Raw genomic sequence first — 110,938 nt, 5'->3', positions numbered from 1 at the left:
GCTCCACCCCGGTGGAGCCGGGCCGGGTGATCCGCCGCCGGGTGATCCGCTCCAAGGGCCGCAAGGTGATCGGCGTCGAGGACGACCTGCTCCGCCCCGACCTCACCCCCACCCTCGACGGCCGGGAGCTGGCGGTGGTCGGCGACGGCGCGCTGATGGCCTCGCTCGGCCGGGCCCGCAGCCACTCGATGCGCGACATCGTCTCGTCCATCCAGCGCGAGCAGGACGAGGTGATCCGCGCCGCCGCGGCCGGCGCCACCCTGGTCACCGGTGGCCCCGGCACCGGCAAGACCGCCGTCGCCCTGCACCGTGCCGCCTTCCTGCTCTACCAGGACCGGCGCCGCTACGCCGGGGGAATCCTGGTGGTCTCCCCGACCCCGCTGCTGGTCTCGTACACCGAGGGCGTGCTGCCCGCGCTCGGCGAGGAGGGGCAGGTCGCCATCCGCGCGGTCGGCTCGCTGGTGGACGGCATCGAGGCGGGCACCTACGACACCCCTGAGGCCGCCCGGATCAAGGGCTCGGCCCGGATGGTGCAGCTGCTGCGCCGGGCCGCCCGGGGCGCGCTGGAGCTGCGCGCCCCGCAGGAGCTCAAGGTGGTCGCCCGCGGTGAGGTGCTGCGGCTGGACGCGGGCCGACTGAAGGCCGTCCGCGGCAACGTGATCGGCTCCGGCGGCACCCCGCTGAACCTGCTGCGCCCGCGGGCCCGCCGGCTGCTGCTGGACGCGCTCTGGCAGGAGGCCACCCGGCACCTGCCCAGGCCCGCCGACCACTACGCCCGCGAGCAGCGCCAGGAGGAGAAGGAGGCGTTCGACGAGTACGTCTCGGACGAGGCGCCGTTCCTGGACTTCCTGGACGCCTGGTGGCCCGCCCTGACCCCGCGCGGGGTGCTCGGCACGCTGAAGCAGAGCCGCCACACCAACCGGATCGCCCGCCGTGCCGTCACGCCGGAGGAGGCGAAGGTGCTGGCCGCGTCCTGGCGGCAGCTGGACGGCCGCGGCGGGGGCGCGCTGTCCGCGCACGACGTGGCGCTGGTGGACGAGCTCCAGGTGCTGCTCGGCGAGGCGGCCCGGCCGAAGGTCCGCGAGGTGGACGCGGTGGACCTGCTGAGCGGCCTGGAGGAGGTCACCACCTTCGCCGACCGCAGCTCCAGACAGCGTGAGCGGGTGCCGGTGGAGCGCACCGAGTACGCCCACGTGATCGTCGACGAGGCACAGGACCTCACGCCGATGCAGTGGCGGATGATCGGCCGCCGGGCCCGGATGGCCACCTGGACCATCGTCGGCGACCCGGCGCAGTCCTCCTGGCCGTTCCCGCAGGAGGCGCAGGCCGCGCTGGACGAGGTGCTCTCCGGCAAGCCGCGCCGCCGCTACACGCTGACCGTGAACTACCGGAACCCGGCCGAGATCGCCGAGGTGGCGGCGAAGGTGCTGGCGCTGGCCGCGCCGGGCACGCCGTCGCCGAGCGCGGTGCGCCACGTCGGCGTGGAGCCGCGGTTCGCCGCCGTCACCGACCCGTCGCCGGAGGCCTTCGGCGCCGCGGCCCGGGCCGAGCTGGAGCGGCTGCTGGCGGAGGTGGACGGCACGGTGGCGGTCGTCGTGCCGATGGACCGGCGGGCCGAGGCGGCCGGTTGGATCGACGGCCTGGGCGAGCGCGCGGTGGCGCTGGGCAGCCTGGAGGCCAAGGGCCTGGAGTACGACGCGACCGTGGTGGCCGACCCGACCGGGATCGCCGGCGAGTCGGAGGCCGGCCTGCGGGTGCTCTACGTGGCGCTGACCCGGGCGACCCAGCGGCTGACCGTGCTCTCCGGCCCGGACGACCTGCCGGACGCGGCCGGCGTGCCCGCGCTGCTGCACGGCTGACGGTCGGTCGGCCGGAACGGCGAAGGCCCCTCACCGACGGTGAGGGGCCTTCAGACGCTGATGACACCGACCCGCCATGCTCGCCTCGCGGCAAGTGGTCCCTCGAAGGGACGAAGGTTGGGCCCGGGGGCTTGGATCGAGCCGGTGTCCCGTCCAATGTAACGCATCGGCCCGGAGAGGCAAGAAGTTGTCGGATCCGCACACTCAATGAACGTTATTTCTGGCTACCCCTTGGAAGGTGCGACGATCGAGGTCTAGCATGCGCAGGCGATGCCTTCAACAAAATGTTGAGCCTGCCGATGGACGGAAGAAGGAAGCGTCGATGGCGACGGTGCCCAGTGTCTCCAACTCGATCACGGTGCGGCTGGAGGTCCCGGCCCGGGGCAACGCCGTCAGCGCGATCACCACGGCGGTCGAGTCCTCGGGCGGTTCGGTCACCGGCCTCGACGTCACCGCCTCCGGCCTGGAGGCACTGCGGATCGACGTGACGGTCGCCGCCTCGTCCGTCGCCCACGGCGAGGAGATCGTCGAGAAGCTCCGCACCATCGACGGCGTGTCGATCGGCAAGGTCTCGGACCGCACCTTCCTGATGCACCTCGGCGGCAAGATCGAGATGTCCTCGAAGCTGCCGATCCGCAACCGTGACGACCTCAGCATGATCTACACCCCGGGTGTCGCCCGGGTCTGCATGGCGATCGCCGAGAACCCCGAGGACGCCCGCCGCCTCACCATCAAGCGCAACAGCGTCGCCGTGGTCACCGACGGCTCCGCGGTGCTCGGCCTGGGGAACATCGGCCCGGCCGCCGCGCTGCCGGTGATGGAGGGCAAGGCGGCCCTGTTCAAGCGCTTCGCGGGCATCGACGCCTGGCCGATCTGCCTGGACACCCAGGACACCGACGAGATCGTGGCCATCGTCAAGGCGATCGCCCCGGGCTTCGCCGGCATCAACCTGGAGGACATCTCCGCGCCGCGCTGCTTCGAGATCGAGGCGCGGCTGCGCGAGGCGCTGGACATCCCGGTCTTCCACGACGACCAGCACGGCACCGCGATCGTGGTGCTGGCGGCGCTCACCAACGCGCTCAAGGTGGTCGGCAAGGGGATCGGCGACATTCGGGTCGTCATGTCCGGCGCCGGCGCCGCCGGTACCGCGATCCTCAAGCTGCTGCTGGCGGCCGGCGTCGAGCACGCCACCGTCGCGGACGTGCGCGGCGTGGTCCACCAGGGCCGCGACGACCTCAACGAGAACCTGCGCTGGATCGCCGACCACACCAACCGCTCGGGCCGCACCGGCAGCCTCAAGGAGGCCGTGGCGGACGCCGACGTCTTCATCGGCGTCTCGGCCCCGAACGTGCTCGACGGCGACGACATCGCCACCATGGCGAAGGACGCGATCGTCTTCGCGCTCGCCAACCCGGACCCGGAGGTCGACCCGGCGGTGGCCCGGCAGACCGCCGCGGTGGTCGCCACCGGCCGCAGCGACTTCCCCAACCAGATCAACAACGTGCTGGTCTTCCCGGGCGTCTTCCGCGGCCTGCTGGACGCCCAGAGCCGGACGGTCAACACCGAGATGATGATCGCCGCCGCCCGGGCGCTGGCCACCACCGTCGCCGACGACGAGCTGAACGCGAACTACATCATCCCCAGCGTCTTCCACAAGGACGTCGCCAAGACGGTGGCCTCCGCCGTCCGCGAGGCCGCGCTGGCGGGCGCTCAGGACGCCCCCGTGGCGCCCCGTCCGACCCCGGGCATCGTCGGCACGCTCGACACCGCCTCCTTCCCCGCCGTCAAGCTCTGACGGGAGCCCCGCGGCTCGTGTCGCGGATCGGCCAAATGTCCGAATAGCGCGCTTACCCGCCCAGGCCCGCCCCGAACCCTTGCGACACAAGGGCGAGGGGCGTGTTTGGGCTTGTCAGTCCTAGGGCGTACGGTAGCCCTGCACGGGGCAGGCGTGTCCGACAAGTACGGAACGTCCCCCTGGTCTTCCGGCGAGTCGTCCCGACCGCCGTCCGCGCCCGGTCCGCCGGAGCCGACGGAGCGTCACACCTCCAACGGGCGGGCGATGTTCGGGTGGCCCGGTCGGGGCCCGATTGGCTTTCTCGGGGCCGGTCGGGGCAGGATTCGTATCCAGGCAGGCGGGCGGGCCTTCGAAGGCTCCGGCGCGCGGCATCGGCTACGGACCCGGCCTGCGACCACGCATTGCCTGCATGAGCACAGTGTGCGGACCTGCGGCCCATCCGGGTGCCCCCCGGTGGGAGCACCGATGGGCCCCCGCACACCGCAAGCGAACAGACCACAGGAGTACACATGAACCGCAGTGAGCTGGTGGCCGCGCTGTCCGAGCGCGCCGAGGTGACCCGCAAGGACGCCGACGCCGTTCTGGCCGCCTTCGCCGAGATCGTCGGCGAGGTCGTCGCCAAGGGCGACGAGAAGGTCACCATCCCCGGTTTCCTGACCTTCGAGCGCACCCACCGCGCTGCCCGCACCGCCCGCAACCCGCAGACCGGCGAGCCGATCCAGATCGCGGCCGGCTACAGCGCCAAGGTGAGCGCGGGCTCCAAGCTCAAGGAAGCCGCCAAGGGCGCCTGAGCAACCCCTTGAACGCCGAGAGGCCGGGCTCCCCTTCCGGGGGGCCCGGCCTCTCGCCGTAGGCCGGGTGCCGGTCAGGCGTCGACCAGCTGCTCGGTGGGCAGCTCGACGTGGGCGCCGAGGTCCCGCAGCTTCTCCATGAAGTTCTCGTAGCCGCGGTTGATCAGGTCGATGCCGTGCACGGTCGAGGTGCCCTCGGCCGCCAGCGCCGCGATCAGGTACGAGAAGCCGCCGCGCAGGTCCGGGATGACCAGCTCGGAGCCGATCAGCTTGGACGGGCCGGAGACGACCGCGGAGTGCAGGAAGTTGCGGGCGCCGAAGCGGCACGGGGTGGCGCCGAGGCACTCGCGGTAGAGCTGGATGTGGGCGCCCATCTGGTTCAGCGCGCCGGTGAAGCCGAGCCGCGACTCGTACACCGTCTCGTGCACGATGGACAGGCCGGTCGCCTGGGTCAGCGCGACCACCAGCGGCTGCTGCCAGTCGGTCTGGAAGCCGGGGTGGACGTCGGTCTCCAGCGCGATCGCCTTGAGCTCGCCGCCCGGGTGCCAGAACCGGATGCCCTCGTCGTCCACCTCGAAGGCGCCACCGACCTTCCGGAAGGTGTTGAGGAAGGTCATCAGCTCCAGCTGGCGGGCGCCGCGGACGTAGATGTCGCCCTTGGTGGCCAGTGCGGCGCAGGCCCAGGAGGCGGACTCCAGGCGGTCCGGCAGCGCGCGGTGGGTGTAGCCGCCCAGCTCGTCGACGCCGGTGATCAGGATGGTCCGGTCGGTGCCCATCGAGATGATCGCGCCCATCTTCTGCAGCACGCAGATCAGGTCGACGATCTCCGGCTCGATGGCCGCGTTGCGCAGCTCGGTGACGCCCTCGGCGAGGACGGCGGTGAGCAGCACCTGCTCGGTGGCGCCGACCGACGGGTACGGCAGCTCGATCCGGGTGCCACGCAGCCGCTGCGGGGCGACCAGGTAGGTGCCCTGCGGGTGCTTCTCGATGGTGGCGCCGAACTGGCGGAGCACCTCGAAGTGGAAGTCGACCGGGCGGCCGCCGATGTCGCAGCCGCCCAGGCCGGGGATGAAGGCGTGGCCGAGGCGGTGCAGCAGCGGGCCGCAGAACAGGATCGGGATGCGCGAGGAGCCGGCGTGCGCGTCGATGTCCGCGACGTTGGCGCTCTCCACGTGGGACGGGTCGAGGATCAGCTCGCCGTCCTCGTCGCCGGTGCGCACGGTGACACCGTGCAGCTGGAGCAGTCCGCGGACCACCTTGACGTCACGGATGTCCGGGACGTTGCGCAGTCTGCTGGGGCCCTGCCCGAGGAGGGCGGCGACCATGGCCTTGGGGACCAGGTTCTTCGCACCACGGACGCGGATTTCGCCTTCGAGCGGGTTTCCGCCGTGGACCAGCAGGACGTCGTCGGTCATCGTTCTCGCAATCCGGGGTGCCAGAGGAGTGGGTGGGGCTCCGGAACGGGAGCCGGGCGGTGGACCGGTCGTACGGGCGCGTTCGGGCCCCCGGCGTGACCGAGTCGGCACCGCATAAGGGCGTCCACCAGAAGTAGATGGTAGTGGGCGTATCGGTGGTTCCCGTGAGCCTCTCCCGTGATGGTGCTCTCGCGGGGTGGTGTCGCGCCCGCCGGTGCGTCCGTACGGGTGTTCGCGCGGCGTGGCGGCGGCGGTTCGGACGGCCTTCGTGTTGCGGTGTCCGCCCCCGGCCGTTCTGCGGGATCATGTGAGGCATGACGGCGGCCCATTCGCACGGAGACCGGTCCCACACCGGCCGTTTGCTCGTCGCGACCCCCGTGCTCACCGACCCGAACTTCGCCCGGGCGGTGGTGCTCCTCCTCGACCACGACGCCGAGGGGGCGCTCGGTGTCGTGCTGAACAGACCGACCCCGGTCGAGGTGGGCAGCGTGCTGGACGGCTGGGGCGGCCTGGTCGGCCGGCCGGCCGTGGTGTTCCAGGGCGGGCCGGTGGCGCTGGACTCGGCGCTCGGCCTGGCGGTGGCGCCGGGGGAGCCGGGTACCGTCGAGCCGCTCGGCTGGCGGCGGGTGCACGGCGCGATCGGCTTGGTGGACCTGGAGGCGCCGCCCGAGGTGCTGGCCGGCGAGCTGGGCGGGCTGCGGATCTTCGCCGGGTACGCGGGCTGGTCGCCGGGGCAGCTGGAGGCGGAGATCTCCTCCGGCGCCTGGTACCTGGTGGACTGCGAGCCGGGCGACATCTCCAGCCCGGAGCCGGAGCGGCTCTGGCGCTCGGTGCTGCGCCGCCAGCGCGGCCCGCTGGCGCTCCTGGCGACGTACCCGGACGACCCCACGCTGAACTGAGCCCGGGGGTCCGCCGCCGGGCCGTTCCCCGTACCCGCCCGCGCCCCGGCGACCGGCCGCCGGGCCCGACACTGGCCGGGTTTCCCGGACCGCCCATAGACTTGGCACTCATGAGCACTCTTGAGCCCGAGCGCGGCCTCGGCACCGGCACCCTGGTCGAGCCCGTCCCGCAGGTGTCCCACGGGGACGGCGACCACGAGCGCTTCGCGCACTACGTCCAGAAGGACAAGATCATGGAGAGCGCGCTCTCCGGCTCTCCCGTGGTGGCGCTCTGCGGCAAGGTGTGGGTCCCCGGGCGCGACCCGAAGAAGTACCCGGTCTGCCCGATGTGCAAGGAGATCTACGACGGCATCGGCAAGCCGCAGGGCGGCGACGGCGACAAGTAGCGGCCCGCCCGGCCCGGACCGTCCTGCGCCGCGACGCGTTCGCGGATTGGTCTATGCCAATTGACCGCACGGGGGCAGGATGACGGCATGGACCTCATCCCCGCCCCCCTGGGCTCCGTCCGCCTCCCGGACCGGGACTTCCCGCTCGACCGCGCCACCACCCTCACCGCCCCGCCCGCACTGGCCGGGGCGGAGCGGTGGCTGCGGTCCGCGCTGACCGCCGCGACCGGCCTGCCGCTGGCCCCCGGGCGGCCCGGAGCGGGCATCGAGCTGCTCCACGACGAGGCGCTGGCCGGCGAGGCGTACCGGCTCTCGGTGCGCCCGGGCCGTGCCGTGATCACCGCCGGCGGCCCGGCCGGCGCGCTCTGGGGTGCCCAGACGCTGCGCCGGCTGCTCGGCCCGGACGCCTACCGGCGGGCGCCGCTGCGCGACGGCGGCTGGGTGCTCCCGGGCGCCGACATCGAGGACGCCCCGCGGTTCGGCTGGCGCGGCGCGCTGCTGGACGTCGCCCGGCACTTCCTGCCCAAGGCCGACGTGCTGCGCTTCGTCGACCAGCTCTCGGCGCACAAGCTCAACGTGCTGCACCTGCACCTGACCGACGACCAGGGCTGGCGGGTGGAGATCAAGCGCTACCCGCGGCTCACCGAGCGGGCCTCCTGGCGCGAACGCTCGATGGTCGGCTACCGGGCCGGGCAGCGCCGCGACGACCGGCCGCACGGCGGCTTCTACACCCAGGACGACCTGCGCGAGATCGTCGCGTACGCCGCCGAGCGGGCGGTCACCGTCGTCCCGGAGATCGACCTGCCGGGCCACACCCAGGCGGCCGTCGCCGCCTACCCGGAGCTGGGGAACACCGACGTGGTGGACACCGCGGCGCTGGGCGTCTGGACCGACTGGGGCGTCAGCCACAACGTGCTCAACCCCTCCGAGGCCACCCTGCGCTTCTTCGAGGGCGTGCTGGAGGAGGTCCTGGAGGTCTTCCCGTCCGAGTTCGTCCACCTCGGCGGCGACGAGTGCCCGAAGGAGCAGTGGAAGGAGAGCCCGGCCGCCCAGGCGCGGATCCGGGAGCTGGGCCTGGCCAACGAGGACGAGCTGCAGAGCCACCTGATCCGGCACTTCGACCGCTGGCTGGCCGACCGCGGCCGCCGGCTGATCGGCTGGGACGAGATCCTGGAGGGCGGGCTGGCCATCGCCGCCCCGCCGACGGGCGCGGCGGTGCCGGCCGCCGAGCGCCCGGGGGCGGGGTGGCGCTCGCGCGCGGCGGTCTCCTCCTGGCGCGGCTACGGCGGGGGCATCGCCGCCGCGCGGGCCGGGCACGACGTGGTGATGTGCCCCGAGCAGCACGTCTACCTCGACCACCGGCAGGCCGACGGCCCGGACGAGCCGATCCCGGTCGGCTTCGTGCGGACCCTGGAGGACGTCTACCGCTTCGAGCCGGTGCCGGCCGAGCTGGACGAGGCCGCGGCCCGGCGGGTGATCGGCACCCAGGCCAACCTGTGGAGCGAGTTCACGGACAGCGCCCGGGACATCGACTACCGGGCCTTCCCCCGGCTCGCCGCCTTCGCCGAGGTCGCCTGGTCCGCCCTGCCGGCCGACCCGGCCGCGCGGGACTACGCCGGCTTCGAGCGCCGGATGGCCTCCCACCTGGAGGTGCTGGACGCGCTCGGGGTGGAGTACCGCCCGGCCGGCGGTCCGCACCCCTGGCAGCGGTGGCCCGGCGTGGCCGGCCGGCCGATCGACGGGCCGCCGCCGGCGGTCTGAGCCCGGCCCGGCCCCGCCCGTGAGGGGCGGGGGGAACTTCTGAGCGGCCGTCGGACGTCAAGAACAGATGAACATCTGCTCCGGTCCGGTCCGGATCGGAGCAGATACCGCCCGGTATCCGTCCCAATCGGGCAGTCCCGTTCGCCCGTCCCGAAATGATCATCGAGCATTGTGTGCCAGAGTTGCCCAACCCGGCCCGATCGCCCGTACCCTACGGGCCAGGCCGGGCTGCCGACGCGGACACCCGGCCGAGGGCCGCGGGCGGCAGGCGATCGATGAGCAAGTGGAGCACGGTGGGACCCAGGTGAACCGGACGATCATGCTGCCGGCCTCCCTCGACGAGGCCGTCGACGCGCTGGCCGCTCACCCGGCCGCGGTGCCGGTGGCCGGCGCCACCGACCTGATGGAGGCCGTCAACGCCGGACGGCTCCGCCCCGCGGCCCTGGTCGGCCTCGGCCGGATCACCGAACTGCGCGGCTGGCGCTACGAGGACGGCGGCACCGCCGTCCTCGGTGCCGGGCTCACCCACGCCAGGATGGACCGCCCCGACTTCGCCGCCCTCATCCCCGCCCTCGCCGACGCCGCCCGCACCGCCGGCCCCCCGCAGGTGCGCAACGTCGGCACCCTCGGCGGCAACATCGTCACCGCCGCCCCGGCCGGCGACACCCTCCCGGTGCTCGCGGCCCTGGAGGCCACCGTCACCCTCGCCCGGGCCGGCGCCAGCCGCGAGGTCCCGGTCAGCCACCTGCTCACCGGCCTCGACCCGCTGCGCCCGGGCGAACTGCTCACCTGGGTACGCGTCCCGCTGCTGCACGCCCCGCAGGTCTTCCTCAAGGCCACCGGCCGCAGCGGCCCGGCCCGCGCCACCGCCTCGGTCGCCCTCGTGCTCGACCCCGCCCGGCGCGCCGTGCGCTGCGCCGTCGGCGCCGTCGCCCCGGTGCCGCTGCGCCCGCTGGAGGCCGAGGCCTGGGTGGCCGGGTGCATCGACTGGGACGGCAGCCGGGAGATCGACCCCGCCGCGACGGCCGCCTTCGGCGAGTACGTGGCCGCCGCCTGCGTCCCGGACAGCTACGGTGCCGAGGGTTCCTGGGAGGCCGTGACCGAGGGGCCGAGCGCGGCCGCCGTCCGGCTGCGGCGTACCGTATCGGTGCTGGCCCGCCGGGCACTGGGAAGGGCGCTGAAGTGACCACTGACCCCATCGAGACCCTCGACGCGGGCGCGTTCGACCACGCGCCGCAGGTCAGCCGCGAGCTGCGCCCCTGCGCCTCGTACACCCTGCGGGTCAACGGTTTCGAACGGCCCGTCACCGACGCCTGGATCGGCGAGAGCCTGCTCTACGTGCTGCGCGAGCGGCTCGGTCTGGCCGGCGCCAAGGACGGCTGCGAGCAGGGCGAGTGCGGCGCCTGCTCGGTGCAGGTGGACGGCCAGCTGGTGGCCGGCTGCCTCGTCCCGGCCGCGCTGGCCGCGGACAGCGAGATCAACACCGTCGAGGGCCTGTCGGCCGGCGGCGGCGCCAGCGACGTCCAGCAGGCGCTCGCCGAGTCCGGCGCGGTGCAGTGCGGCTACTGCGCTCCCGGCATGGCGATGGCCGTGCACGACCTGCTGCAGCGCAACCACCGGCCCACCGAGGTCGAGGCCCGGCAGGCGCTCTGCGGCAACCTCTGCCGCTGCACCGGCTACCGGGGCGTGCTGGCCGCGGTGCAGAACGTCGCCGACGCGCGCGCGGCCGAGGCCGAGGAGGCGGAGGCGGCGCTCACCGGGGCGGCGGCCGCCGACGGCGCCGATCCGGCCGCCGCGGAGGAGCCGGAGCAGCCGGCCGACCCGCCGGTGTACACCGACGAGGACGCCTGGATCGAGCACGTCCCGCAGCCGCCGGCCGAGGAGACCCCGACCACCGCGGGCACCGGCGTCGGCGTCGGCATGCAGTACGGCACCCCCGACGGCCTGGGCGGTTACGACACCGGCGTCTACGACACCGGGGTGCTGCCCCAGGTGCACGGCATCCCGGCCCAGGCCGGCGAGCCGTCCGGCTACTACCCGCAGCCCGGCTTCCCGGAGCAGGCCGGCTTCCCGGACCAGCCGGGCTTCGCCGAGCAACCCGGCTTCGCCGAGCAGGCCGGTTACCCCGAGCAGGCCGGCTTCCCCGAGCAGGCGGGCTACGCGCCGGCCGGGCCGGGCGGCACCCCGGCGCACGGCACCTACCTGCCCGGTGGCGGGCCGGAGGGCGGCTACCCGGAGCAGGGTTACCCGCAGCAGCCCGGTTACGAGGCCTCGCCCTACGACGGCCCGGTCTACGAGCCGACCCCGGCCCACGGCACCCCGGTCCCCGGCCCCGAGGGCGCGGTCTTCGACGGCACCGCGTTCAACGCCGCCGCCTTCGACGGCGCAGGGTTCGACGGCACCGGGTACGACGGCGCCGGGTACGAGGTCACGCCCGCGCACGGCACGCCGTACGTCCCCGCGCCCGCGTCCGGCGGCCCGGCCGAGGGCACCGCCCCCGCCGGCGTCCCGTACGGCGCCACCCCCGCCCACGGCATCCGGCTCCCCGAGGACGACCACGCATCATGACGTCGCCTACCGACATCGGCGCAGCACCCCAGCAGGACGGCGGCGAGGGCGGCGCACCGGAGCCGTTCGGGCTCGGCAGCTCCCCGCTGCGCAGCGACGCGCTGCCCAAGGCGCTCGGCATCTACCCGTACGCCGCCGACCTCTGGGCCGAGGGCCTGCTCTGGGGTGCGGTGCTGCGCTCGCCGCACCCGCACGCCCGGATCAGGGGCATCGACACCTCCGCCGCGCTCGCCCTGCCCGGGGTGCACGCCGTGGTCACCGCCGCCGACCTGCCGGAGGGCCCGGACGGCAGCCTCGACGGCGCACCGGCCGGCCCGATCGTCGCCGACCGGCCGATCCTGGCCGCCGGCGTGGTCCGCCACCACGGCGAGCCGGTCGCGGCGGTCGCCGCCGACCACCCGGACACCGCCCGTCTCGCCGTCGGCCTGATCGCCGTCGACTACGAGCCGCTGGAGGCCGTCACCGACCCCGAGCAGGCCTTCACCGCGGCGCCGCTGCACCCGGACGGCAACCTGTTCCGGCACCTGCCGCTGCGCACCGGGGACCCGGAGGCGGCCGGCGAGATCGTGGTCGAGGGCCTCTACCAGGTCGGCCGGCAGGACCCGGCGCCGCTCGGCGCCGAGGCCGGCCTCGCCGTGCCGCGCCCGGACGGCGGCGTGGAACTGCACCTGTCCTCCACCGACCCGCACGGCGACCGCGACCGCACCGCCGGCTGCCTCGGTCTGGAGCCGGACCGGGTCCGGCTGGTGGTCACCGGCGTGCCCGGGGCCACCTCCGACCGCGAGGACCTCTCCTTCCAGGTCACCCTGGCGCTGCTCGCGCTGCGCACCGGGCGGCCGGTGAAGATGACCCTCACCCGCGAGGAGTCCTTCCACACCCACACCTCGCGCCACCCGGCGCTGCTGCGCTACCGCCACCACGCCGACGCCGAGGGCAAGCTGGTCAAGGTCGAGGCGCAGATCCTGCTGGACGGCGGCGCGTACGCGGACGTCTCGGCCGAGGCGCTGGCCGCCGCCACCGCGTTCTCGGTCGGCCCCTACGTCTGCCCGAACGTCTTCGTGGACGCCTGGGCGGTGCGCACCAACAACCCGCCGGCCGGCCGGATGCGCGGCGAGGGTGCCCTGCAGGCGTGCTTCGCCTACGAGTCGCAGCTCGACCAGCTGGCCGCCCGGGTCGGCGTGGACCCGGTGGAGATCCGCCGCCGCAACGCGATGGCCACCGGCGACCCGATGCCCACCGGACAGGCCGTCACCTGCCCCGCACCGGTGGCCGCACTGCTGGACGCGGTCTCCTCGGAGCCGCTGCCCGCGCTCCCGGTGGACGACCCGGACGCCGAGTGGCTGCTGCCGGGCGGTCCGGGCGGCGCCGGAGACCCGGCGGCGGTGCGGCGCGGCATCGGCTACGCGGTCGGCATGGTGCACATGCTGGGCGCCGAGGGCGAGGACGAGGTCTCGACCGCGACGGTGCGGGTCAGCGGCGACCACGCCACGGTGATCTGCGCCGCCGTCGACTCCGGCCAGGGCTTCGCCACGCTGGCCCGGCAGATCGTGCAGTCGGTGCTGGGCGTCAGCGAGGTCTACATCGCCCCGGCCGACAGCGACCAGTCGATCGCCGGCCCCTCCGCACGCGGCCGGCACACCTGGGTCTCCGGCGGTGCGGTGGAGCGGGCCGCCCTGATGGTCCGCCACCAGCTGCTGCAGCCGATCGCCGCCAACTTCGGGATGTCGGCCGAGCTGCTGCAGATCGCCGACGGCAAGATCACCTCCTACGACGGGGTGCTCGGCATGCCGGTCGCCGAGGCGCTGGAGGGCAAGGAGCTCTGGGCGACCGCCCAGTGCCGGCCGCACCCGACCGAGCCGCTGGACGAGGCCGGTCAGGGCGACGCCTTCGTCTCGATCGCCTTCTGCGCGATGCGGGCGGTGGTGGACGTGGACATCGAGCTCGGCGCGGTCCGGGTGGTGGACGTGACGGTCGCCCAGGACGTCGGCCGGGCGCTCAACCCGCGTCAGATCGAGGACCGGATCGAGGCGGGCGTCGCCCAGGGCGTCGGTCTGGCCCTGCTGGAGGACCTGCGCACCGAGGGCGGCCTGCTGGTCAACCCCTCGCTCACCGGCTACCGGATGCCGACCTCGCTGGACACCCCGGAGGTGCGGATCGCGGCCCTGCTGGAGGAGCGGGACGTGGTGGCCACCTTCGGCGCCAAGGCGGTCAGCGCGGTGCCGGCCGTGGTCGCCCCGGCCGCGGTGGCGGCGGCCGTCCGTGCGGCCACCGGGCTGCCCGTCGGCCGTCTGCCGATCCGGCCCGAGGACGCCGTCACGGCCTGAGCGGGCCGGGCCGGGCGGAACCGCGCCCGGCCCGCCGCCCCTTCCGGCCCGCCTTCAGCCGGCCGCCGCGGGAATTCCGGGAATTTGCACGACGAATTGCCGGCCGGCGCATTTCGCGCCGACCGGCAATTCGCATTCGTGGAGGCCATGACGGGATTCGAACCCGTGTAAACCGCTTTGCAGGCGGTCCCCTGAACCACTCGGGCACACGGCCGTGGGGTCGAGCTGGGGCGGAGTCGGGCGGAAGCGCCCCGGGGGCTGGACTGCGGGCGCGTTCAGGCGCAGCGACAGCAGCGACAGGCGCGACAACAGCGGGGAGCCGCGGCACAGGCGCGGGGCGCAGCGGGGGCCACCGTCTTCCTGTCCATTTCCGACTCCTGTCGTCGTTCGCCGTGTTGGTGAATTCATCTTCGCGGACGCCGTGGCGGACCGTCAATATCCCTTTGTAAATTCTGTATGGCGGACTGTGCTACGGTCGGAAGCAGGTGGTCGTCATTCGGCCGCCCCGGACGAGCGCGTCGTACCCGGTGACGACAAGACGGCGCAGTACAGCGGCAACCCGGCCGCTGCTGACTGCGGAGGTCCGATCGCCATGGCGTGGCTCGTTCTGATCGTCTCGGGTGTCCTGGAGACCGTCTGGGCGGTGGCCCTGGAGTCCTCCAAGGGCTTCTCCCGGCTCGTCCCCACCCTCGTCTTCGGCATCGCGCTGGCCCTGAGCATGGGCGGTCTGGCGTACGCGATGCGCTCGATCCCGATCGGCACCGGTTACGCGGTCTGGGTCGGCATCGGCGCGGTCGGCACGGCCCTGTACGGGATGGCGGTGCTGGGCGACGCGGCCACGGCGGCGCGGATCGGCTGTCTGCTGTTGATCGTCTCCGGCGTGGTGGGCCTCAAGGCGCTGCACTGACCCGGCGACCGGGTCCCGGCCCGCACGGCCGGGCGCCGTTTCCCGGGCCCGGCGGGTAGTCGATCAAGGCCTGAAAGTCAGGGGTCATTCGATCGGACGGGTCTTACGATGTTACGTATGACCACAGCCTCCCCCACCTCGGTCGACGCCGTTCCGACACCCAGCGAAGAGACCGACCAGGGCGGGGTGCTCGGCGGCCCCTACCGGGCGCTGACCCTGGGGATCGTCTCCGTGGTCCTGCTGCTCGCCTTCGAGGCGACGGCGGTCAACACCGCGATGCCGGTCGCCGCCCGCCAGCTGGACGGCCTGGGCCTGTACGCCTTCGCGTTCTCCGGCTACTTCACCACCACGCTGTTCGCCCTGGTCGTCTCCGGCCAGTGGTGCGACCGGCGCGGGCCGCTGCAGCCGCTGTTCACCGGCATCGCGGTGTTCGGCGCCGGCCTGGTGGTGGCCGGGGCGGCGCCCGGGATGTGGGTCTTCGTCGCCGGGCGCGCCGTCCAGGGCCTGGGCGGCGGCCTGGTCATCGTGGCGCTGTACGTCGTGGTCGGCCGGGCCTACCCGGAGCGGCTGCGCCCGGCGGTCTTCGCGGCCTTCTCCGCGGCCTGGGTGCTGCCCTCGATCGTCGGCCCGGTGGTCTCCGGCGCCGTCACCCAGCACCTCGGCTGGCGCTGGGTCTTCCTCGCCGTCCCGGTGCTGATCCTGCTGCCGCTCGCGGTGATGGGCCCGGCGCTGCGGCGTTCGGAGCGGGCGCAGCCGGTGGCGACGAGCGCGGGCTTCGACCGCCGCCGCACCCTGCTGGCGGCGATGGCCGCGGTCGGCGCGGGCCTGCTGCAGTACGCCGGCCAGCGGCTGGACCTGCTGGGGCTGCTCCCGGCGGTCGCCGGGGCGGCACTGCTGGTGCCCGCGGTGCTGGGGCTGCTCCCCGCCGGGACGCTGCGGGCCGGGCGCGGCCTGCCGACGGTGATCCTGCTGCGCGGGGTGGCGGCGGGGGCGTTCTTCGCGGCGGAGGCCTTCATCCCGCTGATGATGGTCACCCAGCGCGGCCTGTCGCCGACGCTGGCCGGGCTGACGCTGACCAGCGGCGGGCTCTCCTGGGCGCTGGGCTCGATGCTGCAGGGGCGGCCGGGTGCCGAGCGGTACCGCGAGGCGATGATCCGCGGCGGGTTCGTGCTGACCGCGGTGGCGATCGCGGGGGCGGCGCTGGTGCTGGTCCCGGCGGTGCCGGCCTGGGTCGCGGCGGCGGCCTGGGGCGTCGGCGGGATCGGGATGGGCCTGGCGGTGGCGAGCATCAGCGTGCTGATGATGCGGCTCTCCGCGCCGGAGGACGCCGGGGCCAACTCGGCCTCGCTGCAGATGAGCGACGCGCTCGGCAACGTCCTGCTGGTCGGACTAGCCGGGGTGCTCTTCGCGGCGCTCGGCGGCGGCTCGGTGGCCGCCGCCCAGGAGGGCACCGGGGGCGCCGGCTCGTCCGGCGCGTTCGCGGCGATCTTCCTGACCATGACCGGGGTGGCGCTGCTGGGCGCCCTGGTGTCCGGCCGGGTGCGGAAGGCCTGACGTCACTTCCCGCCGGCGGGGACGTCCGCGGTCGCCGGGGCGGTCGTGGCGGCGCCGGTGGCGGCCGGCCCGGGGGAGCCGAGGAACGCCTCCCAGCCGCCGGCCGGGGCCTGGCCCTGGGCGAGGCCCTGGAGCTTGCGCAGCACCGCCGGGTCCTGGGCGTCCAGCCAGTCCACCAGCTGGCGGAAGGAGACCAGCCGGACCTCGGGCCGGCCGGCGATCACCTTGAGCGCGTCCTCGACGGCGTTCATGTAGATGCCGCCGTTCCACTGCTCGAAGTGGTTGCCGATGATGTACGGCGCCCGGTTGGTGGTGTACGCCCGCTCGAAGCCCATCAGGTAGGAGTCCCGGGCCTGCGCCTGGTACGCCGGGTGGAGCGCCGGGTCCGCCTTGGTGTTGCTGCCGGACTGGTTGAACATGATGTTGTAGTCCATCGACAGCACCTGGAAGGTGTGCCCGGGGAAGGGGATGGACTGCAGCGGGAGGTCCCAGAGCGCCCCGCCCTGGATCTTCTGCGGCCAGACCTGGGTGCCGTTGCCGCTGCTGTCGTAGCGCCAGCCGCGCTTGGCTGCGGTCGGCAGCAGGTTGCGCTGGCCCTCCAGACACGGGGTGCGGCTGCCGATCAGCTCCCGGCGGTAGTCGAAGGGCAGCGCCGGCAGGTCGGTGAAGCCGGTGTTGGTCCGCCAGTTCATGACGAAGTCCATCGCCTGCTGGATCTCGCTGTCCCACTCCTCCGGCGACCACCTGCCGACGCCGGTGGCGCCGCAGAAGTGGCCGTTGAAGTGGGTGCCGATCTCGTGCCCCTCCATCCAGGCGGCGTGCAGGTTCTCCAGCGTGTCGCGGATGTGCTGGTCGCTCAGGTAGCCGATGTCGGAGGCGCCGACCTTGTGCTGCGGCGGGCGGTAGAGGTCCTTCTTGGACTCCGGCAGCAGGTAGAGGCCGCTCAGGAAGAAGGTCATCGACGCGTTGTGCTCCCGGGCGAGCCGGCGGAACCGGCCGAACAGGCGGTTGTCCAGCTCGCCGGCGCCGTCCCAGGAGAAGACCACGAACTGCGGCGGGCGCTCGCCGGTCTTCAGCGGCTCGGCGGTGGGCTGGCGGGGCTGCGGGCCGGTGTCCGAGGTGGAGCCGTCGCCGATCAGGGTGGCCGGGGGCTTCGGGGTGTCGCCCGCTCCGTCCTGGTCCGCCGCGGGGTCGGCCGGGACCGGCGCCGCCTTCCCGCCGGAGCTCCCGCCGTTCCCGGCGCAGCCGGCCGCGAGGGTGGCTGCGGTCGCCGCGCCGGCGGCCAGCAGGGTCCGACGGGAGAGAGCGTCCATGGTCACTCCGTTCGTGGGGTACCGTCGCCCGGGCCCGTTCGGACAACTGCCCGGTCAGACAAGTGCGGTGATAGACCTTTGAGCGGGGTCAGCATGGCATGTGGGCGTGATCAGTCGTTGATTCACCACGAATGATCGGAATCGATCGCCCGATTGATGCAACCGGATCGGCGTCCGACGTTGTCGATGGACATGCGGAGCGGGCCTGGCGGCCGCTGCTCCCTCCGGGTGATCGCCGTCCTGGTCGGAGCAGGCTCGGGACTCGCGACCCTGCCGATCGGCGGGTGCCGGTACGACCATCGTATGGATGTGCCATAAAGTCCGGTCCGGTTGAATTGTTCCCAGGAAACTCCCAGGAACAGTCAAGACGTCGGCAGAGGGGAGCGCCGGGTGGGCGCCCAACAGAGCAGGAGTCCCTGGCCGGGCACCCTGGCGATCGGCGCCGCGTTCGTGCTCGGCGCCTGGCTGCTGCACGACGGCGGCCGGCTCGCCCTGCCGCCGGTCCCGGCCGCGGGGCAGGCGCTCTCGGGCTTCGCCCCGGTCTCCGTCGTCCCCCCGCTCGGGCCCTCGGTGCCGACCCGGATCCGGATCCCGTCCGTCCGGCTCGACGCCCCCGTCACGGCCCTCGGCCTGGACGGGGAGGGCCGGCTGCAGACGCCGCCGGAGAGCGACCGCAACCTGGCCGGCTGGTACCGCGGGGGCGCCGCCCCCGGCCAGCGCGGCACCGCGATCATCGCCGGCCACGTGGACAACCGCAGCGGTCCCGCCGTCTTCTACCATCTTGGGGCGCTGCACCGCGGCGACCGGATCGAGATCGTCCGCGAGGACGGTGCCACCGCCGTCTACCAGCTCTACGCCATCGAAGTGCACGACCGAAAGGACTTCCCGGACGACCGGGTGTACCGCCAGGCCGCCGACGCCCAGCTCCGGGTGATCACCTGCGGCGGCGGGTACAGCGAGGAACACGGCTACCAGGGGAACGTGGTGGCCTACGGCTTCCTGGCCGACACCACCCGGCCGGGGAAGAACGTATGACCACCACCGAGCTCGCCCTCAACTGGAACCCGATCGACTGGCCGCTCACCCACGGCCCGATCCCGTACGCCGTCCTCGGGGCCGGCTGGATCGCCGTCGCCGCGCTCGCCCTCTCCCGCGACCGGCGCTGGCTGAGCCTGCGCCCGGTCGGTGCGGTGCTGCTCGGCGGCGCCCTGACCGGCCTGGTCGAGGCCGTCGTCGACGGCTGGTGGCACCCGTTCCCCGAGGGCCTGCCCCACTACGTCATCGGGTGGATCGCGCTCGCCCTGTTCGGGATATCCCTGGCGGTCTTCCGCGCTCCGCTGCTCTCCCGCCGGCACCGGCTCTACGCCGCCGGCGGCGCCGCCCTGGTGGTGCTGGCGGCGGCCTCCCAGGTCAACCGCGGCTTCGACCAGTACCCGACCGCCCGGACGATGCTCGCGCCGAAGACCCAGGCACTGACCGCCGGCCACGCCTCCGACACCGTCACCACGCCGCCCGACCGGGCGCTGGCCGACGTGTGGCAGGCCCCGCCCGGCCTCCCCGCCAAGGGCACCGTCTCCAACACCCGGATACCCGGCACCAAGTCCGGCTTCGAGACCCGCGACGCCTACGTCTACCTCCCGCCGGCCTACCAGGCGAGCCCCCGGCCGCTGCTGCCCGTCATGGTCCTGCTGCCCGGCCAGCCCGGCGCCCCGTCCGACTGGATCACCTCCGGCGCCATCCAGGACACCCTGGACGCCTTCGCCGCCGAGCACCACGGCCTGGCCCCGATCGTGGTCGTCGCCGACCCGACCGGGGACTCCTGGACCAACACGCTCTGCCTGGACTCCCGGATCGCCAAGGCCCACACCTACCTGGCCGAGGACGTCCCGGACTGGATCCACAGCCGCCTCCAGACCGCCACCGGCCGCACCTCGCTGGCCGTCGGCGGGCTCTCCCTCGGCGGCACCTGCTCGCTCCAGCTGGCCGTCAACGCGCCCCAGGTGTACGGCACCTTCCTCGACATCTCCGGCCAGTCCGAGCCCACCCTCGGCAGCCACTCCGAGACCGTCGCCAAGGCCTTCGGCGGCGACGAGGCGGCCTTCGCGGCCGTCGACCCGCTGCACCTGATGGCCGCCCGGTCGTTCCCGGACACCGCCGGCGTCTTCGTCGTCGGCGCCAACGACCCGGACTTCCGCCCCCAGCAGGAGAAGGCCTTCGAGGCCGCCAAGCAGGCCGGGATGGCGGTCGACTACCAGACCCTGCCCGGCGGGCACAGCTGGTCCGTCTTCCGGGGGGCCTTCGAGCAGAACCTGCCCTGGCTGGCCAAGCGGATGGGGCTGATCCGGTGATCCAGCTCGGCACGGCGCCGCTGGGCTCCGCGGAGCGGCGCGCCCCATCCGTCCCGGCACAGCCCGGACCCCGGCCCACCCCGCACCCCTCCTCGAAGCCCGCCCCGCAGCCCGGGCCCCGGTCCACCCCGCGGGCCGGCCGGCGCCACGCCGCCCGGCTGGCGGGCCGGATCGCCGGCCGGCTGCGCGCGGCGCCGCTCACCCTGACCCTGCTCGGCGTCCTCTGGGCGGTCGGCGGAGCCACCGGCGCCCTCGCCCACGGCCCCTCCCGGGAGCTGCTGGCCCGGATCGGCGTCGGCCTGCCCACCCTCGCCGAGGGCCGCTGGTGGACGCCGTTCACCTCGCTGATCTGGTGCTCCAGCACCGGCTCGTACGTCTTCACCAGCCTGCTGCTGCTCCTGGTCGGCCCGGTCGCCGAGCGGCGGCTCGGCCGGGCCCGCACGCTCGCCGTGCTGGTCGGCGGGCAGCTGCTCGGCACCCTGCTCGGCACCGGGCTGGTCGCGGTCGGCGCGCGGGCCGGCGAGCAGTGGACCGCCGCCGTCGCCGACCAGACCGCGTGCGGCCCGGCCACCGGCCTGTTCGCGCTGGCCGGGGTGCTCGGCTTCCGGCTCAGCGTGCTGTGGCGGCGCCGGCTGCACCTGCTGGTGGTGCTGGTCCCGCTGGTGATGACCCTCTACGTCGGCCACCTGCAGAGCGTCCAGCGGTTCGCCGGCGCCCTGCTCGGCCTCGGCGCCGGCGCGCTGCTCGCCCGGGGCCGGCGCCAGCGCAGCCCGCTGCGCTCCTCGCACACCGAGACCCGGGTGCTGGTCGCGCTCTGCCTGGTGGCGGCCGCCCTCGGGCCGCTGATCGCCTCGCTGTACGACAACGCCACCGGGCCGTTCAACACCTTCTCCGAGCTGTACTTCTCGCACCGGCTCACCACCGACGAGATCGCCGAGTTCTGCGCGCTCTCCGCACACGACTGCGCCCGCGCGCACGCGGTCGAGCGGATCTTCGACACCCCGGGCCGGCTGATGGCTGCACTCTTCCCGGCCCTGCTGCTGGTCCTCGCCGAGGGCCTGCGCCGCGGGCTGCGGCTGGCCTGGCGGATCACCGTGGCCACCGAGCTGCTCTGGGTCGCGCTGCTGGTCTGGCTCTTCACCGAGGCCGGCACCACCGGCGGGGGCGTGCTGCAGTACTTCGTCGAGGCGCTGCTGCTGCCGCTGCTCACCACCGTCCTGCTGCTGGCCACCCGGCAACGGTTCGGCCTGCGGCTGCCCGGCGCGGTGCTCGCCCGGCTCGGCGTGGTGCTCGGCGGGGCGCTGCTGGTCGCCTCCGCCGCGTACGCGGGCCTCGGTGCGGCCGCGGCCGCACAGTTCGAGCCGTCCGCGAGCTTCCGCGGGCTGCTCGCCGGCCTGCCCGCGCAGTTCCTGCCGCCCGCCTACAACGACCTGCTGCCCGACTACCCGATCGCCGTCGGCCCGTTCGCCCGGCTGCTGGAGGCCAACTGCGGCCTCGCCTTCTGGGCGGCCGCGCTGGCCGCGCTGCTGGTGACCTTCCGCCGCCCGGTGGTGCACACCGACGCCGCGGACGCCGCCCGCGCCCGGGCGCTGCTCACCGCGCACGGCGGCGGCACCCTCTCGTTCATCTCCACCTGGGACGGGAACCACTACTGGTTCGACGAGGAGGGCCGGGCCGCCGTCGCCTACCGGGTGCTCTCCACCGTGGCGCTGACCACCGGCGACCCGTTCGGCGAGCCGGAGGCCCGCCGCCGCGCGGTGGCCGGCTTCGCCCGGTACTGCGACGCCCGGGGCTGGACGCCGTGCTTCTACAGCGTCACCCCGGAGACCGAGGCCGCCGCCGGGGCGCTCGGCTGGCGCTCGCTGCAGGTCGCCGAGGACACCGTGGTCGCCCTGCCGCAGCTGGCCTTCACCGGCCGCAAGTGGCAGGACATCCGGACCGCGCTCAACAAGGCCGGCAAGCAGGGCATCACCGCCGAGTGGTGGGCCTACCGCGACGCGCCGCTCGCGCTGCGGGACCAGATCCGGTCGATCTCGGAGGAGTGGGTCTCCGAGAAGGGCCTGCCCGAGATGGGCTTCACCCTCGGCGGGCTGGAGGAGCTGGACGACCCGGACGTCCGGCTGCTGGTCGCGGTCGACGCCGACGGCACCGTGCACGGGCTGACCAGCTGGATGCCGGTCTACGAGGACGGGGCGCCGGTCGGCTGGACGCTGGACTTCATGCGCCGGCGCTCGGACGGCTTCCGCGGGGTGACCGAGTTCCTGATCGCCTCGGCCGCCCTGGGCTTCAAGGAGGAGGGCGCGCGCTTCCTCTCGCTCTCCGGCGCGCCGCTGGCCCGCTCCGGGCAGGAGGCCGCGCCCACCGGGCTGCAGCGGATGCTCGACTGGATGGGCCGGGTGCTGGAGCCGGTGTACGGGTTCCGCTCGCTGCTGGCGTTCAAGGCGAAGTTCCAGCCGGAGTACCGGCCGCTGTACATGGCGTACCCGGACCCGGCGGCGCTGCCCAGCATCACCCGGGCGATCGGCAAGGCGTACCTGCCGCACCTGACGGCGGCGCAGGGGGTCCGGCTGATGCGCCGGCTCTCGGCCTGAGCCCGGCTGGCCCCCGGGGGCCGGCCTGCCGGGCCCCAGGGCCCCGGCCCGGCTCAGCCGAGCAGCTCGGCCAGCGCCCGGTCGGGGTCCAGGAACAGGTGCTCCTCGCCGTCGGGGACGACCACCCGGCTGCGCCAGAGGAAGCGCCGCAGGTCGGTGCTGTCGAACTGGATCAGCGCGGTGCCCTCGGGCGCCCGCAGCTCGACCATGGTGCGCCGCCCGGTCGCGGGCCGGATGTGGACGTCGCCGAGGCCGGCGGGCAGCTCCAGGCCGGCCGCCAGGAGGTGACGGGCGAAGACCCAGACGATGTCCCGGCCGCCGTCCGGGTCCGGCCCGTCGCCGGGCCCGTCGGCCGGTGCGTCACCCGGTGCGCCGGCCGGCCCGTCACCCAACCCGTTGCCCCGCCCGTCGTCGCCCCGCTCGTCCAGCGAGAACTCGGCCGGAAACGCCATCCGGACGGCGAGCGGGTCGTCCGGCCGGTAGGACAGCGTGACCCGCAGCCGGGCGGAGCGGTGGGTGGAGAGGATCAGACGGGCCTGGACGGTCTCGTCGACGGTGGGGGTGTGCACGGGGGTTCCCTTCTCGGTGCGGCGAGGCCTCGGCGACGGCTGTGGCGGGTGGGGCGGCCTCGCCCCTTGAGAGTCGTGCGGGAGGACGCTCTTACCCGGTTTCGCGGTTCGGTCGACGTGATCCACATCACATCGGTTTCCGGCCGCCGAATGCGCCCCGGCCGGCCCCGGGCGGGCCGGGCTTGGCCGCCCGATCGGCGCCGGGCCGGTACGCTGGGCGGGTTGCCCGATTGCCGCCAGACCGCGGTCCGGGGCCGCAATGACGCCTCTGACCTGCGACGATCCCCCTCGGAGACCGTGAGTACTGCCGCCGCCTCCTCGATGCCGCTCTTCTCCGACGTGACGGAGCCGCACGCGCCCGTCCGGGCCGTGGGCCAGGCCGCGTCGGCCTCCTCGCACCATCTCTCGCCGGCCTTCCCCGGCCGCGCCCCCTGGGGCACCGCCGGCAAGCTCCGGGCGTGGCAGCAGGGGGCGCTGGACAAGTACATCGAGACCCAGCCGCGCGACTTCCTCGCGGTCGCGACCCCGGGCGCCGGTAAGACCACCTTCGCGCTGACGCTGGCCTCGTACCTGCTGCACAACCACCTGGTGCAGCAGGTCACCGTCGTCGCGCCGACCGAGCACCTGAAGAAGCAGTGGGCCGAGGCCGCCGCCCGGATAGGCATCAAGCTGGACCCGGCGTACTCCTCCGGGCCGCTCTCCCGGGAGTACCACGGCATCGTGGTCACCTACGCGGGCGTCGGCGTGAACCCGATGCTGCACCGCAACCGGACCGAGGCGCGCAAGACGCTGGTCATCATGGACGAGATCCACCACGCCGGTGACTCCAAGTCCTGGGGCGAGGCCTGCTTCGAGGCCTTCGAGCCGGCCGCCCGCCGGCTGGCCCTGACCGGTACGCCGTTCCGCTCGGACACCAACCCGATCCCGTTCGTCCAGTACGAGGCGGGCGGCGACGGCATCCGCAAGTCGGTGGCCGACTACACCTACGGCTACGGGCACGCGCTGGCCGACCACGTCGTCCGCCCGGTGATCTTCCTCTCCTACAGCGGGAACATGCGCTGGCGGACCAAGTCCGGCGACGAGCTGGAGGCGCGGCTCGGCGAGCCGATGACCAAGGACCTGATCGCCCAGGCCTGGCGCACCGCGCTGGCCCCGCAGGGCGAGTGGATCCCGAGCGTGCTGCAGGCCGCCGACCGCCGGCTGACCGAGGTCCGCAAGGCGATCCCGGACGCCGGCGGCCTGGTGATCGCCACCGACCAGACCGTGGCCCGCGCGTACGCCAAGATGCTGCGCGAGATCAGCGGCGAGAAGGTCACCCTGGTCCTCTCCGACGAGGCCGAGGCGTCCAAGCGGATCTCCGACTACTCGGCCGGGACGTCCCGCTGGATGGTCGCGGTCCGGATGGTGTCCGAGGGCGTCGACGTGCCCCGGCTCTGCGTCGGGGTGTACGCCACCTCGATCTCCACCCCGCTGTTCTTCGCCCAGGCCGTCGGGCGCTTCGTGCGCGCCCGCAAGCGCGGCGAGACGGCCTCCGTCTTCCTGCCGACCATCCCGATGCTGCTGGGCTTCGCCAACGAGATGGAGCTCCAGCGCGACCACGTGCTGGACCGGCCGAAGAAGGAGGGCGAGGGCCTCTTCGACGAGGAGGACCGGCTGCTCGCCGAGGCCGAGCGGGCCAACGACGGGCCGGACGGCGCCGGCGGCGAGGAGTTCTCCTACGAGGCGATCGGCTCCGACGCGGTCTTCGACCGGGTGCTGTACAACGCCATGGAGTTCGGCATGCAGGCGCACCCGGGCAGCGAGGAGGAGGAGGACTACCTCGGCATCCCGGGCCTGCTGGAGCCGGACCAGGTGCAGATGCTGCTGCAGAAGCGCCAGCACCGCCAGATCCAGCGGAGCAAGGGCAAGCCGGCCGACGAGGCCGACCTGCTGGAGCTGCCGGCCGAGTAGCGGCCGGTCGTGACCCACCAGGAACTCCGCGAGCTGCGCAAGGAGTTGAACGCCCTCGTGGCGGCCTGGCACCACCGGACCAGCCAGCCGCACGGCACCATTCACAACGAGCTGCGCCGCCAGTGCGGCGGTCCGCTCACCGCGCAGGCCACCGCCAACCAGCTGAAGGCGCGGATCGCCCGAATCCGGGAATGGGCGAAGTAACGGTCCTTCGGGGGTAATCCGGCCCTATCCCGAAGGTCATATGACGTTCAGGTATACGCGAAGGATTTGTAGAGACACCCGGCCTGATCATCCGCTAGTGTTCCGCGTGCCGCGCCGCCTCCGGGCCGTCAAGCTGCGCTCCGCCCGGTTCGGGCGGCTGTCGCGGCCCCGGTGAGTCCGGCCGGCACCTCACCAGTCGAGGACGCGACCAACGCCGTCGCGCCCTCGGACCTGCCTTCACAAGGAGCACACCGAACGTGTCGTACCCGCCCCACGCCGCCCCGCAGCCCGAGCTGTCCGACAAGTCCAAGATCGTCGCGGGCATCCTGCAGCTCTTCCTCGGCGGGTTCGGTGTCGGCCGCTTCTACACCGGCCACGTCGGCATGGGCATCGCCCAGCTGCTGACCTGCGGCGGTCTGGGCTTCTGGGCCCTGATCGACGGCATCATGTTCCTCGTCAGCAACGACCGCACGGACGCCCAGGGCCGTCTGCTGCGCGGCTGACCTTGCGCCCACCGCGCACGGCGCGCCGCCCCGGCCACGACGGCCGGGGCGGTTTCGCCGTTCCCGCCCGGCTGCGCACGGCCCTGCCGCCGCTGGCGGTGGCCGCCGGCGGGCTGGCCGGCGCCGCGTACCTGTGGTCGCGGAACCCGCACCTGCCGGGGCAGGTGCTGCCGTTCTGCCCCTGGCGGAAGGTGACCGGCCTGCAGTGCCCCGGCTGCGGCGGCACCCGGCTGGCGTACGACCTGCTGCACGGCGACGTCGCGGCGGCCTGGCACGACAACGCGGCGCTGCTGCTCGCGCTGCCCCTGGTCGCGCTGCTCTACCTCACCTGGCTGCGGCACGGCCTGGCCGGCCGGAGCTGGCGGCCCGCGCTGGGCCGGGGCGGCACCGCCGCCGTGCTCGGCACCGCGGTGGCCTGGACGGTCCTGCGGAACCTGGCGCTCTGAGCCCCGCTGCCCGAGCCCCCCTCCGCGGATTGCGGGCACCCCCCTCCGGCCTGGTGTCCGGACAGCGGACTGTGTTCGAACTGGCGCCCCCACCCGGCTCATGGATTGTCTGCATTTGCCCGTATTTGGCGGCCGCCACGCAATTGATCATGACCGAATTTTGGACAACCACTTCCGCCGCGAGAATTCCTTCACTACCTTTCCCACACGCTCTCCCGCCGGGACACCCCCCGCGAGACGGGCTCCGCAGGACCGCCAGGGCGTCAAGGACGACACACCGCGGCCCGAGCGCGGCCACCCCACCTGCGCGCGACAACCGAGTCCCGGACCGGCGCCGCCGCTCCGGCGACCCCGCCGCGGAAAGGAATGCGCGTCGTGACTGCCGAGACCTCCCAGACCCTGGACCGTGGCGTCCGGGTCCTCAAGCTCCTCGCCGACTCCGAACGCGGGCTCACGGTGACGGAGCTCGCGGCCCGGTTGGCCGTGAACCGGACCGTCGTGTACCGGCTGCTGGCCACCCTGGAACAGCACGGGCTGGTCCGCCGCGACATCGGCGGCCGGGCCCGGGTCGGCCTAGGCGTGCTCCGGCTGGCCCACCGGGTGCACCCGCTGCTGCGCGAGGCCGCGCTGCCGGCACTGCGCAGCCTGGCCGAGGACCTCGGCGCCACCGCCCACCTCACCCTGGTGGACGGCAGCGAGGCGCTGGCCGTCGCCGTGGTCGAGCCCAGCTGGACCGACTTCCACGTGGCGTACCGGACCGGGCTGCGCCACCCGCTGGGGGAGAGCGCCGCCGGGCGGGCGATCCTGGAGGCGCGCGGCTTCCCCAGCCAGCGCCGTCCGGAGCAGGGCTTCGTCATCACCCGCGCGGAGGAGCAGTCCGGGGCGTGCGGTGCCGCCGCGGCGCTGATCGGGCTGAGCGGGATCGAGGGCAGTGTCGGCGTGGTGATGCTGAACGGCCTGGTCCCGGAGCGGGTCGGACCCCGGGTGGTGGAGGCCGCCACCGAGGTCGCCGACGCCCTGCGGTAGTGCCGGGCACGCCCCCGGGTGTGTTTGGATTTCCCCTGTGCCCGACACCAAGCTGCCCCCGGCCCTGACCGCCCCCCGGACCCGCGCGCTGGCGCTGTGCGGGGCGCTGATCGCCGCGCTGTTCGGTGTGGCGGCCTTCGTGCCGCTCCCGTACACGCTGACCTGGCCGGGCGTGACCGCGGACACCCTCGGCAGCTACCAGGACAAGCCGGTGCTCACCATCACCGGCGCGCCGGTGCGGACCCCCTCGGGCGAGCTGCGGATGGTCACCATCTCGGCGACCAACCCGGGGGAGAAGACCACCTTCTGGCGCTCGCTGCGGGCCTGGTTCGACCAGGACGAGGCGATCCGGCCGACCGAGACCGTCTACCCGCAGGGGGATCCGGCCAAGGCGGAGGAGGTGACCGCCCAGCAGATGGTCGAGTCGCAGGACAGCGCCACCGCCGCCGCGCTCTCCTACCTCCACCTCTCGCCGGACCAGGTGAAGGTGAAGGTCGACCTCGGCGACATCGGCGGGCCGAGCGCCGGCCAGATGCTCGCGCTGGGCATCGTCGACAAGCTGGCCGGCGACGGCAAGGGCGGCGACCTCACCGGCGGGCTGAAGGTCGCGGGCACCGGCACCATCGACGACCAGGGCGCGGTCGGCGCGGTCGGCGGCGTGCCGCTGAAGACCCAGGCGGCGGCCCGGGACGGCGCGACGGTGTTCCTGCTGCCGAAGGACGAGTGCGCGGACGCCAAGGTGAACACGCCCGCGGGGCTGCGGCTGGTGCCGGTGGGCACGCTGGGCGAGGCGGTCTCGGCGCTGGACGCGCTGCGCACCGGCGGGGCCGTCCCCAGCTGCTGAGCGGTGGCCGGCGTGCGCCCGGCCGCTGAGCCGTGGCCGGGGTGCGCTCCAGCCGCCGAGCGCCGGCCGGCGTGCGTTCCAACTGCCGAGCGCCGGCCGGGCGGGCCCCGTCCAGCCCGGCGCGGCTACTCCGCGGCGGCCTGGTCCACCAGCGGCAGGATCCGGTACGGGACCGGGTTCTCCAGCGCGATCGCGGTCGAGGACCGGACGATCCCGTCGAAGCCCACCACCCGGTCGATCACCCGCTGCAGATCGGCGTTGGACCGGGCCACGATCCGCACCATCATGTCCCCGCGCCCGGTGATCGTGTGCAGCTCCAGCACCTCCGGCACCGCCGCCAGGTGCGCCCGGACGTCCGCCCCCTGGCCCTGGGAGATCTCCAGGGTGGCGAAGGCCGTCACCGGGTAGCCCAGCGCGGCCGGGTCCACCTCCGGCCCGAAGCCGCCGATCACCCCCTTGGCCTGGAGCCGGTCCAGCCGCGCCTGCACCGTGCCCCGGGCCACCTGGAGCCGGCGCGAGCACTCCAGCACCCCGATCCGGGGCTCCTCGGCGAGCAGCCGGATCAGCCGGCCGTCCAGTGCGTCGATCGCGTCGTTGGTGCCGCCCGATGGCGTGGAAGACCCTTGCCCCTCAAGGGAGTCGGGGCTGATCGGGGAGTGGGCGGGGGGCATCGCGGACTCCGTCCTCCGGTGGGCATTCTGTACAGCGGCCGGTCCGATTCTCCCGCCCCGGCGCACACCTTGACCAGGAGGAAACGGAACAGTTGCGCGGCGGTCGGCTCGGCGCCACCCTCCAGCCACGCCCCTGTGCGCCGGGCCCCGCACCGGCTCCCGGGGCACACGTGGTCCCGTACGCCTACCGGGAGGCCGTCATGACCGACACCGCCGCCGAACCCGTGCTGAGCACCGCGGGCCGGGAGCCCGACCTCCTCCCGATGGGGCGCGCCGACGCGGTGGTCTTCGCGGTCGGCGACGCCGAGCGGGCGGCGCGCCGCTACGCGGGTGCGCTCGGCCTGCGCTGCACCGCCTACGCCGGGCCCGAGACCGGCGAGCCCGAGACCGTCTCGTACGTGCTGAACGCGCCGGGCACCCGGTTCGTCATCACCTCGCTGGTCCAGGTCATCGGGCCGCGCGGCCGGGAGCTCGCCTGGCACCTCGCCCGGCACGGTGACGGCGTGCTGGACCTCGCGGTCACCGTGCCGGACGTCTACTACGCCTTCGACTACGCCGTGGACCGCGGCGCCCGCGCGCTCGCCGAGCCGTACGAGACCGGGGACCGGTACGGGACGGTCGTGCTCGCCGCGATCGGGGTGCCCGGCGGCACCCGGCACACCCTGGTCGACCGGTCCCGCTACCGCGGCCCCTACCTCCCCGGGTTCGTGCCCTTCGAACGGTGGTGAGGGAGGGGCGCGAGCGGTGCGGGCCGGCGGCTCCGCGGGGCGCCGGCGGCCGGCGGGCGGGTCAGCGGACCACCGTCTCCACCGTGGGCGGGTGGCCGTTCCAGGTGGCGAAGACCGAGTTGGCCTGACCGTCCTTGGTGAAGTCCACCCGCAGCCACTGCGGTTCGTTCCAGATCTGCATCTGCCAGCCCGGATCCGGCACCGCGGAGACCAGCGAGGCGCCGTCCGGCCGGAGGTCCAGCGCGACCCGGCCGCCCTGTACGGGGTAGCTGTGGACCGAGGAGGTCGTGGTGGCGGCCGGGGCCGGACGGCGCGAGGACGGCTGCGCGCCCGACGGCGCCGAGGCGCGCGGCGCGGTGGCCGGGGCGGTGGCGGACGGCGGGGCGGGCGAGTCCGACGGCGGTGCGGCCTGGGTCTGCGCCGGGGACCGGGGCGGCGTCGGGGCCGCCGCGGTGGGGTCCTGGTCCGGTGCGGTCCGCGCGCCGCCGGACGCCGAGGGCAGCGGCAGCGCGCTCGGCCGCTCGAACGCCGCACCGATCAGCACCGTGTGCACGCCGAACCAGGACAGCGCCACCGCCGCCCCGGTGGCCGCCGCCCAGGCGCCGAGCTGTACCAGTCCGTTCCGCATCGTCCGCACATCCTGCCGTACTCCGGGCCGTGGCAGGTGGGTACCCCTGCGGTTCTGCAGGGAACTTGCACAAACCGGCCGGGGCCGGACCGAACCGGACGGGGCGGGCCGCGCCGCCGCCCCGGACCGACCCCCGAGGTACAGACCACCGCGCGCCGATGGCGTACCGTGCAGGGCCATGGCAACAGTGCTCGTGGTCGAGGACGACCCCTTCGTACGATCCGCCCTCATCCGGCACCTGGCCGACACCGGTCACGCGGTCCGCAGTGTGGGCACGGCACTTGAGGCACTGCGCGAGGTCGCCCAGGTCGGCTGCGACCTGGTGATCCTCGACCTCGGGCTGCCCGACCTGGACGGCAGCGAGGCGCTGAAGATGATCCGCGGCCTCACCAACGTGCCGGTGATCATCTCCACCGCCCGCGACGACGAGGCCGAGATCGTCCGGCTGCTCAACGACGGTGCCGACGACTACCTGGTGAAACCTTTCTCCGGAGAGCACCTCAGCGCCCGGATGGCCGCCGTGCTGCGCCGGCTCGGCGGCGGCGCCGCCCCGGTGGCCCAGGTGCTCCGGGTCGGCGGGCTCGCCATCGACCTCCAGCGCCGCGAGGCCGTCCTGGACGGCCGGCTGCTCGACCTGACCCGGCGTGAGTTCGACCTGCTGGCCTTCCTCGCGGCCCGGCCCGGCGTGGTGGTGCCGCGCAAGGAGATCCTGGCCGAGGTGTGGCGCCAGACCTACGGCGGCGACCAGACCATCGACGTCCACCTCTCCTGGCTGCGCCGCAAGCTCGGCGAGACCGCCTCCAACCCCCGCTACCTGCACACCGTGCGCGGTGTCGGGGTCCGGCTGGAGGCGGCCGGCCACCCGGCCGGGCCGGGGCCGGGCGGGCCGGGGTCTACCGGGCCGGGGTCGGCGCCGGGGTCGACCGGGCCGGGGCCCGACCCCGCGGGGCGCCGGACATGAGGCGGTTCGGGCACTCGCTGCGCTGGGCCCTGATCAAGGCCGCCGTGGCCGGCACCACCATGGTCGCGCTGGCCTTCCTCATCCCGCTCGGGCTGATGGTCCAGCAGACCGCCCGGGACCGGTCGTTCACGGCGGCCGAACGGCAGGCGGCGGCGCTCGGCCCGGCGCTCGCCATCACCACCGACCAGGACGCCATCGCCCGCGCGGTGGCCAGCACCGACGCCGGTGCGCAGCGGCGGATGGCCGTCCACCTGCCCGGACCGGCCCCCGCGGTGGCCGTCCCCGGGGCGGCCATGGTCGGGCCGGACGGCGGCGCGACCATCGGCGAGGCCCACGCGGCGGCCGCCGACGTCTCCACCGCCGGCGGCCAGGGCCGCTCGTTCACCGTCGAGGTCCCCGGCGGCTTCGCGCTGCTCCAGCCGGTCGCCGTCGACACCGGCCGGACCGCCGTCGTCGAGGTGTACGTGGCCGACGACGACCTCACCCGGGGGGTCGCCACCGCCTGGCTGGTGCTCTCGGCCGTCGCGCTCGCCCTGGTCGCCATCTCGGTGCTGGTCGCCGACCGGATGGGCGCGCGGATCGTCGCCTCCGCCCGTCGACTGGCCGCCGCCGCCCGCTCGCTGGGCGCCGGCAACCTCGCCGTCCGGGTGCCGGTGGACGGCCGGGCGGGCGCGGGCAGCCCCGAGGAACTGCGCGAGGCCGGCCACGCGTTCAACACGATGGCCGACCGTGTCGTCCAACTACTGGCCGCCGAAAGGGAGTTGGCGGCCGATCTGTCGCACCGGCTGCGCACCCCGCTCACCGTGCTGCGACTCAACGCAGCCTCGCTCGGGGAGGGCGACGCCGCCGACGCCACCCGGCACGCCGTCTCCCAACTGGAGCGCGAGGTCGACCAGATCATCCGCTCGGCCCGCCGGGCACCCGAGGACGCGCCCGCCGTCACCGTCGGCTGCGACGCCGCCGAGGTGATCCGGGAGCGGGTCGGCTTCTGGTCCGCGCTCGCCGAGGACGAGGGCCGCCGCTGGCAGCTGGCCGGCGCCGACCGGCCCGCCCAGGTGCCGGTCCAGCGCGGCGACCTGGCCGCCGTCGTCGACGCCGTGCTCGGCAACGTCTTCCGGCACACCGTCATCGGCACCGCCTTCTCGGTGGACGTGCTGGCCACCGAGAGCTCGGTCATCGTCCTGGTCGGCGACGCCGGACCGGGCTTCACCGACCCCGAGTCCGCCCTGCAGCGCGGCCAGGGCCACGGCGGCGAGGGCTCGACCGGGCTCGGCCTGGACATCGTCCGCAAGCTCGCCGAGTCCACCGGGGGCGACCTCGCGCTCGGCCGCTCGGCGGTGCTCGGCGGCGCCGAGCTGCGGCTGCGGCTGCAGACCCGGCCCGACGGCGCACCCACCCGGGGCAGCCGGCGGCGCGCGCGCAACGCGCTCTTCCAGCGCTGAGGCGCGGGGCGGTCGGGCCCGAGCCGGGGCCGCCGCCGAGGCCACGGGCGGTCGGGGCGGTGCGCCGCGGGTGGCGCGCGACGGCCGGGTGCGGAGCCCGGGTGCGGAGGTCGGGTACGGCGGTCTCTCCCGGGGCGGTCCCGCCGGGGTGGCGGTCTCTCCCGGAGTGGTCTCGGTCGGGGTGGCGTCCCCTTCTTCCTTAAGCGGGCCCTAAGAGAGCTTCACCCCTCGCTCAGCAGCCCGGTTCGGGCCGTTCGACGGCGCTAGCGTCGACCGCGCCGGTCACCCGACCGAGCCGGGTCACGCCGCCCGCGACGGGTCCACGGACCCGCGCCCGGCGGCCGCGACCCCGTCCGGCCAGCCGCCTCCCGCCACCCGTCGGGCGGGGGCGCCCCCAACGGAGGTACGTCCCATGACGACTCAGCCCCACCGCCGTTCCCGTCGCCGGCGCAGCCGCAAGGGCGTCGTCCTCGGAGCCTCGGCGGTCGCCGCCGCACTGGTCGCCGGCGGTGTCGTCGTCCTCGCCTCCTCGGCCAGCGCCGCCTCGCTCGGCGCCGTCTACAGCCGCACCAGCTCCTGGGACTCCGGCTACACCGGCCAGTACCTGGTCACCAACCCGGACGCCCGGGCGATCGAGGACTGGACGCTCTCCTTCGACCTGCCGGCCGGGGCGAAGATCGACTCGCTCTGGAACGCCACCTTCACGGCCGAGGGCCGGCACATCACCGTCAAGCCGGAGTCCTGGAGCAAGCGCCTGGAGCCCGGCAAGAGCGTCGTGGTCGGCTTCGTCGCCCAGGGCTCCGGCGCCGCCCAGGCCGAGCCGGGCAACTGCCTGATCAACAACGTCTCCTGCAAGGCCGGCGACGGCACCCCGCCCACCCCCTCCGGGCGGCCGACCGGCACCCCCACCGCCTCGCCGACCGCGACCGGTACCGCCACCCCCACCGCCGGGCCGACCGCGACGCCCACGGCCACCGCCACCGCGAAGCCCACCACCGCGTCGCCGAGCCCCACCACGACCGTCCGGCCCACCACCCCGGCGCCGACGCCCACCGCCACCCCGACGCCCACCGCCACCCCGACGCCCACCGCCACCGCGACCGGCAGCCCCGCCCCGGTGGCCGGCGCCGGCTTCGCCCCCTACGTGGACACCTCGCTCTACCCGCCGTTCGACCTGGTCGCCACCGCCAAGGCCACCGGCGTGAAGCAGTTCAACCTCGCCTTCGTCGTCTCCGGCGGCGGCTGCACGCCCAAGTGGGGCGGGGTCAGCGACCTCTCGGCCGACGCCGTGGCCGCGCAGATCGGCGCCCTGCGGGCGATCGGCGGCGACGTCCGGGTCTCCTTCGGTGGCGCCAACGGCAGCGAGCTGGCCCTCGCCTGCTCCTCGGCGGCCGACCTCACCGCGGTCTACCAGAAGACCGTCGACACCTTCGGCCTCACCAAGGTCGACTTCGACGTCGAGGGCGGGGCGATCGCCAACACCGCGGCCAACACCCGCCGCGCCCAGGCCATCGCCACCCTGCAGAAGAACGCGGCCGCCAAGGGCAAGGCCCTGGACGTCTCCTTCACGCTGCCCGCGCTGCCCTCCGGCCTGACCCAGGAGGGCGTGAACCTGATCGCCGACGCCAAGCAGAACGGCGTCGCGATCGGTGCGGTCAACATCATGGCGATGGACTTCGGCGACGGCGTCGCCCCGAACCCGCAGGGCCAGATGGGCAAGTACGCCATCGCCGCGGCCACCGCCACCCAGGCCCAGGTGAAGAGCGTGCTCGGTGTCGACGACGCCGCCGCCTGGCGCAAGGTCGCGGTCACCCCGATGATCGGCGTCAACGACGTGGCCAGTGAGATCTTCACGGTCGCCGATGCCAAGCAGCTCGCCGAGTTCGCCAAGACCAAGCACCTGGCCTGGCTGGCGATGTGGTCCGGCACCCGCGACAAGGCCTGCGAGGGCGGTGCCAAGGCCTACGCCGACGCCACCTGCAGCAGCATCGTCCAGCAGCCGCTGGACTTCACCCGGGCCCTCGGCGCCTACACCGGCTGAGGCCGCACCGCCCGCCCCCGAGCCCTCCCCGGGACCCCGGCCGTCCGTGCTCCGCCCGCAACGGAGCACGGCCGGCCGGGGCTGCTCCCCGCCGACCCTGACGCCCACTCGGTCACATTCCGTCACCTTCGCGGCCGGGTCGGCTCGCCGGGCATCCGGTATCGTCGCTGGTTGGCCGAACGGTGGACGGAGCGAACAGTGACAGCGGTGCAAGACGAGCGCAGCCCGGTGCGGACCGCACCAGATCCGGCGCCCGCCCCTCTGCCGGACCGCGTCAAGGACGCCCTCGGCGCACCCGTCCGGGCCCTGCGGGAGGCACCGCGCCGCCCGCTGCTGGCCGTCTCGGCCGTGGCACTGCTGTCCCTCGTGGTCTACGCGGTGGTCCGGCACTTCGTCCACACCTCGATGGTGGACATGGTCGTCTACCGGGCCGAGGGCGCCGCGGTGGCCGACGGCGGCGACCTCTACGGGCTCCGGGTCACCGAGTGGAACCTGCCCGCCACCTACCCCCCGTTCGCCGCGATGCTGTTCGTGCCGACGACCTGGTTCCCGATCCCGTTCCTCCGGGTCGCGATCACGCTCGGCAACCTCGGACTGCTCGCGCTGCTGACCCACCTGTCGTTCAAGCTGGTCGGCTGGCCGCGCCGCGAGCTGCGCCCGCTGGGCGTGATCCTGGTGACCGGCGGCGGCGTCTGGCTCGAACCCGTCTTCACCACGCTGCGCTACGGCCAGATCAACCTCGCCCTCGCCTGCCTGATCCTCTGGGACCTCACCCGCCCGGACTCCCGCCGCAGCAAGGGCGTCGCGATCGGCATCGCCGCCGGGATCAAGCTTACCCCCGGGCTCTTCGCCGTCTACCTGCTGCTCACCGGCCGGATCCGGGCCGCCTTCGTCGCCGGCTTCACCTTCCTCGGCACCTTCCTGCTCGGCGCGCTCGTCCTGCCCGACGCCACCTGGGGCTTCTGGACCAAGTACCTCTACGACTCGTCCCGGGTCGGCAAGACCGAGATCGTCGACAACCAGTCGGTGCGCGGCGCCTTCGCCCGCCTGCTGCACACCGCCGACCCCGGCACCCTGGCCACCGTCGGTTCGGGCCTGGTCGCGCTGGCCGGTCTCGCCATCGCCGCCTGGGCGTCCGCCAGCTCGCGCTGGCTGCCGCGCGCGGAGGCGTGGGGCGTCTGCTGCGCCGCCGTCACCGCGGTGCTGATCTCGCCGATCAGCTGGACCCACCACTGGGTCTGGTGCGTGCCCGTGCTCGCCCTGCTCGCCTGCGAGGCCGCGATCGAGCAGGCCCGCCCGGCCGCCGTGCGCAAGGTGCGCTGGCGGGCCGCCTTCGGGGCCACGCTGGTCGCCTTCTTCTCGTTCGCGATGTGGGTCGTGCCGCACCACGGCGACCTCGATCTGCACCTGCCGCCGGTCAGCCAGGCGCCGGCCGCGGTCTACCCCCTGGTCGGGATCTGCTTCCTGCTGGCGGCCGCGCTGCGGACATGGGCGCGCCGCCGGGCGGCCGGCGCTCCGCTCGTCCCCCTGCCGGGGCAGCGGGGCGGCGGTCACCCGGGCACCGCGCACGACCGTCAGCAGGCCCCCGCGGCCCGCTGAGTCGTGGCGGGCCGGCGACGGCCGGGGGCGTGCGGGCGGGCTCGACGGGCCTGACGGTATCGGCGGGCGTGTCTGTGCCGGGCCGGGTTCCCGCGTTGACCCGGGTGCCGGAGCTCACGGTCGCTCGCACGATCACGCCCACGGTCATGGCCGTAGTCACGGCTACGGTCACGGCTTCGGCCACAGTCACGGCTACGGTCACGCGAGCAGTTCGGCGAGCGAGCCGTCCATGTCCAGGGCGGCCATCTCGCTGCCCGGCGGCACCAGCCGGTGCGCCCGCTCCAGCCAGGCGGCCACCGCCGGCAGCGGCGCTTCGAGCAGCGCGTCCCCGGCCGGCGAGCTCAGCGCCAGGCAGAGCACGCTGCGCCGGCCGGCTCGGGTCGGCCAGATCCGGACGTCCCCCTGCCCGCAGGGCCGGAACGTGCCCTCCACCAGCAGCTCGCGGGCGAACACCCAGGTCACCGGCGAGCCGCTGTCGAGGTGGAAGGTGATGTGCACCGCGTACGGGTCGTGGCTGCCGTAGGACAGCCGGGCCGGGACGGGGACGCTGTGCTCGGGGGAGAGCACCAGGTTGAGCTCCAGCTCCTGCTCCACCACGCTCGTTGCGCGCTCCATGATCGGGTCCTCTCTGCCTGCGGTTCGTGCCCGGTTCCGGGCCCTGTGACCTTGAAGAGGCCGGTCGACGAGCGCTCTTACACACGTTTCCGAGATTTCTTCGGGAATTCCGCGGAGGCCGGGGCGGGGAGCGGGGTGCGGCCCGGGGTGGGGCGCAGGACGGTCGCCCGCGCGCCCCCTCCCTTACCCCGGGCGGGCCCGGGCTGTCCGGTGAATGGCCAACTTCCAACCTCCGGGCTTCTGAGGTACTACCCTTTGTGACTGCCCGGCGACTGTCCGCCCGTTCGGCGGTACCTTCGCGCGCGCCGAAGGCGAAGCCACCGCCACCCGTGTCGCCCGAGGGACCGCCGCGCGTACCGCCTGCCGGGCGTGCCGTCTCGGCTCCCTGCCAGGAAAGAAGACCCGCATGACGGACCGGCCCCTCACCGGCGGCGACACGGCCGTCGGTCCCACGCCTGGCTACTACCCGGACCCCTCGATCCCCGGTTTCGTCCGCTACTGGGGCGGTTCGGCGTGGGTGCCCGGGACCAGCCGGCCCGCCCCGGCGGAGGGTGAGGTGCTGGAGCCGCCCCGGTTCGTGGCCCGCCGCGGCGCAGCGGCCGGAGGCCGCGGAGGGGCCGGCGGGGTGGGGCGTGCGGGTGCCGGGGCCGGCGCCGGGGTCGGTCCGGGCGTGGGCGTCGGCGCGCGGTTCGTGCCGCCGCCGGCGGTGCCGGAGGCGGCGGCCCCGGAGTCTGTGGCGACCGGGTCCGCGGCGACGGCGTCTCCGGCGGACGCCGGTCCGGAGCAGGTCGCGGGGCGTTCGCCCGGGGCGCCCACCGGCGACACCGGGCCGGTGTACCTGGACCAGTCGGCGGGCGGAGCCTCGTTCACGGTCGGGCCGCAGCTGGCCGCCGGGCCGGTCTTCCAGGGGGCGGAGACGGAGGGCGCGGCCGGGCGCGGTTCGTCGGACTCCGCTCCGGCCGGGGCGTCGGACTCGGCCGGGAGCAGGACGTCGGGCGATGCCGGCTCCGTCACGGAGGCCGGTGCCGGACCCGCGGCTGAACCGTCCGGGTGGCAGGCGGACCCGCGGACGCAGCGGGGGTTGGTGGAGACGGGCGGATCGCAGCGCTGGGTCTCCTGGGGCGTGCTGCCGACGGCGCAGCCGTCGCCGGACGCGGACCGGGATGCGGGCCTGGGCGCGGGCCTGGGCGTGGGCCTGGGTGCGGATGGGGATGCGCCGGCTGATGCGGCTCGCAGGGCGGCGGCCCCGGCCAAGTCCGTCGGGGGAGAGCCGGCCGTGGTGGCCCTGCGGGCCGCCGGAGCGATGCCGGCGCAGTCGTCGGCTCCGGCGCGCGAGCCGGAGCCGGCTGCGGCGGCCACCCCCGTTCCTGCTCCCGCGCCCGTTGCGCGGACGCTTGCTGGTGCTGGTGCTGGTGCTGGTGCTGGTGCTGGTGCTGGTGCCGGTGCCGGTGGCGGGCCCCTGCGGGTCGCCGCGTCCGTGCCTGCGACCGCGTCCTTGTCCGCACCGGTAGCGGCACCGGCGCCGTCCCCGGAGGCCTCCGTTCCGACCGCAGCCGGCCCCGCGTCCGCGCCGGCCCCCGCTCCCATCGCCCTCACCGCCCCGATCGCCGACCGCTCTGCGGCCGCCCCCCGTCCCGGCGGCGTCGGCGGACCGGACGTCGGGGCCGCCGACCGGTCCGGTCCGGCTCCCCGGGCCGCCGCACGCCGCCGGGCCGCCGCGTCCGTCCCGGCCGGACTGGGCCGCCGACTGGCCGCCCGGCTGGTGGACACCGTCGTGCTCGCCGTCGTCGCCACCGCCGCCGCCGTCCCGCTCGGCAACTCCGTGCTGGCCCACGTCCAGCAGAAGCTCGACCAGGCCAGGATGGCCAGCTCGCTCACCCGCCGCCAGGTCGACGTCTGGCTGGTGGACGGCGTGGTGGTGGGCAAGGTCGCCGTCCTGCTCGGCATCCTCGCCTTCGTCGGCCTGCTCTACGAGGTCCTGCCGACCGCCCGAACCGGCCAGACCTTCGGCAAGCGGCTGGCCCGGATCAAGGTGGTCGCCGCGGGCCCCGCCGCGACCAGGGGCCGGCTGCCGTTCGGCCGCTCGCTCCTCCGATGGCTGGTCAGGAACGTCTCGGCGGTGCTGCTGCTCGGCCTGGTCTGGCCGGTGTTCGACCGCCCCGCCCGGCGCGGCTGGCACGACCGGGCGGCCGGTACCCGGGTCGTCCGGGGCTGACCCGGGGCTGACCCGGGGCCGGCCCGGGGTCGGGTGACGGCTGCCGCCCGTCGGGCACGTTGGCGGGCAAAACGGACAGAATGTCCGAAGTTCGGTGAATGTGTGATGTTCTACTCGGGGGCATGAGCACCTACAATCCCTCAGGCCCCGAGCCGGAGGGGGGCGGCCAGCCCTCCTTCGACAAGCAGCCCCCGCAGCCGAGTGGCGGCACGCCGGAAGGTGCGCCGTCCGAGCCGAACGGAACTCCGCCGCCCGGCCCCACCCCGCCACCCGGCCCCACCCCGCCGCCGTCCGGCAGCCCGTACGACCGGCCCGGCGCGTACGGCGGCAACTACGGCGGCGCGCCCGGGGGTTCCCCGTACGGCCAGAGCCCCTACGGGCAGTCGCCGTACGACCAGCCGCCCCCCGGCCAGGGCCCCACCGGCTACGGCACGCCCGGCGCGGGCCCGGTTCCCGGGATGCCACCGCTCGGCAGTTGGCCGAACCGGATCCTCGCTACGGTGATCGACTACCTGCTGGTGCAGATCGTGGGCCTGATCGTGGTGCTGCCCTTCGCCAGTCTCAGTGACCGCTCCGGCTCCGCCGGCGCCTTCTGGATCGCCTGCGGCCTGTACCTGGTCTACCAGGGCGTGATGTTCAGCCGGGACGGCCAGACCCTCGGCATGAAGGCGATGAAGATCCGGGTCGCCATGCTGGTCGACGGCAACGTGCCGACGCCGGCCGCCGCCTGGACCCGCGCGGCCGTCTTCATCCTCCCGGCGGTCCTCTGCTGCGCCGCCCTCTGGTGGGTGATCGACGGCCTGTTCGGCGTCTTCGACAAGCCGTACCGGCAGTGCGTCCACGACAAGGCCGCCAAGACCGTGGTGGTCTCCACGGCCTGATCGGGCCTCACCGCCCCGAGCGAGCGCCCGGCGACGCCTCAGCGCTGCCGGGCGTACCCGTGCCCGGCGGGCGCGGTTCGGGCAGGTGCAGGTGCAGGTGCAGGTGCAGGTGCAGGCGCGGGTGCGGCGTCAGACGCGGGCACGGGTGCCGGCCCGGGAACGCGCCGCCGGGCGGAGGCGGACAGCGGCAGCAGCGTCACCAGCGTCCCGAGCGCGAGCGCGAAGCCCACCAGGACCGCGACCTCCAGGACGCCCGCGGCGCCCGAGACGGCCAGCAGTGCCACGGTGGAGGCGACGACGGTGAAGGTGCCGAGGCAGATCTGGGCGGTGGTCGGGCGCGGCATGGCGTCGGTCCTTCGCGCGTCGGGGGAACGGGCGGGTGGTGCCGTGGGCAACTGGTGCCGTACTTGGTGTCCTACCCGGTGGGGGAGCCCGGTAAGTGCAGCCTAACCCGCCGAACCCGGGGCACGGGGGGCGCACGGGCTCACCGCGGGGTCGTCCGCCCCGGTCGGTACGGTGAAGCGGGGACCGAGCCGTTCCGCGTCCCGCACCGTCCCGCACGTCCAGGCACCCAGGGGGAGACACCGTGCCCGCTTTCGCATGGTCCGCCGCCGATTGGCCCACCACCGAGGCCGAGGCGATCGCCGAACAGGAGCGGCTGCGCCCGCTCGTCCAGCCCCACGGCCCGGCCCCGTCGACCCGCCCGGGTGCGGCGACCGGTGCCCACGCGGCGACCGGCGGCGGGCCGGCCCCGGACGACCGCCTGATCGCCGGTGTCGACGTCGCCTACGACGAGGAGCGGGACCTCGTGGTCGCCGCGGCCGTGGTGCTCGACCTCGACACCCTGGCCGTGGTCGAGCAGACCACCGCCGTCGACCGGGTCGCCTTCCCCTACGTCCCCGGCCTGCTCGCCTTCCGCGAACTCCCCGCCGTGCTCGGCGCCCTCGGCCGGCTCACCCGCACCCCCGGCGCGGTCGTCTGCGACGGCTACGGTCTCGCCCACCCGCGCCGCCTCGGCCTGGCCAGCCACCTCGGCGTACTCACCGGCCTGCGGACCATCGGCGTCGCCAAGACCCCGTTCACCTTCGACCACCACGAGCCGGACGCGCCCCGCGGTTCCTGGAGCCCGCTCACCGACCCGGCCACCGGCGAGGAGGTCGGGCGCGCCCTCCGCACCCGGCCCGGCGTCAAGCCGGTGTTCGTCTCGGTCGGCCACCGCATCGGCCTGTCCGAGGCCGTCGACACCACCCTGGCCCTCGCCCGCCGGTACCGGCTGCCCGAAACCACCCGCCACGCCGACTCGCTCTGCCGCCGGACCCTCGCCGAGCTGCAACGGGGGACGCCCGCGAACTGACGGTGCGCCAGGCGGCTCGCGGAACGCCCTGAGCCCCGTTCTGTCGGGGCGGGCCATGTGTTAGACATGTCTCTCCGGTAGCAGTACGGGACAGTGGGCGACGGACGGACGCACGCACGGGGGAGGCGCCGACATGGCGACGGGGACCGGATCGACCGGCGGGGGCGGCAACGGCTACCGCGTCGAGGTCGAACAGCTGAGGGCCTTCGCGGCCCAGGTGCGGCTGCTGCTGGCCGAGTTCCAGCGCCATGCCGACGGCACCACCACCCACGGCCAGAGCGCCGTCGGCAAGAGCTCCTTCGGCACCTTCGCCGAGGCCACCGAGCTGCACAACCGCTACCAGGCCATGCGGGACGGCCTGCGCGACGTGCTCAACCAGCTCCAGGAAGCCGTCGACGACGCCCAGAAGAGGGCCGAACTCACCGCCACCAACTACGAGGAGCAGGAGCACCGCACCTCGGGCAAGCTCAAGCTCGGCGACGACGGCTGGTCGGTCGCGACCCCGTCCGCCACCAGCACCGCCGCCTACGCCCAGACCGTGGCCCCGGCCCGGCACCACGGCGGGAAATCCGAGCGGTGAGCGCCGAACGCCCGAACCCCGGAGAGAACGGAGGCGGTCGCCGATGAACGCGATGGACTACACCAAATTCAACAACTACAGCCACGCCGAACTCCGGAAGATGGCCCAGGCCCTCAACCCCGGCGAGGTGATGGCCGCCAGCGACCCCTGGCGCCGCGCCTCCGACACCCTCAAGGCGATCCGGGCCACCCTCACCCGCACCAGCACCGAGACGGCCCTCACCTGGGAGGGCGCCACCAGCGACGCCTTCCACAGCCGCATGCTCCACCTCGCCAACACCATCAACAACGCGGCCTCCTACGCCAACGACGCCGCCAACACCCTCAAGTCCCTCTCCGAGGCCATCGCCAAGGCCAAGCGCGACATGCCCGAAGAGCCCAGCGGCTGGGACCAGTTCACCGACGGCGTCGGCGACACCGTCTCCTCCCTCTTCGGCGGCGACGACGAGGACACCAAGACGGCGATCGCGCAGCAGAAGAAGGTCGAGGCCGCAGCCGTCATGCAGACCCTCGCCATGCACTACCGCGTAGCCGCCCCCATCCTCAAGCCCCCACCACCCCCACCCCCACCGCCGAGGTACCGCGACGACGTCCGTGATGTTCCGTCGGCCGATTCTTCCGATGGTGCGCCGGCGTTGAGCGCCGTGATGACGGGGCTCGGCTATGCCGGTACGGGATCAGCCTCGTCTCCTTCTGGCAGCTCGGCGCCCCGGATGCAGAAGGCCGAAGGGGCGGAGCCGAAGGCACCGACAGCGAAGGCAACGTCGCCCGTACCAACGGACTCCGGCATCAAGGGGGGCACGGCGCAGTCCGCTCCCAAGCCGCTGTCCGTCACCCATCATGGGCCAGGTACGGGAGGCGATGGGCCGAGGGCCGCGGCTCCCCTCACCTCGGGGACCAACGTTCTCTCCACCACGCCCGGGATCCCTACTGCCACCCCTGGAATTCCCGTGGGCCCCGGCGGTAGCGGTCAGGCTGTCCCCGGACCCACCGGAGGTGGTGGGCCAGTTCTGGGCCCGCCGGGTGGGGTGCCCGGCATCCAGGGCAAAGCCGGAGCACAGGGCGACGGGGCCGGCCGGACCAACGCTGCCGGCCAGGCTGCTGCTCAAGGCGGCAAGGCGTTCGGCGTGGGCGAGGTGAATGAGGGCGGATACCGCGGGGGCGGTCGAGTTGCCGCCGGGGAACGCTCTGCTGCACCTCTGCCGGGGAGGTCTGGAACAGCCTTCGGTGATGGTGGCCGTTCTGGCGGTGGCTCCGGTGCGAAGCAAGCCTTCACCGAGGGAGGATCCGGCCTCGGGGCTCGGAACCGGGTGAGGCCGGAGTCGAGTACGAATGCCGCGAGCAGTATGGGGATGGGGATGCCGCTCACCGATCGCCAGCGGCGTAAGAAGGACGAGGAGAAGGGTGGTAAGCGCCCGGACTATCTCATCGAGGACGAGGAGACCTGGGCGTCGGACAAGCCCGTGAACCCGAACGTGGTGGAATGACCCTGTTCAGAACAGGACAGACCGATGAACGGCCGTCCCGCAGGTCATCCATGGGGACGCTTCGCTGAGTGGGGTGAGCGGGCTTGACGAGCAGTCGAGTGGGGCGCGGGGCAGCCGTGCTTGCTGCTGGAGCCTTGCTGTGGGGAACGGCAACGTATCCGGCGGATGCCGACCAGATCAGAGATTCGCAGTGGCCCCTGAAGAAGTACCAGGCCGAGGCGAGAATATGGCCGGTCAGTCAGGGTGAGGGCGTCATTGTCGCAGTTGTGGACGGGGGCGTCATGGGAGATCACCAGGACCTCGTCGGCCAGGTGCTGCCCGGTGGTGATTTCTCGGGTGGAAGAACGGATGGCCGGGTCGACAGGGATGGTCATGGCACTGGGATGGCGAGCCTGATCGCCGGCACTGGGCATGGCTCCCGGGCCGGGATCATGGGCCTCGCGCCAAAGGCGAAGATCCTTCCTGTCAAGATCAGGGCCAATGGCGAGTCTCCTGAGCTGCAGCAGTCCGACGTTTCGCTGGCCGTGAGATTTGCCGTGGATCACGGGGCCAGAGTCATCAATATGTCGATCGGGGGCTACGGGCGACTCGATTCCGAGGCGCGGGCTGCGATCTCCTACGCGGCGTCCAAGGATGTTGTTCTCGTCGCTTCTACTGGGAACAGCGGAGATAAAGGCACGGGAGTTGAGTACCCTGCCGCCTACCCCGGAGTGGTCGCGGTGGCGGCGGTGAACGAACAGGGAATGGTGTGGGAGAAGTCCACGCCCGGAGCCGAAACCACATTGGCAGCACCGGGCGTTGAGGTCTACCGCGCGACGGCCAAGTCGACTGGCAGCTATGGGATCGGCGATGGCACCTCCGATGCCACGGCCTACGTTTCTGCCACGGCCGCACTCATTCGCTCGAAGTATCCCAACCTCTCTGCCGGGCAGGTCATCAACCGGATGATCAAGAGTGCTTCTCCGCCGGCGGATGGCTCGACGGTGCCCAATGCGCACTACGGCTATGGAATTGTGGACCCCGCCAAGGCTCTGGAGCCCAATCCTGTGGTGGATGGTGGGCCCAAGGAGAATCCGTTGCTCGGGCGGGTGGAGTCGCAGGGGGCGCCGCCGGCGGGGTCTCCTACGGATGACGGCTCGGCCCTGCCGCCGGTTGATGTGCCGGTGGCCGGGGCCGATGGGAATCCGGGGATCACGTACACGCTGCTCGGGGCCGGGGGGCTCGGGGTGCTGGTGGTCGCCGGGGTGGTCGTGGGCCTGGTGGTGCGGTCACGGCGACGGGCGGCTGCTGCCGCCGCCGCGTACCCGCCGCCGCCCGCGTACCCGTACCCGGGGGCGCAGCCCCCGCCGCAGCAGGCGCCGCCCTATCAGTGAGGCGTGACGTGCGCGGCGAGCCACTCGTCGCGCAGGGCGGCCATGTGGAGGACGTCGTGGAAGCGGCCGTCCCAGTGGTGTGCCTGGCGGGCGCGGCCTTCGAGGGTGAAGCCGGCCTTCTCGTAGACGCGGGCGGCGCGCGGGTTGTACTCGTAGACCTCCAGGGAGACGCGGTGGAGGCGGACCTCCTCGAAGGCGTGGCGGAGGAGGAGACGGGTCGCGGTGGTGCCGATGCCGCGGCCGGTGCTGTCGGGGGTCAGGGCGATCCGGAAGCTCGCGGAGGCGTTGTCCCGGTCGAGGCAGTTGAGGGCGAGTTCGCCGAGGAAGCGGCCGGTGGCCGGGTCCTCGGCGGCGAGGTCGAGGCGGTCCGGCTGGTCGGGCCGGGTGGCGCACCAGTCCTGGATCTGTTCGCGGGTGAAGGCCTGGCGGTTGCCGGTGAGCCGGTTGGTCTCCTCGTCGAGGACCGCCTGCCACATGGGCTCGGCGTGGCGGGCGCTCAGCGGGACGAGCGTGACCGACGGGCTGTGCAGGGTGGGCTTCTCGACGAGCGCGGCGTCGTTGATCACGGTGGTGTCCTTCGGGCTTCGCGGGTGGCGGCGGGTGGGCGGGCTGTGGGCGTCCCGCGCCGTGGATGATCCTCGGAGCCAGCATGGCCCGGGCCTCCGGCCCCCGACCACGGATTTTCGCCACCCCCACCCCCACCCCCACCCCCACCCCCACCCCCACCCCCGGCGCCCGCGCGCCCGCCCCGCCCACTACTCGGCGACGGCGATCTGCTCCCGGTGGTGGGCCGGCGTGGTGAGCTGGTCGACCACGGCCACGGCGAGGTCGGCCTGGGCGATGCGGTCGCCGAGCACCTGGGGGCCGCCGGTCCGGTAACGACCGGTGCCGGGAGCGGTGCGGTCGAGGTCGAGGGGCGGGGTGACCACCACCCAGTCGAGGGCGGCGTCGGACGCGCGGAGCAGGTCGAGCGCGCGGGCGTGGCCGAGGGAGAAGGCGCGGTACGCCTCGGGGAAGGCGGGGTCGTCGTGGACGGCGACGCCGGGCGCGGTCTCCAGCGTGGTGGCGATGCCCACGTGGACCAGTCGGCGGACCCCCGCCGCGTCGAGGCCGGCCACCAGGGCACCGGTGGCGGCCGCATAGAACGGCGTGGACGGGACGTCGGGCGTGTAGACGGTGCTGACGGCGGCCGCGTGACCGCGGGCGGTGGCGGCGACGGCCGCTTCGTCGGTGACGTCGCAGCGGACGAGGGCGACGCCCTCACCGGCGAGGTCCCGGTGGCGCTCGGGGTCGCGGACCGCGGCGGTGACCGCCAGCCCGCGCCGCCTCGCCTCGGCGACCACGGCGCGGCCGACCTGGCCGCCCGCGCCGAAGACGACCACGTCCCGCTCAACCTGACTGCCCGTGCTGGCCATCGGGGACTCCGTCCGCTCGTCGGGGGCGCTTTCGCCCGCCGTTGCCGTGACGGTAGACCGGGTGGTGCCGGTTACTTCAACGGTACCGGCGGGGGCCTCGGCGGACGGTGTGTCGGCTACCGTCGGGGACATGACGCAGACCGCGCTCACCTCCCTGGCGCCCGGAGTGCCGACGACCGCCCCGACGGCCGGTCCGTCGACGACCGGGCCCGCGACGACCGGCCCCGCAACGACGGCCGCACCGCTGTCCGCGGACTTCTTCGACCCGGCCTGTCCGGTCGGGACGCTCCCGGTGCTGGGCGGCAAGAAGTGGGCCTGGAAGCTGATGCGCTGCCTGGAGGGCGGCCCGCGCCGGTTCTCCGAGCTCAGGGTGCCGCTGGTCGGCATCACGGCGAAGGTGCTCGCCGAGTCGCTGCGGGCGATGGAGCAGGACGGCGTGGTGAGCCGGACCGAGTACGTCGAGAACCCGCCGCGGGTGGAGTACGCGCTGACGCCGCTCGGCCGGTCGCTGCTCGGGCCGATGAACGCGGTGTGCGAGTGGAGCCGGGCCAACCTGGCCACGTTGCTGGAGGCCCGCGAGGCGTACGAGCGGGAGGAGCGCGAGGAGCGGGGTGGCGCTGGGGCGCCGTGGCCGGCTGGCAGTATTTCGGCGTCCGCTGGCGCTGTCGCCGCTGGTGGCAGGGGGATCGGCCCGGCCATCCTGGACGCATGACCACGCCTGAGCAGCAGCCCGCCGCCTCGTCCGCCGCCATTGAAGCCATCGACGCCATCGACGCCATCGACGCCATCGACGCCATCGACGCCATCGACGCCGCTGACGGCACCGACGGCACCGCCACCTCGCCCGTCGGGGGCATCGTCCCCGACACCAAGGACTGGACCTGGGTCCTGGAGCGTCCCTGCCCGGACTGCGGCCTGGACTCCGGCGCCGTGGCGCGCACGGCCGTCCCCGGGCTGATCCGGGCCAACGCCGAGGCCTGGGTGGCCGTACTGGCCGGGGACGAGGCGGAGCTGCGCCGCCGGCCCGCCCCGGAGACCTGGTCGGACCTGGAGTACGCCTGCCACGTGCGGGACGTCTTCCGCCTGTTCCGGTTCCGGCTGGGCCTCATGCTCGACCAGGACGGCCCGGACTTCCCGAACTGGGACCAGGACGCGACGGCCGTCGCCGATCGGTACGGGGAGCAGCAGCCGAAGACGGTCGCGGCCGATCTGGCCGAGGCCGCGCGAGTCCTCGCGGACGCGTTCGAGCGGGTCGAGGACGAGCAGTGGCTGCGCACCGGCAACCGCAGCGACGGCGCGCGGTTCACGGTCGAGTCGTTCTCCCGCTACCTGGTCCACGACCCGATCCACCACCTCCACGACGTGACGGGCGAGCGCGTCTGAGCCACCGCGCCCGCCCGCCGGCCCGGAAGCCCCCACCGGTACCCGCCGCCGTGCCGCGCACGGCCGTCCCCGCGATCACCAGCCGGACGCCTCGCGCAGCATGGTGCGGCGGAGCCGGCCGGCCACGCTGGCGGTGTCGGTGCCGATGACGTCGGCGATCTCCGGTGCGGCGAGGCCGACCACGTAGTGCAGGATGGCGAGGTCGTCGTCGGCCGGGCGGTCGGCCCGGTCCACGCTGCTCAGGTACGCGCCCCGCCCCGAGCCGGTCCCGCCGCCCGCAGTCCCGCCGTCCGCGGTGCGGCCGTCCACGATGGGACGGTCCGTGGCCCGGCCGCCCACCGCCCGGCCGTCCGTGGACGGGTCGTCGGCGGCGGAGCCGGCGCCCACCGCCCCGCCGGTGCTGTGGGCGGCGACCGTTTCGCGCAGGATCTGCCAGGCGTGCGCCGTCGGATTCGAGCTTCCCAGCAACTCTCGCCAGTGGACGGCTATTTCGGCGAAGGCCTGTTGGACCGCGTCGGCAGCCTCGGCCCGCTCGGGCAGCCAGACCCGGGCATAGCTGAGGTAGCGCGGCCGGTGCAGCTCGCAGAACGCCGCGAACTCCAGCGGTACGGCCGGCGTTTCGCCGAGCCCCGGGGGAGGCTCGGCGCCACTGTCGTGACGATTGGTCATCTCGGCTTCTCGGCAAGTGAGATGGGAATCTGGCGGTCGATCATCTGTGCTCACTCTACGGTAGGCGCTCGGTGCGCTGGGTGACCAATCGGATTGAATGCCCAGAAGGTGCCATCGCGCGGCCGGTTCCGGTGGTGACCGGGTGCGGGGCCGGCGGGCCGAAGGGTCGGCGCGGGGCGCGCAGGGGTGGAGCGAGGGGTGCGGGGCGGCCTGCGGCGGGGTGGTGCGGCCGGTGACCCGGCGGCGTACGAAGCTGCCGGGGGCCTTGGTGCGAGGGCGTCGTGGCCGGTTGGTGGGGGCGGTCGGCGAGGGTGGACGGGGGGTCGGGCGCAGGACGTTGATGGGCCACCGTAGGCGGTCCGCGGGGTCGCGTCCACACCCTCGGCGTGAAGCCGCACCCGCGCTCCCGGTCGCGCGCGCGGCGGTGGAGGCGGGTGCGGAAGTGGGCGTGCGGGCGTGGGGCGCGCTCCCATGTGTGGTGGCGCGCCGGGCGGGTGGCGCGGTCGGGGCGAGGGCGTGGCGCGGGCCGGGCGCGGGGCCGCGGCACGGACCGATGGCAGGGGCGGCGGGAATCCGCGGTCGCTCGACGGTCGGCCCCGTGAGCGGCGGACGGCTGTTCGGGGCCGCCGCCGCGGAAGGATCGCGGCGCGCGGTCGGTGACGGGGCGGGCGGCGGAGCCTGCGGAGTGACGGTCGGTCAGCCCGGCTGTCTGGCCTCCGCGGGGGAGATCCGGTCGTCCGCCACGGCGCACCGTTCGAGCTGGGTGGGGAACGCCTCGACGGCCCGCCGCCGGGCCAGTTCGGCCTTGGCGGCGGCCGCTGCCGCCGCTGCCGCGGTGGCCGCCGCCTCGACCGCGTCCGCCGCCGACACGGTGTGCTTCCCGCCCCCACGAGTGCCCCCGCGAGCGTCCTCGCGAGCGACCTCGCGAGCGCCTTCCCGGGTGGTTTCGTCGGTGCCGCGCCGCCCTCGGCCGGCCGCCCGGGCGGCGTGCTCCTCGGCCGCCTCTCTGGCGGCCAGGTAGGCCTGGACGGCGGCCATCCCGTACACCGGCTGGATCAGCTGATGGCCTTTGAAGAAGGGTCTGGCCGGGGCGAATCCGGCGGCGACCACCAGGTCGCGGATCTCGGCTATCTCCGCCTCGCTGCGGGCGGTGAAGCGGACCTCCCAGCCCTTCTTGTACGTATGGCCCTCTGCGCCGCTGCGGCGGGCCGGGTCCGGCCGGCGGACGTATCCGGGCAGACGGCCGAGGCGGAGCTGGGCCGCGCGGAGGCCGGCGGTCTCGTCACGTGACATGAACTAAGGGTAGGCAATCCAGAGAGCGGGAGTGACGCCCGGAGGGTGTTTTCCGTATGCCCTTGGTCACTCACGGTCAGACGACCTGGTCGTGGGAACAGTGGGTGGTGGGGCAGGAGTAAAGATGACAACCATATAAGCGCCAATACTCCGAATGGGTGAGGGTATGGGGACTTTAGTGCGGAGTGGTCCCGGTTTCGCGACGGTTGGGTAACAGTGCGTCAGGTGGCCGATGAGCGGCTGGAGCTGTTGGGGATGGTGTCCGCATGAGCTACCGGATTCCCTCGCCGCCCCCGTCCCTGGAGGAGCTGGCGAAGCGTCAGCAGAACGTCGTCACCGCCAGCCAGCTGCGCGCCCGGGGCGTGCCGGCCCGGGTCATCACCGAGCACTGCCGTCGGGGCGGCCCGTGGCAGCGCCTGCTGCCCCGGGTCTACCTGCTGCAGTCCGGCGGGCCCACGCCGGAGCAGCGGATGTGGGCCGCGCTGCTCTACGCGGCGCAGAACGGCCGGGAGGAGGGGCGCCGGGAGGGTGCGGTGATCACCGGCACCGCCGCCCTCGCGCTGTACGGCTTCGCGGCGGTGCCCAGGCTGCCCGCCGTCACCGGGGTCGACGTCCTGGTGCCCCGTCAGCGCCGGCTCAAGGACGCCGGCGAGGTCCGGATCCGGCGCACCGAGCGGGAGTTGGTGGCCCGCTCGGTGCACGGCCTGGCCTGCGCGCCGGTGGCCCGGGCGGTGGCCGACGCGCTGGCCGAGTGGACGGCCGACGGGACGGGCGACGGGGCGGTGGAGGGGTCTGCGGAGGTGTCCGGCGACGGGGCCGCCCCCGCGTTCGGTGCGGGCGTCGCGCTGCCGATCCGCGAGGTGCTGCGGGAGGCCGTGAGCCGCCCCGAGGTCCGCTGCACGGTAAGGGAGTTGGCCGCAGAGCTGACCGATTCCGGCCTGGTCGGCGACGCCCGGGTGCGGGCCGCGCTGGACGAGCTGCTGGCCGCCGAGCGGGAGGCGGTGCTGGAGCGGCTCGGGGCCCTGGTGGACGAGTGGCTGCTGCCCGCTCCACTGGCCGGGCCCGAGCTGCGGATGCGCGGCGGCACCTACATCGCGGTGCCGGACCTCTACTGGCCGCAGGAGGGCGTCGCCGTCGAGGTGGACTCGGACCTGCGGTGCGTCAGCGAGGGGGAGGCCGCCTGGGTGCGCGGCGGCCAGCACCGGATGGAGTACCTGGGGATCCGGGTGGTCTACGTCTCCGGTGCCCGGCTGGCCGCCGAGCCCGACGCGGTCGGCGCCGAACTGCGGGAGGCCTTCCGGGACGGCGGTACCGACGTGGTGGAGCTGCTGGTCACCGAGGGCTGATCCGTGGGGCCCGGGGCGTTCGCCCCGGCGGCCAGCCGACCAGGCCCCACCCCGGCGGTCACGCGGTCAGGCCCCAAACCCCCGCGGCCACGCGGTCAGGCCCCAAACCCCCACCCCCGGCCCGAGAGTCAGCCCTGCACCACCGGTGCGCCGACCAGCTCGACCCCGGCCGCCCGCAGCTCCGCCAGCGCGGCCGCCGTGGTCTCCGGCGCGACCCCGGCCGTGAGGTCCAGCAGGACGCGGGTGGTGAAGCCCGCCCGGGCCGCGTCCAGCGCCGTGGCCTTGACGCAGTGGTCGGTGGCCAGCCCGACCACGTCCACCTCGGTGACCTGACGCTCGCGCAGCCACTCGATCGGTCCGCGGTTGTTCTCGTCCACACCCTCGAAGCCGCTGTACGCCGCCGAGTAGGCGCCCTTGTCGAAGACCGCCTCGATCGCGCCGGAGGTCACGGACGGGGCGAAGTTGGGGTGGAAGCCCACGCCTTCGGTGCCCGCCACGCAGTGCACCGGCCAGCTGGTGACGTAGTCCGGGCTGTCGGAGAAGTGGTCGCCCGGGTCGATGTGGTTGTCCCGGGTGGCGAGGACGTGGTGGTAGCCGGGGCTGGACTCGGCGATCAGGTCGGTGATCGCGGCGGCGACCTCGGCCCCGCCCGCGACGGCCAGGCTGCCGCCCTCGCAGAAGTCGTTCTGCACATCGACGACGATCAGTGCCCGGTGCATGGCTCGCATCCTCGGTAGTGGGGGACGGTTGCGCTTGTTCTGTGCGCTTCCGGTGGGAACTCTACGGTCGACTGTAGGCAGTGGCACCCGGAGGCGGAAGGCCCGGGAGGGCCCGGCGATGCACGGACTCCCGCCCGCTCGGCGCCGCGCGCCCACCGGCCCGCCGTCACCCGCCCACCGCCGCCGGGGCCGCCGGCTGTCAGAGGATCAGCTCGGTCGGCAGCACCGGGTCGCCCTTGGAGAGCTGGGTGGCCGACAGCGGCAGGGCCGCCCGCGCCCGGACGTGCCGCTCGCGCGCCGTGCTCAGCGGCTCCCGGCCGACCACCTCGCCGGCCAGTACCAGCGGCACCTGGACCAGGTGCGGCTCCAGCTCGGCCGGGACCGGCCCGGTGCCGACCACCTCGGCCTCGGCCACCCCGTCCGCGTCGGGACGGCGGGCCGCCCACTTGCGCCCGCCGATGCTGGTCTTGCCGCCCGCCGCGCGCTTGGCGACGGGCACCAGCGGGCCGTCCGCGGTCTCGGCCCGCGCGACCAGCTTGTAGACCATCGCGCAGGTCGGGTGCCCGCTGCCGGTGACCAGGCTGGTGCCGACGCCGTAGCCGTCGACGGGGGCGGCCGCCAGCGCGGCGATCGCGTACTCGTCCAGGTCCGAGGTGACGATGATCTTCGTCCGGTGGGCGCCGAGCTCGTCCAGCTGGCGGCGGACCCGGTGGGCGAGCAGGGTGAGGTCGCCCGAGTCGATCCGGACCGCGCCCAGGTCGGGGCCGGCCACCTCGACGGCGGTGCGCACCGCCTCGCGCAGGTCGAAGGTGTCGACCAGCAGGGTGGTGCCCTTGCCCATCGAGGCGATCTGCGCCCGGAACGCGTCCCGCTCGCTGTCGTGCACCAGGGTGAAGGCGTGCGCCGCGGTGCCGGTGGTCGGGATGCCGTGGGTGAACCCGGCCTGCAGGTCGGAGGTGGCGGAGAAGCCCGCCACGTACGCGGCGCGGGCGGCCGCGACGGCGGCCTGCTCGTGGGCGCGCCGGGCCCCCATCTCGATCACCGGGCGCCCGCCGGCGGCGGACGTCATCCGGGAGGCGGCGGCCGCGATCGCCGAGTCGAAGTTGAGGATCGACAGGATCACCGTCTCCAGGATCACCGCCTCGGCGAAGGTGCCCGAGACCGTGAGCAGCGGCGAGCCGGGGAAGTGGACCTCGCCCTCCGGGTAGCCGTGGATGTCCCCGGTGAACCGGTAGTCGGCCAGGTAGCGCAGCGTGTCGTCGTCGACCACGCCCTGGCCGGCCAGCCAGTCGAGCTGTGCCGCGGTGAAGCGGAAGTTCTCGACGGCGTCCAGCACCCGGCCGGTGCCGGCCGTCACGCCGTACCGGCGGCCGCTCGGGAGGCGGCGGGTGAACACCTCGAAGACGGAGCGGCGGTGCGCCGCCCCGCTGCGCAGGGCGGCCTGCAGCATGGTGAGCTCGTAGCGGTCGGTGAGCAGCGCGGTCGAACCGGCCGCGGGCACTGAAGTGGCGTCCATGAAGATGATGCTACTACCACTTAGCGTCAGAGTGACGATTTCTCTTTCCGGGCCGTCGCGAGCCCAGGGGGCGGAATCGCCCGGAGGTCCCCCGGATGGCAGCATGGGGGCTGAAGGGGTATGTGCGAGAAGAGCGGCTGAGAGGACCCGGCGGTGAGTGTCGCGCCCGTGGAGATCGAGCGCCCGGAGGTCGAAGGCCTGCCGGTGACGGAGCCGGACACGCCCTGGGTGACCATCGTGCACAACGACCCGGTCAACCTGATGAGCTACGTCCAGTACGTCTTCCAGGCCTACTTCGGCTATCCGAAGGACAAGGCCCGGAAGCTGATGATGGAGGTGCACCACAAGGGCCGGGCGGTGGTCTCCAGCGGCTCGCGCGAGGAGATGGAGCGCGACGTGCAGGCGATGCACGGCTACGGGCTCTGGGCCACGCTGCAGCACGACTGACGCGCCCCGCGCGCCGGTGCGAGCGGGCGTCGGTGCGAGCGGCGCGACCGGCACGGCCGGGTGGCGTCCCCGCACCCGCGTCCCGCACACCACCACCGAAGACGACCGAGACGACGAAGACGGGCTGACCGATACAGATGGCTGGGTTGTTCGAGAGTGCCGGCGGCGGCAGCGCGGTGATCGCGCTGGACGAGTGGGAGGCCTCGATCCTCCGCTCCCTGGAAGTGCAGCTGCTGGAGCGGATCGGCCCGGGCCCGGGCGGCGACGGCGGTGACCCGCTCGCCGCGCTGTTCGCCGAGGGTCCGACCGAGGCGCCCGCCGACCCGGCGCTGGCCCGGCTCTTCCCCGACGCGTACGGGGACCCGGGGGAGCGGCCGGACGCCGAGAGCAAGGCGGCCTCCAGCGAGTTCCGCCGCTACACCGAGCTCGACCTGCGCGCCCGCAAGCGCGAGGACGCGCTCCAGGTGGTCCGGGCGCTGGACGGGCTCGGCGGCGAGGGCGGGGTGCTCAAGCTGCCCGCGGCCGACTGCCTGCGCTGGCTCGGCGCGCTGAACGACCTGCGGCTGACCCTGGGCGTCCTGCTGGACGTCACCGAGGAGGACGAGCAGGGCCTCTACAACCTGCCGGACACCGACGAGCGCAAGCCGCTGGTGATGGCCTACCTGTGGCTGGGCGCCCTGCAGGAGTCGCTGTTGGAGGCGATCGCGGACTGATCCCGCGGTCCGATCCTGCCCGGTGTCCCGGGCACCCCGACCCCCTGTCCGCATGCTGGACGGGGGGTCTGGTCATTTCCGTCCGAATCGGGCGAAACCATGCGACTCCATGCTCAAATGTCGCTCAGATGGTCACCGGTATCCGGACCCTGCGTGGTACGACTGCTCCTCCCCACGAGAACCACCAGGACGGTGCACCATGGCCGAGCAGCTGTACGACCAAGAGGTCCATACCGGGCCCGCCGCGCAGGACGAGGAGGGCTACCAGCGGGGGCTGGGCAGCCGCCAGATCCAGATGATCGCCATCGGCGGCGCCATCGGAACCGGCCTCTTCCTCGGCGCCGGCACCGCGATCTCCAAGTCCGGCCCGAGTCTGATCCTGTCGTACGCCGTGGCCGGTGTGGTGATCTTCGCGATCATGCGGGCGCTCGGCGAGCTGCTCACCTACCGCCCGGTCTCCGGCAGCTTCGCCGAGTACGCGCGGGAGTTCCTCGGCCCGTTCGCCGGCTACGTGACCGGCTGGACGTACTGGCTGTTCTGGGTCGTCACCGGCATGGCGGAGACCACCGCCGCCGCCGTCTACGTGAAGTTCTGGGCGCCGGGCATCCCGCAGTGGATCAGCGCGCTCACCTTCCTGGTGGTCCTCTACGCGGCCAACCTGATCTCGGTGAAGCTGTTCGGCGAGATCGAGTTCTGGTTCTCGATGGTCAAGGTCACCGCCATCATCGGCATGATCCTGATCGGCGTCGGCGTGCTCACCCTCGGCTTCAGCGACGCCGGTGACACCGCCTCGGTCACCCACCTCTGGGCGGACGGCGGCTTCTTCCCCAAGGGCATCGGCGCCACCGTGATGACCCTGCAGATCGTCATGTTCGCCTACCTGGGCGTCGAACTCGTCGGTGTCACCGCCGGCGAGAGCGAGGACCCGCAGAAGACCCTGCCGCGCGCCATCAACACCCTGCCGTGGCGCATCGCGCTGTTCTACATCGGCGCCCTGGTGGTCATCCTCTCGCTGGTCCCGTGGACCGAGTTCCAGCCCGGCGTCAGCCCGTTCGTCGCCGCCTTCGGCAAGATCGGCATCCCCGCCGCGGCCGGCATCATCAACTTCGTGGTGCTCACCGCCGCGCTCTCCTCCTGCAACTCCGGCATGTACTCCACCGGCCGGATGCTGCGCGACCTCGCGCTGCGCGGCCAGGCCCCCAAGGGCCTGACCACGCTCAACTCCCGCCGCACGCCCGCCGCCGCGATCACCCTCTCCTGCGCGCTGATGGGCCTCGGCGTGCTGCTCAACGCCTTCGTCCCGGCGCGGGCGTTCGAGTACATCACCTCGGTGGCCACCGTCTGCGGCCTCTGGACCTGGGCGATGATCCTGGTCAGCCAGATCCGCTACCGCCGGGCCTGGACGAGCGGCCGGCTGCCGGCGCCCACCTTCAAGGCGCCCGGCGGCGTCTGGAGCAGCTGGGCCGCGCTCGCCTTCCTCGCCGTGGTCGTCGTGCTGATCGCGCTGGACGAGGACAACCGGATCTCGCTCTACGTCTTCCCCTGCTGGGCCGTGGTCCTGGTGATCGGCTACCAGGTGCTCAAGCGCCGCCGCCCGGAGGCCGTCGACGGCGCCGCCCGGGACCAGCTGCACGCCGGCAGCGGCAGCTGACCGACAGGTGGACCACGCCGTGGACGCCCCGGCGGGCAGCCGCCGGGGCGTGGCTATCCTGACCGCATGCTGACCATCACTCGAGAACTGCGCGACGCGATCGTCGCCCACGCCCGCGCCGACCACCCGGACGAGGCCTGCGGTGTGGTGGCCGGGCCGGCCGGCACCGGTCGGCCCGAGCGGTTCGTCCCGATGCTCAACGCCGCCCGCTCGCCCACCTTCTACGAGTTCGACTCGGGCGACCTGCTCAAGCTCTACCGCGAGATGGACGAGCGGGACGAGGAGCCCGTGATCGTCTACCACTCGCACACCGCGACCGAGGCCTACCCCTCGCGCACCGACGTGAGTTACGCCTCCGAGCCGTTCGCCCACTACGTCCTGGTCTCGACCGCCGAGGGCAACGGCCCCGACGACCCGTACCAGTTCCGCTCGTTCCGCATCGTGGACGGCGAGATCACAGAGGAAGACGTCCAGGTCGTCGAGGCCTGACCGGCCTGACCGGCACCCACCTGGACGCGGCCCGCCGACCCTCCCCGAGCGGTCGGCGGGCCGTTTCATCTCACCAGGAGAAACGGGAACATCCGGATCCCGAGACGGGCATGTCCCCGCGGGGCCGGGAATCTATACGATGAGCCCATGCGTTCCGTCGATGTGAGCAACCAGGCCCCGGGCACCCGCCTCGTGGCGCGCCTGCACATCGACCTGTGCCGGCACGCCGGCGCGATCTGTCCCCGCACGCCGGCGCGCGCTCGCTGAGCAGCCCGCCCAGGCCCGCCGCAGGCCTCGCGCCGCGGGCCCACCCCGCCCTGCCGCGACCGCCGCGGCCCACCCCACCTCACGACTCGCACAGGAGCGCACCCATGGCCATCGAGGTCCGCATCCCGACCATCCTCCGCACCTACACCGACGGCGCCAAGGCCGTCGAGGGCACCGGCAGCAACCTCGGGGAACTCTTCCAGGACCTCGACGCCCGCCACCCGGGCATCGCCGCCCGTCTGCTGGAGGGCGGCGAGCTGCGCCGCTTCGTCAACGTCTACCTGAACGACGAGGACGTCCGCTTCCTGGAGGGCATCTCCACCGCCGTCGCCGACGGCGACAGCGTCACCATCCTGCCCGCCGTGGCCGGCGGCGCCCGCTGACCTCCCGCGCTCCCGCCCGCCGGCCGCGCGGGCGGGGGCGCAGCCGCCCCTACCCTCACCGCCGGTGCCGGAGGCCCCCCTTGCGTTACGACAGCCCGCTCGAAGCCGTCGGCAACACCCCGCTGGTCCGCCTGCCACGCATCTCCGCCGGCGTCCCCGGCAACACCGAGGGCCTGGTCACCCTCTGGGCCAAGCTGGAGGACCGCAACCCCACCGGGTCCATCAAGGACCGCCCGGCGCTGCACATGATCGAGCGCGCCGAGGCCGCCGGGCTGCTCACCCCGGGCTGCACCATCCTGGAGCCCACCAGCGGCAACACCGGCATCTCGCTCGCCATGGCCGCCAAGCTCAAGGGCTACCGGATGGTCTGCGTGATGCCCGAGAACACCAGCGAGGAGCGCCGCGAACTGCTCCGGATGTGGGGCGCCGAGATCATCCCCTCCCCGGCGGCCGGCGGCTCCAACACCGCGGTGCGGATCGCCAAGGAGATCGCCGCCGAGCACCCGGACTGGGTGATGCTCTACCAGTACGGCAACCCGGACAACGCCGGCGCCCACTACGCCACCACCGGTCCGGAGATCCTCGCCGACCTGCCGACCGTCACCCACTTCGTGGCCGGCCTCGGCACCACCGGCACCCTGATGGGCACCGGCCGCTTCCTGCGCGAGAAGGTCCCCGGGGTGCAGATCGTCGCCGCCGAGCCGCGCTACGACGACCTGGTCTACGGCCTGCGCAACCTCGACGAGGGCTTCGTCCCGGAGCTGTACGACGCCGAGGTGCTCACCACCCGGTTCTCGGTCGGCTCCGCCGACGCCGTTCGCCGCACCCGCGAACTCCTGCAGCAGGAGGGCATCTTCGCGGGCGTCTCGACCGGTGCGATCCTGCACGCCGCGATCGGCGCCGGCCGCAAGGCCGCCGCGGCCGGGCAGCGTGCGGACATCGTCTTCGTCGTCGCGGACGGCGGCTGGAAGTACCTCTCCACCGGCATCTACACCGCCGAGTCGACCGAGGCCGCGGTCGAAGCACTGCAGGGCCAGCTCTGGGCCTGACGCCCCGGGGCGCGCCCCCGGGCCCCGGGACCCGGGGGTCTCAGGACTGAAGGGCCCGCTGCGCGCGGACCCAGATCTGCCGGTCCACCTCGCCGGCCCGGCGGCGGAAGGCGCCGAGCGGCACCTCGCGCAGCTCGTCCGTCTCCAGCCAGCTGGTCCGGCCCTGGCGGTCGCCCACCGAGCCGGGCGGCAGCGGCAGCACTCCCGGGCGCTCGGCGTGGTGCTTGCTGGTGATCTTCGCGACGGTCGCGGTCCGCCCGTTCACCCGCAGCACCAGGCAGGGGCGGTCCTTCGCCCCCGGGCCGTCCTCGAACGGCACCTCCGCCCACCAGATCTCCTGCGGCGCCGGGCCCGGGCGACCCTTCGCCGGACGCGGCCGCGGCGGCGCCGTCGGCACCGGCGCCCGGCGCTCCCGCCGACGGGCCCGGACCCGGGCCCCCACCAGGGCGGCCACCGCCGCGGCGACCGTCCAGAGCGCGAGCCACCAGTAGTTGGTCATGCGGCGAACCGTACCGGGCCCCCACCCGCCACCACCACCGTCGCCGGCGTGACATTCGGTGATTTGTCCGTGTCCTGCTCCCGGTTCGTCACGGTATGACCACAGCGTCCGTTCTGCGGTGGCGCCGCCGCGGGTGCCGGAAAGGCTGATCGCGCACGCCCCCACGCACCCGCGGAGGTGACCCCGTGAGCCGCAGCACCGACCTGTGGTCGTACGCCGAGATCGCCCGCCACATCAACGTCCAGCCGGAGACCGTCCGCAACTACCGCCGGCACGGCCTGCTGCCCGACCCGGACGTCGTCGACGGCAGCGGGCACCCCCGCTGGTACGCCGACACCATCCGCGCCTGGGCCCGCCGGCGCCCCGGCCACCGCTGATCAGCCGTTCCGCCCCCGCCCCGGCGTTCTGGTGATTCCAGCCACAGCGCGGCACGGAGACGGGGGCAAAGTGCCCCTCCGCCCTTACCCTCGACACACGCGAGGGCAGTGCTACCGGCCGGTTCACCCGGCCCGCACTGCCGTGACCATTGGCAGCCAGGACGTGTCGGGGCGGAGGGGCTCGGATGAAACTGACCGTGGTGGGGTGCTCGGGGAGCTTCCCGTCCGCCGACTCGCCGTGCTCCAGCTACCTCGTGGAGGCCGACGGCTACCGCCTCGTGCTCGACCTCGGCAACGGCGCCCTCGGCGCCCTGCAGAAGTACGCCGACATCTACCAGGTCGACGCCGTCCTGCTCAGCCACCTGCACGCCGACCACTGCGTCGACCTGTGCGCCTACTGGGTCGCCCGGAACTACCGCGCCGAGGGCTGCCCGGACCCGATGCCCGTCTACGGCCCGGCCGGCACCGCCGAGCGGCTGGCCCGCGCCTACGACATGCCGGAGAACCCGGGCATGAAGGAGGTCTTCGACTTCCGGACCCTCACCCCCGGCGGCTTCGACCTCGGCCCGTTCCGGATCGGCGTCGCCCAGGTCAACCACCCCGTCGACGCCTTCGCGTTCCGGATCGAACACGCCGGCCGCAGCCTCGTCTACTCCGGCGACACCGGCGAGAGCGCCGAACTCGTCGAGCTCGCCCGCGACACCGACCTCTTCCTCTGCGAGGCCGCCTACATCGACGGCCGCGACACCTACCGCGCCGTCCACCTCAACGGCCGTGAGGCCGGCGAGCACGCCACCGCCGCGGGCGCCCGCCGCCTCGTCCTCACCCACATCCCGCCGTGGACGGACGCCGAGCACAACCGCCGGGACGCCGAGGCCGCCTACGCGGGACCGGTCGAGGTCGCCCGGGCCGGGGCCGTCTACCGGATCTGAGCCGGCCTTCCCGGTCCTCGCGGTTCTCCGGGTACTCCCGGGTCCTCCCGGTCCCTCCGGGGCTCCGGAGGGATCAGCGGTCCACCGGCGTCAGCCAGTGCCGGTAGCGCGGATCGGCGCCCGACACCGCCGCCTCGTACGCCTCCCGCAGCCGCGCCGTCAGCGGACCGGGGGCCGCCGGCAGCTCGCGGTCGTCCAGCGAGCGCACCGGGACGACACCGGCCGCCGTCCCGCCGACGAACACCTCGTCCGCCGCGTAGAGGTCCGAGCGCAGCAGGCCCTCCACCCGCACCGGCACGCCCAGGCCGCGGGCCAGCTCCAGCACCGTGTCCTGGGTGATGCCCTCCAGCGCGCCCGCACTCGCCGGCGGCGTCCGCAGCACACCGTCGCGCACCGCGAACACGTTCTCGCCGGTGCACTCGCTCACCGAACCGTCCGGGCCCAGCAGCAGCGCCTCGTCGTACCCCGCGTCGGTCGCCTCCCGGCGGGCCAGCACCGAGTTCAGGTACGGGCCGGTCGCCTTCGCCGCCGGCGGCACCGCGTTCGCGTCGTTCCGCCGCCAGCTGCTCGTCTTGACCCTGATCCCGCCCCCTTCGGCGGGGAGTTGGGGCTGCCAGTGCCAGCTCGCGATCGCCGTCGTGGTCGGCGAGAAGCGCATGTCCAGGCCCATCGAGCCGTAGCCGAGAAAGGCGAAGTGCCGCAGGTAGCAGTCACGGTGGCCGTTGGCGCGCACCAGGTCGACCGTGGCCTTGGTCAACTCATCAACGCTGTAGGGGAGTTCCATCCGCAGCATGCGCGCGCTGCGGTCCAGCCGGCGCAGGTGCTCGGGCAGCCGGAACACCGCCGGGCCGTCCGCCGTGGCGAACACCCGGGTGCCCTCCAACACCCCGGTCCCGTAGTGGAGTCCGTGCGTCAGGACGTGCGTCTGCGCCGCCTGCCAGGGCACCAGCGCGCCGTCCAACCAGATCGTCGAAGCCTCGGAAAGAGCCATGCAGCCCATCCTGGCCACCGCTCCGCCGCAGGTCAGCCGTAGCGCCACGACCGGAACCGGCCATGGCCGGGAGCGGAAGCGGCGCCGTCTCGCCCCTCGGAAACCTCCACCCGCGCGGCCGCCCGCTCACTACGCTGCCGCCGATGGAGAGCTCCGCCGGCCACCACGACAGCGACGCCACCCGGCTCTACGCCCGCCTGCTCGCCGAACCCGGCCGGCCGCCGACCGCCCTCGGGCCCGGCTGGGACGAGCGCCGCCTCGCGGCCGCCACCGCCGAACTGCTCGGCCTCGGACTGCTCCAACCCACCGCCGCCACCCCGCCCGCCGCCGCGCCCGGTGGGTCCGCGGCCGCCGTCGGCGCCGGCGGCCACGCCGTGGTCTCCGTCGACACCGCCGTCCGCCAACTGCTGCTCGACACCGACGCCCAGGTCACCGCCCTGGTCGAGGCGCTGCGCCGGGCCCGCGACTCGGTGGACCGCCTGCATACCGGCTACCTGCCGGTCCAGCACCGCCACCACGCCGGCACCGCCCTCGAACTGGTCCGCGGCGCCGACCGGATCGCCGCCCTGCTGGAGGACGCCGCCCGGGGCGCCCGCACCGAGGCCCTGTCGCTCCGCCCCGGCCAGGACCTCTCCGGCCCCGCGCTGGCGGGCAAGCTCGCCCGCGAACGGCTCGCCCTCGCCCACGGCGCCGCCCTGCGCACCATCTACCCGGCCGCCGTGCTGCGCCGGCCCGCCGTCCTCGCGCACGTCCGGGAGCTCACCGCGGCCGGCGCCCGGATCCGGGCCGCCCACTCGCTGCCGCTCTGGCTCATCGTGGTCGACGCCCGCCTGGCGATCCTGCCCGCGCCGGGTTCGGGCTCCTCGGGTTCGGGCTCCGGCGCGGGGCAGGACGAGGGCGAGGGCTCGACGGCGGCGCAGGCGGCCGTGGTGGTGCGCGAGCCGGCGCTGGTCGCGCTGGTGGCGGAGCTGTTCGAGTACTTCTGGTCGGCGGCCTGGACACCGCCGGAACTCCTGCCCGGAGCATCGGAGATGACGGATCGGCACCACGAGGTGCTGCGGATGCTCGCGGCCGGGCTGACGGACGCGGCGATCGCCCGGAAGCTGGAGGTCTCCGAGCGGACGGTGCGCCGGCTGGTGGCCGACCTGACCGCCGACCTGGGCGCGGAGAGCCGCTTCCAGGCCGGCGTGTACGCCGCCCGCCTCGGCCGGATCTGAGGCCGGCACCGGTAGCGGCACCGGCTCCGGCAGCGGCACCGGCTCCGGCACCGGCACCCGCGTCGGCCTCGGATCCGGCCGCGACCCGGGCCCGCGCGAGCCCGCGACCCGGGCCGCGCTGGCCGTACGGCTCAGCGCCGTCCGGGCACGGGCAGGCCGAGGTGCTCGCGCAGGGTCGTCCCGGTGTACTCGGTGCGGAACACCCCGCGCTCCTGCAGCAGCGGAACCACCCGGTCGACGAACTCGTCCAGCCCGCCGGGGGTGAGGTGCGGGACCAGGATGAAGCCGTCCGCCGCGTCGCTCTGCACGTGCGCATCGAGCTGGGCGGCGACGGCCTCCGGCGTGCCGACGAAGGACTGCCGACCGGTCACCTCGATCACCAGCTCGCGGCTGGTGAGCTGCTTCTCGGCCGCCACCGCCCGCCACCGGGCGGCGATCTCGCGCGGATCGCCGAGCCTGGTCCGGCCCTGGACGACGGTGCTGTCCACGACCGGCTCGGCCGCGGGCAGCGGACCGTCCGGGTCGTGGTCGGAGAGGTCGATGCCCCAGATCTGCTCCAGGTAGGCGATCGCGGTCCGCGGTCCGACCTGGGCGCGGCGGATCTCGTCGGCGCGCTCGGCCGCCTCGGCCTCGGTGTCGCCGAGGACGTAGGTGACGCCCGGCATGATCTTCAGCTCGTCCGGCTTGCGCCCGTACGCGGCCAGCCGCCGCTTGACGTCGGCGTGGAAGGCCTGACCGGCGGCGAGCGTGGAGTGCCGGCTGAACACGACGTCGGCGGTGGCGGCGGCGAACTCCCGCCCCTCGTCGGAGTCCCCCGCCTGGATCACCACGGGGTGGCCCTGCGGAGGCCGGGGCAGCGAGAGCCGGCCCTCGACGTCGAACTGCGGGCCGCGGTGCCGGACGGTGCCGCCCTCGGCGTCCCAGAACTCCCGGGCCAGCTGGACGAATTCGGAGGCCCTGGTGTACCGGTCGGCGCGGTCGAGGTAGCCGCCGCGGCGGAAGTTCTCCCCGGTGAAGGCGTCCGAGGAGGTGACCACGTTCCAGGCCGCCCGGCCGCCGGAGAGGTGGTCGAGCGAGGCGAACCGCCGCGCCAGTTCGTACGGCTCGTTGAAGGTGGCGTTGACCGTGGCGGCGAGTCCGAGCCGGTCGGTGACGGCGGCGAGCGCGTTCAGCACGGTGATCGACTCGGGCCGCCCGACCACGTCCAGGTCGTGGATGCGGCCCTTGACCTCGCGCAGCCGTAGCCCCTCGGCGAGGAAGAGGAAGTCGAACAGCCCGCGCTCGGCGGTCTCGGCGAGGTGCCGGAAGGAGGCGAACTCGATCTGGCTCCGCGACTGCGGATCGGTCCACACCGTGGTGTTGTTGACGCCGGGGAAGTGCGCGGCGAGGTGGATCTGCTTGAGCGGTCGGTCCGTCATCGGGTCACCTCGAAGGCGGTGGTGGCGGGGGCGGTGGTCGCGGAGGCCGCGGGCACGGAGGCGGCGGCCGCCGAGGCGGCGAGGGCGTAGCGGCCGGCCGGGCGCTCCAGGCCGAGGTGGTCGCGCAGGGTGCGGCCCGTGTAGCCGGTGCGGAAGAGGCCGCGCTCGCGCAGGGCGGGGACGACCCGGTCGGCGACGGCGGCGAGGTCGCGGGCGGGCTCGGCGGGCACCAGGTGGAAGCCGTCGACGCCGCCCGCGCCCGCGGTGAGCTCGCCGGTCAGGGCGGCGACCGCGGTGTCGTCGGGGAGTGCGGCGGCCAGCCGGGCGAGGATCCGCGGGCCCTCGCCGGCCCGCAGCCGCAGCTCGGTGGCGGCGGCCAGCCGGGCCGCCCGGTCGGGGGCGTCCAGCAGCACGACGTCCGCGTATCGGGCGGCGGTCTCCACCCGGGCCCGGCCGCCGGCCGGGGCGTCCGGCGCGAGGTCGGCGGCGGCGACCGCCACCGCCACCACCGGCCGGCCCTGCGGTGGCCGCGGGGTGATGGACGGGCCGCGCACCGAGAAGTGGGCGCCCTCGAAGTCGATGTGGTGGAGCTTGTCGCGGTCGATGAACCGGCCGGTGGCGGCGTCGCGGATCTCCGCGTCGTCCTCCCAGCTGTCCCAGAGCCGCACGGCGACCTCGGCGGCCTCCGCGGCCTCGGCCCAGAGCACGTCGGTCGGGGCGGCGCCCTTGCGTCCGAACGCCCTCGCCTCGGCCTCGGTGTCGGAGACGCCGACCAGCCAGCCGGCCCGGCCCTCGCTCACCCAGTCCAGGGTGTTGACCGAGGTGGAGGTGTGGAACGGCTCGGTGTGGGTGGTGGTGACGGTCGGGACGAGGCCGAGCCCCCGCGTCAGCGGTGCGATCCGGGCGAAGGTGGCGAGGGCGTCGAGCCGGCGCGGTTCGGGGGTGTAGGAGTCGTCGAGGGTGACGAAGTCGAGGGCGGCCCGCTCGGCGAGGCGGGCGAGGGCCGTGAAGTGCCCGGCGTCGAAGTGGCCGGGGCTGTCGAGGGCAGCGGAGAGGTGCAGCTGGCGGGGCATGGTGAGGCCTTGACTTTCCTCGTGCGGGGACGCGCGGGTGCGCGCGGAGCGCAGACGGGTACGTGACGGTGGCCCGGGGTGCGGGCGGACCCGAGACGGGAGGCGGGCCGGGCGCGGCGGGACGTCAGCCGGGCGGCGGCGGGGGAACGGTCAGGTCAGGCGCAACACGCCGCCGACCACACGCGACCGAAGTCGATGTGGCTGCGGGAGACCAGGATGCGCCGGGCGTTCACCGCATCAGTTGACCAGCGATCTCGTCGGTTCGTCAACCGTCGTCTCAGTCCCCGTCTCAGCCCTCGTCCCGGCGGTGGGCCGACGGTGGGCCGGCGGTGGACCGGCGGTGGACCGGCCCCGGACCGGTGCCGCGGAACGCGGAACGGCCCCGCCCCGCCGCCTGGGGGAGCAGGCGGCGGGGCGGGGCCGTGAGCGGCGTCGGGGAGGTGCGGGCCGTTACGCCTTGGTCACGTCCTCGATCTCGTCGTCGTCCTCGCGACCGGGGGTCTTGAGGTTGAACTTGACGATCGCGAAGCGGAACACGAAGTAGTAGATCGCGCCGAAGACCAGGCCGATCGGGATGATCAGCAGCGGCTTGGAGGCCAGGTGGAAGTTGATCGCGTAGTCGATCAGGCCGGCCGAGAAGCTGAAGCCGTCGTGGACGCCGAGGGCCCAGGTCACCGCCATCGAGACGGCGGTCAGGACGGCGTGCACGGCGTAGAGCGCCGGGGCGATGAAGAGGAAGGTGAACTCGATCGGCTCGGTGACACCGGTGACGATGCTGGTGAGGGCGAGCGAGGTCATCATGCCCAGGACGACCTTGCGGCGCTCCGGGCGGGCGGCGTGGGCGATGGCCAGCGCGGCGGCGGGCAGCGCGAACATCATGATCGGGAAGAAGCCGGACATGAACTGGCCGGCGGTCGGGTCGCCCGCCAGGAAGCGGTTGATGTCACCGTGGACGGCGGTGCCGTCGGCCGCGGCGTAGTCGCCGGTCTGGAACCACGCGTAGGTGTTGACGAACTGGTGCATGCCGATCGGGATCAGCGCGCGGTTGATCAGGCCGAAGATGCCGGCGCCGGCCGCGCCCGCGCCCACCAGGCCGTCGTTGACGTTGGAGATCGCGTCACCGATCGGCTGCCAGCAGAGGCCGAACAGGATGCCCAGGCCGGTGCCGACGAAGGCCATGATGATCGGCACCAGGCGGCGGCCGTTGAAGAAGCCCAGCCAGTCGACCAGCTTGGTGCGGTGGAACTTCTGCCAGAGGATCGCGGAGAGCAGACCGACGACGATGCCGCCGAGCACGCCCGGGTTCTGCGGCTCGCCCTTCGGCAGGGCCGCCGTGACGGTGCCGTCGGCCGGGAACGCGGTCAGCACGTTCTTGAAGACGAGGTAGCCGACCAGCGCGGCGAGCGCGGTGGAGCCGTCCGCCTTCTTGGCGTAGCCGATGGCGATGCCGACGCAGAACAGCAGCGGCAGGGCGCCGGTGATCGCGGTGCCGGCGGCGCCGAAGACCTCGACCAGCTTCGCCGGGAAGTGCCAGCTCTCGTGGACGTCCGGCTGGCCCAGGCGAGCCAGCAGACCGGCCGCGGGCAGCACGGCGATGGGGAGCTGGAGGCTGCGGCCGACCTTCTGGAGGCCGGGGAGCAGGCCGGAGCCGAACTTCTTGGTCTTGGCCGGAGCCGCGGCGGGCGCCGGTGCCTGCGCAGACTGACTCATGGGGGTGGGTTCCTAACGGCAGGGCGGGTCGGTCGGGGGTAGGTGCACAGGGGGCCGAACCGCGAACTGGTCTACACCACACGTGGTGTAGACCAGTTTTGTAGCACGGGCGGGGAAGGGGGGGAACCCTCGAAAGCGGTGTCGGCGGGAAGCGCTATGAAATCGAAACCTACCCCGGGAGGGACGATCATGATTACCCGTCGCGATTGGGATTTTGGCTATTTGCGCAACAAAAAGGCCCCGCCGCCCGGCGGGGGCTGCCCCGGCGGGCCCGGCGCGCTGCGTGGACGACCGGGCGCGCGCGGGGGCGGCGCCCGCCCCCGCCTCCCCTGCGGTTGCGGCGGGGCGGGTCGACCGCGGCCCGCCGCGACCGGCGGGAGCTCCGTCCCGCCGCCCCCCGGAGTCCCGATTTCCCGCGGACCGCCACCCCCGGAGTCGGGGGCTCCGTCCGGCTCGTACGGAGAAACCCGGTGCCGGTGCCCTGGTGGAACGGCGGCCGCCGATTGTCGGACGGTCCGGCGCGCGTCGGCGGCGATCATTCCCCCACCCGGCCGGCGTGCTGCCGGCGCCACTGCGCGGGCCCGGCCGCGGCCCCGCCCGGCGCCGTCGCGGCCCCGCCCCGGCAGCGCCGCAGCCTGCCCGGGCCGCGGCGGGGCCGGGGCGCCGCCGAATTCCCCGCGGCGGAAATGCCGGTGCTCCGGGAATGCGGCCGAATCTCCGTTCCGGAAATGCCGAAGGCCCCCGGGCAGGTGGTCCGGGGGCCTGTTGCGGACAATGCGCGGTGACGTTCGGTTTATGGCTTGGTCACGTCCTCGACCTCGCTCTCGTCCTCGCGTCCGGGCGTTTTCACGTCGAATTTCACGATGATGAAGCGGAACAGCGCGTAGTACACGACGGCGAAGCTGGCCCCGATCGGGAGGATCAGCCAGGGCTTGGTGGCGAGCCCCCAGTTGAGGGCGTAGTCGATCAGGCCCGCCGAGAAGCTGAACCCGTCGTGGACCCCGAGCCCCCAGGTGATCGCCATCGACGCGCCGGTCAGCAGGGCGTGCACCGCGTACAGGGCGGGCGCGATGTAGGCGAAGGAGTACTCGATCGGCTCGGTGATTCCGGTGACGAAGGAGGTCAGGCCGACCGAGAGCATCAGACCGTAGATCTCCTTGCGGCGGTGCGGTTTGGCCGCGTGGGCGATCGCCAGTGCGGCGGCGGGCAGGGCGAACATCATGATGGGGAAGAAGCCGGAGGTGAACTGCCCGGCCGTCGGGTCGCCCGCCAGGAAGCGCGGGATGTCGCCGTGGACGACGGCGCCGTCCGGCTTGGTGTAGTCGCCGAACTGGAACCAGAGGAAGAAGTTCAGCAGCTGGTGCATGCCGACCAGCAGCAGCACGCGGTTGAGGACGCCGAAGATGCCGGCGCCGACCGAGCCCAGGTCGGAGAGGTGCTGGCTCAGGTCGGTGAGGGTGCGGCCGATCGGCGGCCAGACCCAGACCGAGAGGCAGGCCAGCAGCAGGCCCGCCACGGCGGTGATCATCGGCACCAGGCGGCGGCCGTTGAAGAAGCCCAGCCAGTCCACCAGCCTGGTCCGGTGGAAGCGCATCCAGAGCCAGGCCGAGATCAGGCCCAGCAGGAGGCCGCCCAGCACGCCCGGGTTCTGGTAGACCGCGGCCGCGGCCTTGGCCGAGGTGAAGTCGATGCACTGGTCGCTGATCAGCACCGTCGGCGGCTTGCACTTCTCGGGGAAGGCCTGGAGCACCGCGAAGTAGACGAGGAAGCCGACCACCGCCGCGAGCGCCGTCGAGCCGTCCGCCTTCTTGGCCATGCCGATGGCGACGCCGACGCAGAACAGCATCGGCAGGCCGAAGGAGGAGTCCAGCAGGGCCCCGCCCGCGGCGGCGAAGACCTTGGCGACGTTGTCCCAGCCCAGACCGTCCGGGCCGAAGACGTCGGGCTGGCCGAGCCGGTTGAGGATGCCGGCGGCCGGGAGCACCGCCACCGGCAGCTGCAGGGAGCGCCCCATCTTCTGGAGCCCGCCGTAGAAGGTGTGCCACCACGTGGTCCGCGGGGCCGTGGCGCCTGCCGAACTCATCCGTCGCCCTCCGAGCAGCTGCCGGCCGCGGATCCCCCGGTCGGGGCCGCCGGGCGGGGCTCTGGAACCACCGGGGCCCTTCCTGCGTCCATCGGAGTACACATATATTGGTGTAGACCACTTTTCGGTCCGCAGGCCGCGCGCGCCGGGACGAAGCCCCGCTGATCGCCATCCTCGGGCGAAGATCCAGACGGTGCGCGCCGAAATGGGCCAAAAGTGGACTAACGTGGCAGACCGGTCCAGATCGGGTGATGCTTGTCGCGCCGCCGTGCGGCGCGACGGCTGCTGAATCCGCGTCAGCACCGGTACCGACCCGCCACCGGCCTCCGGCCGGGGGTACCCAGCACAGCGCAGGACGGCACCCGGCAGAGCAGCCGGCGGGCCGAGACAGAGGGAGAGACAGATGGCCAGCAAGGCTGAGAAGATCGTCGCCGGTCTGGGCGGCATCGAGAACATCGAAGAGGTCGAGGGCTGCATCACGCGCCTGCGTACCGAGGTCAAGGACGCCTCCCTCGTCGACGAGGCCGCGCTGAAGGCCGCCGGCGCCCACGGCGTCGTCAAGATGGGCACCGCGATCCAGGTCGTCATCGGCACCGACGCCGACCCGATCGCCGCCGACATCGAGGACATGATGTGAGCTGAGCCCACCCGGCTCACCGCCCGGCTCACGCCCGGGACGCCCGGGACGCCCGGGCACTGCGCCCGGACGCGCCGCCCTCGGCCCGCCCGCCCTTCGGGGCCGGCGGGCCGAGGCCTTCGGGGCGCGATTCCGGACCGGTCGGGGCGAACCCGGACCACCCGGCGGAGCGGCTACGCTCGGTGCCTATGTCACGCATCGACGGCCGCACCCCCGACCAGCTCCGCCCCGTCACCATCGAACGGGGCTGGAGCAAGCACGCCGAAGGCTCCGTCCTCATCTCCTACGGCGACACCAAGGTGCTGTGCACCGCCAGCGTCACCGAGGGCGTCCCGCGCTGGCGCAAGGGCAGCGGCGAGGGCTGGGTCACCGCCGAGTACTCCATGCTCCCGCGCGCCACCAACACCCGCGGCGACCGCGAGGCCGTCAAGGGCCGGATCGGCGGCCGCACCCACGAGATCAGCCGCCTGATCGGCCGCTCCCTGCGCGCCGTCATCGACCACCGCGCGCTGGCCGAGAACACCATCGTGCTCGACTGCGACGTCCTCCAGGCCGACGGCGGCACCCGCACCGCCGCCATCACCGGCGCCTACGTCGCCCTCGTCGACGCCGTCTCCTGGGCCCGCGAGAAGAAGATCCTGCGCGCGAAGGGCCAGCCGATCACCGGCGGCGTGAGCGCCGTCAGCGTCGGCATCATCGACGGTGTCCCCATGCTCGACCTCCAGTACGAGGAGGACGTCCGCGCCGAGACCGACATGAACATCGTCTGCACCTCGGACGGCCGCTTCGTCGAGGTCCAGGGCACCGCCGAGGGCGCCCCCTTCGACCGCGCCCTGCTCGACCGGCTCCTCGACCTCGGCACCCTCGGCTGCGCCGAGCTGGACGAGATCCAGCGCAAGGCCCTGGAGGGCTGACCCCGCTTCACCTGCTCCACCCCGCTCCACCACCGGTTCTCCCGGGTCCGGCGTTTACACGCCGGGCCCGGAGCCCGTACGGTTCCCGCAGCACACCGTTTGCGGGAACCGCGAGCCCCTCGCGCGCGTCCGTCCCCTACGGAACCCGCGCCCCGAGGAGGACTTGATGCCCGACAGCATCACCCGCGCCGGCATCACCCGCCCCGCCGCCCTCGCCGTGGTCGCGCTCATCGCCGTCCTGCCGCTCAGCGTGGTCAGCTGCTCGGCGGTCCAGAAGGCCATCGACTGCGGCAACACCGCCGTCACCATCACGGGTGACGTCAACGACGTCGTCTCCGCGTTCAACAACGCGAGCAACGACGCGGCCGCCGCCGGGCAGTCGCTGCAGAAGCTGAAGAACGACCTGGACCAGCTGAGCAAGAACTCCTCGAACACCGACGTCGGCAAGGCCGTCAGCGACCTCAACACCCAGGTCGACAAGCTCCAGCAGGCCGTCAACAACAAGCAGGTCCCCGACCTCAAGCCGCTGGGCGATGCCGCCGGCAACCTGACCAAGGTCTGCACCGGCTGACGCCCGGTCCGGGCGGTTAGGGTGGGTTCATGTCCACCCGTCTGATTCTCGCCACCCGCAACCAGCACAAGGTCGCCGAGCTCCGGGCCATCCTGGGCGACGCCGGCCTCGACGTCGAACTGGTCGGCGCCGACGCCTACCCCGAGGTCCCGGACGTCCCCGAGACCGGCGTGACCTTCGCCGAGAACGCCCTCCTCAAGGCCCACGCGCTCGCCCGGGCCACCGGCCTGCCCGCCGTGGCCGACGACTCCGGCCTCTGCGTGGACGTGCTGAACGGCGCCCCCGGCATCTTCTCCGCCCGCTGGGCCGGCAAGCACGGCGACGACCGCGCCAACCTGGAGCTGCTGCTCGCCCAGCTCTCCGACATCGACGCCGCCCACCGCGGCGCCCACTTCTTCTGCGCGGCCGCCCTCGCCCTGCCCGACGGCACGGAGCGCGTCGTCGAGGGCCGCCTCCTCGGCACCCTCCGCACCGCGCCGTCCGGGGCCGGCGGCTTCGGCTACGACCCGATCCTCCAGCCCCTGGGCGAGACCCGCACCTGCGCCGAGCTGACCCCGGCGGAGAAGAACGCCATCAGCCACCGCGGCCAGGCCTTCCGCGCCCTGGCCCCCGTGGTGAAGGCCCTGCTGGGCTGAGCCGGCAGCAAGGACAATGGCCCGCTGACCTTCGAATCGAAGGTCAGCGGGCCATTCTGCTCAGTACGCCCGGTGGGACTCGAACCCACGACACTGCGATCCTAAGTCGCAACCCTCTAGCCAGCTGGGGTACGGGCGCACGTGAGCACTAGCCTACCGGCTGCCGGGGACGCGGGCGGACCGATTCTTGTTCCGCCCGCAGTAGGTCTCGGTGACGGCGTGACAGTTCGGGCAGAGCAGTCTCAGATTGCCGGGCCGGTTGTCCGACCAGTCGCCGTTGATGTGGTCGACCTCCAGCGTGAGCGGGCGCCCTCGCCATTCGGATCCCGTTCCGCAGCCCTCGCAGCGTTCGGGGCGCCCGAGTGCGGCCAGGGCCCGGCGAATGCGGATACCCGGGATCCGCTTGGCCTCCATCGGCCGCTGAACCAGAACCTCTTCGGGCGGGAGCCTCCTGGGGGACGCTTTGCCGCGGTTGTGGGCCTGGCCCGTGAAGTGCGAGGTGTCGATGCCGAAGGCCTTGATCCGGCGACCGATGTGCGCCTGGGTGCCGCCGGCCTGGCGCTGGCCGAGGTACCGGACCACGCCCGCCACGCTGTGCGAGGCCGATACCGCTTCCTGTAGCAACTCCTTGGTGTAGATCGTTCCGGCGGGCGGGAAGTGCGAGGCGTCGATGCCGTACGCCTTGATCCGCTGTCGGAGGTAGGAGCGGTTGTACGCGTTCGGCTCCCGGCCGAGGGCGGTGAGCATCTCGTCGAGCGAGGCGGTCGTCGCCGCGGTGGCCGCGAGCAGTTCGCGCGTGTACTTGACCGTCATGGTCGGTCCCCCTTCGGGCTGGTGTGCGCCCGTCCCCCGGTGTGCGAACGATCGTCGGGCGGATCGGTTACGGCCTTCTGCGGAGGCGTCGTGGCCCGGTCGCCTGTGCTGCGGGGTTGGGGAAACTGACGGTCAATTGGTACAGACCTATTGACCTATGTGGTTCAGACCACATACCTTCAGCGCCAATTCTGCATTCCCCCACGTGCGTGCTCCCCCACAGGCACGCGCCGACACTCTCTCCCGGAGGACCGAGTGTTGATCCGAAGCACGGCGATGCGGCGTCCCACCGCCGATCGCCGCTCCACGAACCGGGCCGCCCGCGCCGGCCTGGCCTCGCTGGCGGCCGCCGGCCTGGCCGGCCTGCTGATGGCGACGCTGGGTGCGGCGCCCTCGCAGGCGTCCGCCGCCGTCGACAACGCGGCCTGTCGCCCGGACGGGCTGTACCAGACCCCCGGGGTCGACGTCCCGTACTGCAGCGTCTACGACACCGGCGGTCGCGAGAAGATGGGCGCCGACCACCAGCGCCGCATCATCGGCTACTTCACCGGCTGGAGGACCGGCAAGGACGGCACCCCGCCCTACCTGGTGAGCGACATCCCCTGGGACAAGGTCACCCACCTCAACTACGCGTTCGGGCACGTCGGTGGCGACAACAAGATCTCCGTCGGCACCGACAACGACAAGAACGAGGCCACCGGCATCTCGTTCCCGGGCGTGCCCGGTGCCGAGCTGGACCCGTCGCTGCCCTACAAGGGCCACTTCAACCTGCTGACGAAGTTCAAGAAGCAGTACCCGAACGTCAAGACCATGATCTCGGTGGGCGGTTGGACCGAGACCGGCGGGTACTTCGGCGACGACGGCAAGCGCGTCAACTCCGGCGGCTTCTACTCGATGACCGTCAACCCGGACGGCAGCGTCAACCAGGCCGGCATCGACACCTTCGCCACCTCGGCGGTCGACTTCGTCAAGAAGTACGGCTTCAACGGCGTCGACATCGACTACGAGTACCCGACCTCGATGAAGGACGCGGGCAACCCGCTGGACTGGCAGCTCGCCAACGGCAAGCGCGGTTCGCTGGCCAAGGGCTACGCGGCGCTGATGAAGACGCTGCGCGAGAAGCTGGACCGCGCCGGCGCCGCCGACGGCAGGCACTACCTGCTCTCGGTCGCGGCCCCGTCGTCCGGCTACCTGCTGCGCGGGATGGAGACCTTCCAGGTCGCGCAGTACCTGGACTACGTCAACATCATGTCGTACGACCTGCACGGCGCCTGGAACAAGTACGTCGGCCCGAACGCCTCGCTGTTCGACGACGGCAAGGACGGCGAGCTGGCGGCGGCCAACGTCTACGGCACCGCGCAGTACGGCGGGATCGGCTACCTGAACGCGGACTGGTCGTACCACTACTTCCGCGGCGCGATGCCGGGCGGCCGGATCAACGTCGGCCTGCCGTACTACACCCGCGGGTTCAAGAACGTCACCGGCGGCACGAACGGTCTCTGGGGCACCTCGTCCACCAACACCTGCCCGGTCGGCTCCGGCCTGACCACCTGCGGTGACGGCGCGGTCGGCATCGACAACATCTGGAACGACAAGGACGACGCGGGCAAGGAGTCCCCGGCCGGGTCGAACCCGATGTGGCACGCGAAGAACCTGGAGAAGGGCGTCGTGCCCGACTACCTCGCCAAGTACGGCGTGACGGACACCGCGCTGCAGGGCACCTACACCCGCAACTACAGCTCCGCCCTGGTGGCGCCGTGGCTGTGGAACGACACCAAGAAGGTGTTCCTCTCCACCGAGGACGAGCAGTCCGTGGCCGCCAAGGCGGACTACATCGTCGACCGGGGCGCCGGCGGCGCGATGATCTGGGAGCTCGCCGGCGACTACAAGTGGGACGCGGCCGCCAACGGCGGCAAGGGCCAGTACGTGCCGGGCTCGACGCTGACCTCGGTGATGTACGACAAGTTCAAGGCGGCCACGCCGTACGGCGCGGTCCGGTCGACCACGGCGCTGCCGCAGCAGACCCTGCCGATCGACGTGTCGTTCACCAACTTCGCGCTGGGCGACTCGAACTACCCGATCAACCCGAAGATCCACATCGTCAACAACTCGACGCTGACCCTGCCGGGCGGCACCGAGTTCCAGTTCGACTACGGCAACTCGGCCCCGGGCAACGCCAAGGACCAGTCCGGCTTCGGCCTGACCGTCATCAAGCAGGACAACCCCGGGCCGGGCAACGTGGGCGGTCTCAAGGGCACCTACAACCGGGTGTCGGTGAAGCTGCCCGGCTGGCAGTCGCTGGCGCCGGGCGCGTCGGTCGACATGGACTTCGTCTACTACCTGCCGGTGTCGACGCCGTCGAACTGGACGGTCAACGTCGGCGGCACGCGGTACGGCCTGAAGGGCGACCTGACCCGCGGCACGACCGACGGGAGCACGCCTCCCGCCACTCCGCCCACGACTCCGCCGACCACGCCGCCGACCACGCCTCCCACGACTCCGCCGACCACGCCGCCGACCACCCCGGCGGGCTGTGCCGGAGCCCCGAGCTGGGACGCGGCGACCACCTACGCGACCACCACCAAGGTGTCGTGGAAGGGCCACTACTACCAGAACAAGTGGTGGACCAAGGGTGACGACCCCTCGCTCAGCGGAGCCTGGGGAGTCTGGAGCGACCTCGGGGCCTGCTGATCACGGCGGTCCACCGAGGTGAGGAACGGCGGTGGCGGTGCACCCGGTCGGGGGTGCACCGCCACCGCTGCGTCGTCTCCGACGGGCCCTACTTCTCGATGTCCGCCCGCATCTTCGCGAACAGCGCGGCCGCATCGGCGGGCGTGGTCTTCGGGAAGAGCGCCACCCCGGCGGTGGAGGAGTCGGACCAGCCGCAGATGACGTCCGTGGTGGCGGCCTCGGGCAGCTTCAGGCACTCCAGCGAGCCGCCGAGCGGCCCGGCCGGGTACGGCTCGGCGGTGGTCGGGGTGCCGGTGGAGCCGTGCTGCAGGGCGTGGTCGATCAGACCGCGCCAGAGGTGCTCGCGGCGCTTGGCCGGGTCCTCGGGGACGTTGTCCACCGCGACCAGCAGGATCCGGCGGCCGGAGGTCTGGCCGGGCCGGTCGAAGTTCGAGACCACCAGGTGCATGGTGTCGCGCATCTCGCCGGGGTCGACGGCGACGTCCGAGACGGCGTCCGGGCCGACCGTCCTGGCGAGTCCGCCGGCCGTCTTCGCCTCGACCACCTGGCGCTTGCCGGCGGGGGCGGAGGCGCTGCCCGTCGGCTTCGCCGACCCGGCGGGCGAACCGGTGGCGGCAGGCGCACCAGTGGCGGCGGCCGGGGCGGTGGGCGCGGCGGCCGGGGTGGTCCCGGTGGTGGCGGCCGGTGCGGCGGCGTCGGAGTTCTCCGGCCCGCAGGCGGTCAGGGCGAGGGCGGCGGCCACCGCCCCGACGACGGCGAGGCGGGTGGCGTACCCGGATCTGGCGCTCTGCACGCGGCTCACTCCTGTGACGAGGACGGGCCCGGCCGGCGGGCCGGGCGACCCGGGTGGTCCGGACCCGGTGAGCAGCACGTTAGGGGCGGCGGGGGCCGCCCGTCCGGGATCTCGCGGAGCGCGGACAGCACCGGGACACGGCGGTGACGAAGTGACACCGGCCGTGCCCCGGAGGGGAGTCCGGTCAGGCGGCCTCGACCTTGAGGTCGCGCAGCAGCTTGGCCACGTGGCCGGTGGCCTTGACGTTGTAGAGGGCGCGCTCGACCTTGCCCTGCTCGTCGACGACGACGGTGGAGCGGATCACGCCGACGTACGTCCGGCCGTAGTTCTGCTTCTCGCCGTACGCGCCGTAGGCCTCCAGGACGGCGTGGTCCGGGTCGGAGAGCAGGGTGACCTTGAGGTCCTCGGCCTCGCGGAACTTGCCGAGCTTCTCCGGCTTGTCCGGCGAGATGCCGATGACGTGGTAGCCGGCGCCGGCGAACACCTCCAGGTTGTCGGTGAAGTCGCAGGCCTGCTTGGTGCAGCCGGGGGTGAGCGCGGCCGGGTAGAAGTAGACGATCACCTTGCGGCCGAGGTGGTCGGCGAGGGACACCTGGTTGCCGTCGGCGTCGGACAGGCTGAAAGCGGGCGCGGTGTCGCCGGGCTGGAGTCGCTCAGACACGGGGGACTCTCCTGGTGCGTGGACGGGTGGTCGTACCACCGCAAACTTACCCCCGATGGTGGGTGGGGCCGCGCGGCCGTGCAGCGTAGCTGACAGACTGGGTCAGTCGCACAGGACAACATCAGTGAATTGGGGTGGCCCGAGTGGGCGAGGCGAGCAAGGACATGGCGACGCGGACGACCGCCCAGATCGAGGCGGACATCGCCCGCACCCGCACCCAGCTGGCGTCGACCCTGGACGAGCTGGCCATGCGCGTGCACCCGAGCACCATCTCCGCCCAGGTCAAGGCCAAGGCCGTCGCCACGGTGGAGGAGAAGGCCGGCCGGGCCTACGTGGCGGCCAGCGGGCTGGTCGAGAAGGCCAAGGCGCAGTTCGTCGACGAGAAGGGGCAGCCGCGCAAGGAGCGGATCGTCCCGGCCGCGCTGGTCGGCGTCGGCCTGGTGCTGCTGGTGGCCTCGTCCCGCAAGCGCCGCAAGGGCTGAGCGGGGAGGTCTTCCGGGCCGGGTGCCGGTGGCGCCCGGCCTTTCCGCATCCCGGGCCAGCGTCACACCGCCCGCCCGGGAGCGGTACCTTCGGGGGCGTGAGTACGAACGACGAACCGACCCCGCAGACCGCCCCGTCCGTGTCCGACTCGCCGCGTCACGACCGGCTGGGCGAGAAGCTGCCGATCAAGATGCTGCACGACCGCGTCCTGGTGAAGACCGAGGGCGGCGAGGGCGAACGCCGCTCCACCGGCGGCATCCTCATTCCGGCCACCGCCGAGCTGTCCAAGCGCTGCGCGTGGGCGGAGGCCGTCGCGGTCGGCCAGAGCGTGCGCTCGGTGGAGCCGGGCGACCGTGTGCTGTACGACCCGGAGGACAAGCTGGAGGTCGAGGTCCGCGGCGCCACCTACGTGCTGCTGCGTGAGCGCGACCTGCACGCCGTGGCCGCGATGCGCTTCGGCGACGCCGAGGGATCGACCGGCCTCTACCTCTGATCCGGGGCACCGGGGCCTTCGGGTGCGGCGGCCGTCGCGCCCGAAGGCCGCCACGGCCTGCTGCACGACCGCCGAACGGGCCGACCCCGGGGGAGGGGACCACGTGGATCACCTGCGGTACTTCTACGAATACGGCGTCGACACGCCGCTGTGGCCGCACGACATGGAGAGCCCGTACGGTCACCCGACCGAGCTCGCCCGGCTGCCGATCAGCGCTGCGCTGCGGGCGGAGCTCTCCGAGCTGGCCGACCGGTACCAGTCCTCGCTCGACCAGGAGTACCCGCCGGACCCGTCGCCCTGGCCGCGGGAGGAGCAGGACCGGTTCAACGCGCGGGCCCGGGCCGCCCTGGTCGCGCTGCGCCGCGAGCTGGGACCGGGCTGGACGGTCGACGACCGGTTCGTACCGGTCGACTGAGCGCCGCCGCCGCCGCCGTCGTCGACGCCGCTCCCGGCGTGCGGCGTCGGTGCCGCTGTCGGTGACGGGCGCTAGGGTCCCGCCATGAGCAGCGGTCCGATTCCGGTCAGTGACGAGCAGCGCCGCGCCCGACTGGGGCGGCGGCACCTGTTGGCGGCCGCCGGGCGGGCGGCCCGGGTCGAGCAGGTGGCGGACGCGGTGGTGGGCCTGCACGCCACCGACGCGGCGACGGTGTACCTGTCGGCCTGCGCCCGGCTGGCGGAGCCGTCGGCGGCGGAGGTCGAGCGGGCGCTCTACGAGGACGTCACGCTGGTGAAGCTGCTGTCGATGCGGCGGACGATCTTCGCGGTGACGGAGGGCTTCGCGCCCTACGTGAGCGCGTCGACGGCGCGGGCGATCGCCGTCAAGGAGCGGGCGACGCTGCTGAAGCACCTGCGCGAGTTCGCCGAGGGCTGGGACGAGGCCCGGCTGGCCGAGGCGGAGCGGGCGGTGCTGGCCGCGTTGGAGCGGCGCGGCGAGGCGACCACGAGCGAACTCGGCGCGGACGTCCCGGCCTTGCGCGAGACCATGCTGATGTCGGCCGGCAAGCCGTACGAGGCGAAGCAGAGCGTGGGCAGCCGGCTGCTGCGGCTGCTGGCCTCGGACGGGCACGTGCGGCGGTGCCGTCCGCGCGGCTCCTGGCTGAGCAGCAGCTACCCCTGGGCGCCGGTGGCGCAGTGGCCGGACGTACCGGTGCGGGAGGCGAAGGCCGAGGTGGTGCGGCGCTGGCTGGCGGCGTACGGCCCGGCCACGGTCGAGGACGTGAAGTGGTGGACCGGCTGGACGCTGGGGGACACCCGCACGGCGCTGGGCGACGTGGGCGCGGTGGACGTCGCGCTGGCGGGCGGCGGGGCGGGGCTGGTGCTGCCGTCGGACACCGAGCCGGTGCCGGAGCCCGAGCCGTGGGCGGCGCTGCTGCCGGGGCTGGACCCGACGGTGATGGGCTGGCGCGGCCGGGAGTGGTACCTGCGGCCGGAGGACGTGCCGGCGCTGTTCGACCGGGCCGGGAACGCGGGGCCGACGGTGTGGTGGTGCGGCCGGGTGGTGGGCGGCTGGGCGCAGCGTCCCGACGGCGAGGTGGTGTGGCGGTTCTTCTCGGACGTCGGGGCGCAGGCCGGGGCGGCGGTCGAGGCGGAGGCGGCGCGGCTGGCCGGCTGGCTGGGGGAGGTGCGGGTGACGCCGCGCTTCCGGACGCCGCTGGAGCGGGAGCTGTCGGCGTAGGGCGTGTCCCACCGCGCCCGCCGGGCTCCCGCCGCTACCGCCCCCGCCGGGCCCCCGCCGCCGGTGCGGCTACCGGGCCGGTGGCGGGGTGGCGGCTCCGGTGGGCTGGGGCGGCGTGGTCGCGGTCGGCGGCGCCGTCGGCCGGGTGGACGTGGGCCGACCGGTGGGGGTGGGCGGCTGCGGCGGGGCGGTGGGCTGCTCCGGGGCGGGCGTGAAGCTCGGCGCCGTCGGGGCGGTGGTGGGCTGTTGGGGTTCGGCGGGTCGGCTGCTGGGCTCCGGGCGCGGGGCGGTGGGGGCCGCCTGGGTCGGCGCCGGGGCGCTGGGGGCGGGCGCGGTTGCGGTCGCCGTGGCCGTGGCCGTGGTGGTCGGGGTCGTCGTCGGAGACGGCGGGGTGGTGGCGGTCGGGGTCTCCGCCCGGTTGTTGCCGCGGCTGGGTTCGAGGTCGAAGTCCTGGACGTCGGTGCCATCGAGCGCCTCGCTCATGTAGGCGGTCCAGATCTGGGTGGGGAAGGTGCCGCCGTTGACCCGGGTGTAGCCGGCGGTGCCGGAGAGCGGCTCCTTGGCGTGGGTCTTCGGGTGCTCCCGGAAGAGGCCGACGGTGGTGGCGAGCTCGGGGGTGAAGCCGGCGAACCAGGCCGAGAGGTTGGAGTCGGTGGTGCCGGTCTTGCCGGCCGCGGGGCGGCCGAGTTCGAGGGCGGCGGCCCCGGTGCCGCGCGGGGTGACGACGTCGCGCAGCACGTCGGTGACGGCGTCGGCGGTGCCGCGGTCGAGCGCGGTGGTGGCGACGTGGTCGGGCATCTTGGGGACGTCGATGGCGCCCCCGGTGTGGACGCGTTCGAGCTTGACGACCGACCACGGGGTGAACGCCTGGCCGTGGTTGGCGAACCCGGCGTAGGCGCCGGCCAGGTTGAGGGCGCTGGGCGTCGCGGTGCCGAGGGTCATCGAGGTGTTGGCCGGGTCCATGCCGCGGACGTTGTCGGGGATGCCGAGGCGGACGGCGGTCTCGCGGACGTGTGCGAGCCCGGCGTCGACGCCCTCCTGGGCGTAGACCGAGTTGACCGACTTGACCATGGCGTAGCGCAGGGTGATGTTGCCGTAGTCGGTGTCGTCCTCGTTGGGCGGTGCGTAGGGGGTGGGGCCGCCGGTGACGGGGCGCTCGCTGGTGCCGTCGTAGCGGGTCTCGGTGGTGATCGGGCGGCCGTCGCCGCTGCTGCGGCCGGAGTTGAGGCCGGCGGCGAGGTCGAAGGGCTTGAAGGTGGAGCCGATCTGGTTGTCCTGGCGGAGCGCGTCGTTGTACGGCTGCTTGGCGTAGTCGGGGCCGCCGTAGACGGCGACGACGCGGCCGGTGGCGGGCTCGACGGAGGCGCCGGCGACGCGGACGTCGGTGTCGGTGGTGGGCCGGGCCTTGGGGTCGAGCTCGTCGGTGAGCTCCTGCTGGACGGCCTTGGCGAAGGCGTCCTGCTTGTCCTTGTCGAAGGTGGTGGTGATCCGCCAGCCGCCGGCCTTGAGGGTGGGGGTGTCGATGATGCCGGAGGAGACGAGGTAGTCGTCGGCGACGCCGACCAGGTAGCCGGCCTGGCCGCTGAGGCCGGTCGCGGGCTGGGGGTCGATCGGCTCGGGGAAGGTGGTGGCGGCGCGGTCGGAGGCGCTGAGGAAGCCGAGCAGGACCATGCCGTCGAGGGTGTAGTTCCAGCGGGCGAGGGCCTTCTCGCGGTTGGCGGGGGTGGCGGTCTTGACGTCGTAGATGCTGGGGCCCTGCAGCAGGGCGGCGAGGTAGGCGCCCTGGGGGAGGGTGAGGGCGGAGACGTCGACGCCGTAGTAGGCGTGGGCGGCGCTCTGGATGCCGTAGGCGCCGCGGCCGAAGTAGCTGCTGTTGAGGTAGCCGGAGAGGATCTCGTCCTTGCCGCGCTGCTGGTCGACCTTGAGGGCGATGAAGAGCTCGCGGCCCTTGCGCTCGATGGTCTGGTCCTGGGTGAGGTAGTAGTTCTTGACGTACTGCTGGGTGATCGTGGAGCCGCCCTGCATGCCCTTGCCGGTGAGGGTGTTCCAGCCGGCCCGGATCATGCCGGACAGGTCGATCCCGCGGTTCTGGTAGAAGGTGCGGTCCTCGGCGGAGACGACGGCGTGCTGGGTGTCCAGCGGGATCTGCTTGATGGTCACGTCGGTGCGGTTGACCGCGCCGGTGCGGGCGATCTCGGTGGTGCCGTCGGCGTAGAGGTAGATGTTGTTCTGGGCGACGGCGTGGGCGTTGGCGTCGGGCACCGGGACGATGAGGTAGAGCACCGCGAAGGAGCCGACGGCGAGGAGCAGCACGGCGGTGAGCGCGCCGAGGGTGACCCGCCAGGTGGGCAGGAGCCGGCGCCAGAGCGGCTTGGCGCGGCGCGCTTCTCGGCGGGCGGCCCGTTTGGCCTGGCGCCGGGTGCGGTGGTCTGCCCTCAGAGTCATGCCGCGATTATGTGCTATTTGATCCGCGATCAGGTGTTGCGTAAACCGGATGCGCGTGGTGATCGTCGGCGGTACGGTGAAAGGTGCAAACCACATAGCGCACTCAGTTCGGGCAGCTCTGCCCGTCGGGCCCGGTACCCCCCGGGTTGCGGCGGTCGGGGCTACTCCGGCGTGCGCTGGTGTTCCCAGGCGCAGCTCCATGCCCGTATTTGTCGACAAGGAGACAATATGCTGAACGCCGTGCCGGCCGAGACGCAGCTCAGGCCCCCTCCCGATACCGGCGGCGCCGCCCGCCCCGGTATCGCCGCCCGCCTCGGCCTCTCCGCCGGCCTCTACCTCGCCGTCGCCCGCGCCGGCTTCCGCCGCTTCGCCGGCTACCGTGCCGCCACCCTGGCCGGCACCGTCACCAACACCGTCTTCGGCTTCATCCTCGCCTACACCTTCCTCGCCCTCTGGCAGGCCAGGCCCGGCCTCGGCGGCTACGACACCGCCCAGGCCGTCACCTACATCTGGATCAGCCAGGCCCTGCTGGCCACCGTCGCCGTCCTGGGCGGCGGCTTCCAGGACGACATCAAGGACCGCTTCCGCAGCGGCGACATCGCCATCGACCTCTACCGCCCGGTCGACTTCCAGGGCTGGTGGCTGGCCACCGACCTCGGGCGGGCCGGCTTCCAGCTGCTCGCCCGCGGCATCCTGCCGACCGCTGCGGGCGCGCTCGCCTTCGACACCCGGCTGCCGCACGACCCCGCGGTCTGGGCCGTCTTCCTGCTCTCCGTCCTGCTCGCCGTGGTCGTCAGCTTCGGGCTGCGCTTCCTGGTCTCGCTCACCGGCTTCTGGATGCAGGACGCCGAGGGGATCCGCTCGGTCATGGTGGTGGTGACGATGTTCTTCTCCGGGATGCTGCTCCCGCTCGGGCTCTTCCCCGGGTGGCTCGGCGAGCTCGCCCCGCTGCTGCCCTGGGCCGCGATGATCCAGATCCCGACGGACGTCTTCCTGGAGCGGCACAGCGGCGCCGGGCTGCTCGGGATCCTCGGCCTCCAGCTGCTCTGGGCGGCCCTGCTGCTCGCCGCCGGCCGGGCCGTCCAGCGGCTCGCGACCCGCAAGGTGGTGGTCCAGGGTGGCTGACACCGTCCGCTCCGAGGCGCTCGCGGCCGGCAAGCCGGTCGCCGGTGCGCCCGCCACCGGGGCCGGCCACGCCGGGGCCGCCGGGCGGCCCGTGACCGTCGCGACCGAGCCGCTGACCGCCCGGGTCCGCTGGGCGTTCGGCTCCTGGTGGCTGGTGGCCGCCATGTGGCAGCGCTCCACCATGGCCTACCGGCTCTCCTTCGCCCTGATGGCCGTGGCCAGCACGGTCGTCACCTTCCTCGACTTCGTCGTCGTCCTGCTGATGTTCCGGCACACCAGCGCCCTCGGCGGCTGGACCCTGCCCGAACTCGGCTTCCTGTACGGCACGTCGTCCTTCGCGCTGGGCACCGCCAACCTGTTGGTGGGCACCGCCGACGCGCTCGGCGAACGGATCCGCACCGGCAGCCTGGACACCATGCTGATCCGGCCCGCCCCGGCCCTGGCCCAGCTCTGCGCCGAGCGCTTCACCCTGCGCCGGCTCGGCCGACCCCTGCAGGGCGCGGGGGTGCTCGTCTGGTCGCTGACCGCCCTGGACGTCCACTGGACCTGGGACAAGGCCCTGTTGGTGCCCGTCCTGCTGGTCTGCGGCAGCGCCATCTTCGCGGCGGTCTTCATCGGCGGCGCCACGGTGCAGTTCTGGTGGGGCGAGGCCGGCGAGCTGCAGAACTCCCTCACCTACGGCGGCGCCACCCTGCTGCAGTACCCGCCGACGATCTTCGCCAGGGAGCTGGTGGCCGGCGTGGTCTTCGGCGTCCCGCTGGCGTTCGTCAACTGGCTTCCCGCGCTGCGCATCCTCGACCGGCCCGACCCGCTCGGCCTGCCCGCCGCCTTCCAGTACGCCTCGCCCGTCGCCGCCGTGCTCTGCTGCACCGCGGCCGGCCTGGCCTGGCGCGCGGGCCTGCGCGCGTACCGCGGCACCGGCAGCTGACCCACCCCCCCCGGAACAACGGAGAACTCCCATGACCCTGATCGAACTCGACGACGTCCGACGCACCTTCACCGTCCGCACCAAGGCCGGCCGGTTCCGGCGGGAGAAGCGCGAGGTCCGCGCGGTGGACGGTCTGAGCTTCACGGTGGCGGCCGGCGAGTGCGTCGGCTACATCGGCCCGAACGGCGCCGGCAAGTCCACCACCATCAAGATGCTGACCGGCATCCTGGTGCCCACCGGCGGGCGGCTGCGCGTCGCCGGCATCGACCCCGCCCGCGAGCGCGTCGCGCTGGCCCGGCGGATCGGCGTCGTCTTCGGGCAGCGCACCACGCTCTGGTGGGACCTCCCGCTGCGCGACTCCTACGAACTCGCTCGCAGGCTCTACCGCATCCCCGACCACCGATATCGCGCCAACCTCGAACGATGCATCGAACTCCTCGACCTCGGGGGGCTGCTGGACACCCCGGTCCGCCAGCTCTCGCTCGGCCAGCGGATGCGCGGCGACCTCGCGGCGGCGCTGCTGCACGACCCGCAGGTGCTCTACCTGGACGAGCCGACGATCGGGCTCGACGTGGTGAGCAAGGGCCGGGTGCGCGAGTTCCTGCGCGAGGTCAACCGCGACCAGGGCACCACCGTCCTGCTCACCACGCACGACCTCACCGACATCGAGCAGCTCTGCGGCCGGGTGATGGTGATCGACCACGGCCGGGTCGTCCACGACGGCGGCCTGGAGGGCCTGCACGCCGCGGCGGACAGCGAGCGGACCCTGGTCGTCGACCTCGCCGAGGCGGGCCCGCCGATCACGGTGGTCGGCGCCCGGGTGGTGAAGGTCGAGGGCCCGCGGCAGTGGCTGGCCTTCCCGGCCCAGCAGAGCGCCGCCCCGATCGTCGCCGAGGTGGCGGCCCGCTACCCGCTGGTCGACCTCTCGGTCCGCGAGCCGGCGATCGAGGACGTGATCGCCCGGATGTATGCGGAGGTCGCGATCGGCTGACGGCACCGGGGCGCCGACGGCCCGCCGTCGGCGCCCCTTCGCCGCGTTCCGGCTCCGCGCCTCGCCTGGCGGAGCGCTCGTCGGAGCACTTGTGGTGCGCGCCCGGCGCGAGTTGGCGGGGCGCGCCCTCCGCTCGCGCCGGTCACGGGGCAGACTGGCGGGGTGAGTGACGAAGCCTTCAGCGGGACCGGCCCCGGGGTGCGGTTCACCGCTGCCGACGAGGAGAAGAGACGCGGCGTCCGCCGGATGAAGACCATCGCGACCGGCCTGCTGGCCTTCGCGACCCTGGTCTTCGCCCTGGCCACCTGGGCGGATTCGGCCGGCGCCGGCGCCTGGGCCGGCTACGTGGCCGCCGCGGCCGAGGCGGGCATGGTCGGCGCGCTGGCCGACTGGTTCGCCGTGACCGCGCTGTTCCGCCGCCCGTTCGGACTGCCGATCCCGCACACCGCGATCATCCCGACCAAGAAGGACGCCTTCGGCCGCTCGCTGGGCGAGTTCGTCGGCGACAACTTCCTCTCCGGCCAGGTGGTCCGCGGCCGGCTCGCCGCGCTCGGGATCGGCCGGCGGCTCGGGGAGTGGCTGGCCGCCCCCGGCAGTGCCGAGCGGGTCACCAAGGAGGCCTCGGCCGCCCTGCGCGGCGTGCTCGCGGTGCTGCGCGACGACGACGTGCAGGCGGTGGTCGGCGAGGCGGTCACCCGGCGGGCCGCCGCCACCTCCGTCGCCGAGCCGGCCGGTCGGATGCTGGCCAAGGTGGTCGCCGACGGCGGGCACCACGGCGTGGTCGACCTGGTCGCGGTCCGGGCGCACGGCTGGCTGACCGCGAACCACGAGGAGGTGGTCCAGCGGGTCAGCCAGAAGACCCCGGGCTGGACCCCGAAGTTCATCGACCACCAGGTGGGCGAGCGGGTCTACAAGGAGCTGATGCGGTTCGTCACCGACATCCGCGACGACCCCGACCACCCGGCCCGCGGCGCGATCGACAACTTCCTCGCCGACTTCGCCACCGAGCTGCAGACCGACCCGGAGACCATCGCCCGGGTCGAGCGGGCCAAGGTCGAGCTGCTGGCCCGCCCCGAGGTGCAGGACCTCATCGCCTCCACCTGGGCCGCGGTCCGCACGCTGGTGCTGAACGCCGCCGAGGACGAGGAGAGCGAACTGCGCCGGCGCATCCGCACCGGCGTGCGCGACTTCGGTGCGCGCCTGGCCACGGACCGCAAGCTCCAGGCCAAGGTGGACGGCTGGCTCCAGGACGCCGCCCAGTACCTGGTCGACACCTACCGGGCGGAGATCACTTCGCTGATCTCCGAGACGGTGGCAGGCTGGGATGCGGACGACGCCTCGCGCAAGATCGAGGCCAACGTCGGCCGGGACCTGCAGTTCATCCGGATCAACGGGACCGTGGTGGGCGCCCTGGCCGGTCTGCTCATCCACACCGTGGCGGTGGCGTTCGGCGGGTGAGCCCTGCTTATCCTTGCGAACACTGCTCGATACGCGCGTAGATGTCGTCGGCGCCCACCCGGCGCCACGCGGACGTCGCGTTCCCACGCGGAACACCAGAGAAGAAGGGCACCACCGTGGTCCAGCCGGACGGAAGTCGGATCGGAACCGCCAACAACCTGAGTGCCGACCGGGGCATCGAGGCGTTCATCGCCGGAATGCCCAAGGCGGAGCTGCACGTCCACCACGTCGGATCGGCCTCGCCGCGCGTGGTCGCCGAGCTGGCGGCCCGCCACCGCGGCCAGTCGAAGGTGCCGGTCGACCCGGCGGCCCTCGCCGAGTACTTCACCTTCACCGACTTCGCGCACTTCATCGAGGTCTACCTCAGCGTGGTCGACCTGATCCGCGACGCCGAGGACGTCCGGGCGCTCACCTACGGCGTCGCCGAGGACATGGCGCGGCAGAACATCCGCTACGCCGAGCTGACCGTCACCCCGTACTCCTCGGTCAGCCGCGGCATCCCCGACGTCGCCTTCATGGAGGCGATCGAGGACGCCCGGGTGCGCGCCGAGAAGGAGCTGGGCGTCGTCCTCCGCTGGTGCTTCGACATCCCCGGTGAGGCCGGCCTGGCCGCCGCGGAGGAGACCGCCCGCCTGGCCGTCGACCTGGCCCCCGAGGGTCTGGTCAGCTTCGGCCTCGGCGGCCCCGAGATCGGGGTGCCGCGGCCGCAGTTCAAGCCCTACTTCGACCGGGCGCGCGCGATCGGCCTGCGCAGCGTCCCGCACGCCGGCGAGACCACCGGCCCGGAGACCGTCTGGGACGCCCTGCGGGTGCTCGGTGCCGAGCGCATCGGCCACGGGACGCAGGCGGTGAAGGACCCGGCGCTGCTGGACCACCTCGGCGAGCACCGGATCGCGCTGGAGGTCTGCCCGACCTCGAACATCGCCACCCGGGCGGTGGAGCGGATCGAGGACCACCCGATCAAGCAGATGGTCGACGCCGGGCTGCTGGTCACCGTCAACAGCGACGACCCGCCGATGTTCGGCACCGACCTCAACACCGAGTACGCGGTGGCGGCGCGACTGCTGGAGCTCGACGAGGCCGGCGTCGCCGCGCTGGCGAAGAACGCCGTCGAGGCGTCCTTCCTCGACCAGGCCGGCAAGGCCCGGCTCACCGGCGAGATCGACACCTACCTCGCCGGGTGGAACCGCGGCTGATCCCCGCCCCCGCCTCACCGGCCGTCGCCGGTGACCGCCCCCGCCGGACCCGTCCGGCGGGGGCGGTCGGCCTTGCGGGACGGTCGGCCGAGGTGGCGGAACCGGGCGGGCGGGGACGGGCGGGCGGTCAGGCGAGGAAGCCTTCGAGCAGCCGGGTCCGGGAGGAGTGGCGGAGCTTGCCCATGGTCTTGGCCTCGATCTGGCGGATGCGCTCCCGGGTGACGCCGTGGAGCCGGCCGATCTGGTCGAGCGTCCTGGGCTCCCCGCCGTCGAGGCCGTAGCGCAGGACGATGACGCCGGCCTCCCGCTCGCTCAGCCCGGCGAGGACCTTGCGGAGCTGTTCGCGGAGCAGGACGTGGCCGAGGGCCTGCAGAGGTTCGGGCGAGCCGGTGTCCTCGATGAGGTCGCCGAGCTCGGCCCCGCCCTCGGCCCCGACCGGGGTGTGGAGGGAGACCGGGGCGAGGTCGTAGCGCTGGACCTCGACGACGCGCTCGGGCGTCAGGTCGGTCGCCGCGGCGATCTCGGCCGGGCCGGGCTCGCGGTCGAGCTCCTGGGCCAGCTCGCGGCGGGCCCGGGCCACCCGGTTGATCACCTCGACCATGTGGACGGGGATCCGGATCGTGCGGGACTGGTCGGCCAGCGCCCGGCCGACGGCCTGCTTGATCCACCAGGTGGCGTAGGTGGAGAACTTGAAGCCCCGGTGGTGGTCGAACTTCTCGACGGCGCGGATCAGCCCGAGGTTGCCCTCCTGCACCAGGTCCAGCAGGGCGAGCCCCCGGCCGGTGTACCGGCGGGCGATCGAGACCACGAGCCGGAGGTTGGCCTCCAGCATGTGCTCGCGGGCCCGGCGGCCGTCGGCGGCGGCCGCCTCCAGCTCCGAGAGGGCGTCGGCGGAGGCGTCGGCGGAGGTGTCGGTGGAGGCGAGCCGCTCCTCGGCGAGGCGGCCGGCCTCGATGCGCCGGGCCACCGCGACCTCCTGCTCGGGGGTCAGCAGCGGGATCCGGCCGATCTCGGTGAGGTAGGTCTTCAGGGCGTCGGCGGTGGTGACGGTCATGGCGATGGTGCCGGCGGCGGGGTCGAGCTTGCGCATGCGGTCTCCGTCGATCGAGCCAAAACTTGCTACGGACGTAACTTTAGATCCAGGCCTGAAGGTGCGTCAAGCGTAAAGTTGCAACGAGTGTAAGATTGCTCCATGAGCATCGAACCGGTAGGGCTCCGGGAGTCCAAGAAGCGCGAGACCAGGCAGCTGATCTCCGACCACGCGACCAGGCTCTTCATCGAGCAGGGCTTCGAGCCGACGACGATCGCCGAGATCGCCGCCGCGGCCCGGGTCGCCAAGAAGACCGTCACCAACTACTTCCCGCGGAAGGAGGACCTGGCTCTCGACCACCACGAGGAGTTCGTCGCGGGTCTCGCGGGGATCGTCGCCGGCCGAGCGGCGGGCGAGTCGGCCCTCGCCGCCCTGCGTGGCGCGTTCCTCTCGGCCGTCGAACGCCGGGATCCGGTGGCCGGGTTCGCGCCGCTGCCCTTCGCACGGATGATCGCCGACAGCCCGACGCTGCTGGCCCGGCTGCGCGATCTGCACGACCAGCGGGATGCGGCGCTGGCCGAGGTCCTGGCGGAGGCCACCGGCGCCGGGCCGGACGACATCACGCCGCGCGCGGTCGCCGCCCAGCTCGGTGGCGCGCACCGGGTCCTGTTCCAGCGGATCCAGGAGCTGACCCTGGCCGGCCGGGACGCGGCGGAGGTTGCGGCTGTCGTGGCCGAGGAGGCGCCGCGCGTCTTCGATCTGCTGGAGCCGTCCCTCGCCGAGTACGCCGTCGCCTGAGGGCGCGGGTGGGGGTGGGGCTGAGGGTTCTGCTGCCGCGCAGGAAGTCGGAGGGGGCGACTTCCTGCGCGGGCGAGTGGTCGCGTCCGGCAGTGCGGCAGTGCGTCAGCGCGGCAGGCGCAGGGCGAGGCCGTCGAGGATGACCTCCAGGCCGTAGTTGAACTTGGCCTCGCGCAGTTGTGCCGGATCGACGGCTGTGTGCGTCTCGGCGGCGGTGGCGTACGCGTCGGCGAGGAGCTCGTGCCCGGCCGCGGCCTCCTGGGCGGCGGGCATCAGCCTGGCGATGAAGGAGGCCTCGGTCTCCCCCGACCGGGCCACGGCGGTGAGCCAGGCCGCCTCGGTGGTGCTCATGCCGATGACGTAGGGGAGGACGGTTTCCAGTGCGCGGTTGGGGTCGGGGAAGCCGATGGCCGTGAACAGCTCGGCGAGTCGTCCGGAAACGGCCATCAGGTTGGGGCCGAGGTAGGCGAGTCCGGCCTGGCCGAGGACGGAGGCCAGCCAGGGGTGCCGCAGCGCGGTGGCGCGGAAGGACTGCGCGCACTCCGTGACGGCGATCCGCCAGTCGGGGCTGTCCGCGGGCGGGACGGTGATCTCGCCGAAAGCCTCGTCCACCGCGAGCTCCATCAGCTCGTCCTTGGTGGCGACGTGTCGGTAGAGCGAGGTGGCGCCGGCGTTGAGGCGGGCGCCGAGCTTGCGCATCGAGAGCGCCTCGATGCCGTCCGCGTCCAGCATCACGATCGCCTCGCGGACGATCGCGGCCCGGCTGAGCGCGGGCTGCTCGCGCTCGCGCGGCTCGCGGGCCCATACGGACGGGATCGGGTTCGTCTTGGCGGCCATGGGCACTCCCTCGTCGCTATCCGGCTGCGCACACCGTTCGCATCGAGCGTACAGGAATCGGGGTTGCGCACACTGTTCCGCGCTGCGTACAGTGTGCGCATCGACGGAACGCCGTACGCACCTCGGAGGGGAACACCCATGGAAGCCCGCAATCCACGACGCTGGTGGATCCTGATCGTGCTGTGCCTCAGCTCGATGGTCCTGGTGATCGACAGCATGGCGCTGACGGTGGCGGTGCCGTCGATGACCGCGGACCTGAAGGCGACCGCGCAGGACACGCAGTGGATCCTCGACTCCTACATCCTGGTGTTCGCCGGGCTCCTGCTGACCTCGGGAAGCCTCGGTGACCGGTTCGGCCGGCGGAAGATCATGGTCATGGGTCTGCTGCTGTTCGGGGCCGCGTCGCTGGCCGCGACGTACTGCACCAGCCCGGGCGAGGTCATCGCCTCCCGGGTGGCGATGGGCATCGGCGGCGCGCTGATCATGCCGTCCACGCTGTCGATCCTGATCACGGTCTTCGAGGAGGACGAGCGCGGCAAGGCGATGGCGGCCTGGGGGTCGGTGTCGATGCTCGGCCTGGTGGGCAGCCCGGTGCTGGGCGGTGTGCTGATCGACCACTTCTCCTGGCACTCGATCTTCTTCATCAACGTGCCGGTCGTGGTGCTGGCGATCGTGGCGGCGCTCGTCCTGATGCCGGAGTCCAAGGGGCCGTGGCAGAAGCCGGACCCGCTGGGCGCGGTGCTGTCGGTGGTCGGGATGACCTCGCTGGTGTGGTGGATCATCGAGATTCCGAAGCACGGCGCGTTCGAGGGCCGGTCGCTGGTCACCGTGGGGGTCGCGGTCGTGGCGCTGGTCGGGTTCGTGGTCTGGGAGAACGTGACGGCCGAGCCGATGGTGCCGCTGGCCCTGTTCAAGAAGCGCAACTTCAGCGGCGGATCGCTGTCGCTGACCCTGGTGCAGATCGGGAACGGCGGTCTGCTGCTGGTCCTGACCCAGTACCTGCAGTTCGTGCTGGACTACTCGCCGGTCAAGGCGGGCCTGGCCTTCGTTCCGCTGGCGGTGGCCGCGCTGATCGGTAACGGTGCGGGGGCGGGTCTGACGGCGAAGATCGGCAACCGGCCGCTGGTGCTGGCCGGGATGGCGCTGATGGCGGGTGCGTTCGCACTGCTGACCACGGTGGACGCGGACACCGCGTTCGTGGTGCCGGCGGTGGCGCTCGGGCTGCTGGGGCTCGGTGCGGGGCTGGCGATGCCGGCTGCGATCGGTGCGCTGATGGGGGAGATCCCGGCGGAGAAGGCGGGCGTGGGGTCGGCGCTCAACGACACGATCCAGCAGGCGGGGACGGCGCTGGGCATCGCGATCCTGGGCTCGCTGCTGGCGAGCGGGTATGCGGACGAGATGCCGGCGGGGGCGTCGGAGCAGGCCAAGCAGTCGATCGTGGGGGCGATCGCGGAGGCGAAGGGGGATGCGGGTCTGGTGCATGCGGCCCGGGAGGCGTTCACCTCGGCGATGAGCACCACGTTCACGGTGGGCGCGGTGGGCGTCCTCGCGGCGGCGGTCCTGGCGGCCGTGGTGATGCGGGACAAGAAGAAGGAAGAGGTGCCCACGGAGGAGCCCCACCTCGCCGCGTGAGGAAGAGCGGTGAACGGAGAAGGCCGGCACCCCGGAAGGGGCGCCGGCCTTCCGGCGTCGGTGGCGCGGTCAGACGTCGAATTCGCCGTTGCGGATCCCGGCGAGGAGATCGCGCCATTCGTCCCTAGTCAGTTGGGCGATGCCGTCTGGCCGAATGCTGCTGCGGAGATAGACGGTATCGGCGGTGACGGCCACCTCGGGGCAGCTCGCGCCGTCCTGACAGGCCTCGGGGCGATTCCACTGAAGTGCTTCCATGCTCAGATCTCCTTTCTGACGGACCTGATGAGGTCGCGTGACTGTGCCTCGGTGAGTGATCGCCCCGTCATCGTCTCGATGATGTGGCGGTAGTTGTCGAGCTGCTTCTGCTCGTGCAGGAACACCGGGCCGCCCACCGCGTCGAGTTGAACCGTGTCGAGGCGGGGTACTGGCCCCTTTGCGTGGATGATTCCTTGACCTGAACCGACGAATCCGTGGCAGCTGAAGCTGATCACGCGGAGCGTCACGTGCGGCATCTCCGCATAGTCAAGCAGCCTGTCGAGTTGTCGCTTGGCGGCATCGCGGCCGCCGAACAGCATTCGCAGGGCGGCCTCGTGAACCACTGCGGAGTAGGGTCGGCCGTTCTCGCTCATCAGCACTGCGGATCGCTGCACTCGGTTTTCGACGCGCGCCTCCAGCAACCGTGGTGGGAGGGGCGGGTAGACGTCGTTGAAGATCGCCCTTCCGTACTCTTCCGTTTGCATCGCGCCTGGCACATGCGAGACCTGGTACGTGCTGATCTCGTTGGCGAAGTACTCCATCTCCGAGATGTCGAGAAAGCCGGTCGGCACGGCGCCGCGGTAGTCCTCCCACCAACCCTTGTGCCTCTCCTCGGCCATGGCGGCGAGCGCATCGACGTAGGCGGTGTCGCTCTCCTGAAAGTCGGAGGCGAGCATGCGAACGCGCTCGGCGGTGACCGGGTAGTACCCCTTTTCGATCTGAGTGATCTTCGTGCGGTCGAGCCCGAACAGGGATGCTGCCTGGGCGGTTGTGCGGCCGGCGCTGTCGCGCATCTTCCGCAGCTCGACGCCGACCCTTTCCTGTCGGACTGACGGGGTGGTTCGTGGTGGCATGCCCCAAGCATCCACCGCGATCCCTCAGCGGGTCCAGTAATCAGTCGATCGAGTGAATGATGGTGGTAGAAGTGCCCTCACATGTGCCACCCGTGCTCTACAGTCTGTGCTGCACCGCTCACCGAACGGGTCGTCAGTAACGCCGCCCGGCGGCCGAAGAGCACCTGATTGCGGGCTGGCTCACGGCGACACCCGGTCAGCATCCCCACCTACACCGCAGGGAGATTTCCCGTGTGTAACCGCAACTCCGCCTCCCTCAACTCCCCCTCCCTCGCCGTCGCCCGCGAGGCCCTCCGCTCGGCCATGGACCGCTCCGGCTGGCACCCCGACCTCATCGCGGACGCCGAACTCGCCCTCGCCGAACTGATCGTCAACGCCTGGCGACACGGCCGGACGACCTCACCCGTCGTCCTCTTCCTCATCCTCGACGGCACGCTCCGCGTCTCCGTCTGCGACGACAGCTCCGACCTCCCCCAGCCGTGCACGCCGTCGCGCTACTCCGAGTGCGGCCGCGGCCTCCAGCTGATCGAGGGCCTCACCCACCGCTGGGGTGCCGAACCCCAAAAGCGCGGCAAGACCGTCTGGTTCGAACTGGACGCCGCCGCGTGAACTCCGCCCCCCACCCCGCCGAACGGCCTCCCCGTGCTCGGACTCCTGATCCTGATCCTGCTCTCCGCCGTCGTCGGCGGCGTCTGCGAGGCGTGGGCCGCATCCCTCCGGCCGCGCGACGCCGAAACCAACGCGCAGCCGAAGGGCTCCTGACCGGCCCCCGCCTACCCGGCGCTAGCGCTGCTGTTGTTGCGGGGGAAGCTCCGCGGCGGCCACGGCTGCGCCGGTCAGCGTCGCCAGCATCTCGCGGACGTTGTTCAGCTGGGCGTTGAGGCTGTCGCGGCGGTTGGTCAGAGCCGCCAGCTCGCGCTCGGATTCGCTGCGGACCCGGTCGGCCTTGGCGTTGGCGTCGGCCACGATGTCCTCGGACTGGCGCTGGGCCGTCTCGACGGTCTGGCGGGCCCGGCGCTCGGCGTCGGTGCGCAGCTTCTCGGCCTCCAGGCGCAGCTGCTCGGCCAAGTGCTCGATCTCTGCCAGGCGCTTCTCCGCTCTGGCCTGACGGGCGGCCAGGTCGCGCTCGGACTGCTCCCGGCGCTTGGCCAGGTTGGTCTCGAACTCCAGCGCGGCCTGGGCGGCCTTGGTGCGGGTCAGCTCGAACAGATCGTCCGCCTCCCCGCGCTTGTTCTGGGCATCGAGGTTGGCCTTGGCGCGCAGCTGGGCGCTCTCGTTCTTGGCCTCCTCCAGGACTACCCGGACCTCCTCCTCGGCCTGGGCGCGGCGCTTGGCAAGGTTGGTCTCGAACTCGGCGGCCGCCTGGGCGGCCTTCGCCCGGGTCTCCTCGAAGAGCGCGTCCGCCTCGTCCCGCCGGTTCCGCACGTACACGTCGTCGCTGATCGAGGTGTCGCGCACCGTCGGCGTGTACGCGGGTGCCGGGTTGGCCAGCGACCACGCGGCCGCGCGCAAGCGAACCGCGACCTGGTCGGCGCCGGACGGCCGCTGGGCCGGGTCTTTGGCCAGCAACTCCAGGACGAGCCGGTCGACCTCCGCCGGGATCGCGTCCCGGAGCTCGCTCGGCGGTGCGGGGGCGACCGTGCCGTGCAGCCGCATCAACTCGAAGACGCCACCACGGAAGGGGGGCCGGCCGGTGCACAGCTCGTACAGCAGGCAGCCGAAGGCGTAGAGGTCCGATCGGGCGTCGAGCCCCTTCCCTTCGAAGCGCTCCGGAGCCATGTACGCCGGAGTCCCGATGATTGCGTGCGTGCTGGTCACGCCGTCGTCCGCGGCCTCGGTCCGGGCGATGCCGAAGTCCACCACCTTCACCGAACCTGAGGCCAGCACCATCACGTTGGCCGGCTTGATGTCCCGGTGGACCACGCCCGCCCCGTGGGCCACGGCGAGCGCGTCGGCGATCTGCGACGCCCACGCCAGCGAACGGGCCAGCGGCGGAACCCCGCGAGCCAGGCTCTCGTTCAGCTGGGCGCCGTCGAGCAGTTCCATGACCAGGTAGAACACCGGCCGGCCTGCGCTCCGGTGCTCGCCGAAATCGTGCACCGTGACGATGTGCGGGTGGTTGAGCGCTCCGGCCGTGGCCACCTCGCGCACGAAGCGGGCCACGTCCTTGGCCGTGTTCCCGCCCTGCTGCATGACCTTGACGGCGACGTGGCGCTGGATCCGGGCGTCGCGGGCCTTCCACACCACCCCGAACGCGCCTTCACCGATCGTCTCGATCAGCTCGTACCGGTCGTCCAGGACATCGCCCGCCTGCATTCCCGCCCCCTCGCCCGCCAACCGCGCCTCGCCGTGCACAACTTACCGCTCGCCGCCTGCTCGGACAGGGTGTCCGCGCGCAATCGGGGCCGGTGTGATCACTGATCTGTGGCCGGGTAACCTGCACCGGTCAACGGCACGTTGACCACCGCTCATGTCATCGACCACGGGGACCTCTCAACACCATGTCCGCACCGCCGCCGTACCAGAACCACCCGCCGCAGCAGCCCTACGGCTACGCTCCGCCGCCGCCCCAGCCCGCGTACGGCCAGCCCCCCGCCTACGGACAGCAGCCCCCGTACGCGCAGCCGCCGCAGCCGCCGCAGCCGCAGTACGCCCAGCCCCAGCCCCCGTACGGCGCCCAGCCGCCGGCCCCCCAGCCTCTGCAGCGCCCGCGGCAGCGCCGGAGCCCGCTGCAGGCCGTCCTCCCGATCGTGATCGTCCTGGCCGTCTTCGGCGGCGGCGCCTGGTACGTGTGGAAGTACAACACCGACCCCAACGGCGGCAAGGCCAAGGCCGCCGCCACGCAGTCCGCGCAGGCCGCGGAGAACAAGACGCACGACCCGAACGTCGGCGATTGCGTGAAGATCCAGGACCCGCAGGGCTCGCCGGTGCCGACGATCGTCGACTGCAAGTCCTCCGAGGCCCAGTACAAGATGGCCGACAAGCTCTACGGCCCCGACAAGAGCTGCGGCGCCGCCTTCGACTACGGCATCAAGGTCGACCGCAGCAAGGGCGTCGACTACACGATGTGCTTCAAGAAGGTCTGAGCCGGAACGCCGCTGCCCCCGGAAGCGCGCTTCCGGGGGCAGCGGGGGAACCTGCCGGGCTCAGCGCAGCCGCGACGAGGACAGGATCGACGCGAGGTGCGCCACCACCATCCCCCAGGTGATCACCGCGATGGCCGCGAGTGCGTACCGGGTCGGGCCGATGTCGCCGACCGCCGCGTCCGCCACTGCCGTGGCGAGCAGGACCAGCGAGGCCTCGATGCCGTTGGTCACCCGGTGGATCTTGAATATCGAGGCCAGCCGGCGCGCGGTGGCGATGCCCTGGGAGCGCGGCTGCGTCGACTCCTCGTCGGCCGGCGCCATGCCGCTGCGCGCCCGTGCGACGTCCACCAGGTCGGTCGAGGCCTTCAGCAGCACCACGCCCAGCGCGGTCGCCAGCCCGACCGAGACCCACAGCTCCGAGCCCCCGCGCGCGGCCCGCACGCCGGCCCCGATCATCAGCGCGGCATCGGCGAGGTACGCGCCGAGCCGGTCGACGTACACCCCCGCGGTGCTGAACTGTCGCTTCCAGCGAGCCACCTCGCCGTCGACGCAGTCGAACAGCAGGAAGCCCTGGAACAGCACGGCCGCCAGCACGGCACCCGTCAGCCCCGGGATCATCAGCGCGGCACCGGCGCCCACCCCGCAGACCACCATCAGCCAGGTCAGCGTGTTCGGCGACACCGAGGTGCGGACCAGCTGCCGGGTGGTCCGCAGCGAGATGCGGCGCATGTAGAGGCGGCCCGCCCAGTGCTCCCCGTTGCGGCTCTGCAGCTTCGCCTGCGGCTGGCAGACCTCCCGCAACTCGGCCAACGCCGGAGCAGCGACCACCATGACGACTTCCCTCCATCGGTCCGACCGGCGGACGACCTGAATGACCTGAATGATCAGCTCAGGCTAGACGGCAGGCCCGAGCCGCCCCACGCCAGGGAGGGCCCGGGACGGCCGGGGGCCCCGGGGCCGAACGGGGGGCAGCGGGTCAGATCAGCGCCACCGCGGGCACCGGCGCCGAGCCCCGGTGCAGCCAGGCACGCTCGGCGGCGGACCAGGCGGTGGTGGTGAGCAGGTAGATCCCGGCGGCCAGCGGGACGAGCGCGGCGAACAGCACGGTGCCGAACGACAGGTACGGCAGGAACGCCAGCCCCGGCTGCGGCGTCGCGGAGGCGGGCTGCGCCGCCTGCGCACGGCGGGCGCGCCGGAACCCGACGTACGCCACCCCGGCCAGCGCCGCGTACAGCAGACCGAACACCACCCACTGCGCCGCGCCCTGGGCGCTGCCCACGTGCAGGCCGAGTGGGACGCCGAAGAGGGTGTGGCCGAGCAGGTCGTTCGGGGTGGTGAACAGCCGGTACATCACCGAGAAGAACGGGATCTGCACCAGCATCGGCAGGCACCCCGCGAACGGCGAGGCCTTCTCCTCCTTGTACAGCTCGGCCAGCGCGGCCTGGAGCTTCTCCGGCCGGTCCTTGTGCTTGCGGTTCAGCTCCGAGATCTTCGGCGCGAGCCGGGCCCGCGCCTTCTCGCCGCGCGCCGCGGCCCGGGCCAGCGGGTGCAGCGCCAGCCGGACGCCGACGGTGAACAGGACGATCGCCGCCGCCGTGGGCAGGACGGTGGCGAGCGCGGCGACGACGTCGTGGGCCAGGCCGACGGCCGGGTCGAGAACTGCGAAAAGCGACATGGTGGAGCGAGCCCTCCGGGGTCTCAGCGTCTGGTGACATGAGTGATCGGCGGAGGACGGCCGCGTTCGGACGGCGCTCGGAACCCCGGAGCGGCCAGGCGGCCCGCTCGGCGGGGGAGAGAGGTGGAGCTACGCGGCCGTCGGGGCCGCTCCGGGGGCCCTGGGGCGTCGCCTGCCCCGGGCGTCCGGATCACGCTGTGGGAGGAAGGCGGTCCGGAACGCGCGCCTGCGCAGCATCCCGTTCCGTACGGCGGCCGGTGCCCGTGCTCCGCGCAGGCGGGCGACGACCAGCGCCCCCGCCACCGCTGCGGTCAGCAGCACCACGGCTGCGGCGGTGGCCACCGAGGTCAGCGTGCCGCCCTCGGCGAGCACGTCCCCGCTCAGCACGCGGAGCAGTCCGAGCAGCATCGCGACGAGTTCCACGCTGTGCTCCTCTCCTGCTCCCGGCCGGCCTGTTCCGGGCGTTTCCCGACGTTGACGACGATGGTACGGCCTGTCGGGTTCCCGCGGAGCGGATTCGTCAGGGTGCGATCCGCCACTCTTCGCGCGGCGGCCCAGCGGGCTGCTGCCCGCACTGTAGCCACGGGTGCTACGCGGGGCTACCTTGGAGGGTATGAAGACGATTACCCAGCGGGAGTTCCGGAACAACTCCGCCGCGGTGATGGACGCGGTGGAGGCGGGCGAGACCTTCCACATCACCAGGAACGGGGTCGAGGTCGCCGAGCTGCGACCGGTGACGGGCCGGCGACGGCTCACGGCGGAGGAGCTGGTCGCGCGGCACGTGAAGCTGCCGCGCGTCGACTACCACCAGATGCGCAAGGAGTCCGAGGAGTACTTCGGCTCCGAGGAGCTGGTCGGGGACGACGGCGACGACCCCTTCGAGCGGCCGCGTGGCTGAGCGGCGCAGGGCGCCCCGGCGGCGGCCGGCCGGGGTGCTGGACACCTGCGTCTACATCGACCTGGCGCTGCTGAGCCCGGCGGACCTGCCCGCCGTGCCGGAGCTGACCGCGATCACCTTCGCCGAGCTGCAGCAGGGCGTGTCGATGGCGCGCGACCCGGTCAGCCGGGCGGCCCGGCTGGAGGTGCTGGGTGCGGCGATGGCCGACTTCGACCCGCTGCCCTTCGACGCGGCGGCCGCCGCGCGGTACGGGACGCTGGTCACGCTCACCATCGCGGCCGGGCGGCAGCCGCGCCCGCGGCGGATCGACCTGATGATCGCCGCCGTCGCCTCCGCCCACGGCCTGCCGCTCTACACCCGCAACGTCGCGGACTTCCGCGGCCTGGGCTCGGCAGTGGAGATCATCGGGATCTGACCGCCCGGGGCCCGGGGCCCGTCCCCGATCGCGGCACCGGGTACCGCGGGTCGGGGGCTCGGCGCCCCGGGGGCACGGGTCAGTCCAGCCGGACCGTCGTTCCGGTGGCGGCCGAGGCGCGGGCGGCCTCCAGGACGGCGAGGGTGGCGACGGCGTCCCGCGGGTCGACCGGCGGCGGGGTGCCGGGGTTCGCCAGCGCGGCGGCGACGCCCGCGTAGAACGCGGGGTAGTCGCCCGGGTCGGTGGGGACCGCGACGGTGGACTCGTCGGTACCGAGGGTGCCGTAGCGGCCGGGCTCGTCGGCGCCCCACGGGCGTTCGTCGCCCGGGCGGTGGCCGGCGCGCAGGTCGGCCTCCTGCGGGTCCATGCCGGTCTTCACGTAGCCCGCGGCGTCGCCGAGCACCCGGAGCCGGGGGCCGACCAGTGGCGCGATGGCGCTCGTCCACAGGTGCGATCGGGTGCCGGAGGCGTGGGTGAGGGCGAGGAAGGCGTCGTCGTCGACCACCGCGCCGTCCCGGCGGACGTCGATCTCCGCGTACACCGTCTCCACCGGCCCGAACAGCGCGAGTGCCTGGTCGACCAGGTGGCTGCCCAGGTCGTAGAGCGTGCCGCCGACCTCGGCCGGGTCGGCCAGCTCGCGCCAGCCCGCCTTGGGCTTGGGCCGGAACCGCTCGAACCGGGACTCGAAGCGGTGCACCCGGCCGAGCGCGCCCTCGCGGATCAGCCGGGCGGCGGTGAGGAAGTCGCCGTCCCAGCGGCGGTTCTGGAAGACCGTGAGCAGCACGCCCTGCTCCTCGGCCGCGCTGCAGAGCTCCAGCGCCTCGGCGGCGGTGGCGGCCAGCGGCTTGTCGACGACGGTCGCCAGCCCGGCGCGCAGCGCCGCCCGGGCGAGCGGCACGTGGGTGCGGTTGGGGGAGGCGATGACGACCAGGTCGAGCGAGCCCGGGGCGGCGAGCAGCTGCTCGGGGGTGTCGACGACGCGGGTGTCGGGGTGCTCCCGGAGCAGCTGCGCGCGGCGTTCGGGGTTGGCGGTGACCACCGCGTCCAGCCGCAGGCCCGGGGTGGTGGCGATCAGCGGGGCGTGGAAGGCGGAGCCGGCCAGGCCGTAGCCGATCAGGCCGACCCGGAAGGGGCCGTCGTGCTGGGCGAGGGGGCGCGAGGAGGGGCTCATGCGCCCTACTCAATCACGCTGCGTCCGATTGGCCCGGGTTTCGGCGGCGAGGTCGGGAACGCCTCCGCTCGTGGCCGGGGCGGCCCGGGCACGGCCGCGCCCGGGGCGGCCCGGCCACGGTCCGCTGCCGCACCCGGGCTCGGTGGTGGTACCCGGACTCAGCGGGCGTGGGCCCGGCGGCGGCGCTGCCGGTGGAGGACGGCGACGGTGGCGCCGGCGAGGAGGAAGGCGGAGCCGACGGAGGCGAGGATGCCGAGGGAGCGGTCCGAGCCGGTCTGCGCGAGCTGGTCGGGTGCGGCGGCCGTCGTCGCGGGGGTGGTGCCGGCGGCGCCGGCGGCGACCGGGGTGCCCGCGGTGCCGGTGGGGGTCGGCACCGCGGGCGCGGGGGCGGTGGGCGTGGGGGCGGTGGGTGCGGTGGTCGGAGTGGCCGGGGCGGCCGGGGCGGCCGGTGTGCCGGCGGAGGCGGGGACGGGCGCCGCGGTGGGGGCGGTGGCGCCGCCGGCCGGGGCGGGGGCGGTCGGGGCGGGGGCGTGGCCGTGGTCGTGGCCGCCGGCCGTGGTGGGTGTGGTGGGTGTGGTGGCCGTGGCACCGCCGGTCGGCACGGGGGAGCCGCCGGTGCCGGTGTTGGTGCCGGGGTTCGCACCGCTGCCGTCGAAGACGACGTCCGAGCAGGAGTAGAACGCCTCCGGGCTGTCCGAGCGCTGCCAGATGGCGTAGATCAGCTGGCGCCCGGTCTTGCCGGCCGGGACCTTGCCCGGCAGCACGTACGAGCCGTCCACGAGCTGCGGGTCGGTGACCGTGAGGAAGGGCTGCGGCTCCAGGTTCGCCCAGGTCAGCGGCTTGGTGGGGGAGTAGCTGCCGTTGGTGATGTAGAGCTGGAAGGTGCCCTTGTGGGGGGCGGTGGCGCGGTAGCGGAAGGTGAAGTCGGCCCCCGAGGTGAGGTTGGTGGCCGGCCAGTCGGCGCGCGGCAGGTCCAGGCCCCGGTAGGTGTCCGAGCCGGCGCTGCACAGCTTCCCGTCCGGGATGAGCTCCCGGTGGCGGCCGGCGGCGTCGCCGATCCGCAGGCTCATCCAGTCGTACAGCGCCGCGGTGCCGCCGGTGGCCACGGCCGCCGTGCAGGCCGCCGACTTCGGGTGCTCGGCCCCCTCCAGGTAGCAGCCCTCGACCCGGCTGAGCGGGTTCTGCATCGAGCCGTGGGCGGCGGCCGGGGCGCCGGTCAGACCGACGGCGAGGCCGGTGGCGGTGAGGGTGAGGACGGCGGCGGGGAAACGGCGGCGCACGGGCATGGCAGGGGACTCCTCCGAGGAGTGCGGTGAGGGTGGTGCCGCTCACGCTAGACCGGCGGGGCGGCCGTACTGAGGGGTCATCAGTGCGGTTAGGGGCTGCTTAAGGAGTCCTTGAGGCAGGCGCGGTGCCGGGCGGGTTTCCGGGCACGGAGGGCGGTTCGCCGTCCCGGTCCCCGGTCGACCGGTCCGGAGACCGGGACCGCGCTGTCGTGGGCCTGGCGTGCGGATTAGGCTGTGCCCCGTTGGGGCAGCCAGCAGTACCCCCGGCGGTCCGGTGCCCCGGGGAGGGTCCGGCCGGTGGGAGGCGCAACGGTGACGGCGGTGCGCCGAAGGTTCGTACGACCATCGCAAGACGTTGCAAGACTTCGGGAGACACGCACGTGGCAGACCGCAAGCCCATCGAGTCCTGGCTGACCGACATGGACGGGGTCCTCATCCACGAGGGCACGCCGATCCCCGGCGCGGAGGAGTTCCTGCGCCGGCTGCGCGAGTCCGGCAAGCCGTTCCTGGTGCTCACCAACAACTCGATCTACACCCCGCGCGACCTCAGCGCCCGGCTGGCCGGCATGGGCCTGGACGTGCCGGAGGAGTCCATCTGGACGTCGGCCCTGGCCACCGCGCAGTTCCTCAAGGGCCAGCGTCCGGGCGGCACCGCGTACGTGATCGGCGAGGCGGGCCTCACCACCGCGCTCTACCAGGCCGGCTACGTGCTGACCGACAACAACCCGGACTACGTCGTCCTCGGCGAGACCCGCACCTACAGCTTCGAGGCGCTCACCAAGGCGATCCGGCTGATCAACCAGGGCGCCCGGTTCATCTGCACCAACCCGGACGAGACCGGCCCGTCCACCGAGGGCGTGCTGCCGGCCACCGGGTCGGTCGCCGCGCTGATCACCAAGGCGACCGGTGTCGAGCCCTACTTCGTGGGCAAGCCCAACCCGCTGATGATGCGCGAGGCGCTCAACACGGCCGGCGCCCACTCGGAGTCCGCCGTCATGATCGGCGACCGGATGGACACCGACATCGTGGCGGGCATGGAGGCGGGCATGGAGACCATCCTGGTCCTCACCGGTCTCACCGCCGCCGCCGACGTGGAGCGTTTCCCGTACCGGCCGACGCGGGTGGTCAACTCCGTCGCGGACCTGGTCGAACTGATCTAGCGTTCGTTCTGTTGTTCGGGCCCTCTCCCGGCCGTCCGGCCGGGGGAGGGCCCGCGCGCTGTGCGGGGTGAGTCCGTGCACGGTGCGTCCGTGGTCGCCGAGGAGGGGCGGATGAGCACAACGACGGGGGAGCCGGCCGGGGGGCCGGACACGACGGGCGGGACGGGCGCACCGTCGGCCGCGACGGCCGGGGCCGCCGCGCCGACCGGGGCGGCGACCGGGGTGACGGAGGCGGAGGCCGGCCCGGGCCGGGTCGAGGAGAAACGCGTCACCTGGGCGGAGCTCTACTTCGACCTGGTCTTCGTCTTCGCGATCACCCAGGTCTCCGGCCTGCTGCACCACCACCACGACTGGGTCGGGGTCGCCCGGGCCCTGGTCGTCTTCGTCCCCGTGTACTGGTGCTGGGTCGGCACCACCGTGCAGGCCAACATCCGGGACGTGGACACCCCGAAGGGCCGGATCGGCATCCTCGCGGTCGGCCTGGCCGGCCTCTTCATGGCGCTGGCCGTGCCCGCCGCGTACGAGGGCCGGGGCCTGCTGCTCGGGGCCGGGTACTGGGCGGCCCGGGTGGTGCTGCTGCTGGTGCTGATCCGCATCCCGGGCGTCTGGCGCGGGCCGTACGGGGTGGGCGTGCTGGTCAGCGGCCCGCTGCTGCTGGCCGGCGGGCTGCTGCCGGAGGGGCCGCGGACGGCGCTCTGGGCGCTCGCGGCGGCCTGCGACCTTTCCGCCCCGCTGATCTTCCGCAGCCGGCTGGCCCGGGTGGCCTACCACCCGTCCCACATGCCGGAGCGGTTCGCGCTCTTCCTGCTGGTGGCGCTCGGCGAGTCGATCGTCGGGATCGGCGCCACGGCCGCCGCGGCGCGCCTGGACGCGGTCGAACTCGCCGCGGTGGCCCTGGCGTTCACCATCTCCTGCGGGCTCTGGTGGCAGTACTTCGTCCACGCGGCGGACGCCATGCGGCACGCCGTCACCGTCGCGGACTCGCGCCGGGACATGATCCGCCGGATCTTCCAGTACGGGCACCTGGCGCTGGTGGCGGCGGTGATCGCGGTGGCGGTCGGCTTCGGCGAGACGGTGGCCGACCCGCGGCAGTCGCTCGGCCCCGGCTCGGTGGCGCTGCTGTACGGGGGCTGCGGGCTGTACCTGCTGACCTTCGGCTACACCCGGTGGATGATGTTCCGCGCGATGTCGACCACCCGGATCGTGGCGGCGGCGGTGGTGCTGGCGCTGGTCCCGGTGATGGTGCGGCTGCCGGCCATCGTGGTGCTGGCGGTCCTGGCGGTGGTGCTGGTGGTGCTGAACGTGGTCGAGCACGTCCGGGTGGAGCGGGCTGTGGCCGCGGCCGCCGCTTCGGCCTCCTCCCCGGCGGCTGCGGGGTCCGTGGCGCCCGCGGGGTCCGCCCCGGCAGGCGCGGTGGCTGCCGCGGCGGCAGGTGCGGAGGCGAACGACGGGGCTGCGGGGGCCGACCGGCCTGCGGCGGAGTGAAGTGTCAGTCGGTCTGTGTAGCGTTCGGTGTGGAAAGAGGGCGTGCGGCGCAAGCGGCGCGGTGCGCCCGAGGTCGGGGCGGTGCGGCGGTGAGCGGCCGTCCGGTGGGAGGTTGATGTCGTGACGGACACGGTCGAGGCGGGCGTGGTCGAGGCTGGAGCGGGTGCCGGGCTGGAGCTGCCCGAGTCCTGGCGCGAGGTGCTGGGCGCCGAGACGGAGAAGCCGTACTTCGCCGAGCTGGCGGCCTTCGTGGCGGCCGAGCGCGCCCAGCACCAGGTGTTCCCGCCCAAGGGGCAGGAGTTCTCGGCGCTGGAGGCCACCCCGTACGAGAAGGTCCGCGTCCTCGTCCTCGGCCAGGACCCGTACCACGACGACGGCCAGGCCCACGGCATGAGCTTCTCCGTGCTGCCGGGCACCAAGACGCCGCCGTCGCTGCGCAACATCTTCAAGGAGCTGGACGCCGACCTGGGCGTTCCGGCCCCGGACAACGGCTACCTGATGCACTGGGCCGAGCAGGGCGTGCTGCTGCTCAACGCGGTGCTCACGGTGCGCGCGCACGAGGCCAACTCGCACAAGGCCAAGGGCTGGGAGAAGTTCACCGACGCCGTGATCAAGGCGGTGAGCGCGCGTGAGGAGCCGGTCGTCTTCGTGCTCTGGGGCAACTACGCCAAGAAGAAGCTGCCGCTGATCGACACCGAGAAGCACGTGGTGGTCCAGGGCGCGCACCCGTCGCCGCTCTCCGCCAAGCTGTTCTTCGGCAGCCGCCCGTTCTCGCAGATCAACGACGCGCTGTCCGGCTTCGGCGTGGAGCCGATCGACTGGCAGGTGCCGAACCTCAAGCAGGGCTGAGGCGGTCGGGGCGGGTCGACACCTCGTCCACGTACGGCCGCTGTCCGCTGTTCACCGACCTCGGCTGCCGGTCGGTACCCGGTGTGCGAAGCTGGGTTCCGACCGGGTCGCCGGACCGGGTCTGGGGAGGGGCGGTACGTGCGCCGGTTAGGGCGAGGGCCGGGGTTCCGGCTGGCCGCGGGGGCGGCCGTGCTGGGCTTGGTGGCCGCCGTTGCGGGGTGCAACGGCAGTGGTTCGACGGGCGGTTCGGGCGGCAGCGTGTCGGGGGGCGCGTCGGGGAGCGGTTCGGCCGGGGCTGCGTCGGGGGGCGCGTCCGGATCGGGCGGGGCGACCGGTTCGGGCGGTGCATCGGCTTCCGCGGGGGCCGGCGGGCAGGCGGGCGGGGGCGACGCCGGCGGGTCCGCCGCCGGACTGGCCCAGCTGCCCGGCCAGACCTTCTACGTCTCGGACCGGACCTCGGCCGCCCGGCAGCTCGTCGCCCTGCGCGGCCAGGGGCGGACGGCCGAGGCCGACACGCTCCTGAGGATCGCGGCCCAGCCCTCCTCGCAGTGGCTCGGGGACCAGGCGGCCACGGGCATCGCCGAGCAGGTGAGCCGCCGGGCCGCGGCGGTGGACCGCACCCCGGTCTTCGTCGCCTACAACATCCCGCACCGCGACTGCGGCCAGTACTCGGCGGGCGGCGCGGCCGACGCCGCGGCCTACCGCTCCTGGATCACCGGCGTGGCCGAGGCGCTCGGGGACCGCCGGGCCTGGGTCGTACTGGAGCCGGACGCCGTCGCGCACACCCTGGACGCCTGCGGTGTGAAGGGCGCGGCCGCCGCCGAGCGGTACGGCCTGCTGGCCTTCGCCGTCCAGGAGTTGAAGAAGCGTCCGCAGGTGAAGGTCTACCTGGACGCGGGGAACCCCGGCTGGGCGCAGGACCCGTCCGCGATGGCCGAGGCCCTGCGCAAGTCCGGCATCGCCACGGCGGACGGCTTCGCGGTCAACGTCTCCAACTTCTACGCCACCGACCGGAACGCGGCCTACGGCGCGGAGCTCTCCGCCGCGCTGGGCGGGAAGCCCTTCGTCATCGACACCAGCCGCAACGGCAACGGCCCGCTCGGCGGCGACGCCTGGTGCAACCCGCCCGGGCGTGCGCTCGGCGAGCCGCCCACCGCCTCCACCGGCCGGCCGGGCGTGGACGCCTACCTGTGGATCAAGAACCCCGGCGAGTCCGACGGCGAGTGCGGCCGCGGCGAGCCCAGGGCGGGCGAGTTCTGGCTGCCGTACGCCCTGGGGCTCGCGCGCGGGGGCGCGTAGCGCACGCCCGGTGGGAGCGGCGGGGCCTTGTTGGCCTGGTGGCCGTGTGCCTGCAGGCCGTGTGCCGGTGGGCCTTGTGGCCTGCGGGCCTTGTCGGACGAGCCTCAGCCCGTCACCTTGATCCAGCGTGCCACCGACGGGGTCCCGGCGCTGTCCGTCACGAACAGCATGTACCAGCCCGGCGGCAGCAGGTCGGCGTTGGAGGGCAGGGTGAGCGCGACGGCGCCGCCCGTGCGGGCACCGACGTCCAGGGCCACCGACCGTTGCTCGACGTCGGTCGCGTGGGTCACCGAGCTCGGCCGGATCAGTTTCGCGGTGGCGATCCCCCCGGCGTTCGGCGAGTCGACCGTGATCGTCCCGCCGAGCCTGGCGGTCTCCGGCGCGCCGGTCAGCTGCGGGCGCTCGCCGTGGAACAGGTACGACGGCGTGTAGATCTCGATCCGCTGCTCGAAGGTGCCCGGCTCGGTGTCGGCCCGGTCGTTGAAGAGCGGGTTGGAGCCGAGGACGACCACGCGGCCGTCGGGCAGCAGCAGGGCCTCGGAGTGGTAGTTCCGGCCGACGGTCGGCTCGGCGGCGGTGGTGAAGGCGTTGGTGTCCGGGTGGTAGACCTGCGCCTTGAGCAGGTCGCTCCTGTGCTTGCCCCGGTAGTCGCTGGAGCCGCCGGTGGTGAACACGGTGTCGTCCGGCAGGATCACGCTGTTGAGGTACCGGGTGCCGCCCGCCGGGAGGTCCGGCCCTGGGGTGAAAGCGGGCTTGGGGGCGGACAGGTCGGCGATGTCGGTCCGGGCGGAGGACAGCGGTGACTCGCCCACCCCGCCCCCGCCGAGGACCATGACCTTCTGCGCCTGGGCCGGCGGCAGCAACACGGAGGACGAGGTCTCGGTCAGCGCCGGGTCGCGCAGCCCCGGCACCGGTTGGAAGCTGTTGTCCCTGAGGTCCCAGAGCCCCGGCTCCCGGCCCTTGTCGGCCGGCCCGTAGCCGGCGTTGGAGCCCGAGTAGAAGAGCTTGCCGGAGGCGGTCAGGAAGATCGACGGGTAGGTGGGGAAGTAGCGGTCGGGCGCCTTGGACCAGGTCCTGCTCGCCGGGTCGTAGATCTCGTTGTCGTTGCCGCTGAGGATCTGCCCGGTGTCGTCGAGCCCGGAGACGGTGACCACCCGTCCGTCGCCGAGCCCGGTGAGGGTCGGGTACCAGCGGGCGTACGCCATGTCGGTGACCGGCTCGTACAGCTCCGTCTCCGGGTTGAACTCGAAGGCGGAGCGGATGCCCTGGAAGTCCTGCTTCTCCAGCGTCAGGCGGTCGGCCATGCCGTAGAGGTTGCGGGCGTCGGCGCCGCTCAGGCCCTTGATCGTGTACTGGGCGGGGGAGTCTGCGACGTAGTCGGCCCCCGCCGCCACCGCCTCGACGAAGACGTGCTGCTCGCTCGCGGTGACGACCGTCCGGTCCCCGGCACCGGTCTTGACCGCCGCCGGGACGGTGACCGCGGCGGTGGACACGTACGCGCGGCCGTTCGGCGCGGTGAACACCGTGCCCTTGGGGAAGGTGCGGGCGGCATCGGGATTCTCGTTGCGGACCCGCATGGTGCCGGCCGCCTTCTTCACGGCGCCGTCCAGCGCCTCGTAGCGCACGGTGCCGCCGGCCACCAGCAGCCGTCCGTCCGGGAGCGCGGTGTGGCCGCCGCAGAACATGTCGGCCGGGGTCGGGACCGGCTTGTACGTGTTCTTGGCCGGATCCCAGAGCAGACTCTTGAAGCTGCCCGCGTCGAACTGCCGTTGGTCGTTGCCGGAGCCGGCGATGATCAGGATCTTGCCGGTCCGCAGCAGGGTGGCGTGGATGGCGTTGATCCGGAACTCGGCGGGCAGGACGACGGTCTGCCAGTGGCCGTACTCGGCCTTGTACTCGGCGCGGTTGATCACGTACTGGTGGTACTGCTCATTGGCGAAGCCGAGCACGGCCGGCGCGTTCATCCCGGCCACGGTCAGCGCGACCGTGCTGCCGAGGGCGAAGCGCCTGGTGCGGCCGGCGTTGCGGATCTTCACGATGGTTGGTCCCCTCGTGCTGCGGGTTCGGGTTCAGCGGGCGGTGGGCGCCGTGGCGGCGGGGGCCGTGGCAGCGGGGGCAGTGCCGGTGGGGGAGCCGGTGGGGGCGGTGCGGCCCTGGGGTGGGACTCTCGGCGTGGCGGCCGGTGCGGGGGTGACGCCGGTGACCGAGAGGGTCGAGGTGGGACGGGCCCGGCGTCGGCGGACGGCGTCCGCGGCCAGCACCAGCATCGGCAGCAGGCTGAGGAAGAGCGCCAGGCAGGCCCACGTGCGCATGGCCGCGTGGTCGTGGCCGGTGAAGAACGAGGCGGTGACGGCGCCGCCGAACACCAGCGCCCAGAAGAGGTGGATCCTGAACGTCGACAGCCGGTCCGGGCTGGCCGAATCGCCCTTGGGCGTCACCACGAAGCGGCTGCGCCGACGAAGCGCCGCCTGCAGAAACGATGCTGCGTAGATCGGCCCGCAGAGCGCCGACATCACCATGCCCGCCACCCCGGACGACCCGGCCGGCTCGTGCGGGCTCACGTTGTGCTTGCGGTTCCAGGTGTAGAGCAGGACCTGCAGGGCGGCCGCGTCGCTGTACAGCATCATCCAGATCTCGGACGAGACGTGGACGCCGGAGGCGCCGAAGCCCAGGTAGAGCACGCTGGACACCCCGCCCAGTAACCAGGTCAGCGCCGCCATCGGGTAGAAGCAGACCATCAGCGTGTAGTTGAGCAGCCGGCCGGGCGAGAGCCGCCAGACCGCCCGCCAGTACTGGGTGAGCAGCGTCTCGTAGGTGCCCCGGCTCCATCGCAGCTGCTGGGAGAAGAAGTCCGTCCAGGACGAGGGCCCCTCGCCGACCGCCAGCACGTCCGGCGTGTAGACCGACTTCCAGCGCGCGCCGGTGGCCGGGTTGCGGCGGCGGTGGAACTCCAGGCCGGTGGCCATGTCCTCGGTGATCGAGTCGTACAGACCGCCGATCGACTGCAGCGCGGTGATCCGGACGGCGTTGTTGGTGCCGACGAACATCGGTGCCCCGTAGCGGTTTCCGGCCCGCTGGATCAGCGCGTGGAAGAGGAACTGCTGGCTCTCCGAGAACTTGGTGACGGCCGAGCCGGAGCTGCGGTAGTTCCCGTACACCTGCGGTCCGACCACGAACGCCACGTCAGGGTCGCGGAAGTAGCCGAGCATCCGCTCGCAGAGCTCGGGCAGCGGCACGTGGTCGGTGTCCACCGAGACCCAGAAGTCGTAGTCGGCGCCGTGGGACTGGAGCCAGCTGTTGTAGTTGCCGTGCTTGGTCTTGGCGCGAAACCGGCCCTTGGGCTGGTTCCACCGCTCGATCCCGCGCCGGCTGAAGTGGTACGCGCCCAGCTCGCCGCAGAGGGCCCGCATCGCAGGATCGTTTCCCTCGTCCAACAGCCAGACGTCGTACGGTCCGTCGTGCCGGACGGCCAGCGCGGCGGTGAGGGTGGCCCGCACCATCTCCGGCGGCTCCTTGCCCGGCACGCAGGTGGTGAGGAACGCGACCCTGGTGCCCGCCTCCGGTGTGACCGGCACGGGGTCGCGGGCGACCAGCGTCGCGTGGGTGTTGGAGACGACGTTGACCAGCCGGAACACCTCGACCACCGCGATGATCCCGACCATCACCTTGTCGCCGACCAGCAGCCAGGTGTGCGTCTCCCCGGGTCGGACCGGCCAGTGCCCGGGGAGCAGCAGCCAGACCAGGAGCACCGCCTCGACGACGGGGGCGGCGAGCAGGAGCAGCGCCGCTCGGAGGCGGTGCGGCTCGCGTCGCAGCAGGCTGCGGTACTGGACGCGGTAGGGGTGCGTGGCCCCGGGTGCGGTGGTTGTGGTGGTTGCGGTGGTTGCGGTTGGTGTGGTGACGGTGCTCGGTTCGGTGGTGGGACCGGCCAGTCGGCTGAAGTGGGCGTAGTCGTACGGTGCTTCGGGGACCGGTATGGAGCGAAGGTCGTCGTCGTCCGTGGCTGAGGTGGCTGCCGTGGTTGTGGCGGTTGCGGCGGTTGTGGCGGCTCCCGTCGGAGCCGTTGTGGCCGGGACGGGCGAGTCCTCCCGATCCGTCTGACGCGAGAACAGCTTGATCATGTGTGGCTCCCCCCGTGGCCGGCCGCGCGGGCCGACCCGCTCCGTGCGTGCTCCGACCGGGGTGAGCGACCTGAAACCGCGCGCTGCGACCTGCGCGCCGGGACCACGGCTCCCCCCGGAGCCTTGCTTTCGAAGCAGAACACCGGCCGGCGAACCGCACCGTTTCCAGGCAGTTTCCGGGCCGTCAATCGTTAAAACGTATACGATCGATTGTCGTGCAGGGCTGCGCGGCTGCTTCGAAGGCAGGATCCCGGCTCGTTCTCCGAACTCCCCACCGGGGGCGGGATCCTCGGGCTTCCACAACTGTCCCGGAGTGCCCACGTGATCGCAACCGATCCACGAAATGATCATTGCGTAAGCATGAAGATATGGCGATTCCCGGCCAATTGCGGCTTCGCTGATGCTAATGGCGGTTGCTGCGGCGGGCTGGTGGGAGCCGGGTATTCCGGATCTACCGGGATGTGCCGAATAGGCAGGCGAAGGCCGGACTGCCGTGCTGGCAGTCCGGCCTTCGCGGGGTCCGGGTCGGCCCGTTCTGCGGTGCTGGCGGTGCACCCTCCTCCGGTCGCGGCGGCGCCGGCGGTGCTGTTGGTTCTGGCGGTGCTGTTGGTGCGTCCTCCGGTGTCGTCGGTGCTGCCGTCGCGTCCGTCGGTGTCGTCGGTGCGGTGCTCCTCAGTGCGCCGCCGGGAGGAGGAGGGTGGGCTCGGTCGCCGCCCGCACCTCGTCCACCGTCACGCCCGGCGCCGTCTCGACCAGGCGCAGTCCGTCCGGCGTGACGTCGATGACCGCCAGGTCGGTGATGATGCGGTCGACGACGCCCCGCCCGGTGGCGGGAAGTGAGAGTTCGTCGACGATCTTCGGCGAACCGTCCTTTGCCGTGTGCTCCATGACGACGATCAGCCGCCGGGCGCCGTGCACGAGATCCATCGCACCACCCATGCCCTTGACCATCTTGCCCGGAATCATCCAGTTGGCGAGGTCGCCGACGGCCGAGACCTGCATCGCACCGAGGACGGAGACGTCGATCCGCCCGGCCCGGATCATTCCGAAGGAGAACGCCGAGTCGAAGTACGAGGCCCCGGCGGCGACGGTCACGGTCTCCTTGCCCGCGTTGATCAGGTCGGGGTGTTCCGCCCCTTCCTCCGGGTACGGGCCGACGCCGAGGATGCCGTTTTCCGAGTGCAGCACCACGTGGACACCGGGCGGCAGGTGATTCGGGATCAGCGTCGGCAGGCCGATGCCCAGGTTGACGTACTGCCCGTCCCGCAGCTCGCGGGCGGCCCGGGCGGCGAGCGCGTTCCTCGGGTCGAG

100 protein-coding genes, 2 tRNA genes, 5 pseudogenes and 1 riboswitch (2 of these 108 only partly in view) are annotated in these 110,938 nt (G+C 73.4%); of the genes and pseudogenes, 68 read left to right on the top strand and 39 right to left on the bottom strand.

Going from position 1 to position 110,938, the window contains the following annotated elements:
• The 3 genes from RMN57_RS15560 to RMN57_RS15550 all read left to right on the top strand — a co-directional run.
• Positions 1–1,859 carry the 3' portion of a UvrD-helicase domain-containing protein gene (locus RMN57_RS15560; protein WP_313763992.1) on the top strand. The gene continues 445 nt to the left of window position 1, outside the view, so only the last 1,859 of its 2,304 coding nucleotides appear in the window; the start codon falls outside the window, past its left edge; it ends in the stop codon at positions 1,857–1,859.
• A gap of 322 nt (positions 1,860–2,181) precedes the next feature.
• On the top strand, positions 2,182–3,654 hold the full coding sequence (locus RMN57_RS15555; RefSeq protein WP_313763991.1) for an NAD-dependent malic enzyme: 1,473 nt from the start codon (positions 2,182–2,184) through the stop codon (positions 3,652–3,654).
• 509 nt (positions 3,655–4,163) lie between these two features.
• Positions 4,164–4,445, top strand: a complete 282-nt coding sequence (locus RMN57_RS15550; RefSeq protein ID WP_030059737.1) for an HU family DNA-binding protein — start codon at positions 4,164–4,166, stop codon at positions 4,443–4,445.
• A gap of 74 nt (positions 4,446–4,519) precedes the next feature.
• Here RMN57_RS15550 and murA read toward each other — a convergent pair whose 3' ends face one another.
• Positions 4,520–5,860, bottom strand: coding sequence for a UDP-N-acetylglucosamine 1-carboxyvinyltransferase (murA, locus tag RMN57_RS15545; protein ID WP_313763990.1), 1,341 nt, complete (start codon positions 5,858–5,860; stop codon positions 4,520–4,522).
• A gap of 314 nt (positions 5,861–6,174) precedes the next feature.
• On the opposite strand from murA, the gene RMN57_RS15540 reads away from it, so the two are divergent.
• The 6 genes from RMN57_RS15540 (at position 6,175) to RMN57_RS15515 (ending at position 13,798) form a co-directional block, all read left to right on the top strand.
• Positions 6,175–6,759, top strand: coding sequence for a YqgE/AlgH family protein (locus RMN57_RS15540; protein ID WP_313763989.1), 585 nt, complete (start codon positions 6,175–6,177; stop codon positions 6,757–6,759).
• Between the two features lie 110 nt (positions 6,760–6,869).
• Positions 6,870–7,145, top strand: coding sequence for a DUF3039 domain-containing protein (locus tag RMN57_RS15535; RefSeq protein WP_238862815.1), 276 nt, complete (start codon positions 6,870–6,872; stop codon positions 7,143–7,145).
• 87 nt (positions 7,146–7,232) lie between these two features.
• Entirely contained in the window at positions 7,233–8,906 is a 1,674-nt protein-coding gene (locus RMN57_RS15530) for a beta-N-acetylhexosaminidase (RefSeq protein WP_313763988.1), read from the top strand.
• A 319-nt stretch (positions 8,907–9,225) separates the two neighbouring features.
• Positions 9,226–10,092 carry an FAD binding domain-containing protein gene (locus RMN57_RS15525; RefSeq protein WP_313767835.1) on the top strand — a complete coding sequence of 289 codons (867 nt, stop codon included), beginning with the start codon at positions 9,226–9,228 and terminating at the stop codon, positions 10,090–10,092.
• Positions 10,089–11,474: a 2Fe-2S iron-sulfur cluster-binding protein gene (locus tag RMN57_RS37070; protein ID WP_380234017.1), complete on the top strand. Its 1,386-nt coding sequence runs from the start codon at positions 10,089–10,091 to the stop codon at positions 11,472–11,474. The genes RMN57_RS15525 and RMN57_RS37070 overlap by 4 nt, the downstream gene beginning before the upstream one ends.
• On the top strand, positions 11,471–13,798 hold the full coding sequence (locus RMN57_RS15515) for a xanthine dehydrogenase family protein molybdopterin-binding subunit (protein WP_313763987.1): 2,328 nt from the start codon (positions 11,471–11,473) through the stop codon (positions 13,796–13,798). The genes RMN57_RS37070 and RMN57_RS15515 overlap by 4 nt, the downstream gene beginning before the upstream one ends.
• Positions 13,799–13,937: 139 nt before the next feature.
• Here the strand turns inward: RMN57_RS15515 and RMN57_RS15510 are convergent.
• Positions 13,938–14,012 (bottom strand) — tRNA-Cys (locus RMN57_RS15510).
• A 268-nt stretch (positions 14,013–14,280) separates the two neighbouring features.
• Positions 14,281–14,346, top strand: a riboswitch (guanidine-III (ykkC-III) riboswitch).
• 44 nt (positions 14,347–14,390) lie between these two features.
• On the opposite strand from RMN57_RS15510, the gene RMN57_RS15505 reads away from it, so the two are divergent.
• Positions 14,391–14,705 (top strand): SMR family transporter, encoded by a 315-nt coding sequence (locus RMN57_RS15505; RefSeq protein ID WP_313763986.1) that lies wholly within the window; start codon positions 14,391–14,393, stop codon positions 14,703–14,705.
• A gap of 117 nt (positions 14,706–14,822) precedes the next feature.
• Complete coding sequence (locus tag RMN57_RS15500; RefSeq protein WP_313763985.1) at positions 14,823–16,259, top strand: MFS transporter; 1,437 nt, start codon at positions 14,823–14,825, stop codon at positions 16,257–16,259.
• A 2-nt stretch (positions 16,260–16,261) separates the two neighbouring features.
• Here the strand turns inward: RMN57_RS15500 and RMN57_RS15495 are convergent, their stop codons facing one another.
• The gene (locus RMN57_RS15495) at positions 16,262–17,572 is read right to left on the bottom strand and encodes a hypothetical protein (protein WP_313763984.1); all 1,311 of its coding nucleotides are present in this window, start codon (positions 17,570–17,572) and stop codon (positions 16,262–16,264) included.
• Positions 17,573–17,962: 390 nt separating this feature from the next.
• On the opposite strand from RMN57_RS15495, the gene RMN57_RS15490 reads away from it, so the two are divergent.
• From RMN57_RS15490 to RMN57_RS15480, 3 genes are read left to right on the top strand one after another with little or no spacing between them, the layout of a single operon-like run.
• Positions 17,963–18,607 (top strand): class F sortase, encoded by a 645-nt coding sequence (locus RMN57_RS15490; protein WP_313763983.1) that lies wholly within the window; start codon positions 17,963–17,965, stop codon positions 18,605–18,607.
• Positions 18,604–19,920, top strand: a complete 1,317-nt coding sequence (locus RMN57_RS15485; protein ID WP_313763982.1) for an alpha/beta hydrolase-fold protein — start codon at positions 18,604–18,606, stop codon at positions 19,918–19,920. Before RMN57_RS15490 ends, RMN57_RS15485 begins: the two co-directional genes overlap by 4 nt.
• Positions 19,917–22,511: a rhomboid family intramembrane serine protease gene (locus tag RMN57_RS15480; protein WP_313763981.1), complete on the top strand. Its 2,595-nt coding sequence runs from the start codon at positions 19,917–19,919 to the stop codon at positions 22,509–22,511. The genes RMN57_RS15485 and RMN57_RS15480 overlap by 4 nt, the downstream gene beginning before the upstream one ends.
• Positions 22,512–22,564: 53 nt before the next feature.
• On the opposite strand, the gene RMN57_RS15475 is transcribed toward RMN57_RS15480, so the two are convergent.
• Positions 22,565–23,080 carry an SsgA family sporulation/cell division regulator gene (locus tag RMN57_RS15475; protein ID WP_313763980.1) on the bottom strand — a complete coding sequence of 172 codons (516 nt, stop codon included), beginning with the start codon at positions 23,078–23,080 and terminating at the stop codon, positions 22,565–22,567.
• A gap of 321 nt (positions 23,081–23,401) precedes the next feature.
• Between RMN57_RS15475 and RMN57_RS15470 the strand changes: the two are divergent.
• The 5 genes and pseudogenes from RMN57_RS15470 (at position 23,402) to RMN57_RS15450 (ending at position 28,053) form a co-directional block, all read left to right on the top strand.
• A pseudogene (locus RMN57_RS15470) lies at positions 23,402–25,234 on the top strand (DEAD/DEAH box helicase).
• A gap of 257 nt (positions 25,235–25,491) precedes the next feature.
• The gene (locus tag RMN57_RS15465; RefSeq protein ID WP_313763979.1) at positions 25,492–25,737 is read left to right on the top strand and encodes a TM2 domain-containing protein; all 246 of its coding nucleotides are present in this window, start codon (positions 25,492–25,494) and stop codon (positions 25,735–25,737) included.
• Positions 25,738–25,739: 2 nt separating this feature from the next.
• Entirely contained in the window at positions 25,740–26,183 is a 444-nt protein-coding gene (locus RMN57_RS15460) for a DUF2752 domain-containing protein (RefSeq protein ID WP_313763978.1), read from the top strand.
• 375 nt (positions 26,184–26,558) lie between these two features.
• Complete coding sequence (locus RMN57_RS15455; protein ID WP_238862803.1) at positions 26,559–27,209, top strand: IclR family transcriptional regulator; 651 nt, start codon at positions 26,559–26,561, stop codon at positions 27,207–27,209.
• 37 nt (positions 27,210–27,246) lie between these two features.
• The gene (locus RMN57_RS15450) at positions 27,247–28,053 is read left to right on the top strand and encodes a S16 family serine protease (protein WP_313763977.1); all 807 of its coding nucleotides are present in this window, start codon (positions 27,247–27,249) and stop codon (positions 28,051–28,053) included.
• A 125-nt stretch (positions 28,054–28,178) separates the two neighbouring features.
• Here the strand turns inward: RMN57_RS15450 and RMN57_RS15445 are convergent, their stop codons facing one another.
• A complete protein-coding gene (locus RMN57_RS15445) occupies positions 28,179–28,724 on the bottom strand; it encodes an Lrp/AsnC family transcriptional regulator (RefSeq protein WP_313763976.1) in 546 nt (181 codons plus the stop codon).
• Between the two features lie 200 nt (positions 28,725–28,924).
• Here RMN57_RS15445 and RMN57_RS15440 point away from each other — a divergent pair, with 200 nt between their 5' ends.
• On the top strand, positions 28,925–29,452 hold the full coding sequence (locus RMN57_RS15440; protein ID WP_313763975.1) for a VOC family protein: 528 nt from the start codon (positions 28,925–28,927) through the stop codon (positions 29,450–29,452).
• 61 nt (positions 29,453–29,513) lie between these two features.
• On the opposite strand, the gene RMN57_RS15435 is transcribed toward RMN57_RS15440, so the two are convergent.
• The gene (locus RMN57_RS15435) at positions 29,514–30,080 is read right to left on the bottom strand and encodes a hypothetical protein (RefSeq protein ID WP_313763974.1); all 567 of its coding nucleotides are present in this window, start codon (positions 30,078–30,080) and stop codon (positions 29,514–29,516) included.
• Positions 30,081–30,258: 178 nt separating this feature from the next.
• Here RMN57_RS15435 and RMN57_RS15430 point away from each other — a divergent pair, with 178 nt between their 5' ends.
• The 4 genes from RMN57_RS15430 to RMN57_RS15415 all read left to right on the top strand — a co-directional run bounded on the left by RMN57_RS15430 (position 30,259) and on the right by RMN57_RS15415 (position 36,123).
• Entirely contained in the window at positions 30,259–31,041 is a 783-nt protein-coding gene (locus RMN57_RS15430) for a response regulator transcription factor (RefSeq protein WP_313763973.1), read from the top strand.
• 17 nt (positions 31,042–31,058) lie between these two features.
• Positions 31,059–32,483, top strand: coding sequence for a sensor histidine kinase (locus RMN57_RS15425; RefSeq protein WP_380234048.1), 1,425 nt, complete (start codon positions 31,059–31,061; stop codon positions 32,481–32,483).
• Positions 32,484–32,895: 412 nt separating this feature from the next.
• On the top strand, positions 32,896–34,524 hold the full coding sequence (locus RMN57_RS15420; protein WP_313763971.1) for a cellulose binding domain-containing protein: 1,629 nt from the start codon (positions 32,896–32,898) through the stop codon (positions 34,522–34,524).
• A gap of 198 nt (positions 34,525–34,722) precedes the next feature.
• Complete coding sequence (locus RMN57_RS15415) at positions 34,723–36,123, top strand: glycosyltransferase 87 family protein (RefSeq protein WP_313763970.1); 1,401 nt, start codon at positions 34,723–34,725, stop codon at positions 36,121–36,123.
• A 198-nt stretch (positions 36,124–36,321) separates the two neighbouring features.
• On the opposite strand, the gene RMN57_RS15410 is transcribed toward RMN57_RS15415, so the two are convergent.
• Positions 36,322–36,738: an SsgA family sporulation/cell division regulator gene (locus tag RMN57_RS15410; protein ID WP_313763969.1), complete on the bottom strand. Its 417-nt coding sequence runs from the start codon at positions 36,736–36,738 to the stop codon at positions 36,322–36,324.
• A gap of 406 nt (positions 36,739–37,144) precedes the next feature.
• Between RMN57_RS15410 and RMN57_RS37065 the strand changes: the two are divergent.
• The 3 genes and pseudogenes from RMN57_RS37065 to RMN57_RS15400 all read left to right on the top strand — a co-directional run.
• A pseudogene (locus RMN57_RS37065) lies at positions 37,145–37,276 on the top strand (DUF2510 domain-containing protein); the annotation flags it as partial.
• Between the two features lie 957 nt (positions 37,277–38,233).
• Positions 38,234–38,953, top strand: a complete 720-nt coding sequence (locus RMN57_RS15405) for an RDD family protein (RefSeq protein WP_313763968.1) — start codon at positions 38,234–38,236, stop codon at positions 38,951–38,953.
• A 122-nt stretch (positions 38,954–39,075) separates the two neighbouring features.
• Positions 39,076–39,834: an RDD family protein gene (locus tag RMN57_RS15400; protein WP_313763967.1), complete on the top strand. Its 759-nt coding sequence runs from the start codon at positions 39,076–39,078 to the stop codon at positions 39,832–39,834.
• 38 nt (positions 39,835–39,872) lie between these two features.
• Here RMN57_RS15400 and RMN57_RS15395 read toward each other — a convergent pair whose 3' ends face one another.
• Positions 39,873–40,178, bottom strand: coding sequence for a hypothetical protein (locus RMN57_RS15395; RefSeq protein WP_313763966.1), 306 nt, complete (start codon positions 40,176–40,178; stop codon positions 39,873–39,875).
• Between the two features lie 242 nt (positions 40,179–40,420).
• Here RMN57_RS15395 and RMN57_RS15390 point away from each other — a divergent pair, with 242 nt between their 5' ends.
• From RMN57_RS15390 to mycP, 4 genes are all read left to right on the top strand, one after another.
• Positions 40,421–41,188, top strand: coding sequence for an endonuclease V (locus RMN57_RS15390; protein WP_313763965.1), 768 nt, complete (start codon positions 40,421–40,423; stop codon positions 41,186–41,188).
• A gap of 133 nt (positions 41,189–41,321) precedes the next feature.
• Entirely contained in the window at positions 41,322–41,768 is a 447-nt protein-coding gene (locus RMN57_RS15385; protein WP_313763964.1) for a hypothetical protein, read from the top strand.
• 43 nt (positions 41,769–41,811) lie between these two features.
• Complete coding sequence (locus RMN57_RS15380; protein WP_313763963.1) at positions 41,812–43,254, top strand: hypothetical protein; 1,443 nt, start codon at positions 41,812–41,814, stop codon at positions 43,252–43,254.
• Positions 43,255–43,370: 116 nt separating this feature from the next.
• Positions 43,371–44,627: a type VII secretion-associated serine protease mycosin gene (gene mycP / locus RMN57_RS15375; RefSeq protein ID WP_313763962.1), complete on the top strand. Its 1,257-nt coding sequence runs from the start codon at positions 43,371–43,373 to the stop codon at positions 44,625–44,627.
• On the opposite strand, the gene RMN57_RS15370 is transcribed toward mycP, so the two are convergent.
• Together RMN57_RS15370 and RMN57_RS15365 are read right to left on the bottom strand one after the other, a co-directional pair.
• Positions 44,621–45,193 (bottom strand): GNAT family protein, encoded by a 573-nt coding sequence (locus RMN57_RS15370; RefSeq protein ID WP_313763961.1) that lies wholly within the window; start codon positions 45,191–45,193, stop codon positions 44,621–44,623. The genes mycP and RMN57_RS15370 overlap by 7 nt on opposite strands.
• 189 nt (positions 45,194–45,382) lie before the next feature.
• Entirely contained in the window at positions 45,383–46,042 is a 660-nt protein-coding gene (locus RMN57_RS15365) for an NAD(P)H-binding protein (RefSeq protein ID WP_313763960.1), read from the bottom strand.
• A gap of 130 nt (positions 46,043–46,172) precedes the next feature.
• Here RMN57_RS15365 and RMN57_RS15360 point away from each other — a divergent pair, with 130 nt between their 5' ends.
• A complete protein-coding gene (locus RMN57_RS15360) occupies positions 46,173–46,754 on the top strand; it encodes a helix-turn-helix domain-containing protein (protein WP_313763959.1) in 582 nt (193 codons plus the stop codon).
• Entirely contained in the window at positions 46,751–47,425 is a 675-nt protein-coding gene (locus RMN57_RS15355) for a DinB family protein (protein WP_313763958.1), read from the top strand. The genes RMN57_RS15360 and RMN57_RS15355 overlap by 4 nt, the downstream gene beginning before the upstream one ends.
• A gap of 75 nt (positions 47,426–47,500) precedes the next feature.
• Here RMN57_RS15355 and RMN57_RS15350 read toward each other — a convergent pair whose 3' ends face one another.
• Entirely contained in the window at positions 47,501–48,094 is a 594-nt protein-coding gene (locus tag RMN57_RS15350; protein ID WP_313763957.1) for a hypothetical protein, read from the bottom strand.
• 696 nt (positions 48,095–48,790) lie between these two features.
• Positions 48,791–49,387, bottom strand: a complete 597-nt coding sequence (locus RMN57_RS15345; protein ID WP_313763956.1) for a hypothetical protein — start codon at positions 49,385–49,387, stop codon at positions 48,791–48,793.
• Positions 49,388–49,653: 266 nt separating this feature from the next.
• Here RMN57_RS15345 and RMN57_RS15340 point away from each other — a divergent pair, with 266 nt between their 5' ends.
• On the top strand, positions 49,654–50,733 hold the full coding sequence (locus RMN57_RS15340) for a hypothetical protein (RefSeq protein ID WP_313763955.1): 1,080 nt from the start codon (positions 49,654–49,656) through the stop codon (positions 50,731–50,733).
• Positions 50,734–50,861: 128 nt separating this feature from the next.
• Here the strand turns inward: RMN57_RS15340 and RMN57_RS15335 are convergent, their stop codons facing one another.
• Positions 50,862–51,452, bottom strand: coding sequence for an isochorismatase family protein (locus RMN57_RS15335; protein WP_313763954.1), 591 nt, complete (start codon positions 51,450–51,452; stop codon positions 50,862–50,864).
• Between the two features lie 199 nt (positions 51,453–51,651).
• The gene (locus RMN57_RS15330; protein ID WP_313763953.1) at positions 51,652–52,968 is read right to left on the bottom strand and encodes a nicotinate phosphoribosyltransferase; all 1,317 of its coding nucleotides are present in this window, start codon (positions 52,966–52,968) and stop codon (positions 51,652–51,654) included.
• Positions 52,969–53,121: 153 nt separating this feature from the next.
• Between RMN57_RS15330 and clpS the strand changes: the two genes are divergently transcribed.
• The 7 genes from clpS (at position 53,122) to RMN57_RS15295 (ending at position 57,967) form a co-directional block, all read left to right on the top strand.
• Positions 53,122–53,415, top strand: a complete 294-nt coding sequence (clpS, locus tag RMN57_RS15325) for an ATP-dependent Clp protease adapter ClpS (protein ID WP_313763952.1) — start codon at positions 53,122–53,124, stop codon at positions 53,413–53,415.
• Between the two features lie 137 nt (positions 53,416–53,552).
• Positions 53,553–54,128 carry a DUF2017 domain-containing protein gene (locus RMN57_RS15320; RefSeq protein WP_313763951.1) on the top strand — a complete coding sequence of 192 codons (576 nt, stop codon included), beginning with the start codon at positions 53,553–53,555 and terminating at the stop codon, positions 54,126–54,128.
• Between the two features lie 199 nt (positions 54,129–54,327).
• Entirely contained in the window at positions 54,328–55,779 is a 1,452-nt protein-coding gene (locus tag RMN57_RS15315) for an amino acid permease (RefSeq protein ID WP_313763950.1), read from the top strand.
• A 66-nt stretch (positions 55,780–55,845) separates the two neighbouring features.
• Positions 55,846–56,268 (top strand): Mov34/MPN/PAD-1 family protein, encoded by a 423-nt coding sequence (locus RMN57_RS15310; protein WP_238862776.1) that lies wholly within the window; start codon positions 55,846–55,848, stop codon positions 56,266–56,268.
• A gap of 147 nt (positions 56,269–56,415) precedes the next feature.
• Positions 56,416–56,535: a putative leader peptide gene (locus tag RMN57_RS15305; RefSeq protein ID WP_313763949.1), complete on the top strand. Its 120-nt coding sequence runs from the start codon at positions 56,416–56,418 to the stop codon at positions 56,533–56,535.
• Between the two features lie 104 nt (positions 56,536–56,639).
• A complete protein-coding gene (locus RMN57_RS15300) occupies positions 56,640–56,918 on the top strand; it encodes a MoaD/ThiS family protein (RefSeq protein ID WP_238862775.1) in 279 nt (92 codons plus the stop codon).
• A gap of 80 nt (positions 56,919–56,998) precedes the next feature.
• Positions 56,999–57,967, top strand: coding sequence for a cysteine synthase (locus RMN57_RS15295; protein ID WP_313763948.1), 969 nt, complete (start codon positions 56,999–57,001; stop codon positions 57,965–57,967).
• A 40-nt stretch (positions 57,968–58,007) separates the two neighbouring features.
• On the opposite strand, the gene RMN57_RS15290 is transcribed toward RMN57_RS15295, so the two are convergent.
• Positions 58,008–58,466 (bottom strand): type II toxin-antitoxin system PemK/MazF family toxin, encoded by a 459-nt coding sequence (locus RMN57_RS15290; protein ID WP_313763947.1) that lies wholly within the window; start codon positions 58,464–58,466, stop codon positions 58,008–58,010.
• 185 nt (positions 58,467–58,651) lie between these two features.
• On the opposite strand from RMN57_RS15290, the gene RMN57_RS15285 reads away from it, so the two are divergent.
• Both RMN57_RS15285 and RMN57_RS15280 read left to right on the top strand, forming a co-directional pair.
• Positions 58,652–58,843 (top strand): MerR family transcriptional regulator, encoded by a 192-nt coding sequence (locus RMN57_RS15285; RefSeq protein ID WP_313763946.1) that lies wholly within the window; start codon positions 58,652–58,654, stop codon positions 58,841–58,843.
• A 185-nt stretch (positions 58,844–59,028) separates the two neighbouring features.
• Positions 59,029–59,775, top strand: a complete 747-nt coding sequence (locus RMN57_RS15280) for an MBL fold metallo-hydrolase (RefSeq protein WP_313763945.1) — start codon at positions 59,029–59,031, stop codon at positions 59,773–59,775.
• A gap of 73 nt (positions 59,776–59,848) precedes the next feature.
• Here RMN57_RS15280 and RMN57_RS15275 read toward each other — a convergent pair whose 3' ends face one another.
• Entirely contained in the window at positions 59,849–60,766 is a 918-nt protein-coding gene (locus RMN57_RS15275; protein ID WP_313763944.1) for a branched-chain amino acid transaminase, read from the bottom strand.
• A 143-nt stretch (positions 60,767–60,909) separates the two neighbouring features.
• Between RMN57_RS15275 and RMN57_RS15270 the strand changes: the two genes are divergently transcribed.
• Complete coding sequence (locus RMN57_RS15270; protein ID WP_313763943.1) at positions 60,910–61,983, top strand: helix-turn-helix domain-containing protein; 1,074 nt, start codon at positions 60,910–60,912, stop codon at positions 61,981–61,983.
• A gap of 131 nt (positions 61,984–62,114) precedes the next feature.
• On the opposite strand, the gene RMN57_RS15265 is transcribed toward RMN57_RS15270, so the two are convergent.
• From RMN57_RS15265 to RMN57_RS15250, 4 genes are all read right to left on the bottom strand, one after another.
• Positions 62,115–63,401 (bottom strand): LLM class flavin-dependent oxidoreductase, encoded by a 1,287-nt coding sequence (locus tag RMN57_RS15265; RefSeq protein WP_313763942.1) that lies wholly within the window; start codon positions 63,399–63,401, stop codon positions 62,115–62,117.
• Positions 63,398–64,474 carry an LLM class flavin-dependent oxidoreductase gene (locus RMN57_RS15260; protein ID WP_313763941.1) on the bottom strand — a complete coding sequence of 359 codons (1,077 nt, stop codon included), beginning with the start codon at positions 64,472–64,474 and terminating at the stop codon, positions 63,398–63,400. The genes RMN57_RS15265 and RMN57_RS15260 overlap by 4 nt, the downstream gene beginning before the upstream one ends.
• Before the next feature lie 450 nt (positions 64,475–64,924).
• Positions 64,925–66,184, bottom strand: coding sequence for a PTS transporter subunit EIIC (locus RMN57_RS15255; protein WP_313763940.1), 1,260 nt, complete (start codon positions 66,182–66,184; stop codon positions 64,925–64,927).
• A gap of 793 nt (positions 66,185–66,977) precedes the next feature.
• Entirely contained in the window at positions 66,978–68,267 is a 1,290-nt protein-coding gene (locus RMN57_RS15250; protein WP_313763939.1) for a PTS transporter subunit EIIC, read from the bottom strand.
• A 403-nt stretch (positions 68,268–68,670) separates the two neighbouring features.
• Here RMN57_RS15250 and RMN57_RS15245 point away from each other — a divergent pair, with 403 nt between their 5' ends.
• The 4 genes from RMN57_RS15245 (at position 68,671) to rdgB (ending at position 71,024) form a co-directional block, all read left to right on the top strand.
• Positions 68,671–68,904: a glucose PTS transporter subunit EIIB gene (locus RMN57_RS15245; RefSeq protein WP_238862766.1), complete on the top strand. Its 234-nt coding sequence runs from the start codon at positions 68,671–68,673 to the stop codon at positions 68,902–68,904.
• 188 nt (positions 68,905–69,092) lie between these two features.
• Positions 69,093–69,818: a ribonuclease PH gene (gene rph / locus RMN57_RS15240; protein WP_238862765.1), complete on the top strand. Its 726-nt coding sequence runs from the start codon at positions 69,093–69,095 to the stop codon at positions 69,816–69,818.
• A 166-nt stretch (positions 69,819–69,984) separates the two neighbouring features.
• Positions 69,985–70,389 carry a hypothetical protein gene (locus RMN57_RS15235; protein ID WP_313763938.1) on the top strand — a complete coding sequence of 135 codons (405 nt, stop codon included), beginning with the start codon at positions 69,985–69,987 and terminating at the stop codon, positions 70,387–70,389.
• Positions 70,390–70,418: 29 nt separating this feature from the next.
• Positions 70,419–71,024, top strand: a complete 606-nt coding sequence (rdgB, locus tag RMN57_RS15230; protein ID WP_313763937.1) for an RdgB/HAM1 family non-canonical purine NTP pyrophosphatase — start codon at positions 70,419–70,421, stop codon at positions 71,022–71,024.
• A gap of 64 nt (positions 71,025–71,088) precedes the next feature.
• On the opposite strand, the gene RMN57_RS15225 is transcribed toward rdgB, so the two are convergent.
• Positions 71,089–71,163, bottom strand: a tRNA-Leu gene (locus RMN57_RS15225).
• Between the two features lie 14 nt (positions 71,164–71,177).
• Positions 71,178–71,837, bottom strand: a complete 660-nt coding sequence (locus RMN57_RS15220) for an HNH endonuclease signature motif containing protein (RefSeq protein ID WP_313763936.1) — start codon at positions 71,835–71,837, stop codon at positions 71,178–71,180.
• Positions 71,838–72,113: 276 nt separating this feature from the next.
• Between RMN57_RS15220 and RMN57_RS15215 the strand changes: the two genes are divergently transcribed.
• On the top strand, positions 72,114–74,528 hold the full coding sequence (locus RMN57_RS15215; protein ID WP_313767834.1) for a chitinase C-terminal domain-containing protein: 2,415 nt from the start codon (positions 72,114–72,116) through the stop codon (positions 74,526–74,528).
• An 88-nt stretch (positions 74,529–74,616) separates the two neighbouring features.
• Here RMN57_RS15215 and RMN57_RS15210 read toward each other — a convergent pair whose 3' ends face one another.
• Together RMN57_RS15210 and bcp are read right to left on the bottom strand one after the other, a co-directional pair.
• Entirely contained in the window at positions 74,617–75,321 is a 705-nt protein-coding gene (locus tag RMN57_RS15210) for a hypothetical protein (protein ID WP_313763935.1), read from the bottom strand.
• 184 nt (positions 75,322–75,505) lie between these two features.
• A complete protein-coding gene (bcp, locus tag RMN57_RS15205; RefSeq protein WP_313763934.1) occupies positions 75,506–75,982 on the bottom strand; it encodes a thioredoxin-dependent thiol peroxidase in 477 nt (158 codons plus the stop codon).
• 164 nt (positions 75,983–76,146) lie between these two features.
• On the opposite strand from bcp, the gene RMN57_RS15200 reads away from it, so the two are divergent.
• From RMN57_RS15200 to RMN57_RS15185, 4 genes are all read left to right on the top strand, one after another.
• Complete coding sequence (locus RMN57_RS15200; RefSeq protein WP_313763933.1) at positions 76,147–76,464, top strand: DUF3618 domain-containing protein; 318 nt, start codon at positions 76,147–76,149, stop codon at positions 76,462–76,464.
• A gap of 191 nt (positions 76,465–76,655) precedes the next feature.
• The gene (locus tag RMN57_RS15195) at positions 76,656–76,958 is read left to right on the top strand and encodes a co-chaperone GroES (RefSeq protein WP_313767833.1); all 303 of its coding nucleotides are present in this window, start codon (positions 76,656–76,658) and stop codon (positions 76,956–76,958) included.
• A 103-nt stretch (positions 76,959–77,061) separates the two neighbouring features.
• The gene (locus RMN57_RS15190) at positions 77,062–77,373 is read left to right on the top strand and encodes a hypothetical protein (RefSeq protein WP_313763932.1); all 312 of its coding nucleotides are present in this window, start codon (positions 77,062–77,064) and stop codon (positions 77,371–77,373) included.
• A gap of 84 nt (positions 77,374–77,457) precedes the next feature.
• Complete coding sequence (locus tag RMN57_RS15185) at positions 77,458–78,633, top strand: winged helix DNA-binding domain-containing protein (RefSeq protein WP_313763931.1); 1,176 nt, start codon at positions 77,458–77,460, stop codon at positions 78,631–78,633.
• 69 nt (positions 78,634–78,702) lie between these two features.
• Here RMN57_RS15185 and RMN57_RS15180 read toward each other — a convergent pair whose 3' ends face one another.
• Positions 78,703–81,078: a transglycosylase domain-containing protein gene (locus tag RMN57_RS15180; protein WP_313763930.1), complete on the bottom strand. Its 2,376-nt coding sequence runs from the start codon at positions 81,076–81,078 to the stop codon at positions 78,703–78,705.
• 228 nt (positions 81,079–81,306) lie between these two features.
• On the opposite strand from RMN57_RS15180, the gene RMN57_RS15175 reads away from it, so the two are divergent.
• From RMN57_RS15175 to RMN57_RS15155, 5 genes are all read left to right on the top strand, one after another.
• Entirely contained in the window at positions 81,307–82,203 is an 897-nt protein-coding gene (locus RMN57_RS15175; RefSeq protein WP_313763929.1) for an ABC-2 family transporter protein, read from the top strand.
• Positions 82,196–83,131 carry an ABC transporter permease gene (locus tag RMN57_RS15170; RefSeq protein WP_313763928.1) on the top strand — a complete coding sequence of 312 codons (936 nt, stop codon included), beginning with the start codon at positions 82,196–82,198 and terminating at the stop codon, positions 83,129–83,131. Before RMN57_RS15175 ends, RMN57_RS15170 begins: the two co-directional genes overlap by 8 nt.
• Positions 83,132–83,162: 31 nt before the next feature.
• Positions 83,163–84,122 carry an ATP-binding cassette domain-containing protein gene (locus RMN57_RS15165; protein ID WP_313763927.1) on the top strand — a complete coding sequence of 320 codons (960 nt, stop codon included), beginning with the start codon at positions 83,163–83,165 and terminating at the stop codon, positions 84,120–84,122.
• Between the two features lie 162 nt (positions 84,123–84,284).
• Positions 84,285–85,580 carry a DUF445 domain-containing protein gene (locus tag RMN57_RS15160; protein ID WP_313763926.1) on the top strand — a complete coding sequence of 432 codons (1,296 nt, stop codon included), beginning with the start codon at positions 84,285–84,287 and terminating at the stop codon, positions 85,578–85,580.
• 41 nt (positions 85,581–85,621) lie between these two features.
• The gene (locus RMN57_RS15155) at positions 85,622–86,776 is read left to right on the top strand and encodes an adenosine deaminase (protein ID WP_313763925.1); all 1,155 of its coding nucleotides are present in this window, start codon (positions 85,622–85,624) and stop codon (positions 86,774–86,776) included.
• A 127-nt stretch (positions 86,777–86,903) separates the two neighbouring features.
• Here RMN57_RS15155 and RMN57_RS15150 read toward each other — a convergent pair.
• A pseudogene (locus RMN57_RS15150) lies at positions 86,904–87,854 on the bottom strand (RNA polymerase sigma factor); the annotation flags it as partial.
• Between the two features lie 114 nt (positions 87,855–87,968).
• Between RMN57_RS15150 and RMN57_RS15145 the strand changes: the two are divergent.
• On the top strand, positions 87,969–88,604 hold the full coding sequence (locus RMN57_RS15145) for a TetR family transcriptional regulator (protein WP_313763924.1): 636 nt from the start codon (positions 87,969–87,971) through the stop codon (positions 88,602–88,604).
• A gap of 105 nt (positions 88,605–88,709) precedes the next feature.
• Here RMN57_RS15145 and RMN57_RS15140 read toward each other — a convergent pair whose 3' ends face one another.
• Complete coding sequence (locus RMN57_RS15140) at positions 88,710–89,441, bottom strand: TetR/AcrR family transcriptional regulator C-terminal domain-containing protein (protein WP_313763923.1); 732 nt, start codon at positions 89,439–89,441, stop codon at positions 88,710–88,712.
• A 138-nt stretch (positions 89,442–89,579) separates the two neighbouring features.
• Between RMN57_RS15140 and RMN57_RS15135 the strand changes: the two genes are divergently transcribed.
• Complete coding sequence (locus RMN57_RS15135) at positions 89,580–91,073, top strand: MFS transporter (protein WP_313763922.1); 1,494 nt, start codon at positions 89,580–89,582, stop codon at positions 91,071–91,073.
• Positions 91,074–91,142: 69 nt separating this feature from the next.
• On the opposite strand, the gene RMN57_RS15130 is transcribed toward RMN57_RS15135, so the two are convergent.
• Both RMN57_RS15130 and RMN57_RS15125 read right to left on the bottom strand, forming a co-directional pair.
• Positions 91,143–91,328, bottom strand: a complete 186-nt coding sequence (locus tag RMN57_RS15130; protein WP_313763921.1) for a DUF397 domain-containing protein — start codon at positions 91,326–91,328, stop codon at positions 91,143–91,145.
• A 2-nt stretch (positions 91,329–91,330) separates the two neighbouring features.
• Positions 91,331–92,182, bottom strand: coding sequence for a helix-turn-helix transcriptional regulator (locus tag RMN57_RS15125; protein ID WP_313763920.1), 852 nt, complete (start codon positions 92,180–92,182; stop codon positions 91,331–91,333).
• A gap of 231 nt (positions 92,183–92,413) precedes the next feature.
• Between RMN57_RS15125 and RMN57_RS15120 the strand changes: the two genes are divergently transcribed.
• On the top strand, positions 92,414–92,791 hold the full coding sequence (locus RMN57_RS15120) for an ATP-binding protein (protein ID WP_313763919.1): 378 nt from the start codon (positions 92,414–92,416) through the stop codon (positions 92,789–92,791).
• Positions 92,792–92,965: 174 nt separating this feature from the next.
• Here the strand turns inward: RMN57_RS15120 and RMN57_RS15115 are convergent.
• Positions 92,966–93,604, bottom strand: a pseudogene (locus tag RMN57_RS15115) (cellulose-binding protein); the annotation flags it as partial.
• A gap of 117 nt (positions 93,605–93,721) precedes the next feature.
• A pseudogene (locus tag RMN57_RS15110) lies at positions 93,722–94,498 on the bottom strand (serine/threonine-protein kinase); the annotation flags it as partial.
• Between the two features lie 185 nt (positions 94,499–94,683).
• On the opposite strand from RMN57_RS15110, the gene RMN57_RS15105 reads away from it, so the two are divergent.
• On the top strand, positions 94,684–95,268 hold the full coding sequence (locus tag RMN57_RS15105) for a hypothetical protein (RefSeq protein ID WP_313763918.1): 585 nt from the start codon (positions 94,684–94,686) through the stop codon (positions 95,266–95,268).
• Between the two features lie 60 nt (positions 95,269–95,328).
• Here the strand turns inward: RMN57_RS15105 and RMN57_RS15100 are convergent, their stop codons facing one another.
• The 3 genes from RMN57_RS15100 to RMN57_RS15090 form a co-directional block, all read right to left on the bottom strand.
• On the bottom strand, positions 95,329–96,099 hold the full coding sequence (locus tag RMN57_RS15100) for a CDP-alcohol phosphatidyltransferase family protein (protein WP_313763917.1): 771 nt from the start codon (positions 96,097–96,099) through the stop codon (positions 95,329–95,331).
• A 145-nt stretch (positions 96,100–96,244) separates the two neighbouring features.
• A complete protein-coding gene (locus RMN57_RS15095) occupies positions 96,245–96,943 on the bottom strand; it encodes a YidC/Oxa1 family membrane protein insertase (protein ID WP_313763916.1) in 699 nt (232 codons plus the stop codon).
• A 129-nt stretch (positions 96,944–97,072) separates the two neighbouring features.
• Positions 97,073–97,366, bottom strand: a complete 294-nt coding sequence (locus RMN57_RS15090; protein WP_313763915.1) for a DUF6412 domain-containing protein — start codon at positions 97,364–97,366, stop codon at positions 97,073–97,075.
• Positions 97,367–97,556: 190 nt separating this feature from the next.
• Between RMN57_RS15090 and RMN57_RS15085 the strand changes: the two genes are divergently transcribed.
• Positions 97,557–97,841, top strand: coding sequence for a type II toxin-antitoxin system prevent-host-death family antitoxin (locus RMN57_RS15085; protein ID WP_313763914.1), 285 nt, complete (start codon positions 97,557–97,559; stop codon positions 97,839–97,841).
• Positions 97,834–98,256, top strand: coding sequence for a type II toxin-antitoxin system VapC family toxin (locus RMN57_RS15080; RefSeq protein ID WP_313763913.1), 423 nt, complete (start codon positions 97,834–97,836; stop codon positions 98,254–98,256). Before RMN57_RS15085 ends, RMN57_RS15080 begins: the two co-directional genes overlap by 8 nt.
• Before the next feature lie 79 nt (positions 98,257–98,335).
• On the opposite strand, the gene RMN57_RS15075 is transcribed toward RMN57_RS15080, so the two are convergent.
• Both RMN57_RS15075 and RMN57_RS15070 read right to left on the bottom strand, forming a co-directional pair.
• Positions 98,336–99,427, bottom strand: a complete 1,092-nt coding sequence (locus RMN57_RS15075; protein ID WP_313763912.1) for a Gfo/Idh/MocA family oxidoreductase — start codon at positions 99,425–99,427, stop codon at positions 98,336–98,338.
• 158 nt (positions 99,428–99,585) lie between these two features.
• Complete coding sequence (locus RMN57_RS15070; RefSeq protein WP_313763911.1) at positions 99,586–100,713, bottom strand: lytic polysaccharide monooxygenase; 1,128 nt, start codon at positions 100,711–100,713, stop codon at positions 99,586–99,588.
• A 380-nt stretch (positions 100,714–101,093) separates the two neighbouring features.
• Here RMN57_RS15070 and RMN57_RS15065 point away from each other — a divergent pair, with 380 nt between their 5' ends.
• From RMN57_RS15065 to RMN57_RS15050, 4 genes are all read left to right on the top strand, one after another.
• The gene (locus RMN57_RS15065; protein ID WP_313763910.1) at positions 101,094–101,873 is read left to right on the top strand and encodes an HAD-IIA family hydrolase; all 780 of its coding nucleotides are present in this window, start codon (positions 101,094–101,096) and stop codon (positions 101,871–101,873) included.
• Between the two features lie 111 nt (positions 101,874–101,984).
• Positions 101,985–103,358 (top strand): low temperature requirement protein A, encoded by a 1,374-nt coding sequence (locus RMN57_RS15060; protein WP_313763909.1) that lies wholly within the window; start codon positions 101,985–101,987, stop codon positions 103,356–103,358.
• 120 nt (positions 103,359–103,478) lie between these two features.
• Positions 103,479–104,207, top strand: a complete 729-nt coding sequence (locus RMN57_RS15055) for a uracil-DNA glycosylase (protein WP_313763908.1) — start codon at positions 103,479–103,481, stop codon at positions 104,205–104,207.
• A gap of 201 nt (positions 104,208–104,408) precedes the next feature.
• Complete coding sequence (locus RMN57_RS15050; protein WP_313763907.1) at positions 104,409–105,506, top strand: glycoside hydrolase family 6 protein; 1,098 nt, start codon at positions 104,409–104,411, stop codon at positions 105,504–105,506.
• Between the two features lie 104 nt (positions 105,507–105,610).
• Here RMN57_RS15050 and RMN57_RS15045 read toward each other — a convergent pair whose 3' ends face one another.
• The 3 genes from RMN57_RS15045 to RMN57_RS15035 form a co-directional block, all read right to left on the bottom strand.
• Positions 105,611–107,542: a galactose oxidase-like domain-containing protein gene (locus RMN57_RS15045; RefSeq protein ID WP_380233974.1), complete on the bottom strand. Its 1,932-nt coding sequence runs from the start codon at positions 107,540–107,542 to the stop codon at positions 105,611–105,613.
• A 33-nt stretch (positions 107,543–107,575) separates the two neighbouring features.
• Positions 107,576–109,627 (bottom strand): cellulose synthase catalytic subunit, encoded by a 2,052-nt coding sequence (locus RMN57_RS15040; RefSeq protein WP_313763906.1) that lies wholly within the window; start codon positions 109,625–109,627, stop codon positions 107,576–107,578.
• 672 nt (positions 109,628–110,299) lie between these two features.
• On the bottom strand, positions 110,300–110,938 hold the 3' portion of the coding sequence (locus RMN57_RS15035; RefSeq protein WP_313763905.1) for a 3-oxoacid CoA-transferase subunit B. The gene runs 99 nt beyond the window's last position; 639 of the gene's 738 nt are visible here — the last part of the coding sequence; the start codon falls outside the window, past its right edge; it ends in the stop codon at positions 110,300–110,302.

Origin of the sequence: Kitasatospora sp. CM 4170 (assembly GCF_032110285.1) — a bacterium.
GTDB classification, from domain to species: domain Bacteria; phylum Actinomycetota; class Actinomycetes; order Streptomycetales; family Streptomycetaceae; genus Kitasatospora; species Kitasatospora aburaviensis.
The sequence above is the reverse complement of the archived record's forward strand: the minus strand, read 5'-3'. Positions and strand labels throughout refer to the sequence as shown.

What these genes read in the sequence shown, in the direction of transcription:
- RMN57_RS15555 (WP_313763991.1), top strand. Translation starts at nt 2,182, where the DNA reads ATGGCGACGGTGCCCAGTGTCTCCAACTCGATCACGGTGCGGCTGGAG.
- RMN57_RS15550 (WP_030059737.1), top strand. Translation starts at nt 4,164, where the DNA reads ATGAACCGCAGTGAGCTGGTGGCCGCGCTGTCCGAGCGCGCCGAGGTG.
- murA (WP_313763990.1), bottom strand. Translation starts at nt 5,860, where the DNA reads ATGACCGACGACGTCCTGCTGGTCCACGGCGGAAACCCGCTCGAAGGC.
- RMN57_RS15540 (WP_313763989.1), top strand. Translation starts at nt 6,175, where the DNA reads ATGACGGCGGCCCATTCGCACGGAGACCGGTCCCACACCGGCCGTTTG.
- RMN57_RS15535 (WP_238862815.1), top strand. Translation starts at nt 6,870, where the DNA reads ATGAGCACTCTTGAGCCCGAGCGCGGCCTCGGCACCGGCACCCTGGTC.
- RMN57_RS15530 (WP_313763988.1), top strand. Translation starts at nt 7,233, where the DNA reads ATGGACCTCATCCCCGCCCCCCTGGGCTCCGTCCGCCTCCCGGACCGG.
- RMN57_RS15525 (WP_313767835.1), top strand. Translation starts at nt 9,226, where the DNA reads ATGCTGCCGGCCTCCCTCGACGAGGCCGTCGACGCGCTGGCCGCTCAC.
- RMN57_RS15515 (WP_313763987.1), top strand. Translation starts at nt 11,471, where the DNA reads ATGACGTCGCCTACCGACATCGGCGCAGCACCCCAGCAGGACGGCGGC.
- RMN57_RS15505 (WP_313763986.1), top strand. Translation starts at nt 14,391, where the DNA reads ATGGCGTGGCTCGTTCTGATCGTCTCGGGTGTCCTGGAGACCGTCTGG.
- RMN57_RS15500 (WP_313763985.1), top strand. Translation starts at nt 14,823, where the DNA reads ATGACCACAGCCTCCCCCACCTCGGTCGACGCCGTTCCGACACCCAGC.
- RMN57_RS15495 (WP_313763984.1), bottom strand. Translation starts at nt 17,572, where the DNA reads ATGGACGCTCTCTCCCGTCGGACCCTGCTGGCCGCCGGCGCGGCGACC.
- RMN57_RS15485 (WP_313763982.1), top strand. Translation starts at nt 18,604, where the DNA reads ATGACCACCACCGAGCTCGCCCTCAACTGGAACCCGATCGACTGGCCG.
- RMN57_RS15445 (WP_313763976.1), bottom strand. Translation starts at nt 28,724, where the DNA reads ATGCCCCCCGCCCACTCCCCGATCAGCCCCGACTCCCTTGAGGGGCAA.
- RMN57_RS15440 (WP_313763975.1), top strand. Translation starts at nt 28,925, where the DNA reads ATGACCGACACCGCCGCCGAACCCGTGCTGAGCACCGCGGGCCGGGAG.
- RMN57_RS15435 (WP_313763974.1), bottom strand. Translation starts at nt 30,080, where the DNA reads ATGCGGAACGGACTGGTACAGCTCGGCGCCTGGGCGGCGGCCACCGGG.
- RMN57_RS15430 (WP_313763973.1), top strand. Translation starts at nt 30,259, where the DNA reads ATGGCAACAGTGCTCGTGGTCGAGGACGACCCCTTCGTACGATCCGCC.
- RMN57_RS15420 (WP_313763971.1), top strand. Translation starts at nt 32,896, where the DNA reads ATGACGACTCAGCCCCACCGCCGTTCCCGTCGCCGGCGCAGCCGCAAG.
- RMN57_RS15410 (WP_313763969.1), bottom strand. Translation starts at nt 36,738, where the DNA reads ATGGAGCGCGCAACGAGCGTGGTGGAGCAGGAGCTGGAGCTCAACCTG.
- RMN57_RS15400 (WP_313763967.1), top strand. Translation starts at nt 39,076, where the DNA reads ATGAGCACCTACAATCCCTCAGGCCCCGAGCCGGAGGGGGGCGGCCAG.
- RMN57_RS15395 (WP_313763966.1), bottom strand. Translation starts at nt 40,178, where the DNA reads ATGCCGCGCCCGACCACCGCCCAGATCTGCCTCGGCACCTTCACCGTC.
- RMN57_RS15385 (WP_313763964.1), top strand. Translation starts at nt 41,322, where the DNA reads ATGGCGACGGGGACCGGATCGACCGGCGGGGGCGGCAACGGCTACCGC.
- RMN57_RS15380 (WP_313763963.1), top strand. Translation starts at nt 41,812, where the DNA reads ATGAACGCGATGGACTACACCAAATTCAACAACTACAGCCACGCCGAA.
- RMN57_RS15365 (WP_313763960.1), bottom strand. Translation starts at nt 46,042, where the DNA reads ATGGCCAGCACGGGCAGTCAGGTTGAGCGGGACGTGGTCGTCTTCGGC.
- RMN57_RS15360 (WP_313763959.1), top strand. Translation starts at nt 46,173, where the DNA reads ATGACGCAGACCGCGCTCACCTCCCTGGCGCCCGGAGTGCCGACGACC.
- RMN57_RS15355 (WP_313763958.1), top strand. Translation starts at nt 46,751, where the DNA reads ATGACCACGCCTGAGCAGCAGCCCGCCGCCTCGTCCGCCGCCATTGAA.
- RMN57_RS15350 (WP_313763957.1), bottom strand. Translation starts at nt 48,094, where the DNA reads ATGACCAATCGTCACGACAGTGGCGCCGAGCCTCCCCCGGGGCTCGGC.
- RMN57_RS15345 (WP_313763956.1), bottom strand. Translation starts at nt 49,387, where the DNA reads ATGTCACGTGACGAGACCGCCGGCCTCCGCGCGGCCCAGCTCCGCCTC.
- RMN57_RS15340 (WP_313763955.1), top strand. Translation starts at nt 49,654, where the DNA reads ATGAGCTACCGGATTCCCTCGCCGCCCCCGTCCCTGGAGGAGCTGGCG.
- RMN57_RS15335 (WP_313763954.1), bottom strand. Translation starts at nt 51,452, where the DNA reads ATGCACCGGGCACTGATCGTCGTCGATGTGCAGAACGACTTCTGCGAG.
- RMN57_RS15330 (WP_313763953.1), bottom strand. Translation starts at nt 52,968, where the DNA reads ATGGACGCCACTTCAGTGCCCGCGGCCGGTTCGACCGCGCTGCTCACC.
- RMN57_RS15320 (WP_313763951.1), top strand. Translation starts at nt 53,553, where the DNA reads ATGGCTGGGTTGTTCGAGAGTGCCGGCGGCGGCAGCGCGGTGATCGCG.
- RMN57_RS15315 (WP_313763950.1), top strand. Translation starts at nt 54,328, where the DNA reads ATGGCCGAGCAGCTGTACGACCAAGAGGTCCATACCGGGCCCGCCGCG.
- RMN57_RS15310 (WP_238862776.1), top strand. Translation starts at nt 55,846, where the DNA reads ATGCTGACCATCACTCGAGAACTGCGCGACGCGATCGTCGCCCACGCC.
- RMN57_RS15305 (WP_313763949.1), top strand. Translation starts at nt 56,416, where the DNA reads ATGCGTTCCGTCGATGTGAGCAACCAGGCCCCGGGCACCCGCCTCGTG.
- RMN57_RS15300 (WP_238862775.1), top strand. Translation starts at nt 56,640, where the DNA reads ATGGCCATCGAGGTCCGCATCCCGACCATCCTCCGCACCTACACCGAC.
- RMN57_RS15290 (WP_313763947.1), bottom strand. Translation starts at nt 58,466, where the DNA reads ATGACCAACTACTGGTGGCTCGCGCTCTGGACGGTCGCCGCGGCGGTG.
- RMN57_RS15280 (WP_313763945.1), top strand. Translation starts at nt 59,029, where the DNA reads ATGAAACTGACCGTGGTGGGGTGCTCGGGGAGCTTCCCGTCCGCCGAC.
- RMN57_RS15275 (WP_313763944.1), bottom strand. Translation starts at nt 60,766, where the DNA reads ATGGCTCTTTCCGAGGCTTCGACGATCTGGTTGGACGGCGCGCTGGTG.
- RMN57_RS15270 (WP_313763943.1), top strand. Translation starts at nt 60,910, where the DNA reads ATGGAGAGCTCCGCCGGCCACCACGACAGCGACGCCACCCGGCTCTAC.
- RMN57_RS15265 (WP_313763942.1), bottom strand. Translation starts at nt 63,401, where the DNA reads ATGACGGACCGACCGCTCAAGCAGATCCACCTCGCCGCGCACTTCCCC.
- RMN57_RS15260 (WP_313763941.1), bottom strand. Translation starts at nt 64,474, where the DNA reads ATGCCCCGCCAGCTGCACCTCTCCGCTGCCCTCGACAGCCCCGGCCAC.
- RMN57_RS15255 (WP_313763940.1), bottom strand. Translation starts at nt 66,184, where the DNA reads ATGAGTCAGTCTGCGCAGGCACCGGCGCCCGCCGCGGCTCCGGCCAAG.
- RMN57_RS15250 (WP_313763939.1), bottom strand. Translation starts at nt 68,267, where the DNA reads ATGAGTTCGGCAGGCGCCACGGCCCCGCGGACCACGTGGTGGCACACC.
- RMN57_RS15245 (WP_238862766.1), top strand. Translation starts at nt 68,671, where the DNA reads ATGGCCAGCAAGGCTGAGAAGATCGTCGCCGGTCTGGGCGGCATCGAG.
- rph (WP_238862765.1), top strand. Translation starts at nt 69,093, where the DNA reads ATGTCACGCATCGACGGCCGCACCCCCGACCAGCTCCGCCCCGTCACC.
- RMN57_RS15235 (WP_313763938.1), top strand. Translation starts at nt 69,985, where the DNA reads ATGCCCGACAGCATCACCCGCGCCGGCATCACCCGCCCCGCCGCCCTC.
- rdgB (WP_313763937.1), top strand. Translation starts at nt 70,419, where the DNA reads ATGTCCACCCGTCTGATTCTCGCCACCCGCAACCAGCACAAGGTCGCC.
- RMN57_RS15220 (WP_313763936.1), bottom strand. Translation starts at nt 71,837, where the DNA reads ATGACGGTCAAGTACACGCGCGAACTGCTCGCGGCCACCGCGGCGACG.
- RMN57_RS15215 (WP_313767834.1), top strand. Translation starts at nt 72,114, where the DNA reads ATGCGGCGTCCCACCGCCGATCGCCGCTCCACGAACCGGGCCGCCCGC.
- RMN57_RS15200 (WP_313763933.1), top strand. Translation starts at nt 76,147, where the DNA reads ATGGCGACGCGGACGACCGCCCAGATCGAGGCGGACATCGCCCGCACC.
- RMN57_RS15195 (WP_313767833.1), top strand. Translation starts at nt 76,656, where the DNA reads ATGCTGCACGACCGCGTCCTGGTGAAGACCGAGGGCGGCGAGGGCGAA.
- RMN57_RS15185 (WP_313763931.1), top strand. Translation starts at nt 77,458, where the DNA reads ATGAGCAGCGGTCCGATTCCGGTCAGTGACGAGCAGCGCCGCGCCCGA.
- RMN57_RS15180 (WP_313763930.1), bottom strand. Translation starts at nt 81,078, where the DNA reads ATGACTCTGAGGGCAGACCACCGCACCCGGCGCCAGGCCAAACGGGCC.
- RMN57_RS15175 (WP_313763929.1), top strand. Translation starts at nt 81,307, where the DNA reads ATGCTGAACGCCGTGCCGGCCGAGACGCAGCTCAGGCCCCCTCCCGAT.
- RMN57_RS15165 (WP_313763927.1), top strand. Translation starts at nt 83,163, where the DNA reads ATGACCCTGATCGAACTCGACGACGTCCGACGCACCTTCACCGTCCGC.
- RMN57_RS15155 (WP_313763925.1), top strand. Translation starts at nt 85,622, where the DNA reads ATGTCGTCGGCGCCCACCCGGCGCCACGCGGACGTCGCGTTCCCACGC.
- RMN57_RS15145 (WP_313763924.1), top strand. Translation starts at nt 87,969, where the DNA reads ATGAGCATCGAACCGGTAGGGCTCCGGGAGTCCAAGAAGCGCGAGACC.
- RMN57_RS15140 (WP_313763923.1), bottom strand. Translation starts at nt 89,441, where the DNA reads ATGGCCGCCAAGACGAACCCGATCCCGTCCGTATGGGCCCGCGAGCCG.
- RMN57_RS15135 (WP_313763922.1), top strand. Translation starts at nt 89,580, where the DNA reads ATGGAAGCCCGCAATCCACGACGCTGGTGGATCCTGATCGTGCTGTGC.
- RMN57_RS15130 (WP_313763921.1), bottom strand. Translation starts at nt 91,328, where the DNA reads ATGGAAGCACTTCAGTGGAATCGCCCCGAGGCCTGTCAGGACGGCGCG.
- RMN57_RS15125 (WP_313763920.1), bottom strand. Translation starts at nt 92,182, where the DNA reads ATGCCACCACGAACCACCCCGTCAGTCCGACAGGAAAGGGTCGGCGTC.
- RMN57_RS15105 (WP_313763918.1), top strand. Translation starts at nt 94,684, where the DNA reads ATGTCCGCACCGCCGCCGTACCAGAACCACCCGCCGCAGCAGCCCTAC.
- RMN57_RS15100 (WP_313763917.1), bottom strand. Translation starts at nt 96,099, where the DNA reads ATGGTGGTCGCTGCTCCGGCGTTGGCCGAGTTGCGGGAGGTCTGCCAG.
- RMN57_RS15095 (WP_313763916.1), bottom strand. Translation starts at nt 96,943, where the DNA reads ATGTCGCTTTTCGCAGTTCTCGACCCGGCCGTCGGCCTGGCCCACGAC.
- RMN57_RS15085 (WP_313763914.1), top strand. Translation starts at nt 97,557, where the DNA reads ATGAAGACGATTACCCAGCGGGAGTTCCGGAACAACTCCGCCGCGGTG.
- RMN57_RS15075 (WP_313763912.1), bottom strand. Translation starts at nt 99,427, where the DNA reads ATGAGCCCCTCCTCGCGCCCCCTCGCCCAGCACGACGGCCCCTTCCGG.
- RMN57_RS15070 (WP_313763911.1), bottom strand. Translation starts at nt 100,713, where the DNA reads ATGCCCGTGCGCCGCCGTTTCCCCGCCGCCGTCCTCACCCTCACCGCC.
- RMN57_RS15060 (WP_313763909.1), top strand. Translation starts at nt 101,985, where the DNA reads ATGAGCACAACGACGGGGGAGCCGGCCGGGGGGCCGGACACGACGGGC.
- RMN57_RS15040 (WP_313763906.1), bottom strand. Translation starts at nt 109,627, where the DNA reads ATGATCAAGCTGTTCTCGCGTCAGACGGATCGGGAGGACTCGCCCGTC.